At 62.5% G+C, this 114,036-nt stretch carries 105 protein-coding genes, 1 tRNA gene and 3 pseudogenes (1 of these 109 running past the window's edge); 65 read left to right on the top strand and 44 right to left on the bottom strand.

Going from position 1 to position 114,036, the window contains the following annotated elements:
- Positions 1-237, bottom strand: the 5' end (the start) of a protein-coding gene (locus LOKO_RS02185; RefSeq protein ID WP_066444489.1) for a CoA transferase subunit A. The gene continues 462 nt to the left of window position 1, outside the view; 237 of the gene's 699 nt are visible here — the first part of the coding sequence; the start codon lies at positions 235-237; its stop codon lies off the left edge, out of view.
- A gap of 124 nt (positions 238-361) precedes the next feature.
- Between LOKO_RS02185 and LOKO_RS02180 the strand changes: the two genes are divergently transcribed.
- From LOKO_RS02180 to LOKO_RS02165, 4 genes are all read left to right on the top strand, one after another.
- Entirely contained in the window at positions 362-1,255 is an 894-nt protein-coding gene (locus LOKO_RS02180) for a LysR family transcriptional regulator (protein ID WP_066452175.1), read from the top strand.
- Between the two features lie 78 nt (positions 1,256-1,333).
- Positions 1,334-2,203 carry an acyltransferase gene (locus LOKO_RS02175; protein WP_066444487.1) on the top strand — a complete coding sequence of 290 codons (870 nt, stop codon included), beginning with the start codon at positions 1,334-1,336 and terminating at the stop codon, positions 2,201-2,203.
- On the top strand, positions 2,152-3,105 hold the full coding sequence (locus tag LOKO_RS02170; protein ID WP_083517386.1) for a M23 family metallopeptidase: 954 nt from the start codon (positions 2,152-2,154) through the stop codon (positions 3,103-3,105). Before LOKO_RS02175 ends, LOKO_RS02170 begins: the two co-directional genes overlap by 52 nt.
- A 7-nt stretch (positions 3,106-3,112) precedes the next feature.
- Positions 3,113-3,739, top strand: coding sequence for an alpha-ketoglutarate-dependent dioxygenase AlkB family protein (locus LOKO_RS02165; RefSeq protein WP_066444482.1), 627 nt, complete (start codon positions 3,113-3,115; stop codon positions 3,737-3,739).
- A 68-nt stretch (positions 3,740-3,807) separates the two neighbouring features.
- Here the strand turns inward: LOKO_RS02165 and gcvT are convergent, their stop codons facing one another.
- Positions 3,808-4,920 carry a glycine cleavage system aminomethyltransferase GcvT gene (gcvT, locus tag LOKO_RS02160; RefSeq protein WP_066444481.1) on the bottom strand — a complete coding sequence of 371 codons (1,113 nt, stop codon included), beginning with the start codon at positions 4,918-4,920 and terminating at the stop codon, positions 3,808-3,810.
- Between the two features lie 107 nt (positions 4,921-5,027).
- On the bottom strand, positions 5,028-6,434 hold the full coding sequence (locus LOKO_RS02155; protein ID WP_066444479.1) for an alanine/glycine:cation symporter family protein: 1,407 nt from the start codon (positions 6,432-6,434) through the stop codon (positions 5,028-5,030).
- Positions 6,435-6,972: 538 nt separating this feature from the next.
- Between LOKO_RS02155 and gcvH the strand changes: the two genes are divergently transcribed.
- Both gcvH and gcvP read left to right on the top strand, forming a co-directional pair.
- Positions 6,973-7,362, top strand: coding sequence for a glycine cleavage system protein GcvH (gcvH, locus tag LOKO_RS02150; protein WP_066444477.1), 390 nt, complete (start codon positions 6,973-6,975; stop codon positions 7,360-7,362).
- Positions 7,363-7,426: 64 nt separating this feature from the next.
- Entirely contained in the window at positions 7,427-10,321 is a 2,895-nt protein-coding gene (gene gcvP / locus LOKO_RS02145; protein WP_066444471.1) for an aminomethyl-transferring glycine dehydrogenase, read from the top strand.
- A gap of 78 nt (positions 10,322-10,399) precedes the next feature.
- On the opposite strand, the gene LOKO_RS02140 is transcribed toward gcvP, so the two are convergent.
- Entirely contained in the window at positions 10,400-11,314 is a 915-nt protein-coding gene (locus LOKO_RS02140) for a LysR family transcriptional regulator (protein ID WP_066444468.1), read from the bottom strand.
- A gap of 178 nt (positions 11,315-11,492) precedes the next feature.
- On the opposite strand from LOKO_RS02140, the gene ppnN reads away from it, so the two are divergent.
- The gene (ppnN, locus tag LOKO_RS02135) at positions 11,493-12,857 is read left to right on the top strand and encodes a nucleotide 5'-monophosphate nucleosidase PpnN (RefSeq protein WP_066444464.1); all 1,365 of its coding nucleotides are present in this window, start codon (positions 11,493-11,495) and stop codon (positions 12,855-12,857) included.
- 555 nt (positions 12,858-13,412) lie between these two features.
- Here the strand turns inward: ppnN and LOKO_RS02130 are convergent.
- Positions 13,413-13,784 carry a hypothetical protein gene (locus tag LOKO_RS02130; protein WP_066444461.1) on the bottom strand — a complete coding sequence of 124 codons (372 nt, stop codon included), beginning with the start codon at positions 13,782-13,784 and terminating at the stop codon, positions 13,413-13,415.
- Entirely contained in the window at positions 13,784-14,248 is a 465-nt protein-coding gene (locus tag LOKO_RS02125; protein WP_066444457.1) for a flavodoxin domain-containing protein, read from the bottom strand. The genes LOKO_RS02130 and LOKO_RS02125 overlap by 1 nt, the downstream gene beginning before the upstream one ends.
- A 141-nt stretch (positions 14,249-14,389) precedes the next feature.
- Here LOKO_RS02125 and LOKO_RS02120 point away from each other — a divergent pair, with 141 nt between their 5' ends.
- Positions 14,390-14,596, top strand: a complete 207-nt coding sequence (locus LOKO_RS02120; RefSeq protein WP_066444454.1) for a DUF2788 domain-containing protein — start codon at positions 14,390-14,392, stop codon at positions 14,594-14,596.
- A 53-nt stretch (positions 14,597-14,649) separates the two neighbouring features.
- Here LOKO_RS02120 and ihfA read toward each other — a convergent pair whose 3' ends face one another.
- The 10 genes from ihfA to cysQ all read right to left on the bottom strand — a co-directional run bounded on the left by ihfA (position 14,650) and on the right by cysQ (position 24,323).
- Positions 14,650-14,955, bottom strand: coding sequence for an integration host factor subunit alpha (gene ihfA, locus LOKO_RS02115; RefSeq protein ID WP_043517633.1), 306 nt, complete (start codon positions 14,953-14,955; stop codon positions 14,650-14,652).
- A 101-nt stretch (positions 14,956-15,056) separates the two neighbouring features.
- The gene (gene pheT, locus LOKO_RS02110) at positions 15,057-17,438 is read right to left on the bottom strand and encodes a phenylalanine--tRNA ligase subunit beta (protein ID WP_066444452.1); all 2,382 of its coding nucleotides are present in this window, start codon (positions 17,436-17,438) and stop codon (positions 15,057-15,059) included.
- A gap of 43 nt (positions 17,439-17,481) precedes the next feature.
- Positions 17,482-18,501, bottom strand: a complete 1,020-nt coding sequence (gene pheS, locus LOKO_RS02105) for a phenylalanine--tRNA ligase subunit alpha (RefSeq protein WP_066444450.1) — start codon at positions 18,499-18,501, stop codon at positions 17,482-17,484.
- A 152-nt stretch (positions 18,502-18,653) separates the two neighbouring features.
- Positions 18,654-19,007, bottom strand: coding sequence for a 50S ribosomal protein L20 (gene rplT / locus LOKO_RS02100; RefSeq protein ID WP_043517631.1), 354 nt, complete (start codon positions 19,005-19,007; stop codon positions 18,654-18,656).
- Between the two features lie 37 nt (positions 19,008-19,044).
- On the bottom strand, positions 19,045-19,239 hold the full coding sequence (rpmI, locus tag LOKO_RS02095) for a 50S ribosomal protein L35 (protein ID WP_043517630.1): 195 nt from the start codon (positions 19,237-19,239) through the stop codon (positions 19,045-19,047).
- Between the two features lie 86 nt (positions 19,240-19,325).
- On the bottom strand, positions 19,326-19,937 hold the full coding sequence (infC, locus tag LOKO_RS02090) for a translation initiation factor IF-3 (protein WP_083517385.1): 612 nt from the start codon (positions 19,935-19,937) through the stop codon (positions 19,326-19,328).
- Positions 19,900-21,798, bottom strand: a complete 1,899-nt coding sequence (gene thrS, locus LOKO_RS02085; RefSeq protein WP_066444444.1) for a threonine--tRNA ligase — start codon at positions 21,796-21,798, stop codon at positions 19,900-19,902. Before thrS ends, infC begins: the two co-directional genes overlap by 38 nt.
- 255 nt (positions 21,799-22,053) lie before the next feature.
- On the bottom strand, positions 22,054-22,725 hold the full coding sequence (locus tag LOKO_RS02080) for an OmpA family protein (RefSeq protein ID WP_083517384.1): 672 nt from the start codon (positions 22,723-22,725) through the stop codon (positions 22,054-22,056).
- Between the two features lie 263 nt (positions 22,726-22,988).
- Positions 22,989-23,456, bottom strand: a complete 468-nt coding sequence (locus LOKO_RS02075) for a DUF2489 domain-containing protein (protein ID WP_066444433.1) — start codon at positions 23,454-23,456, stop codon at positions 22,989-22,991.
- Between the two features lie 66 nt (positions 23,457-23,522).
- On the bottom strand, positions 23,523-24,323 hold the full coding sequence (cysQ, locus tag LOKO_RS02070; RefSeq protein ID WP_066444431.1) for a 3'(2'),5'-bisphosphate nucleotidase CysQ: 801 nt from the start codon (positions 24,321-24,323) through the stop codon (positions 23,523-23,525).
- A 725-nt stretch (positions 24,324-25,048) separates the two neighbouring features.
- Here cysQ and LOKO_RS02055 point away from each other — a divergent pair.
- The 4 genes and pseudogenes from LOKO_RS02055 to rep form a co-directional block, all read left to right on the top strand.
- Positions 25,049-25,306, top strand: a pseudogene (locus tag LOKO_RS02055) (orotate phosphoribosyltransferase); the annotation flags it as partial.
- Between the two features lie 37 nt (positions 25,307-25,343).
- Entirely contained in the window at positions 25,344-25,913 is a 570-nt protein-coding gene (locus tag LOKO_RS02050; RefSeq protein ID WP_066444421.1) for a YfaZ family outer membrane protein, read from the top strand.
- Positions 25,914-25,982: 69 nt separating this feature from the next.
- Positions 25,983-26,465, top strand: a complete 483-nt coding sequence (gene trmL / locus LOKO_RS02045; protein WP_066452173.1) for a tRNA (uridine(34)/cytosine(34)/5-carboxymethylaminomethyluridine(34)-2'-O)-methyltransferase TrmL — start codon at positions 25,983-25,985, stop codon at positions 26,463-26,465.
- A gap of 3 nt (positions 26,466-26,468) precedes the next feature.
- Entirely contained in the window at positions 26,469-28,535 is a 2,067-nt protein-coding gene (gene rep / locus LOKO_RS02040) for a DNA helicase Rep (RefSeq protein WP_066444419.1), read from the top strand.
- 83 nt (positions 28,536-28,618) lie between these two features.
- Here the strand turns inward: rep and LOKO_RS02035 are convergent, their stop codons facing one another.
- Complete coding sequence (locus LOKO_RS02035) at positions 28,619-29,539, bottom strand: c-type cytochrome (RefSeq protein ID WP_083517383.1); 921 nt, start codon at positions 29,537-29,539, stop codon at positions 28,619-28,621.
- A 289-nt stretch (positions 29,540-29,828) separates the two neighbouring features.
- Here LOKO_RS02035 and lhgO point away from each other — a divergent pair, with 289 nt between their 5' ends.
- The 4 genes from lhgO (at position 29,829) to LOKO_RS02015 (ending at position 33,239) form a co-directional block, all read left to right on the top strand.
- The gene (gene lhgO, locus LOKO_RS02030; RefSeq protein ID WP_066444417.1) at positions 29,829-31,028 is read left to right on the top strand and encodes an L-2-hydroxyglutarate oxidase; all 1,200 of its coding nucleotides are present in this window, start codon (positions 29,829-29,831) and stop codon (positions 31,026-31,028) included.
- Between the two features lie 72 nt (positions 31,029-31,100).
- Entirely contained in the window at positions 31,101-31,931 is an 831-nt protein-coding gene (locus LOKO_RS02025; RefSeq protein WP_066444415.1) for a hypothetical protein, read from the top strand.
- Positions 31,928-33,088 (top strand): hypothetical protein, encoded by a 1,161-nt coding sequence (locus tag LOKO_RS02020; protein ID WP_066444413.1) that lies wholly within the window; start codon positions 31,928-31,930, stop codon positions 33,086-33,088. Before LOKO_RS02025 ends, LOKO_RS02020 begins: the two co-directional genes overlap by 4 nt.
- 74 nt (positions 33,089-33,162) lie before the next feature.
- A tRNA-Arg gene (locus LOKO_RS02015) sits at positions 33,163-33,239 on the top strand.
- A 450-nt stretch (positions 33,240-33,689) separates the two neighbouring features.
- Here LOKO_RS02015 and LOKO_RS19595 read toward each other — a convergent pair.
- Together LOKO_RS19595 and LOKO_RS02005 are read right to left on the bottom strand one after the other, a co-directional pair.
- Entirely contained in the window at positions 33,690-33,830 is a 141-nt protein-coding gene (locus LOKO_RS19595) for a hypothetical protein (RefSeq protein ID WP_158509919.1), read from the bottom strand.
- Between the two features lie 473 nt (positions 33,831-34,303).
- A complete protein-coding gene (locus LOKO_RS02005) occupies positions 34,304-34,987 on the bottom strand; it encodes a GntR family transcriptional regulator (protein WP_066444410.1) in 684 nt (227 codons plus the stop codon).
- A gap of 360 nt (positions 34,988-35,347) precedes the next feature.
- Here LOKO_RS02005 and LOKO_RS02000 point away from each other — a divergent pair, with 360 nt between their 5' ends.
- The 16 genes from LOKO_RS02000 (at position 35,348) to LOKO_RS01925 (ending at position 52,233) form a co-directional block, all read left to right on the top strand.
- Positions 35,348-36,349, top strand: coding sequence for a TRAP transporter substrate-binding protein (locus LOKO_RS02000; RefSeq protein ID WP_083517381.1), 1,002 nt, complete (start codon positions 35,348-35,350; stop codon positions 36,347-36,349).
- Between the two features lie 8 nt (positions 36,350-36,357).
- Positions 36,358-36,918 carry a TRAP transporter small permease gene (locus LOKO_RS01995; RefSeq protein WP_066444407.1) on the top strand — a complete coding sequence of 187 codons (561 nt, stop codon included), beginning with the start codon at positions 36,358-36,360 and terminating at the stop codon, positions 36,916-36,918.
- On the top strand, positions 36,915-38,195 hold the full coding sequence (locus LOKO_RS01990) for a TRAP transporter large permease (protein WP_066444406.1): 1,281 nt from the start codon (positions 36,915-36,917) through the stop codon (positions 38,193-38,195). The genes LOKO_RS01995 and LOKO_RS01990 overlap by 4 nt, the downstream gene beginning before the upstream one ends.
- 17 nt (positions 38,196-38,212) lie before the next feature.
- Complete coding sequence (locus LOKO_RS01985) at positions 38,213-39,586, top strand: amidohydrolase family protein (RefSeq protein ID WP_066444404.1); 1,374 nt, start codon at positions 38,213-38,215, stop codon at positions 39,584-39,586.
- Positions 39,587-39,613: 27 nt separating this feature from the next.
- A complete protein-coding gene (locus LOKO_RS01980) occupies positions 39,614-40,366 on the top strand; it encodes an aspartate/glutamate racemase family protein (RefSeq protein WP_066444402.1) in 753 nt (250 codons plus the stop codon).
- Positions 40,363-40,821, top strand: coding sequence for a DUF3830 family protein (locus tag LOKO_RS01975; RefSeq protein ID WP_066444393.1), 459 nt, complete (start codon positions 40,363-40,365; stop codon positions 40,819-40,821). The genes LOKO_RS01980 and LOKO_RS01975 overlap by 4 nt, the downstream gene beginning before the upstream one ends.
- On the top strand, positions 40,818-41,558 hold the full coding sequence (locus tag LOKO_RS01970; protein ID WP_235588925.1) for a maleate cis-trans isomerase family protein: 741 nt from the start codon (positions 40,818-40,820) through the stop codon (positions 41,556-41,558). Before LOKO_RS01975 ends, LOKO_RS01970 begins: the two co-directional genes overlap by 4 nt.
- Entirely contained in the window at positions 41,551-42,996 is a 1,446-nt protein-coding gene (gene hydA / locus LOKO_RS01965; protein ID WP_066444390.1) for a dihydropyrimidinase, read from the top strand. The genes LOKO_RS01970 and hydA overlap by 8 nt, the downstream gene beginning before the upstream one ends.
- 55 nt (positions 42,997-43,051) lie before the next feature.
- Positions 43,052-43,525, top strand: coding sequence for a tripartite tricarboxylate transporter TctB family protein (locus LOKO_RS01960; protein WP_066444381.1), 474 nt, complete (start codon positions 43,052-43,054; stop codon positions 43,523-43,525).
- A complete protein-coding gene (locus tag LOKO_RS01955; RefSeq protein WP_066444379.1) occupies positions 43,522-45,060 on the top strand; it encodes a tripartite tricarboxylate transporter permease in 1,539 nt (512 codons plus the stop codon). Before LOKO_RS01960 ends, LOKO_RS01955 begins: the two co-directional genes overlap by 4 nt.
- A gap of 11 nt (positions 45,061-45,071) precedes the next feature.
- Positions 45,072-46,040: a tripartite tricarboxylate transporter substrate binding protein gene (locus tag LOKO_RS01950; protein WP_066444378.1), complete on the top strand. Its 969-nt coding sequence runs from the start codon at positions 45,072-45,074 to the stop codon at positions 46,038-46,040.
- Between the two features lie 60 nt (positions 46,041-46,100).
- Complete coding sequence (locus LOKO_RS01945; protein WP_066444377.1) at positions 46,101-47,621, top strand: amidohydrolase family protein; 1,521 nt, start codon at positions 46,101-46,103, stop codon at positions 47,619-47,621.
- The gene (locus LOKO_RS01940; protein WP_066444375.1) at positions 47,618-48,133 is read left to right on the top strand and encodes a YgjV family protein; all 516 of its coding nucleotides are present in this window, start codon (positions 47,618-47,620) and stop codon (positions 48,131-48,133) included. The genes LOKO_RS01945 and LOKO_RS01940 overlap by 4 nt, the downstream gene beginning before the upstream one ends.
- Positions 48,134-48,604: 471 nt before the next feature.
- On the top strand, positions 48,605-49,813 hold the full coding sequence (locus LOKO_RS01935) for a M24 family metallopeptidase (protein ID WP_066444373.1): 1,209 nt from the start codon (positions 48,605-48,607) through the stop codon (positions 49,811-49,813).
- Between the two features lie 66 nt (positions 49,814-49,879).
- Complete coding sequence (locus LOKO_RS01930; RefSeq protein ID WP_066444370.1) at positions 49,880-51,475, top strand: BCCT family transporter; 1,596 nt, start codon at positions 49,880-49,882, stop codon at positions 51,473-51,475.
- Positions 51,475-52,233, top strand: coding sequence for a creatininase (locus LOKO_RS01925; RefSeq protein WP_066444366.1), 759 nt, complete (start codon positions 51,475-51,477; stop codon positions 52,231-52,233). Before LOKO_RS01930 ends, LOKO_RS01925 begins: the two co-directional genes overlap by 1 nt.
- A 40-nt stretch (positions 52,234-52,273) precedes the next feature.
- On the opposite strand, the gene LOKO_RS01920 is transcribed toward LOKO_RS01925, so the two are convergent.
- On the bottom strand, positions 52,274-53,137 hold the full coding sequence (locus LOKO_RS01920; RefSeq protein ID WP_066444363.1) for a LysR family transcriptional regulator: 864 nt from the start codon (positions 53,135-53,137) through the stop codon (positions 52,274-52,276).
- Between the two features lie 219 nt (positions 53,138-53,356).
- Here LOKO_RS01920 and LOKO_RS01915 point away from each other — a divergent pair, with 219 nt between their 5' ends.
- The 4 genes and pseudogenes from LOKO_RS01915 to LOKO_RS18515 all read left to right on the top strand — a co-directional run.
- Positions 53,357-54,451 carry a GlxA family transcriptional regulator gene (locus LOKO_RS01915; protein ID WP_235588924.1) on the top strand — a complete coding sequence of 365 codons (1,095 nt, stop codon included), beginning with the start codon at positions 53,357-53,359 and terminating at the stop codon, positions 54,449-54,451.
- A gap of 284 nt (positions 54,452-54,735) precedes the next feature.
- Positions 54,736-56,037, top strand: coding sequence for a serine hydroxymethyltransferase (glyA, locus tag LOKO_RS01910; protein ID WP_066444360.1), 1,302 nt, complete (start codon positions 54,736-54,738; stop codon positions 56,035-56,037).
- A gap of 48 nt (positions 56,038-56,085) precedes the next feature.
- Complete coding sequence (locus LOKO_RS01905) at positions 56,086-57,336, top strand: sarcosine oxidase subunit beta family protein (protein ID WP_066444358.1); 1,251 nt, start codon at positions 56,086-56,088, stop codon at positions 57,334-57,336.
- 13 nt (positions 57,337-57,349) lie between these two features.
- Positions 57,350-57,712, top strand: a pseudogene (locus LOKO_RS18515) (sarcosine oxidase subunit delta); the annotation flags it as partial.
- Between the two features lie 108 nt (positions 57,713-57,820).
- On the opposite strand, the gene LOKO_RS01895 reads toward LOKO_RS18515, so the two are convergent.
- The gene (locus LOKO_RS01895) at positions 57,821-59,299 is read right to left on the bottom strand and encodes a protein adenylyltransferase SelO (RefSeq protein WP_066444357.1); all 1,479 of its coding nucleotides are present in this window, start codon (positions 59,297-59,299) and stop codon (positions 57,821-57,823) included.
- A 129-nt stretch (positions 59,300-59,428) separates the two neighbouring features.
- Positions 59,429-60,118 (bottom strand): GntR family transcriptional regulator, encoded by a 690-nt coding sequence (locus LOKO_RS01890; protein WP_066444354.1) that lies wholly within the window; start codon positions 60,116-60,118, stop codon positions 59,429-59,431.
- A 197-nt stretch (positions 60,119-60,315) separates the two neighbouring features.
- Between LOKO_RS01890 and LOKO_RS01885 the strand changes: the two genes are divergently transcribed.
- Together LOKO_RS01885 and LOKO_RS01880 are read left to right on the top strand one after the other, a co-directional pair.
- The gene (locus tag LOKO_RS01885) at positions 60,316-61,077 is read left to right on the top strand and encodes a haloacid dehalogenase type II (protein WP_066444353.1); all 762 of its coding nucleotides are present in this window, start codon (positions 60,316-60,318) and stop codon (positions 61,075-61,077) included.
- 17 nt (positions 61,078-61,094) lie between these two features.
- Positions 61,095-62,042, top strand: a complete 948-nt coding sequence (locus LOKO_RS01880) for a D-2-hydroxyacid dehydrogenase family protein (protein ID WP_066444350.1) — start codon at positions 61,095-61,097, stop codon at positions 62,040-62,042.
- Between the two features lie 75 nt (positions 62,043-62,117).
- Here the strand turns inward: LOKO_RS01880 and LOKO_RS01875 are convergent, their stop codons facing one another.
- From LOKO_RS01875 to LOKO_RS01865, 3 genes are all read right to left on the bottom strand, one after another.
- Positions 62,118-62,606, bottom strand: coding sequence for a hypothetical protein (locus LOKO_RS01875; protein WP_066444346.1), 489 nt, complete (start codon positions 62,604-62,606; stop codon positions 62,118-62,120).
- Positions 62,603-64,117, bottom strand: coding sequence for a tripartite tricarboxylate transporter permease (locus LOKO_RS01870; protein WP_066444338.1), 1,515 nt, complete (start codon positions 64,115-64,117; stop codon positions 62,603-62,605). Before LOKO_RS01870 ends, LOKO_RS01875 begins: the two co-directional genes overlap by 4 nt.
- Before the next feature lie 83 nt (positions 64,118-64,200).
- Positions 64,201-65,178: a Bug family tripartite tricarboxylate transporter substrate binding protein gene (locus LOKO_RS01865; RefSeq protein ID WP_066452169.1), complete on the bottom strand. Its 978-nt coding sequence runs from the start codon at positions 65,176-65,178 to the stop codon at positions 64,201-64,203.
- A gap of 296 nt (positions 65,179-65,474) precedes the next feature.
- Between LOKO_RS01865 and LOKO_RS01860 the strand changes: the two genes are divergently transcribed.
- From LOKO_RS01860 to LOKO_RS01850, 3 genes are read left to right on the top strand one after another with little or no spacing between them, the layout of a single operon-like run.
- Positions 65,475-66,992 carry a malonate--CoA ligase gene (locus LOKO_RS01860; protein ID WP_066444334.1) on the top strand — a complete coding sequence of 506 codons (1,518 nt, stop codon included), beginning with the start codon at positions 65,475-65,477 and terminating at the stop codon, positions 66,990-66,992.
- A gap of 32 nt (positions 66,993-67,024) precedes the next feature.
- The gene (locus tag LOKO_RS01855; protein WP_066444332.1) at positions 67,025-67,651 is read left to right on the top strand and encodes a 2-hydroxychromene-2-carboxylate isomerase; all 627 of its coding nucleotides are present in this window, start codon (positions 67,025-67,027) and stop codon (positions 67,649-67,651) included.
- On the top strand, positions 67,639-68,244 hold the full coding sequence (locus LOKO_RS01850) for a hypothetical protein (RefSeq protein ID WP_066444330.1): 606 nt from the start codon (positions 67,639-67,641) through the stop codon (positions 68,242-68,244). Before LOKO_RS01855 ends, LOKO_RS01850 begins: the two co-directional genes overlap by 13 nt.
- On the opposite strand, the gene LOKO_RS01845 is transcribed toward LOKO_RS01850, so the two are convergent.
- The 3 genes from LOKO_RS01845 to LOKO_RS01835 form a co-directional block, all read right to left on the bottom strand.
- Positions 68,241-69,668, bottom strand: a complete 1,428-nt coding sequence (locus LOKO_RS01845) for an amidase (RefSeq protein ID WP_066444328.1) — start codon at positions 69,666-69,668, stop codon at positions 68,241-68,243. The two genes, LOKO_RS01850 and LOKO_RS01845, sit on opposite strands and share 4 nt — an antisense overlap.
- 251 nt (positions 69,669-69,919) lie before the next feature.
- Complete coding sequence (locus tag LOKO_RS01840; RefSeq protein WP_066444325.1) at positions 69,920-70,534, bottom strand: flavin reductase family protein; 615 nt, start codon at positions 70,532-70,534, stop codon at positions 69,920-69,922.
- Positions 70,531-71,523, bottom strand: a complete 993-nt coding sequence (locus LOKO_RS01835; protein WP_066444323.1) for a 5'-nucleotidase — start codon at positions 71,521-71,523, stop codon at positions 70,531-70,533. Before LOKO_RS01835 ends, LOKO_RS01840 begins: the two co-directional genes overlap by 4 nt.
- Positions 71,524-71,695: 172 nt before the next feature.
- Between LOKO_RS01835 and recC the strand changes: the two genes are divergently transcribed.
- The 8 genes and pseudogenes from recC (at position 71,696) to LOKO_RS20010 (ending at position 83,488) form a co-directional block, all read left to right on the top strand.
- Entirely contained in the window at positions 71,696-75,385 is a 3,690-nt protein-coding gene (gene recC, locus LOKO_RS01830; RefSeq protein ID WP_235588923.1) for an exodeoxyribonuclease V subunit gamma, read from the top strand.
- Positions 75,382-79,446: a UvrD-helicase domain-containing protein gene (locus LOKO_RS01825; RefSeq protein ID WP_066444318.1), complete on the top strand. Its 4,065-nt coding sequence runs from the start codon at positions 75,382-75,384 to the stop codon at positions 79,444-79,446. Before recC ends, LOKO_RS01825 begins: the two co-directional genes overlap by 4 nt.
- Positions 79,443-81,890 (top strand): exodeoxyribonuclease V subunit alpha, encoded by a 2,448-nt coding sequence (recD, locus tag LOKO_RS01820; protein WP_066444315.1) that lies wholly within the window; start codon positions 79,443-79,445, stop codon positions 81,888-81,890. Before LOKO_RS01825 ends, recD begins: the two co-directional genes overlap by 4 nt.
- Before the next feature lie 105 nt (positions 81,891-81,995).
- Positions 81,996-82,250, top strand: a complete 255-nt coding sequence (locus LOKO_RS01815; RefSeq protein WP_066444310.1) for a type II toxin-antitoxin system HicA family toxin — start codon at positions 81,996-81,998, stop codon at positions 82,248-82,250.
- The gene (locus LOKO_RS01810; protein WP_066444299.1) at positions 82,247-82,582 is read left to right on the top strand and encodes a type II toxin-antitoxin system HicB family antitoxin; all 336 of its coding nucleotides are present in this window, start codon (positions 82,247-82,249) and stop codon (positions 82,580-82,582) included. Before LOKO_RS01815 ends, LOKO_RS01810 begins: the two co-directional genes overlap by 4 nt.
- Positions 82,583-82,591: 9 nt before the next feature.
- A pseudogene (locus tag LOKO_RS20560) lies at positions 82,592-82,791 on the top strand (ATP-binding domain-containing protein); the annotation flags it as partial.
- 61 nt (positions 82,792-82,852) lie between these two features.
- Entirely contained in the window at positions 82,853-83,083 is a 231-nt protein-coding gene (locus LOKO_RS20015) for a hypothetical protein (protein WP_235588922.1), read from the top strand.
- Positions 83,084-83,128: 45 nt separating this feature from the next.
- Positions 83,129-83,488, top strand: a complete 360-nt coding sequence (locus LOKO_RS20010; RefSeq protein ID WP_235588921.1) for a phosphatase PAP2 family protein — start codon at positions 83,129-83,131, stop codon at positions 83,486-83,488.
- Between the two features lie 123 nt (positions 83,489-83,611).
- Here LOKO_RS20010 and LOKO_RS01800 read toward each other — a convergent pair whose 3' ends face one another.
- Together LOKO_RS01800 and LOKO_RS19735 are read right to left on the bottom strand one after the other, a co-directional pair.
- Positions 83,612-85,555: an AAA family ATPase gene (locus LOKO_RS01800; protein ID WP_066444295.1), complete on the bottom strand. Its 1,944-nt coding sequence runs from the start codon at positions 85,553-85,555 to the stop codon at positions 83,612-83,614.
- A gap of 498 nt (positions 85,556-86,053) precedes the next feature.
- Positions 86,054-86,248, bottom strand: a complete 195-nt coding sequence (locus tag LOKO_RS19735) for a hypothetical protein (protein ID WP_066444288.1) — start codon at positions 86,246-86,248, stop codon at positions 86,054-86,056.
- Positions 86,249-86,427: 179 nt separating this feature from the next.
- Here LOKO_RS19735 and LOKO_RS01790 point away from each other — a divergent pair, with 179 nt between their 5' ends.
- The gene (locus LOKO_RS01790) at positions 86,428-87,237 is read left to right on the top strand and encodes a potassium channel family protein (RefSeq protein WP_083517375.1); all 810 of its coding nucleotides are present in this window, start codon (positions 86,428-86,430) and stop codon (positions 87,235-87,237) included.
- A 184-nt stretch (positions 87,238-87,421) separates the two neighbouring features.
- Here LOKO_RS01790 and LOKO_RS01785 read toward each other — a convergent pair whose 3' ends face one another.
- From LOKO_RS01785 to LOKO_RS01770, 4 genes are all read right to left on the bottom strand, one after another.
- The gene (locus tag LOKO_RS01785; protein ID WP_066444285.1) at positions 87,422-88,309 is read right to left on the bottom strand and encodes a DUF6544 family protein; all 888 of its coding nucleotides are present in this window, start codon (positions 88,307-88,309) and stop codon (positions 87,422-87,424) included.
- A 72-nt stretch (positions 88,310-88,381) separates the two neighbouring features.
- Positions 88,382-89,395, bottom strand: coding sequence for a sensor domain-containing diguanylate cyclase (locus tag LOKO_RS01780; RefSeq protein ID WP_066444283.1), 1,014 nt, complete (start codon positions 89,393-89,395; stop codon positions 88,382-88,384).
- Between the two features lie 206 nt (positions 89,396-89,601).
- A complete protein-coding gene (locus LOKO_RS20005) occupies positions 89,602-89,808 on the bottom strand; it encodes a hypothetical protein (protein ID WP_235588920.1) in 207 nt (68 codons plus the stop codon).
- A gap of 246 nt (positions 89,809-90,054) precedes the next feature.
- Positions 90,055-90,453 carry a GFA family protein gene (locus LOKO_RS01770; protein ID WP_066444278.1) on the bottom strand — a complete coding sequence of 133 codons (399 nt, stop codon included), beginning with the start codon at positions 90,451-90,453 and terminating at the stop codon, positions 90,055-90,057.
- Positions 90,454-90,605: 152 nt separating this feature from the next.
- On the opposite strand from LOKO_RS01770, the gene LOKO_RS19105 reads away from it, so the two are divergent.
- Together LOKO_RS19105 and LOKO_RS18500 are read left to right on the top strand one after the other, a co-directional pair.
- Entirely contained in the window at positions 90,606-90,713 is a 108-nt protein-coding gene (locus LOKO_RS19105; protein WP_235588919.1) for an antibiotic biosynthesis monooxygenase family protein, read from the top strand.
- Complete coding sequence (locus LOKO_RS18500) at positions 90,710-91,135, top strand: PhzF family phenazine biosynthesis protein (protein WP_066444277.1); 426 nt, start codon at positions 90,710-90,712, stop codon at positions 91,133-91,135. Before LOKO_RS19105 ends, LOKO_RS18500 begins: the two co-directional genes overlap by 4 nt.
- Positions 91,136-91,255: 120 nt before the next feature.
- On the opposite strand, the gene LOKO_RS01760 is transcribed toward LOKO_RS18500, so the two are convergent.
- From LOKO_RS01760 to LOKO_RS01740, 5 genes are all read right to left on the bottom strand, one after another.
- Positions 91,256-92,035, bottom strand: a complete 780-nt coding sequence (locus tag LOKO_RS01760) for a M15 family metallopeptidase (protein WP_201025347.1) — start codon at positions 92,033-92,035, stop codon at positions 91,256-91,258.
- A gap of 4 nt (positions 92,036-92,039) precedes the next feature.
- Positions 92,040-93,317 (bottom strand): TRAP transporter large permease, encoded by a 1,278-nt coding sequence (locus tag LOKO_RS01755; RefSeq protein WP_066444276.1) that lies wholly within the window; start codon positions 93,315-93,317, stop codon positions 92,040-92,042.
- Complete coding sequence (locus tag LOKO_RS01750) at positions 93,314-93,808, bottom strand: TRAP transporter small permease (protein ID WP_066444267.1); 495 nt, start codon at positions 93,806-93,808, stop codon at positions 93,314-93,316. The genes LOKO_RS01755 and LOKO_RS01750 overlap by 4 nt, the downstream gene beginning before the upstream one ends.
- A gap of 59 nt (positions 93,809-93,867) precedes the next feature.
- Positions 93,868-94,905: a TRAP transporter substrate-binding protein DctP gene (dctP, locus tag LOKO_RS01745; protein WP_066444262.1), complete on the bottom strand. Its 1,038-nt coding sequence runs from the start codon at positions 94,903-94,905 to the stop codon at positions 93,868-93,870.
- A 92-nt stretch (positions 94,906-94,997) separates the two neighbouring features.
- A complete protein-coding gene (locus LOKO_RS01740) occupies positions 94,998-95,933 on the bottom strand; it encodes a LysR family transcriptional regulator (protein WP_066444260.1) in 936 nt (311 codons plus the stop codon).
- Positions 95,934-96,180: 247 nt separating this feature from the next.
- On the opposite strand from LOKO_RS01740, the gene LOKO_RS01735 reads away from it, so the two are divergent.
- Both LOKO_RS01735 and LOKO_RS01730 read left to right on the top strand, forming a co-directional pair.
- Positions 96,181-96,519, top strand: coding sequence for a helix-turn-helix domain-containing protein (locus LOKO_RS01735; protein ID WP_066444258.1), 339 nt, complete (start codon positions 96,181-96,183; stop codon positions 96,517-96,519).
- Positions 96,509-97,762 (top strand): type II toxin-antitoxin system HipA family toxin, encoded by a 1,254-nt coding sequence (locus LOKO_RS01730; protein WP_066444256.1) that lies wholly within the window; start codon positions 96,509-96,511, stop codon positions 97,760-97,762. The genes LOKO_RS01735 and LOKO_RS01730 overlap by 11 nt, the downstream gene beginning before the upstream one ends.
- A 25-nt stretch (positions 97,763-97,787) precedes the next feature.
- On the opposite strand, the gene LOKO_RS01725 is transcribed toward LOKO_RS01730, so the two are convergent.
- Positions 97,788-98,003 (bottom strand): hypervirulence associated TUDOR domain-containing protein, encoded by a 216-nt coding sequence (locus tag LOKO_RS01725; protein ID WP_066444246.1) that lies wholly within the window; start codon positions 98,001-98,003, stop codon positions 97,788-97,790.
- Positions 98,004-98,142: 139 nt separating this feature from the next.
- On the opposite strand from LOKO_RS01725, the gene hmuQ reads away from it, so the two are divergent.
- Positions 98,143-98,475: a heme-degrading protein HmuQ gene (gene hmuQ, locus LOKO_RS01720; protein WP_066444243.1), complete on the top strand. Its 333-nt coding sequence runs from the start codon at positions 98,143-98,145 to the stop codon at positions 98,473-98,475.
- A gap of 21 nt (positions 98,476-98,496) precedes the next feature.
- Positions 98,497-99,150 (top strand): 5'-methylthioadenosine/S-adenosylhomocysteine nucleosidase, encoded by a 654-nt coding sequence (locus tag LOKO_RS01715; protein ID WP_066444241.1) that lies wholly within the window; start codon positions 98,497-98,499, stop codon positions 99,148-99,150.
- 50 nt (positions 99,151-99,200) lie between these two features.
- On the opposite strand, the gene LOKO_RS01710 is transcribed toward LOKO_RS01715, so the two are convergent.
- Positions 99,201-99,563, bottom strand: a complete 363-nt coding sequence (locus LOKO_RS01710) for a HepT-like ribonuclease domain-containing protein (protein ID WP_066444240.1) — start codon at positions 99,561-99,563, stop codon at positions 99,201-99,203.
- Positions 99,556-99,846, bottom strand: coding sequence for a nucleotidyltransferase family protein (locus LOKO_RS01705; RefSeq protein WP_201025346.1), 291 nt, complete (start codon positions 99,844-99,846; stop codon positions 99,556-99,558). The genes LOKO_RS01710 and LOKO_RS01705 overlap by 8 nt, the downstream gene beginning before the upstream one ends.
- A 228-nt stretch (positions 99,847-100,074) precedes the next feature.
- Between LOKO_RS01705 and LOKO_RS01700 the strand changes: the two genes are divergently transcribed.
- Positions 100,075-100,716, top strand: coding sequence for a DsbA family oxidoreductase (locus LOKO_RS01700; protein ID WP_066452165.1), 642 nt, complete (start codon positions 100,075-100,077; stop codon positions 100,714-100,716).
- Positions 100,717-100,777: 61 nt separating this feature from the next.
- On the opposite strand, the gene LOKO_RS01695 is transcribed toward LOKO_RS01700, so the two are convergent.
- Positions 100,778-102,022: a hypothetical protein gene (locus LOKO_RS01695; protein ID WP_144439596.1), complete on the bottom strand. Its 1,245-nt coding sequence runs from the start codon at positions 102,020-102,022 to the stop codon at positions 100,778-100,780.
- A 258-nt stretch (positions 102,023-102,280) separates the two neighbouring features.
- Between LOKO_RS01695 and LOKO_RS01690 the strand changes: the two genes are divergently transcribed.
- From LOKO_RS01690 to LOKO_RS01655, 8 genes are all read left to right on the top strand, one after another.
- Entirely contained in the window at positions 102,281-103,690 is a 1,410-nt protein-coding gene (locus LOKO_RS01690) for a coniferyl aldehyde dehydrogenase (RefSeq protein ID WP_066444237.1), read from the top strand.
- Between the two features lie 103 nt (positions 103,691-103,793).
- Complete coding sequence (locus tag LOKO_RS01685; protein ID WP_066444235.1) at positions 103,794-104,288, top strand: Mpo1 family 2-hydroxy fatty acid dioxygenase; 495 nt, start codon at positions 103,794-103,796, stop codon at positions 104,286-104,288.
- Between the two features lie 264 nt (positions 104,289-104,552).
- Entirely contained in the window at positions 104,553-104,888 is a 336-nt protein-coding gene (locus LOKO_RS01680; protein WP_066444233.1) for a hypothetical protein, read from the top strand.
- Positions 104,889-105,270: 382 nt separating this feature from the next.
- A complete protein-coding gene (locus LOKO_RS01675) occupies positions 105,271-105,795 on the top strand; it encodes a phasin family protein (RefSeq protein ID WP_066444230.1) in 525 nt (174 codons plus the stop codon).
- A 272-nt stretch (positions 105,796-106,067) separates the two neighbouring features.
- A complete protein-coding gene (locus tag LOKO_RS01670) occupies positions 106,068-106,634 on the top strand; it encodes a TetR/AcrR family transcriptional regulator (protein ID WP_066444228.1) in 567 nt (188 codons plus the stop codon).
- Positions 106,631-107,821, top strand: coding sequence for an MFS transporter (locus LOKO_RS01665; protein ID WP_066444226.1), 1,191 nt, complete (start codon positions 106,631-106,633; stop codon positions 107,819-107,821). Before LOKO_RS01670 ends, LOKO_RS01665 begins: the two co-directional genes overlap by 4 nt.
- Positions 107,822-108,022: 201 nt before the next feature.
- Positions 108,023-109,468: a uracil-xanthine permease family protein gene (locus tag LOKO_RS01660; protein WP_066444224.1), complete on the top strand. Its 1,446-nt coding sequence runs from the start codon at positions 108,023-108,025 to the stop codon at positions 109,466-109,468.
- Between the two features lie 90 nt (positions 109,469-109,558).
- Positions 109,559-111,220, top strand: coding sequence for a methyl-accepting chemotaxis protein (locus LOKO_RS01655; protein WP_066444216.1), 1,662 nt, complete (start codon positions 109,559-109,561; stop codon positions 111,218-111,220).
- Positions 111,221-111,376: 156 nt separating this feature from the next.
- On the opposite strand, the gene LOKO_RS01650 is transcribed toward LOKO_RS01655, so the two are convergent.
- Positions 111,377-113,707 carry an OmpA family protein gene (locus LOKO_RS01650; RefSeq protein ID WP_066444214.1) on the bottom strand — a complete coding sequence of 777 codons (2,331 nt, stop codon included), beginning with the start codon at positions 113,705-113,707 and terminating at the stop codon, positions 111,377-111,379.
- Between the last annotated feature and the right edge of the window lie 329 nt (positions 113,708-114,036).

The raw sequence follows: 114,036 nt of genomic DNA, 5'->3' as shown, positions 1-114,036 counted from the left end.
TGACGCATAGATCTTGCTGATCTGACGATCTTCCAGCAGTAGCCCGAGGCCAAACCCGTCGACCCCGCAGTTATTGGAGACCACGGTGAGGTCCTTGACGCCACGGCGTTTGATCTCGGCGATCAGGTTCTCCGGAATGCCGCACAGACCGAATCCGCCAGCGATCACGGTCATACCGCTTTCGATGCCTTGCATTGCCTCTTCGTAGGAATATACGCGCTTGTCGAATCCGGCCATCGCGAAGCCTCGTCTTGTTGTGGGATGAAAGAGTGACAGTACCTGATCAGTGTTGACCCGACGAATATATTTGTTAAGTTTGTTTTTTTTATCAATTAATCGGTATGGCAAATAAATCATGCCCATGACTATCAAGCAGCTTCGCGCCTTCCAAGCCGTTGCCCAGACGCTAAGCTTCACCCAGGCCTGCGAGCGCCTTCATCTATCCCAGCCGGCTTTGAGCCTGGCCATCAAGGGACTGGAGGAGACGCTGGGCGGCGCGCTGCTGATTCGCAACACCCGAAGCGTACGCCTGACACCCGAGGGCGAGACACTCCTGCCCATGGCCAAGCGGCTGCTAACCGACTGGGACAACGCCGAGGAACTGCTCCGTCAGCGTTTCACGCTGCAGCTGGGCCGCGTGGCGGTTGCCGCCATGCCCTCTATCGCCTGCAACCGACTGCCTCATGCCCTGCGCGTCTTCCGCGAGCAGTTCCCGCGGGTCAACGTGACCGTACATGATGTCATCAACGAGCAAGTCATCGAGATGGTTCGCCGGCAGCAGGTCGAGCTCGGCGTCGCTTTCGAACCGGAAACCAGCGAGGGGGTCGACTTCCTGCCTCTCTTCGACGATACCTTTGTCGCCGTTGTGCCGCCCGATTCACCGCTGGTGGATGCCGGGGCTATCGACTGGAAGGCCCTGCTCGCCTACGACTTCATTACCCTGCAGCGCCCCTCCATGGTAAGGATCCTGATGGAGCAGGCCCTGCTACTGCGCGGGACCGAACTACCCGTTGCCTTCGAAAGCCACCAGTTGGCAACGGTGGGACGGATGGTCGCCAGCGGGCTCGGGGTCAGTGCCGTACCTACCCTCTGCCGGGAGCAGATGCACGAGCTGGGTGCCCGCTGCATTCCGCTGCACGACCCGCAGATACGGCGAACCGTCGGCGTGGTCATCGGGGCCGGCCAGGAACTCTCCACCGCTGCCCGCGCACTTTATGATGTTCTTGGATCAACGCTTCAGCGAACCGGTCCGTAACAGCAGGTAGCGCTGGGCAGCCCACCCTCGATCTATTAGCATGAGCGGCTGTCATGAATTCGATGCAAGGAGTGAGGCATGTCGACCCTGAAGGGGATCGTCAGCGTGCTACTGCTTATTCTCAGCACCCTGTTCTGGGGGGTTCCCCTGGTTCTGCTGACTGCCCTAAAGCTGATTACCCCCGGGCGCCCTCTCCGGCGGCTCATCCTCCGTGGGCTCAATGGCGTGGCACTCAACTGGATCGGCTTCAACCTGTGGTGGATGCGCCATTGGCTGAAGCCCCAGGTGAGCATGAATCTGCCAGAGGGGCTGGCCAGGGACCAGTGGTGGCTGGTGCTGTCGAACCATCGTAGCTGGACCGACATCTTCATGCTACTGATGGGGCTGCATCGGCGCATTCCCATGCCCCGCTTCTTTCTCAAGCAGCAGTTGATCTGGGTACCTATCGTGGGTCTCGCCTGGTGGGCGTTGGAATACCCGTTCATGCGCCGCTATAGCAAGCAACAACTGGAACGCAAGCCGCAGCTCGCCCGCATCGATCGAGAGGCGACGGAGCGCATGTGCGAGCGGGCTCGCGAAATGCCGATTGCCATCTTCAATTTCGTTGAAGGTACGCGATTTACGCCAGCCAAACGCGACCTGCAGAATAGTCCCTTTCGACACCTGCTCAGGCCCAAGGCCGGGGGCATCGCCCAGGTGCTCAACCTGCTCGGCGACCGACTCAGCGGCATACTTGACTTCACTCTGCGCTACCAGAACCCCAACCCGACCTTCTGGGGGTTCCTGTGCGGCCGAGAAGGGCCGATCCAGGTCGAGGCACGCCGCCTTGACGTACCCGCCTGGATGCTGGAAGGCAGCTATTACGACGACCCGCACTATAAGGAGCGCTTCCACTCATGGCTCAATGCCCTCTGGCAGGAAAAGGACGAAGCGCTCGACTCGCGCTGACACTCGCCATTCTGCTGTGGCTGGCCGGCTGTGCCAGCAGCGGTAGCAGCGGCGACGTGCAGCGCAGTGGCGATCCTGGCATCGCCGGGAGCTGGGTCACTGTGCAACGTGGCGATACCCTGGGAAGCATCGCGGCCCGGGCGGATGTGCCGTTGGCCCGATTGCAGCGTTTCAACCCGGATGCCAACCCCAATCGGCTGGCGGTAGGACAGCGGCTGCTGGTACCGACGCAACAGGAGCGCGCACCTTCCGGTGGCCCCTACCGCTACCAGGTACGTCCCGGCGACACCTATTCCGGCATCGCCCGACGCTTCTCCACCACGTCTGCCCGGATTCAATCGGCCAACCCCGGCATCGAGCCCACGCGGCTGAGGGTGGGACAGGTGATTCAGGTGCCCTTGCAGGGAGGACCTGCCCGCTCGGCACCAGCCGCTGCGAGCCGTCCGCAGAGTGGGGCCGGCTCCAGTGCCAGCAGCAATGCGACCCGCTCCACGCCACCTGCGACCGACACCAGTTCGCTACCCAGCTCCGCTCGCAACTGGCCATGGCCACTGGAGGACTACCGGGTCGTTCGTCCCTTTGGCAGCGACAGCCGCGGCACACTGCAACCGATGCTACTCGCCACCGGCAGTGGCGCCAAGGCAAAGGCAGTGGCCGATGGCGATGTCCGTTTCGCTGGCAGCATGCGCCAACTAGGCCGGGTCGTCATCGTGCACCATGCCGACAACCTGCAAAGCGTCTACGCCCTTTGCGATTCTATCCTGGTAGACGATGGCGCCCGGATCAGCCGTGGTACGCCACTGTGCGAGGTCGGTTACAGCAACAGCACCGAGCGATACGACCTGCTATTCGACCTGCGCCTGGGAGGCAAGCCGATCGATCCGCGCCGAGTGTTGCGCTGAGTTCATGATGAAACTCGACGCTGATCGTGGTGACACCCTGTTGCGCTCGCCGCTATTGCAGCGCTTCCCTTGCCTGCTCGGCGAGCCGACAGCGAGCGAGACCTTGTCCCGGCTGGACAGCGAATTGGCATGGGAACAGCCTCGCCTGCGACTCTACGGTCGCGAACACCCGATCCCCCGGAGACAAGTGTGGATGGGCGATGGCGAAGCGTATTACCGCTATTCGGGGCAGGGTTTCCAACCCGTGCCATGGCATACCGATGTTGCCGGCATCCGTGACGCCGTCGTCGAACGATTGGCCACTGCCGGTGTGGCCGCCAGGTTCAACAGCGTCCTGCTCAACCGTTACGCCGATGGCGAGGAGCGCATGGGCTGGCACAGCGACGACGAGCCCGAGCTTGGCCCTGACCCGCTGATAGCCGCCGTCAGCCTGGGCGCCGAGCGCCCGTTGCGCATGCGCTGGCGCCAGGGCTCAGGCGTAGCGTTCAACGTCTGGCTGCCCCATGACAGCCTCCTTCTAATGGGACCTGGAGTTCAGCGTCAACTACAGCATGCACTGTTACCCCGCAGGATTCCCGGACTCAGGATAAGCCTTACCTTTCGCTGGATCTGGCCAAACTCCCGCCGTGACTAACGGTCCCAGTCACCGCCTCAGGACAGGATGAATGAGCATCATCCTGGCAAGGAGTTAACGGTATAAAATCAACCGCGGAAATACCCCGGCTCCACGAACGGCATCTTGCTCACCGTCATCGGCAGGCGCTTGCCACGCACCTCGGCGTAGACGGTTGTGCCGATCTCTGCGTTCTCGATGGTGACGTAACCCATGGCCACGGGCTGGCCAACGCTGGGGCCGAATCCGCCGGAGGTAACCACGCCAATCGAAATATCATCACTGCTGAACAGCTCGGCACCCTCACGTACAGGAGCACGTCCATCGCCAAGCAAGCCCACCCGCTTGCGCTGGTGATCCTTCTTTTCGACCTGGTGCAGGATCAGGTCGGCGCCAGGAAAACCACCCTGGCGCTCGCCACCACGCCGACGCGGCTTGCCGATCGCCCAGATGAGCCCCGCTTCCACCGGCGTGGTCTCGGTATCGATGTCATGCCCATAGAGGCAGAGCCCGGCTTCCAGGCGCAGGGAGTCCCGGGCGCCAAGGCCGATTGCCTCCACCTCGTCTTCGGCTAGCAGGCGACGGGCCAGCGCCTCGGCCTGGTCTGCCGCCACCGAAATCTCGAAGCCGTCCTCTCCGGTATAGCCGCTACGACTGACCCAGACAGGAATATCATCGATCTGGAAACGTCCATGCTGCATGAAGACCATCTCGCAGGCCGGGGGGCACAGTCGCTGCATGACACTCGCGGCCTGGGGGCCTTGAAGCGCCAGCAGACCACGGTCGAGGACCTCGACCCGATGCTCGGCATCCAGCCCGATCTCGAGCAGGGCAATATCCTGATCCTTGCAGGCCGCATTGACCACGAGATAAAGATGGTCTCCGACATTGGCTACCATCAGGTCGTCGAGGATGCCGCCCTCCTGCCCGGTGAAGAGTGCGTAGCGCTGCATCCCCTCGGGCAACCCGACGATATCCGCACAGACGAGGGTCTCCAGCGCCTCCGCTGGCCGGGGGCCGTGCAGCAGCACCTGCCCCATGTGAGAAACGTCAAACAGACCACAGGCCGCCCGGGTATGCTCATGCTCCTTCTTGACACCGAGTGGGTACTGCACCGGCATGTCATAGCCGGCAAAGGGAACCATCTTCCCCCCCAGCTCAAGATGAAGGCCATGAAGCGGCGTGTGCTTGAGATCGCTCATGCGGAAGTCCTCGGGTAGTGATAGGTGGTGGACGAAATATCCGAACGCGGGTTTCAGCGGTAGCAAAGGCGCCCAGTGGACGCCTATCGAATTGCCGGTTCCCGAAATCAACGCTGGCCGTGATCGAGATCCTCGCCCGGCAGGACCTCCTTGCCATCGAAATAGTCCCGGGTCACCTTGAATACCACCGGCGAGAGCAGTGCCAGGGCAATCAGGTTGGGAATCGCCATCATGGCGTTGAAGGTATCAGCCATCAGCCAGATGAAGCCCAACTGCGCCATTGCCCCCAGGGGAATGGCAAGCACGAACAGTGTGCGATAGAGCATGATCGACCGGGTCCCGAACAGGAACTGGAAGCACTTTTCACCATAGAAGGACCATCCCAAGATGGTGGTGAAGGCAAATACTGCCAGCGCCACCGAGACGACCTGGTTGCCAAAGCCCGGCAGGGCCGCATCGAAGGAAAGCGCCGTCAGTGAAGCGCCCTGCTCACCATCGATCCACACTGTGGACGTCAGGATCACCAGCGCCGTGATGGTACAGACGATGATAGTATCGATGAAGGTACCCAACATGGCGATCAAGCCCTGGCGGACAGGGTTCTTGGTCTTGGCGGCGGCATGGGCGATAGGCGCACTACCCAGGCCAGCCTCGTTGGAGAAGATGCCTCGCGCCACACCAAAGCGGATGGCTGCCATCACGGCTGCCCCGGCAAAGCCGCCCGCCGCTGCATGGGGGTTGAAGGCATAGTAGAAGATCAGTCCGAAGGCTTCACCGATCTGACCGGCATTGACGATCAGGACGAGCAACCCCGCCAGGATATAGAGGATGCCCATGATCGGCACCAGCTTGCCCGCCACCTTGGCGATACGCTTGATGCCGCCCAGGATGACCGCCCCGGCCAGAACCATGATCACCACACCTGTCAGCCAGTGCGGGATATTGAAGGTGGAATCCAGGGCATCCGCGACGGAGTTGGACTGCACGGTGTTACCGATCCCGAAGGCAGCGACGGCGCCGAAGAAGGCAAAGGCGCCGCCCAGCCAAAGCCACTTCTTGCCGAGGCCATTCTTGATGTAGAACATCGGCCCACCGACGTGATAGCCGGTACTGTCAGTCTCACGAAAGCGCACCGCCAGCACCGCTTCCGCAAACTTGGTTGCCATGCCCACCAGTGCCGTGATCCACATCCAGAAGATCGCCCCAGGCCCACCCAGGGCGATTGCGGTTGCCACACCGGCGATATTCCCCGTGCCGATCGTAGCCGAAAGCGCCGTCATCAAAGCATTGAAGGGAGATATCTCACCCTCCTCTTCCACTCGCTTCTTGTCGCCCGGTGCCGGCTTGGCCTCACGCCCCTGCCACATCAGCTTGAAACCGATGCCCAGCTTGCGGATAGGCATGAATTTCAGGCCAAGCTGTAGGTACAAGCCGACGCCCAGCAGGAGAATCAGCATCAGCGGGCCCCACACCACGCTGTTGATGGCCGTAAATAGTGCTGTCAACGTTTCCACGCACGCTTCCCTCTGTTGTATGGATGTGTTGTTGGGGCTGCCAATGCACGACCCGAATGCACCGGCACCAACGTTAATCTTGCCACTACCAACTTACTCGAACGATCAGCGACACAAACCGGCGTACCATAGCGGAATCCACCGTCAAAATGCCACCCCATCGAAGAGTCCACTTTCCAAGTCAGAGCTTGCGCTGGCGTGAAAGCGTAACGCGTGTTTCGTATCGGAAACAAGCATCTACTCTCTCCCACCTCGGCACTCCAGTCACGCGCAGCCGTGGCATCGTCTCGCGCAGGCCTGGCTAAAGGCTAGTGAGCGCAGAAGGAACTGTCTAACAGGAGAATCGACTGGTATCAGCAGCGGTAGTAACCTGACATAGCGGAGATGCGTGCCGCCGCCGGCTCGTACTGCTCTCCCACCAACCTGCTGGAACACGCATCAACACCGTTGAACCAGCCAGGCACAGGGACTCGCCAAACGCCGTCAATGGCGTTAGCATTCAACTGTTCAGAAACCTTTTTCGTATAGGAAAACCATCATGAGCACGATTCCCGCCAATCTGCGCTACAACGACAGCCATGAATGGGTGCTGGACAATGGCGACGGCACTGTCACCATCGGCATCACCGACCATGCCCAGGAAGCCCTGGGAGACGTGGTATTCGTAGAGCTCCCCGACGTAGGACGCAATCTGGCTAAGGGCGACGAGTTTGGAGTGATCGAGTCGGTAAAGGCCGCCTCAGACCTCTATGCACCGGTGACTGGCGAGATCATCGAAGTCAACGAGGCGCTGGAAGACTCGCCGGAGACGATCAACGAGACGCCCTACGAGGGTGGCTGGATCATGAAAGTGCGTATGGAAGATACCGCCAGCCTCGACGACCTGCTCGACGCCGACGCCTACCAGGCGATTACCGCCGAAGATTGATCCCCGCTGCTATCACCCGGCCCACGGTGGCCGGGCTCATTACTTTCTATCGACAGGGTGCTCCATGGCTTTTGACAATCGCCGCCTGGCCGAACTGGCCGATCACGACGCCTTCATCCGACGCCACAACGGACCCGGTACCGATGACATCGCCGCCATGCTGGCGTCACTGGAAATGGAAAGCCTGGACGCCCTGATCGAGCGCACGGTGCCGGCGGATATTCGACTGGGGAGAGAGCTGGATCTGGATCCGCCCCGCAGCGAGGCCGAGGCGCTGGACTACCTGAAGCGCCTGGCCCGCCAGAACAAGGTCTTCAAGACATACATCGGCCAAGGCTACTACAACACCCATGTCCCTGCTGTAATACAGCGCAATGTTCTCGAGAACCCTGGCTGGTACACGGCCTACACCCCTTACCAGCCGGAGATCGCCCAGGGCCGTCTCGAAGGGTTGCTCAATTTTCAGCAGATGGTGATGGACCTCACCGGCATGGAGCTGGCCAACGCCTCACTGCTGGATGAAGCCACTGCGGCGGCCGAAGCCATGGCGCTGTGCCAGCGCGCCAACAAGAAGTCGAAGAGCAACGCCTTCTTCGTCGCCGACGACGTGCTGCCGCAGACCCTGGACGTGGTGCGCACCCGCGCCCATTACTTCGGCTTCCAGCTGATCGTCGACGCCGTAGACAGTCTTGCCGAACACGACGTCTTCGGCGCCCTGCTCCAGTACCCGGGGCAAAGTGGCGAGGTCCGCGATCTGGCGCCACTGCTCGCCACGGCGCGAGAGAAGGGCGTGATGACCTGCGTGGCCGCCGACATCATGAGCCTGGTGCTGCTCAAGGAGCCGGGCGCCCTGGGCGCCGATATCGTGGTGGGCAGCAGCCAGCGCTTCGGCGTACCCATGGGCTTCGGCGGCCCCCATGCCGCCTTCTTTGCCACCACGGACAAGCTCAAGCGCTCGATCCCGGGGCGCATCATCGGCGTCTCCAGGGACTCCCGTGGCAACACCGCCCTGCGCATGGCGATGCAGACCCGCGAGCAGCACATCCGTCGCGAGAAGGCCACCTCCAACATCTGTACCGCCCAGGCCCTGCTGGCCAACATGGCAGGCTTCTACGCCGTCTACCATGGCGCCGAGGGGCTCACCACCATCGCCACGCGCATTCATCGCCTGACCACTATTCTCGCCGAGGGCGTGGCCAGCAAGGGCGTAAAGCTTGCCCACGACAGCTGGTTCGACACCCTGCGCCTGACCGGCGTCGATGCCGGCAAGATTCACGGCCGGGCCATGACCCACGAGATCAACCTGCGCTATTTCGACAATGGCGACATCGGCGTCAGTCTCGACGAGACCACGACCGCCCACGATCTCGACACCCTCTTCGATGTCATCCTCGGCGAGGAACACGGCATGTCGGTCTCCGCACTGGATGAGACCGTGGTCAATTCAGGCAAGACAGGTATTCCTGCCGCCTGCCGCCGCGAGTCGGGCTTTCTCGATCACCCGACCTTCCAGCGCTACCGCAGCGAGACCGAGATGCTTCGCTACCTCAAGCGACTGGAGAATAAGGACCTGTCGCTCACCCATGCGATGATCCCGCTGGGCTCCTGCACCATGAAGCTGAATGCGACCAGCGAGATGATCCCCGTCACCTGGCCGGAATTCGGACAGATCCACCCGTTCGCCCCGCGCAACCAGGTGGCCGGCTACCAGCAGATGATCGATGAGCTGGCCGCCTTCCTGGTCGAAATCACCGGCTATGAGCATATTTCAATGCAGCCCAATTCCGGTGCCCAGGGCGAATATGCCGGACTGGTTGCAATCCGCCGCTACCAGCAGGCCGAGGGACAAGGGCATCGCGACATCTGCCTGATACCCAGCTCGGCCCACGGCACCAACCCCGCCTCTGCCGCCATGGCCCACATGAAAGTGGTGGTAGTCGAGTGCGACAGCAACGGCAACATCGACCTCGACGACCTGCGCGCCAAGGCCGCCCAGCATAGCGATGCTCTCTCGGCGATCATGCTGACCTATCCCTCAACGCATGGCGTATTCGAGGAAGGGGTGCGGGAAGCCTGTTCAATCGTCCATCAGCACGGTGGTCAGGTATATATCGACGGCGCCAACATGAACGCCCAAGTTGGCCTGTCCCGCCCCGGCGACTTCGGTGGCGACGTCTCGCACCTGAACCTGCACAAGACCTTCTGCATCCCCCACGGTGGCGGCGGGCCTGGCATGGGCCCCATTGGGGTCAAGGCGCACCTGGCGCCCTACGTCTCCAACCACGTGGTCACGCCGATCGCAGGCGTCAATGCCGACTGCGGCGCCGTCTCGGCGGCGGCATTCGGCAGCGCATCGATCCTGCCGATCTCATGGGCCTATATCAAAATGATGGGCGCCCGCGGCCTGCGCGAAGCCACCGAGCTGGCCATCCTCAACGCCAACTATGTCGCCAGGCGCCTCGAGGCGCACTATCCGGTGCTGTACCGTGGCGTCAACGGCACCGTGGCACACGAATGCATCATCGACATCCGCACGCTCAAGGCGACCTCCGGCATCAGCGAGGAGGATATCGCCAAGCGGCTCATGGACTACGGATTTCACGCCCCGACCATGTCCTTCCCGGTGCCCGGCACCCTGATGGTCGAACCCACCGAGTCGGAGTCTCGCTACGAGATCGATCGCTTCTGCGATGCCATGATCAGCATTCGCAAGGAGATCGCGGCGGTGGAAGCTGGCGAGTGGCCGGCGAATGACAACCCGCTCGTCAACGCGCCACATACCATGGCCGACCTGATGGACGACGCCTGGGATCGCCCCTATGCCCGAGAGCTCGGCGCCTTTCCCTCCGACGCAGTCAAGGCCGCCAAGGTATGGCCGGCGGTCAACCGCGTCGATAACGTCTTCGGCGATCGGCAGCTGATCTGCTCCTGCCCCAGCATCGACGAGTATCGTGACTGACTGGAGAATTCCTGCCCTTACGCAATCGACCCGCCAGCGGCGGGTCGATTGCGTTCCAGTCACGGTGCTTCCGATGCGTCAAATGGCCGGCGCCCCATCGCTGTATCCAAAGCGCTCCCGCAACCGCTGTTCGCGAAACCCCTCCAGCAGACGCTCATAACGACGGGGGACCCGGCTACTGGTGCGGGTGACCAGGTGCAGGGATTCATGCTCCACCACCGGAAGATCGAGCTCCTTGACCTGCCGCTGCCAGGGAGAGGTCTCGAGTACCAGGCGCGAGACCACCGTAAAGCCGAGCCCACGAGCCACTGCATCCAGCACCATGGCTACCTCATTGGTAAAGCCCTGACGGCGAAACTGGCTCATTGAACGGAACTCATCGGGAAAGTTGCTGCGCAGCAGCGCGCCGGCATGGTTGACGCCGTCGGAGTAGTTGATGAAGCCGATGCCCATCAGTTCGCTAAGCGTTGTCCCGGCAAAATCGGCGGGGACAACCAGGCAAAGCGGCTCCTGGTGCCATTGCGAACAATCCAGCTCAGGATGTCGAACCGGTTCAGTAATGATGCCCAGGTCGTGCCGGCCGGCCAGCACATCGGCAACGATCTCATGACTGAAGGCGAAGCTGTAGCTGACCGTCAGGCCCGGGTACATCTGCTGCTGCCCAAGAATATAGGGGTACAGCATCAGCCCGACACTACCCGGCGAGCCTATCCGGCATTCCCCGGTATCCAGGGCCTCATCGTCCAGCGAGTGTCGGAACTGCTCATGCTCGGTGAACAGGCGAAGGCCGTAATCATAGGCGCGCCGACCGGCCTCGGTCAGCGCGAAGCGGCGGCCGTGACGCTCCAGCAACGACTTGTCGAGATAGTGTTCAAGCTTTCGCACGTGCTGGCTGACGCCAGGCTGGGTCATCTCAAGCCGTTCGGCCGTGCGAGTGAAGCTGCCGGTCTCTACCAGTGTGATGAAGGTACGGAAATATTGAGCGTTGAACATGGGCTTCGCTTGCGATGCGGCCAGGGCCTGATAGCCGCCATTCTACCAGTACCGCTCAAGCCGCGCAGCGCTGCGCCCTGGGCAAGCTCATGGTAGGATTCGAAGATTAACCAGACCCTATCCGGCGGCCTTGCTCCCCCGAGATCGTCCGCCAACCTGACCTGACAAGGACCGTTCCATGCCCGACACCATCTCCAGCACCGTTTCCCCTCTGGGCAGCCTGGAAGTACTTTCCCAACATGAAGTCAACCGGCTACGCGACACGTCCAAGGCAGGCCTCCATGATCTGCTGCGCCGCTGCGCCCTGGCGGTGCTCAGTTCCGGCAACATGACGGACGACAGCCTGGTGCTGATGGAAACCTACCACGACTTCGATATCGAGGTGATACAGCAAGACCGCGGCATTCGCCTCAAGGTGACCAACGCTCCGGCTGAAGCCTTCGTCGATGGCAAGATGATTCGCGGCATTCGTGGGCACCTCTCCTCAGTTTTGCGCGATATCGTCTATGTCTATAACGAAATCCAGCACCATTCCCGCTTCGACCTGACCACGGCCGAAGGGACAACCAACGCCGTGTTCCACATTCTGCGCAAGGCCGGCACCCTGAAACCGGGGCGGGACCCGAGTATCGTTGTATGCTGGGGCGGCCATTCCATCGCCCGCGAAGAGTATGAATACACCAAGGACGTGGGCTACCACCTGGGGCTGCGTGAGCTGGACATCTGCACTGGCTGCGGGCCCGGCGCCATGAAGGGGCCGATGAAAGGCGCCAACCTGGCCCATGCCAAGCAGCGTATCCAGGACGGCCGTTATCTCGGTATTTCCGAGCCGGGCATCATTGCCGCCGAGGCCCCCAACCCGCTGGTCAATGAACTGGTGGTGATGCCAGACATCGAGAAGCGCCTTGAAGCCTTCATTCGCCTCGGCCACGGTATCATCGTGTTCCCCGGCGGGGTCGGCACCGCCGAGGAAATCCTATATTTGCTAGGCATTCTGCTTCATCCAGACAATGCCAACATGCGCATGCCGGTCATCTTCACCGGTCCCGCCAGCGCCTCAGACTATTTCAAGCGTATCGACGAATTTCTGGTCTATACCCTGGGCGAGCAAGTGCGTTCCAAGTACCGCATCATCGTCGACGACCCCACCGAAGTGGCCCGTATCATGCGCGAAGGTATCGACGACGTCACAAACTTTCGCCGTGAACATCAGGACGCCTATCACTATAACTGGCGCCTGACCATTGCCCGCGACTTTCAGGAAACCTTCGAGCCGACCCACGAAGCCATGGGCAGCTTAGCGTTGCACAGGAACCAACCAGTCCACGAACTTGCCGCCAACCTGCGCCGAGCGTTTTCCGGTATCGTCGCTGGAAACGTCAAGGAGAACGGAATTCGCGCCATCGAGGCGAAAGGCCCCTTCTCTCTGCACGCAGAACCGGAACTGATGCGGCGGCTCGACGAGCTGCTGGGGTCCTTTGTTGCACAGGGGCGGATGAAGCCACCGGGTCGCGATTACGAGCCCTGCTACCGGCTGGTATAGGGACTGGCGCCACCAGGCGCCCCGGCGGTCGTTGCCGAGGCAGGAAAAAACAGCTGTTGGAGCGTTGGTTCCCATCGCGACTGGCGCCGAAAGGCCCCTCGGAGGAAGCTGCCAACGCTGGCGGCAATCACCAGCATTGGCAACACCGCCGGGAGGCCTGCGGCCTCCAGTCGTGATCTGAAGATACTCCAACAACGGCGTGGCACCGCCGGTGGATAGAATCGCTGCTGGAGCGCTCGGTTCGGCGCTCCGACTCCGCGTCGCGACTGGCGCCTTGGCGGTCATCACCACGGCAGGAAAAAACAGCTGTTGGAGCGCTGGTTCCCATCGCGACTGGCGCCGCCAGGCGCCCCGGCGGAGGCTGCCAGCGTTGGCGGCAATCACCAGCATTGGCAACACCGCCGGGAGGCCTTCGGCCTCCAGTCGTGATCTGAAGATACTCCAACAACGGCGTGGCACCGTCGGTGGCAAGAATCGCTGTTGGAGCGCTCGGTTCGGCGCTCCGACTCCGCGTCGCGCCAGTCGCCTCGGCGGATTCATTATTGTCAACGACGCCTACCGAGACTCCGCCGGGCGCCACAGCAGCCACAGAACGTGCATCAGCAACCCAGCCGTGGCGGCGTGGGCGATGAACAGCTGCCAGCTGATCCAGTCGGTCATCAGGGCGTGCCAGGCGCCCATCAGCCCCAGGCCGGCAAGCAGCGAGGCACCAAAGCGCTTGAGCAGCATCGGCAGGCGACGTCGCTCGCTCGCTTCCAGCATGCGCCAGTGCACCACCGTCACGGCCGCAACAACGACCAGGGCGAGCGTGATCATGGTCAGGCGATTGTCGTGCCCACCCGCCAGGTAGCGCGGTATGGTGGAGAGCATCAGCACCAGCAGGCCCAGCATGACGCTCAGCCGCTCGGCTGTCGGCGAGGCGTTCATCAGGCCACCTTCAGCCGCTGGGCATCGATCCACTCTTCCACCCAGGGGATCGCCGCATCATCGGCCATGAACGTTTCCATGGCATCGATTTCCAGGCGCTCTCCCAAACGGTTGGCTCCCAGCCCCTGGAGCATCTCATCCAGCTGCCGGCCGGCACCGCAGAAGGTATCACCGTAGGAACTGTCACCCAGCGCAATCACGCCGTAACGTAAGTCAGTAAGCCCTGGGCTCTGCTCATCGAGACCACGGGCGAAAGGGACGAAGTTGCCGGGAAAGTCACCGCTACCGGTGGTGGAGACGCAGAAAAGCGCAAGATCGGTGGGGGAATCGGTCAAGTCCGAGACGGTCGGCTGTTCGAGGATGTCCACCTCATAGCCGGCCGACTCGAATAGCGGCTTGACCTGTTCGGCGACATCGAGCGCGCCACCATACATGGTTCCTACAAGGATCTTCAGCATTGGCATGTCGAGGGTATACCTGAGTATTTTGGTCGGATATTAGCATAGCTCGAACGGCTCAGAAACCGTCACGCTAGCGACATGGGGCCGCATGCAGCCGGGGGAATGTCCGAGTATAATAGTCGGATTTTATGCCAAGGAGGCGACATGCTGCAGACCTTCGAAGCCTGGATCACGCCGATCATGATCGGTGGCCTGGTCCTGTTCATGAGCTTCATCATCTGGGATCTGGCCAAGCAATCCCAGGCCGGGCGATTCGGCACCATCATGCTGTTCGTGGTGTTAGGCGCCGGCATTCTCGGCTATCTACTGAAAGTGGTTATCACCTGGCTCATAGAACGCGGTAGCGTCTAACGATCCAGAACGACCCGATGCAACCCACAGGGGCGGCATCGGGTCATGACACTTCAACTGGGCAGGGGCCCTTCGAAGCGCTCAACCTGGCTCTTCAGCTTCTGGCCGGGCCGAAACGTCACCACGCGGCGAGCAGAAATAGGAATTTCCTCGCCCGTCTTGGGGTTTCGCCCCGGGCGTTCGCGTTTGTCGCGCAGGTCGAAATTGCCGAAACCCGACAACTTGACCTGCTCGTTCTCCCGCAAACAGGCTCGTATTTCCTCGAAGAAGGCCTCCACCATCGACTTGGCTTCCCGCTTGGTCAACCCCAACTCGGCATGAAGGTGTTCGGCCAGTTCCGCCTTGGTCAACGCTCCCATGTCTACTCCTTCAGAGTGGCGGTCCAGCCCGTCACCGGTCATTCATCATTACTTGTGTCGCAAGCCACGTGAACACACGACTCCGGTCATTGCCGGAATAGTCAACCGCGTAGCTCGGCCCCCAGGTGTTGATGCGATTCGGCGACAATGGCATCGACCAACTGATTGATTTCCTCGTCATTCAGCGTGCGCGAAGGATGCTGCCAGGTCAAGCCCAAGGCGATGCTCTTGTACCCTTCTGTTACCCCCTTGCCCTGGTAGACATCGAAAAGGCGCAGTTCCTCGAGCCACTGACCGGCCTTTTCCCGCACGCAGTCGAGCAGCGCCTGAACCGGTTGCTCCTCCTTGATCAGGAAAGCCAGGTCACGACGCACTTCCGGATGGCGCGACAGGGGCACGAATGCCGGCAGTACACCACGTACCAGAGCATCCTGCCGCACCTCGAAGAGTAGTGCATCGGTCTTGAGGCCCAGCGCAGCCTTGACCCCCGGATGCAACGCACCAATCCAACCGACTGCCTCGCCGCGATAGAGAATGCGCGCGCTCTGGCCAGGGTGCAGCGAAGGGTGCTCGCCCGGTTCGAAGCGCCAGGCATCGGCCTCCCCGCCCATGGCAATCAGGCTTTCCAGGTCGCCCTTCAGGTCGAAGAAGTCGACCTTTTCACGACCGCCGGCCCAGCCCTCGGGCTCGCGGGAACCACAGACCAGCGCTCCAAGCATTGGCGTTTGCTGAAGGTCGTCTAGATCCCCACGAAAGACCAGTCCTGCCTCGAACAACCGCACACGGCTCTGTTGGCGGTTGAGGTTATGCTCCAGGGCTCGCACCAGCCCGGGGAACAGGCTCGCCCGCATCACCGAGAGGTCGCTGGAGATGGGGTTCGCCAACCTGGGAGATACGACGTCGGGCAGCATTGCCTGCTGCAGCTCAGGTGCCACGAAGCTGTAGGTCACCGCCTCCTGATACCCTCGGGCCACCATCTGCCGACGCAGGCGAGCCAGCGGGGTGCGCGCCTCATGGTCCGGGCGCAGCGCCAATCGTGCGGAAGGACGGCGCACCGGGAGTCGGTTGTAGCCATGAATCCGCGCGATCTCCTCGATCAGGTCCTCTTCGATGGAAATGTCGAAACGCCAGCTCGGCACTCGCGCCTGCCAGCCAGACTCGGTGATATCGACCGTCATCCCCAGCCGCACGAGGATGTCGGTCACCTCCTCCTCCGGCAACGCCTTGACCAGCGCCTGCTCGAGGCGTGAAGAGCGCAGCGTCACTTCACGCTCGCCGGGCAGTTGCGCCTGGCTTGTCGCGTCGACCAGCGGCCCCGGCTCGCCGCCGGTGATCTGCAGCAGCAGGGCCGTGGCGCGCTCGATGGCGTCCACCGTCAATTGCGGATCGACGCCCCGCTCGAAGCGGTGCGACGCATCGGTGTGCAGGCCATAGGCGCGCGCCTGTCCGGCCACGGCCAGGGGCGAGAAGTAGGCCGCCTCCAGGAAAATATCCTGCGTTGCGGTACTGACGCCCGAGTCCTCACCGCCCATCACCCCGGCTATGGCCAGGGGCCCACGCTCATCGGCAATCACCAGGGTCGACGCGCTCAGGGTAATCTCCTGCCCATCGAGCAGCACCAGCCGCTCACCCTCACGGGCCAGGCGCACGACCACACCGTCATGCAGGTTGGCACGGTCGAAGGCATGCAGAGGCTGGCCCAGCTCGAGCATCACGTAGTTGGTAATGTCGACCACCGGATCGATGGAGCGCACGCCACTGCGGCGCAGTCGCTCGACCATCCACAGCGGCGTGGCGGTCGTGACGTCGACACCCTTGATCAAGCGCCCGATGTAGCGTGGGCAGCGCTCGGCATCTTCGACACGAACCGGGAACGTATCGTCATGGGTCGCCGGAACGGGCATGACGCTTGGTGAAACCACCGGCAGCCGGTTGAGTACGCCCACTTCCCGCGCCAGTCCCTTCAGGCTCAGGCAGTCCCCGCGATTTGGCGTCAGGTCCACTTCGATGGTGTTGTCGTCAAGGCCCATCCAGGCACGGAAATCCTCCCCCGCCGGCGCCTCCAGCGGCAACTCGAGAATTCCCGGCGAAGTCTCCTCCTCCAGGCCCAGCTCCGAGGCGGAGCAGATCATGCCGCGGGACTCCACGCCCCGAAGCTTGGCCTGACGGATCGTAAAGTCACCGGGCAGCACGGCGCCGACGCGGGCAAAGGGCACCTTCTGCCCGACCGCCACGTTGGCTGCGCCACACACCACCTGGACCGGCTCACCGCTACCATCCAGCACCTGACAGACATTGAGCTTGTCGGCATCCGGATGCGGCACCTTTGCCACCACCTCGGCGATGACCACGCCGCTGAAGAGCGCCGCTACCGGCTCGATGGCATCCACTTCAAGGCCGGCCATGGTGATCTGGTCGGCCAGCGCCTGAACGCCCAGCTGCGGCGAGACCCACTCGCGCAGCCACTGTTCGGAAAATTTCATGACTTATCCTGTGTTCTGCCGAAGTTCATGTAACGTCGCACGGTCAGGCGAACTGGCGCAGAAAGCGCAGATCGTTCTCGAAGAACAGCCGCAGGTCATTGACGCCGTAGCGCAGCATGGCCAGGCGCTCGGCTCCCATGCCGAAGGCGAAGCCCTTGTAGCGCTCCGAATCGATGCCGGAATGGCGGAACACCTCCGGATGCACCATGCCGCAGCCCATGACTTCCAGCCATCCACTATGGGAGCAGACGCGACAGCCATCACCGCTGCACATGACGCACTGGATATCGACTTCGGCCGAGGGCTCGGTGAACGGGAAGTAGGAAGGCCGGAAACGGACCGAGAGATCATCACGCTCGAAAAAGGCGTGCAGGAAGTCCTCGATGGTGCCCTTGAGATCGGCAAAGCTGACATCCTCGTCGACCAGCAGCCCCTCCACCTGATGAAACATTGGCGTGTGGGTCAGATCGGAATCGCTGCGATAGACCCGCCCTGGGCAGACAATGCGAATCGGCGGCGCCTGCTCCTTCATGGTGCGCACCTGGACCGGCGAGGTGTGAGTGCGCAGTAGTCGGCTGGCATCGAAGTAGAAAGTATCGGCCATGCCCCGCGCGGGGTGGTGAGCGGGAATGTTGAGCGCTTCGAAGTTGTGGTAGTCGTCCTCGATTTCCGGCCCCACGGCGACGTCATAGCCGATGCGAGTGAACAGACCTTCAATTCGCTCCAGGGTGAGCGTCACGGGATGCAGGCCTCCGCTTGGCTGGCCACGACCGGGCAGCGTCACGTCGATGCGCTCGGCGGCCAGCTGCGCCTCCAGCGCCGCCTTCGACAAGGCCTGCCGCCGCTCGTCCAGCTCCTGGGCCAGTGCCTGCTTGGCCTGGTTGATACGTTCGCCTGCCGCGGGACGCTCATCGGCCGGCAGCTTACCCAGCCCCTTCAGTTGAGCGGTAATCTCGCCCTTTTTGCCGAGATAGCGCACGCGCAGCTCATCGAGCGCCGCAATGCTGTCGGCGGCCTGGATGGCTTGACGGGCCTCGGTGACCAGTGTGGGAAGGTGGTCCATCCGTTGAGCTCCGAAATCGTTGATCTTGTCTGAAAAAACGTCGTGTTTCGATCGACAAAAAAACAGGGGAAGAGCGGCTGCTCTTCCCCTGCGACGGTCTGGCGTTGAAGGAGACCGGCCAACGCCGGCCCGACGCCATCGGTCGGAATCGCTTACTGGGCAGCCTTGGCCTTCTCGACGATGGCAGCAAAGGCAGCCTTCTCGTGAACAGCCAGATCGGCCAACACCTTGCGGTCGATCTCTATACCAGCCTTTTTCAGGCCACCGACGAAACGGCTATAGGACATGCCGTGCTGGCGCGCACCCGCGTTGATACGCTGGATCCACAGGGCACGGAACTGACGCTTGCGGTTGCGACGGTCACGATAGGCATACTGGCCTGCCTTGATGACGGCCTGCTTGGCCACGCGGAATACGCGTGAACGAGCGCCATAGTAGCCCTTGGCCAGCTTCAGTACTTTCTTGTGACGACGACGAGCGACGACACCACGCTTGACACGAGTCATAGCTTTCTCCTGACGTTAAAATAGAACAAGCAGAGGCTTACAGGTTCGGCAACATGCGCTGAACGAGGGCCTTGTCGGCGTCGTGGATAAGCTTGGTGCCACGCAGATGACGCTTACGCTTGGTCGACTTCTTGGTCAGGATGTGGCTACGGTAAGACTGCTTGTGCTTGAAGCCATTGGCAGTCTTCTTGAAGCGCTTGGCAGCGCCACTATTGGTCTTGATCTTCGGCATGAGTCAATTCTCCGCTCGAGTTTTTTAGAAAATCCGTGGCCTATGGCCGGCAATGACGCCGACCATCCGTTTGACTGGCCGTCGGATCACTTCTTCTTGGGGGCAATGATCATGATCATCTGGCGCCCTTCCATTTTGGGGAAAGACTCCACGGTCCCGATCTCGTCGAGATCCGCAGCGATCCTCTCCATCAGCTTGCGGCCGATGTCCTGGTGCGCCATTTCACGGCCGCGAAAACGCAGCGTGACCTTGCCCTTGTCGCCACCTTCGAGGAATCGGATCAGGTTTTTCAGCTTGACCTGATAGTCGCCCTCGTCGGTGCCAGGCCGGAATTTAACTTCCTTGACCTGAATCTGCTTCGTTTTCTTCTTTTGAGCTGCCTTCTGCTTCTTCTGCTCAAAGACGAATTTACCGTAATCCATGATCTTGCAGACGATGGGGTCGGCATTGGAAATCTGGACGAGGTCCAAACCGGCCGCTTCGGCTCGCTCCAGTGCTTCACTGGTGGGCACTACGCCCAGCTGCTCGCCGTCGCTGTCGATCAGGCGTACCTGATCCTCGGTAATACGCTCGTTCATTGGGGGGCGCTTGTCCTGAGGACGTCCGCGCTGGCTGCTTCGCTTGATCGTTCCGTCTCCGTTCCGGTAATTGACAGTGTCGTTACCAACCTTCGGCCCGAACACGCTCGATGAATTCATCGACGGTCTGGACGCCGAGGTTTTCGCCGGTGCGGGTGCGCACGGCAACCGAGTCGGCTTCGACTTCCTTATCCCCTACCACAAGGAGATAGGGAACTTTCTGCAACGTATGCTCGCGGATTTTAAAGCCGATCTTCTCGTTCCTCAAGTCCGCCTTGACGCGAAGACCGATTTTCTGCAAGCGACGCTCCAATTGTACCGCATAGTCGCGCTGCGCATCGGTAATTGTCATCACCGCCACCTGCTCGGGCGCCAACCAGAGCGGCATCGCCCCGGCGTAGTGCTCGATCAGGATACCGATGAAGCGCTCAAAGGAGCCGAGAATGGCCCGATGCAGCATGACCGGCGTCTTGCGCTCACCGTCCTCATCGACGAATTGAGCGTTCAACCGGCCGGGCAGATTGAAATCCAGCTGCAGTGTACCGCATTGCCAGACGCGATTCAGGCAATCGCGCAAAGCGAATTCAATCTTGGGTCCGTAGAAGGCGCCCTCACCCGGCTGCAGCTCCCATTCAAGGCCGGTGGCATCGAGGGCCGCCTCCAGTCCCTGCTCGGCCCGGTCCCACAGCCCTGCCTCGCCCATGAAGCCATCGGGGCGAGTCGACAGCTTGAGCTCCACGTCGTCGAAGCCCAGCTCCTTGTAGACCTTGAGCGTCAGGGCGATGAAGTCTTCCGCTTCAGCCTGAATCTGCTTCTCGGTGCAGAAGATGTGCGCATCGTCCTGGGTAAAGCCGCGCACCCGCATCAGGCCGTGCAGTGAACCGGACGGTTCGTTGCGATGACAGCTGCCGAATTCCGCCAGGCGCAGGGGCAGGTCACGGTAGCTCTTGAGCCCCTGGTTGAACACCTGCACATGGCAGGGGCAGTTCATCGGCTTGACCGCGTATTCGCGCTTCTCCGACTCGGTGGTGAACATCAGGTCGCTGTAGTGCCCCCAGTGACCGGACTTCTTCCACAGCGACAGGTCTACCACCTGCGGGGTGCGAATCTCCTGGTAGCCGTGCTCGACCTGTACCTTGCGCATGTACTGCTCGAGCGCCTGATAGATGGTCCAGCCATTGGGGTGCCAGAACACCATCCCCGGCGCCTCCTCCTGAAGGTGGAAAAGGTTCATGCGCTTGGCCAGCTTGCGGTGATCGCGCTTCTCGGCCTCTTCGAGGCGCTTGAGATAGGCCTTCAGCTGCTTCTTGTCACCCCAGGCCGTGCCATATACCCGGGTCAGCATCGGGTTGCTGGCATCGCCACGCCAGTATGCGCCGGCCAGCTTGGTCAGCTTGAATGCCTTCAGGTGCCGGGTGTTGGGCACATGGGGCCCCCGACACATGTCAGTATATTCCTTGTGCTGATAGAGCCGAATCGTCTCCCCCTCGGGAATCTCACGGACGATCTCCTGCTTGTAGGGCTCATCGCGATGCAGGAAGGTCAGCATCGCCTGATCGCGGTCCACATACTCGCGAACGACGTCATACTCCTCGTCGATCAGCGCCTTCATGCGCGTCTCGATCGCGGCCAGATCGTCCGGGGTGATGGAAGCACCAAAGTCGATATCGTAGTAGAAACCATCGTCAATCACCGGACCGATGGCCATCTTCGCCTGGGGATAGAGCTGCTTGACCGCATGGCCGATCAGGTGAGCGCAGGAGTGGCGAATGACCTCGAGACCTTCCGGATCGCGGGCGGTGATAATTGCCACTTCGGCGTCATGATCGATGACATCGGCAGCGTCCACCAGTGCGCCGTCAATCTTGCCGGCGACACAGGCCTTGGCCAGGCCAGGCCCGATCGATTCGGCCAACTGCATTACGGAAAGGGATTCGTCGAAGGTTCTCTGGCTGCCATCCGGCAGGGTCACGATGGGCATTGAAGCGTCCTTGTGCGCAGTGGTGATCCATACCAGGGATCACGTGCCGCAGTTAGTGGCGTAGTTCAAAACAGTTCAAAACAGTCCATGACGGGTCACGACAGCCGACAAGACTACCAGATGCCCCCCTTCTCACGCCACGCCATGAAAGCTGGCCGTGGCAGGCCGGGGGTGCGGAACGGAACAGGGGCACCCGAAGGTGCCCCTGTCTACTACAAGCGGCCTTGATTCAGGCCCCCGGGTCCGATCGTGAGATCAGTCCCAGTTGACGATTTCCACGCGACGGTTCTGCGCGCGACCTTCGTCAGTCTCGTTGGTGGCGACCGGACGCGATTCGCCATAGCCAACGGTGGTCATGCGGTTGGCGTCAATACCGCGAGAGACGAGGAAGTCCCTGACGGAATCGGCGCGACGCTGGGAGAGACCCTCGTTGTACTCGGCAGAACCGACATGATCGGTGTGGCCTTCGATACGCACACGCATATCGGGATTCTCACGCAGGGTATTCGCAACCTGTTCGAGCTCGCGGTATGCACCTTCACGAATTTCGGAAGAATCGAAGGCGAAGGTAACTTCGCTATCCAGCACTACCGGTTCGAACTCCGGTGCAGGTGCCGGTGCAGGCTCCGGCATCGGCTCGGGCTCAGGCTCGGCAACCGGTGCTGGCGTGCGGTCGGCACACAGCAATGCACCAATAGCTGCACCGGTAGCGCCACCAACACCAACACCCTGGTCCTCATCGGAGCTGCCGCTGACGGCATAGCCGATGCTGCCGCCGATCAGGCCACCAGCGACACCACAGACCACAGGCTGCTGATACCAGGGACGATCTGTTGAGGCAGTCGCCCCACCCTGAGTATTGGCACAGCCGGAAAGACCGATGACGAGAGCAGAACCTAACAGCAAGCCAGTCGTAGATTTTTTCATTACAAGACTCCTTCTTGATTCATCTTCGGGCAGTCCATTGTCGAGGACCCGAAATATCCGGGAATTCTGGGACCCGGTTCTTCACAGTGTAGGCCTTAATCAGCCACTCTCAAAGCATAACCTAATTCAACTGTCCGAGAATTAGGCAGCCTCGACGCCAAGCGCAGAAGACTATACAAGCCTGCGCAAACAATCAAAGCGTTGCATCGAAATAGTACTGTACAATGCATGTACAGCATAGTCATGTCCAGGCCGTGCTTGCCTCAATGGAGGCTGCCGGGCCAGGTCCGACGAAATTCCAGCACCTCGGCCGCGGCCTTCAACACTGGCTGGCGCAGTTCTGCCTCCACCTCCAACCGCTCGCGATCCTCTCGCATCCTGTCGCGCGGGGTGAGCGCCTTACGTGCTGAATGGGTATGCAGGTGCTGGGTCCGGGCATAAACCTCGCCAAAGGGACGAAAGGCCGGACGTTCCAGCAACTGGGGGTCGAGTATCTCCAGCAACACCTTGCAGCGCCAAGCCCCCTCGGTGACGTCCACCTGCTCCTGCAATAGCGACGAGGCGACGATCTCCAGATTTTCCAGACAGTTGGTGTGAGCGCGCTGGATCTCATCCTGCTTGGCGGCTTGCCGGCGATTGATCTCACGCCAGAGTGTTAAGGCGTAGGCGCCCATACCGGCAGTGATGGCCACGCCCACCGCAAGCAGGATCAGGGCAGTCGTTGTCGTCATGGCTTCTTCCAGCCTGTGGTTACGAATTAGCTTGAATTGTACCTCACCCATGGGCAGGCGATACACTCAGGGCAGCAGATGAGCCACCAGGGTAGCATCGCTACAAGCCACGAAAGGCGAGTTGATTAGGCTTTCAGCATGGTTGTAGCGCAATGTCAGCCCGCTCTCCAGGCTCAACACCGCCCCGCCGGCACCCTCCAGAACGCCCTGCCCTGCAGCGGTGTCCCACTCACAGGTTGGGCCGACTCGCGGATAGAGGTCAGCACCTCCTTCGGCAATCCGACAGAACTTCACCGAACTCCCATATCGCTGCAGCCGAGCATCGGGAAACATCGAAACCAGACGCTGGGTCGCGTCGTCAATATGAGCCCGACTGGCCACGATTCGGAGTGGGTTACCGACGCGCACCCTCAAGGGCTCACGGAAATCCTCGCACCAGCGCCAGGCGCCCAGGCCCGAACCGCCGGCCCACGTCAAGCCAGTGGCAGGGGCATGGACCATACCAAGCAACACATGGCCATCCGTGACAAGCGCCACATTGACGGTGAAGTCGTCATAGCCATCGACGTAGTCGCGCGTGCCGTCGAGTGGGTCGACAAGCCAGTAGCATTGCCACTCCCGCCGGACCGTCCAGGGCACTGTCGCCTGCTCTTCTGAAAGCACAGGCAGGTCCACCAACTGGGGCAAGCCTGCCGCAAGGCGTCGGTGAGCGGCGTAATCTGCCTCGCTGACAGGACTCCCGTCACGTTTATACTGCACATCGTGACCGATCGATCGAAAGGCCAGTATATCCCGCCCCGCCGCTTCGCAAAGCCCACGCAACGCCTCAAGGCTCGGCAGTTGCATCGGCGTATCGCCGCTAGACATCGCCACCCCCTTTGCCAAACGGAGAACCAACGCCATCGGAAAAAATGGCTTTGACCCGCTTCACCCCTACCGGAGCGAGCTATCAACCAAAGTATAATAGATCAGCCGAAAGGGTCATCAACGACAGGCGCAGGAGAGTCCCAGGCCGTCATTGATACCGAGAGGGAAAAAGAGGCAAAGAAAGGAAGTGAGGGAGGAGGCGAGCGTCAGGGCGCCGAGGTTTCGGCGCCCCGCCATTACAACGCCCAGAGGGCTGCGTAGTGATCAAGGAGCAGAACCCCGAACACGCCAAGTATATAGCGAATAGAGAACCAGAATGCGGCCAGAGGCGCCTCGGGATCGTGGCCTCGCCAAACCTTCCAGTTCCAGTACATGAAGCGGCTATTCAGTGCCAGAACGCCAACCAGATAGACCGCGCCGCTCATGCCCTGATGATCGACGGCGTAAAAGCCGGATGGCAAGAGCACCGCCGCGGCGCTCTGCGAGCCGGTCTCNGGCTATCGAAGTACTCGCCGCCGCCACGGGCGGCAAAGCGCTCGAACTCGGCCTGAAGGCCGATCTCGTCGATATGGAAGCCGACGATATTGAGGCGCACGTCCACCCCCTCCTCGATCAGTGCCTCCACGGAGGCGGCCACATCCCCGTCACAGGTCTCCTCACCGTCGGTAAGCATCACCACCAGGCGAGGCTGACCCGCGAAATCGGAAAGGTCATCGAGTACGGCACTGATCGAGGCCGCCGGCGCCCAGGCGGTGGGAGTTGTCATCGCTCTGGACCGGCAGGAGTGCGGTGTGGATGAAGGTGCAGGCAAGCATCAGAGCGCCATTCAGGAAGTCGAGGCACGTTACGGCATGCCGGTCATCAGCATCGTGACGCTGGATATGGTGCTCGCCTACCTGGAAGAGCAGGGCGGCGAGGCGTTCAGCGGCCATGCCGAGGCCATCCGCGACTACCGTGCCCGCTACGGTATCGCTGTCGATTAGTCGTTGTCGATGAGATGTCACCAATAAGGAGCATTCGATGAAAACCCTCACGAGGCAGTTTGCCCTTGCCACCTTCGCGGGCGCCCTTCTGGCAGCGAGCGGGGCGCACGCGGCTTCCGGTAGCCTGGACTTGAACCTGGGCCCGGATGCGGTGCAGTTCGAGGCAAACGGCGAGCTGGCGCATGGTATCAACCTGGGGGGCGGCGTGCTTCACAGCGACTATCGTGACGATGCCACCATTTATCATGCCCAGCTGCTCGGCGTTCAGCGCAATCGTGACCGTGATATCGGCGTGGGCGCGCGCTGGACCCATTACGATACCGATCATGGCAACGGCGGCGGTCTGGGCCTGGGGGGTTATGGCTATGTCTTCCTGCCCCAGATGCCCGATGTCTCGGTGGGCGGCTACGGTTTCTATACGCCCAGCGTGGTGACCAGCAGTGACCTGGACGACGGCTACGAGCTGGGTGTTCGTGCCCGTTATTCCTTTACTCCCAACGTGGATGGCTATGTGGGCCTGCGCCAGGCGGCGGCCGATTTCGACAATGGTCGCGGCAATCGCACCCTGGACCGGGGCGCGCAGGTTGGCGTGCGCCTGAGTTTCTGATACCGGCAATATGCCCTGTATCGGCGGGCCCCTGCGGGGGCCCGCATGCGTTCTCACTGGCAGGTCGCCATGCTCGATGTCGTGCTGTACGAACCCGAAATACCGCCCAACACCGGCAACCTGATCCGGCTGTGCGCCAATACCGGCTTCCGGTTGCATCTCATCGAGCCGTTGGGCTTTGTGCTCGACGACAAGCGCCTGCGGCGCGCCGGGCTCGACTACCATGAATGGGCCGCGGTGAGGGTGCATCGCGACTGGCCGGCCTTTCTCGATGCGGTAGCGCCCAAGCGGGTGTTCGCCGTCTCGACCCGGGGCCGCACCGGCTATCATGAGCCGGCCTACCGCGAGGGCGATGCTCTGCTCTTCGGCCCGGAGACCCGCGGCCTGCCCCAGGCAATGCTCGATGCGCTGCCCCCTGAGCAGCGGCTGCGTATCCCCATGCTGCCCGACAGCCGCAGCCTCAATCTTTCCAACGCCTGTGCGGTGATCGTCTTCGAGGCCTGGCGTCAGCTGGGCTATCCGGGCGCGCTCGATCTCGCCGGCAAGGAGTGAAGCATGTCGATCAAGCAGCGCCTGGCCAAGCTCAACCCTCGCCAGCAGGAAGCGGTGCGCTATATCGACGGCCCCTGCCTGGTGCTGGCCGGCGCCGGATCCGGCAAGACCAGCGTTATCACCACCAAGATCGCCTACCTGATCCAGGAGTGCGGCATGAGCGCCCGCCGCATCGCCGCGGTGACCTTCACCAACAAGGCCGCCCGGGAGATGAAGGAGCGCGTGGGGACGATGCTCAAGGGCAAGGAGGGCCATGGCCTGACGGTCTCGACCTTCCACACCCTGGGGCTCAACGTCATTCGCGGTGAGCTCAAGGCGCTGGGCTACAAGCCGGGCTTCTCGCTGTTCGACTCCGAGGATGCCAAGGCGCTGCTGCGCGACCTGATGAACAAGGATGCCCAGGTCGACGCCGATCAGATCAACCAGGTCCAGCATCAGATTTCCGCGTGGAAGAACGACCTCATCCTGCCCGGCCAAGCGCTCTCCCATGCCGCCGACGAGAACGAGCAGTATGCCGCCAGGGTCTACGAAGCCTACGTGCGTCACCTCAAGGCGTACAATGCCGTGGACTTCGATGACCTGATCCTGCTGCCGGTGGTGCTGCTGCGCGATAACCCTGACGTGCTGGCACGCTGGCGGCGCAAGATCCACTACATGCTGGTGGACGAGTACCAGGACACCAATGTCTCGCAGTACCTGCTGGTCAAGCTGCTGATGGAAGAGCGCAAGACCTTCACCGTGGTGGGCGACGACGACCAGTCGATCTACGCCTGGCGCGGTGCCCGGCCGGAGAACCTGGTGACCCTGGGCGAGGACTTCCCGCGGCTCAACGTGATCAAGCTGGAGCAGAACTACCGTTCCACCGGCACCATCCTGCGGGCGGCCAACACCCTGATCGCCAACAACCCCCACGTCTACGAGAAGACCCTGTGGTCGGAGATGGGCCAGGGGGCGGCGATTCGCGTGGTGGTCAACAGCCACGAGGAGGCCGAGTCCGAGCGGGTGGCCAGCGAGATACTCACCCGGCGCATCAAGGAGCGGGCGGAGTGGCGCGACTTCGCGGTGCTCTATCGGGGCAACTTCCAGGCGCGGCTGCTCGAGCTCAAGCTGCAGCACTACCAGATTCCCTACAAGCTCTCCGGCGGCACCTCCTTCTTCTCGCGCAACGAGATCAAGGACGCCATGGCCTACCTGCGGCTGCTGATCAATCCGGCCGACGACAACGCCTTCCTGCGTATCGTCAACGTGCCGCGCCGGGAGATCGGCCCCGGCACCCTGGAGAAGCTGGCCAACTACGCCACCGAGCGCGGCGCCTCGCTGTTCGCCGCCTGTCACGAGCTGGGCCTGGAGCAGCAGCTTCCGGCCCGGGCGGTGGAGCGCCTGGGGCGCTTCACCCACTTCATCGACGGCGTGCGCCGCCGGATGGACGGCGGGGATGCGATTGCCGCCATCCGCAGCATGCTGCACGAGATGGACTACGAGGCATGGCTCTACCAGAACGCCAGCGCGCCGACCATCGCCGAGAAGCGCATGGGCAATGTCTGGATCCTCATCGACCAGCTCGAGAAGTCGATGCGGACCGACCCTGAAGACATCAGCCCGGAAGAGAGCACCGCCAGCGAGGAAACCGAGACGGATACGGTGGAAGCCGCCATCTCCCGGCTGGTGCTGCGTGACATCCTCGAGCAGCAGGCCGAGGAGGACGACACCGACAAGGTACAGCTGCTGACCATGCACGCCTCCAAGGGGCTGGAGTTTCCTCACGTTTACCTGATGGGGCTCGAGGAGGAGCTTCTGCCTCACCGCAACGCCATCGAGGCAGGTACCGTGGAGGAGGAGCGACGCCTCGCCTATGTGGGCATCACCCGCGCGCGACGCACCCTGACGCTGACCCTGGCCCGCCAGCGCAAGGCCTTTGGCGAGCTGATGGACTGCGCCCCCAGCCGGTTCCTCGACGAACTGCCGCAGGAGGATCTGGAGTGGGAAGGCCAGCCCGACCGGGAAGACCCGGAGAAAAAACAGGCGCGGGGCAAGGACGCCATTGCGGGGCTGCGCTCACTGTTAGGCTGAAGGCTCTTTATTGGGCTGAGGGCTCTTGCCACCAATGCAAACGGGGCGCCAATGGCGCCCCGTTTGGACTAACGTGACTCGAATCAGCGAGTCGGCTCGACCAGATAGTCGGTAGCCGCGCGCACCTCGTCGTCGGACAGGTTGGCATGGCCACCCTTGGGCGGCATGGCGCCGATGCCGGTGATGGAGTTCTCGTAGAGAGTCTCCATGCCTTTCTCCATGCGCTCGGCCCAGTGGCCTTCATTGCCGCGAATCGGCGCGCCGGCGGCCCCGGTCATGTGGCAGGCCATGCAGGCCTGATTGTAGATCGCCTCGCCGTCGATATCGGCCCATGCTGGCTCGTCATCGACGGGAGCTGCTTCTTCCGTAGCAGCTTCTTCAACGGCTTCGTCTTCGACCGCTTCTTCGGCTGCGACGGCTGCAGCTTCGGCTTCCTCTTCCACCGGACCTTCTTCGGTCACGGCTTCTTCGTCGGCTGCAGCATCCTCGGCGGGTGCTTCGTCAGCTGCCGGCTCCTCATCGGCGGCGGGCGCTTCATCAGCCACCTCTTCGTCACCCACTTCCGGCACGTCCATCACCGGCTCGAGTAGATAGGCGGTAGACGCGGCCACTTCCTCGTCGGAAAGGTTGGGGTTGCCGCCACGGGCTGGCATGGCACCGATGCCGTTGATGGAGTTGGCCAGCAGCTCGTCCCAACCCTTGTCGATGCGGTCTGCCCAGCCGCCCTCGTCGCCGCGAATCGGCGCGCCGGCAGCCCCGGACTCATGACAGGCCGCACAGACATTGCCATAGATGGATCCACCATCGATGCCGTTCGCGGGTGCATCCCCTTCCGCTTCGCGGGCGGCAGCGGTGCCGCAATCCTCACCCTGCAGGCAGAGGTTGCCGGCAGGCTTCAGGCGCTCGGCAATGGCATCCCGGTCCACTTCGGCATGGACGGACGAGGCGCCCGCGGTCAGGCCCAGGGTGGCCAGACACCCCATGATCAACTTGCTGGATTTCACTCTCACCACCTCCCGACGGTCCTGTAATCGTTATCAGCTCGTGGCGCGTCGGCACACGAAAGCCGCGGACACCATGAAGCACACAATGCAGCGTAGTATACCGATAACCCAAACCGCTGGAAAACGCCGTTGCCCATGTCTTTGGCATGAGAGGCGGGCCACGACACGGCTGCAGCTGTCGCAGGGGGCGTTCGGGCGCTTCCTGGCACAGTTCTATGGCCGCTGTGGCCTGCAACAGGGTATCGTGGGCATCCTATCCTGATATGACTCGATGACGACAGGGGCGCGCGTGTACGACTTCACTATCATTGGCGGCGGGATCCTCGGGCTTTCCACTGCCATGCAGCTGATTGAACGCTTTCCTGAGAAGAAGATCGTGCTGCTGGAGAAGGAGGCGGGGCCCGCCCACCACCAGACCGGCCACAACAGCGGCGTGATCCACGCGGGCGTCTACTACGCCCCCGGCAGTCTCAAGGCGCGCTTCTGCCTGGAGGGCAACCGCGCCACTCGCGAATTCTGCGAGCGCCATGCCATCGACTTCGAGATCTGCGGAAAGTTGCTGGTGGCGACCAATGGCCAAGAAATGCAGCGTATGGAAGCGCTGTGGGAGCGCACCGGGGCCAATGGGCTGGAGCGGGAGTGGCTTTCAGCCGGGGCGCTCAAGGAGCGCGAGCCCAATATCACCGGCATCGGCGGAATCTTCGTTCCCTCCAGCGGCATCGTCAATTACGCGCGGGTCGCCGAGGCCATGGCGACCGAATTCGAGCGCCACGGCGGCCAGATCCGCTATGGCCATGACGTGACGGCGCTTGCCGAGCGAACCGGTGAGGTGATCGTCACCACCTCCCAAGGAGAGTTCAACAGCCGCTACCTGGTGAGCTGTTCGGGATTGATGGCCGACCGGGTCGTGCGCCTGCTGGGCCGGAACCCGGGTTTCACCATCTGCCCGTTTCGCGGCGAGTACTACCGTTTGCCCGACAGGCACAGCGGAATCGTCAACCATCTCATCTACCCCATTCCCGACCCCTCCATGCCCTTTCTGGGCGTACACCTCACCCGCATGATCGATGGCTCGGTGACGGTGGGACCCAATGCGGTGCTGGCACTGAAGCGGGAAGGGTATCGCAAGAGCGATTTCTCGCTGTCCGACATGGCACGCATGTTCACCAATCCGGGAGTGTTAAAGGTTCTGGGCCGCAACCTGAAGCCGGGCCTCGCCGAGATGAAGAACTCGCTGTTCAAGAAGGGCTACCTTGCGGAGGTGCGCAAGTACTGCCCCAGCCTGACCCTGGAAGACCTCGAGCCCTGGCCCGCCGGGGTGCGTGCCCAGGCGGTTTCCCGGGACGGTCGACTGATCGACGACTTTCTGTTCGTGAACACCCGCCGTACGGTTAATGTCTGCAACGCCCCTTCGCCGGCGGCCACTTCGGCCATTCCCATCGGACACCATATCCTGGAAAAGGTCAGCGAGATGGTGCAGTCCACCTGAGTCTCACGGCACCTCATATCTCGCCGTGGGCGATAACGTACGCTTGCAGCAGCGCAACACGGGGGACGCCAAATGATCAGGCACGCAACCGCACGCTGGCATCCTTGGGTTCGTCGCGATGGTCACCTGGCCCTGGTCGTGGCCATCCTGCTGGTCTGGTCAGTGGTTGGCTCCAGCATTGCCAGCATGCTGTTGCTCCCGGCCTGGGTCATCACGACCCAACTGATATTTGCCGGCAGCCTGGAGACGGCACGGCTCAGGCGGCGAGCCTGGCTGGGCCAGTACCTCCAGGCAGCCTCACCTTGGCATCGCTGGCTGCGAGGCGGGCTGGTGATGATTGCCTGGCATCAGCTGCTGGGTATCCTGCTGGCCCTGCTGCTATTGGTGAAACTACGCCTGCTCTCGCCGGTCTACTGGCCTGTGCTGTGGATTGGCGTAGCGGGGCTGATTTGGCTGCGCTCCGTCATGCGTCGTCGCCTGGCGCGCCACGTCATCGCCGAGTATCTGCCGGCGGTGACGCGACGACTGCAGGCCTGGCCGCTGGGCCTGCTGTTGACGGTGTTGCTGGTGCTGCTGGCACTGTGGCTGCCCCAGCACTACCTGGTGGGGCTGGGCTGGGAGGAGGCGCTGATGCGCCATGTGCCCGCCGATGGCCATGATTCCCTGCTGGGGTTCTTCGAGCGGCTGGCCAGGGCGCTTGAGGTCACCCAGTACTGGGCAATGCAGAATGCCACCGAGCGAGGCGAGCTAAGCGAAAGCCTGGCTCTGGTGGGCTGGCTGCTGCTGTTGCTGGTGCAAAGCGCCTTCGCCTGGGCCTACGTGCGTTTGCTGATGGGGGCCGAAACACTGCGCGAGGCCACCCTGGAGGCCCTGCCGATGAAGAGAGGGAAGGAGCGCGAATGACTGCACCGCGGGAGAGCGTCGGCTTGGGAGCTGCCGTAAGTCTACCTGCAGCTCGGTGGTGGCGGGCGCGTGGCTGGCAACCGTGGGGCGTCTCCCTGCTGCTGGTTGTGCTGCTGATGGTGGCGCTTACCCAGGGGTACCGTGCCCTGCAGGACCGAAGCGACGCCCCGCTGTTCCGGGTCGTGGTCAGCGGTGAAACCCTGATCCTGGATGCAGATACCCATGCCGCCTTCGGCCGGGAGCTTGCCGAGCTCACTCAGGCTGCACACCCCCGGTTGCTGCAGGAGATGCAGCTCTGGATCGACGAGCGGGTCGATGCCAGCTTTGCCCCCCTGGAAGCGGCCGTGCCGGCTTATCTCGACTGGTACTTCTCGCTCCGGGGTAGCTATCACAGGTTGGGTGTCGCCATTGTTGGCGATCTGGACAAATGGCTCGAAGCGCAGCTCACCGAGCGACTCATCGAGGAGAGCGGCTTCGCATCGGCACTGGCTGAGCTTCAGGCGGATTTCCCGACCCAGCTGGCATTGACCCACCAGGTCCTGGTGGAGGATATCGGCCGGACGCTGCACGCCCGTTTCGCCGACCGCCAGGCTGCGGGAACCTCGGACAGTGCCGATGCGATTCACACTATCGATCTCGACCTGACGCTGAGCCAGGCCTTCCAGGGGCAATGGGATACGGCCCGCTGGGGCACGGCCGGGGCAGGTGCAGTGGTGGGCTTTGTCACCAGTCGCGTTCTTGTCCAGCGGCTCGCCTCCGGTGCCGCCGCAAGAGGCGCACGTGTGGTGGCCGGCAGGGTCGTGGCGCGGCTGGGGGTCCATGGCGCTCGCTCGTTGGCGGCCGGCGGCACTGCGGCGGTTGCCACCGCTCCCACCGGGCCGGGCGCGTTGCTGACCGGCGCTGCGGTGGCATTGGCCGGCTTCGCCGGTACTGAGTACGCCCTGCTAAAGGCCGAAGAGGCGCTATACCGCGCCGAGATGGCGGCGGAACTCGAAGCCGAGGTGACCCGGGCCAAGGCTGAGGTGAAGGGGATGCTCGAGAGCGGCACGACGGGCAGCGCCACCGTGCTCGAGCAGCAGCTCGAAGTGGCGACGCGTCGCGCCGAGGCGTCCGGCGGGGTGAGTGAGCGGTACCGTATCGTCGGGGGCGACGGATAACGACGGCTGCGGGACGACCAGGCTGGACAGTCCGGGCGCTGACGGTTACGATGTTGCCGCTTCATAGCAAGCAAGCGCCCATAGCTCAGCTGGATAGAGTACTGCCCTCCGAAGGCAGGGGTCGTAGGTTCGAATCCTACTGGGCGCGCCAATAACATCAGCAAAAACGGTCACTTAGCTTCTAACGGCGGTGGCCGTTCTTGTCTCTTTCCGAGCACTTAGCTCGCTCAGCTTGGATTTGCCTGATTTAAGGTGCCCGGATACTGTCGGCTTACCTCGAGCAGCCCCTGGGCTCAGCGCCACCGCGCATAATGCCAGCCCCACGGAAGCAAGGAAGATTCGCACGCTAGTCGAATCCTTGGTGGTGATAGCCAAGAGCAAGGCTATTGTTCCAAGTGCTAGTGCAAAGATGAATTTCATAACATTTCCTGATTACGCATATTAGTCAGCTATCGCGCGGCTCGGAGCGATATCGACCCTCCATGTATTTAATTTGATATTTCATGACATCAACACCTGTCTACTGGCAGAAATAACTCACCTGCCGCTTTACTGGTGTTGTTCATAAATAGGTTGGGTGTTGCTTAAAGCAGCCGGAGACTCAGTCAAGATAGGCGGAAATTGCGTCCATGTAAGATAGTTGAATCCGCGCCCGTTCGCCCCAGAAATCCAGGGCTTCAGCATCAAGCGAGGTTGATTTAATTTTCACGAAAGAACTGGCTTTAAGGTTCATGGTTTTCATGAGTGTTGCTCCCAATAGGTTTGTATTATCACGCCTCTAGCGCTGAGCGCCACATCCTGTGTAGGCACTTCCTTTGCCACGCTCAACCGAGGATGGACCTTATGGCACTCACTCACTGTGCGCTGGCGAACGCAGCGTTGTGGAATCGAATCGGCGGGTAAGCTGCGGAAGGCCGGCCTGATCTCTTACCATCGCCGGCGCATCACTATTCTGGACCGGTCCGGCCTGGAGGTGTGGATCTGTGAGGGCTATGCGATCGTCAAGAAGGAGTACGACTGCCTGCTCCCCTATCGTCGCCCGCCCCGGAATAAGGAGGTTCACGATGACATCGGCTGGCGTGCCCTGGGTGTGGGTGAAGCTGTCTGACGAGAGTGCTCGGATAACGAAATAGACCCCGTTCATGAATCCTGCCGGCATGGTGGTGCTTGCTGTTGTCGTCGCCATCCTCAGTAATGACGTCGAAGCAACATGGATCACCCATAAAGAGACTCCCAATGAATGTTGGGCGTGCTGGGCTGTGCGTCCAACTGCAATTCCTTCTCGATATGATCCAGGTGGTGGAGCATCAAGCGTACGGCAGTGTCCTCATCGTGAGCCGCAATGGCCTCGACGATCTGGCTATGCTCGTCCTCGGGACAGGCGGGGGTCTGGGGAGCGTCATAGAGCGCGATGATGAGACACGTCAGCGGGCATAGCTCCGCCATCAATTTCTCTATGAAGGCATTACCCGCTAACGTCGCCAGCAGCATATGGAATTGACCCGAAAGTCGGATGATTCGCCGTCGGTCTCCTGCTAAGCGAGCTTGTGCCTCATTTGCTAAGTGCTGGTGCAGGCGAGCGATATCGTGTTCGCAGGCCTTAGCAATAACATTACGGACAATTTCGGGCTCCACCAAACGCCGTGTGGCGAACAGGTCGCGGGCTTCGTCGGCGGTGGGACGGGTCACGAAAGCGCCACGGTTGGCATGCAGGGTGACCAGCCCCTCCTGGGCCAATAGCGTCAGTGCCTGACGGATCTTGGTACGGCTGACACCGAAGGCACTGGCCAGCTTTTCCTCCACCAACTTGATCCCGGGGGGGAGGCGGTGCTCCATCACGGCATCGGTGATGTGGTCTGCAATCTGCTCGATAGCGGGTTTGGTGGGCAAAGCTTCCATTGTCGGTCCTGTCCTTTCAGTGTCTTGCTCCAGTATGCCGCAGGTCAGCGTGGGTCAGTAGTGTTGTTCCGAGCTAGCGGTTGACGCTCTGAATTCCCCTGGTCCGACGCACTGCAAATGCGCTTTCACACTTATTTTTGCACAATTTGGGTGCGTGATCTATCTTACAGATTGTACGCAATCTGTTGGACAATCTTTCGCAGTATGATTCTACACATTTTTTTCTCGATTAAAAACAATGGATTGGATGATTTTGCCGCGCGATTCGACGTTTCAGGCATGGCAATTGCTCTTTCATTTCAGGTGATTGACTGCGCTGCATTTCGATCATCTCCTTAATGACAATCCCTGGAGGGACTCATGATGATCAAAACAAGAACGGTAAAAATGGCCGCTGTGATGGCAGCAGGCATGCTGCTCTCGTCTTCGGTGCTGGCGACGGAACGGTTACGCGTGGCCGGTAATTTTCCCACCGACCACTCGGTTTCTCGGGCCATGGAGGTCTTCAAGGAGCAGGTCGAGAGCGAGTCAAACGGAGATATTTCTGTCGAGCTGTTCCCGGCGATGCAGTTGGGCGGGGCCACAGAGAACGTCGATCAGGTGCGTTCAGGCAGCATCTTTGCCGTCTTTACCTCGATCGCCTATTTCACTCGATCGGTCCCCGAGTACGAAGCGGTGAGCCTGCCGTTCCTGTTCGATAGCCGTGATCAGGCCTTTGCGGTAATGGATGGCCCGGTCGGCAAGCACCTCGATGAAAAGATGGCCGAGCTGGGCTTCGTCAACCTTGGCTACGGCGAGCTCGGTTTCCGGCATGTCACCAACAATCTCCGCCCGATTACGTCGGTCGAGGATTTCGAGGGGATGCGCATTCGCCTGCAGCCTAATGAAGTCCACCTGCAGACCTTCCGTGCACTGGGGGCCAACCCGGTGTCGATGGACGTTTCTGAACTCTACTCCGCGCTCCAGCAGGGAGTGCTTGATGGTCAGGAGAACCCCTACAACATCATCGCCAGCCGTCGCTTCAACGAGGTCCAGGAGCATCTCTCCGATAGCGGTCACTTCTACGACTTCATCAACGCCGTCGCCAATCAGCGCAGCTATGAGCGCCTCTCCGAAGAGCATCGCGTGATCGTCGATGAGGCGATGATAGCGGCCATGGAGTGGCAGCGTGAGGCTGCGGCAGAGGAGGAGGAGTCCTGGCGCGAGCAGCTGATCGAGGCAGGTATGGAGTTCACTCCGATCTCGGCGGAGCTGCGCGCCGAACTGCGCGAAGCGACCATGGAAGTCGCGGAGAGCCTCGCGGAGCGCGTTGATCCTGAGTTCCTTGAGCTGGTGATCCAGGAAGCCGAAGCGGCGCTGTGAGGTCAGGCATGACGGACACTTCTGCACCACCGCACGACAATACCCAGGCGCGGGGGCCCCAGCCCCCGCCACGTTCCAGTGCTTTCAGGCGTGCCAAGCGCATCGTGGAGCTGCTCGATGCCACCACCTACTGGGGCATCGTGGCAGTGATGGGCCTGATGGCGACCATCGTCTCCCTGCAGGTGTTCTGGCGCTACGTATTGGGGTCATCGATCGACTCCGCCGACGAGCTGTCGCGGCTGTTCTTTGTCTGGGCCATCTTCCTGGCCATTCCCCACGGTGTGAAGCACGGGGTGCATGTGGGCATCGATTTGTTCGTCATGCTGATGCCTGAGTGGATGAAGGAGGTGCTGTTTCGCCTGATGGCTGGCGTTTCGACGACCCTGATGCTGATGGTGATGCTGGGGGCCTGGGTGGCGACCCTCGATCGCTGGCCCGAACTGATGCCGACGCTGCCGATCACCTCGGCGATCTATTACATCGCGGTGCTGATCTGCGGCGGCCATGCCTTCCTGCACCTGGCCCTGTTGGCCTGGGGCGGGTCGCGAACCTGGGAGGAGCTGACATGACCTGGCTGGCGATAGGGTTGTTTTTGGGCTTGGCCGTCCTCGGCATGCCGTTGGCCTTTGCCCTCGGCTTTGGGTCGCTGGCGGGCCTGTGGATGCTCGATTTCGAGCTGGTGGTGATGCCGCAACGAATGCTGCACGCCGTCAACAGCTTCCCGCTGATGGCCATTCCGCTGTTCATGCTCGCCGGTGAGCTGATGGTGAGAGCCGGGATCATGGATCGACGCATCTCCTTTGCCAACAGCCTGGTGGGCAGGATGCACGGCGGCCTGGCCCACGTGACGATCACTTCCGGCACCATTTTCGCGTCGGTAAGCGGTGCTGCTGTGGCCAGCGCCAGTGCCATGGGCAGTACGCTGGTACCGTCGCTGCGTAAGTACTACCCGGATGCCTACTCAGGTGCCGTGATTGCCTCGGCGGCCAATCTGGGCCCGGTGATCCCACCCAGCAATGCGATGATCGTCTACGCCTTGATGGCCGGCTCTTCGGTGTCGGTGGGTGGCCTTTTCATGGCGGGTATCCTCCCCGGCATCTTGCTGGCCGTGGGCTTCATGGTCATTGCCAGTTGGATCTCCTGGAAGCGCGGCTATCCGCTGACCGGCGAGCGCTTCAACCTCTGCAACGTGGGGCGGCAGGCGCGGCGCGCCATCGTCATCATCATGATGCCGGTGATCGTGGTAGGCGGCATCGTAGGCGGCATCTTTACCGCGACCGAAGGGGCAGCCATCGCGGTGGTCTACTCAGCTTTCATCGGATTCGCCGTCACGCGCCGTCTGCGTATCGCCGACCTGCCGGGCTGTCTCTACCGCGCCGCGGTGACCTCGGCGATGGTCGGGGCGCTGATCGCGTTTGCGTCGGTGCTGACCTTCATTTTCACCATCGAGATGGTGCCGATGATGCTGTCATCGTTCATCCAGTCGCTGACCGCGGATCCCATGATCTTTATCTTGCTGACCATGGCACTGCTGGTGGTGATCGGCATGCTGATCGAATCCAACGCCGCCTACATCATGCTGGTGCCGCTGTTCGCGCCCGTCGCCGTGCTGTACGGCATCGATCCGCTCTATTTCGGCTTTCTGTTCATGTACAACCTGGTGGTCGGCATGATGACGCCGCCAGTTGGCGTGCTCTACTTCGTCATGAGCGGCATAACCAAGGTGCCGATGATGACGCTGGTCAGAGAGTCACTGCCGTTCGTTGCCTTCCAGTTCGCGATCCTCGGTCTTTGCATCGCCTTTCCGCAAATCGTCACCGCGCTGCCTCGTGCACTCGGTTACTGAATCCTGAGGAGCATACCATGCCGACACCCTCTCCGTTCGACGCCGAGCACCCTGCCGACCTGGTGATTTACGGCGCGCGCTTACTGACCGTGGACCCACAGCTCGGTGAGATCGCCTGCGGTCGCTTGGTGATCCATCAGGGCCGCCTGGTCGAGGTGGGCCCCCACGCTGCCGGTGAGCCGCTCCCGCCCGCCCGCCGTACCCTGGATATGCATGGTCGTGTGATCATTCCAGGTTTCGTCAATGTGCATACCCACACCATCCTGAGCATGGTACGGGGCGTGGCCGAGGACATGGGCTTCGCCCCGGCCTACACCCCGGGCGTGCCGCACGGCCATGAGGTCCGCGAGGAAGAAGCGGTGGCACTGGCGCGACTGGGCGCCGCCGAGGCGTTGCTGTTCGGTTCCACCCTGATCAATGACAGCTATGTGCATGCCGACCTGACGCTGCCGGCAATGGGCGAACTGGGCATGCGGGTGATCACCTGTGGCCGCATCCATGATGTGGATTTCAGTCGCGTCCATGAAGGGGTGTGGGAGCATCGCACCGCGATTGGCGAGAAGACGCTGGGTGAGGCAGTGTCGCTGCATGAGCGCTGGCAGGGCAAGATGGACGGCCGCCTGGGCGTCGAGCTGGCGGCCCATGCGCCGGACACCTGCTCCCGCGAGCTGCTGGTGAAGGTGGCCGAGACCCGCGACGCCCTGGGCATCCAGGTCAACGGCCATCTCTCCCAGAGCCGCAAAGAGAATCGTCGCGTCGAGGAGCGCGACGGCATGAGCCCGAGTGAGCTGCTCGAGGATGTCGGGCTGCTCGGGCCGCGCTTCACGGCCGCCCACTGCATGTACGTCAGCGACAGCGATATCGCGCGTATCGGTCGCGCAGGCACCAATATCGCCCACGTCCCGCGCGGCAATGCCACCGGCGGGCGCATTGCCCCCACCACCCGACTGCGTCAAGCCGGCGCCAATCTGACACTGGCCACCGACAACATGCACGCCGACATGGTCGAGGTCATGCGCTGGGCGCTGATCATGGGCCGCGTCCAGGAAGGCGAGGTGAACGACACCTGGCAGCCTCACCATGTGCTGGAGATGGCCACCCTGAACGGCGCCAAGGCGCTTGGCCTGGGGCATGAGCTGGGCTCGCTGACGCCCGGCAAGCGCGCCGACTTGGCGGTCTTCGATTTCCGCCGCCCGCACCTGGTGCCGCTGATCAATGCGCTGGGCAATTTGGTGCATACCGCCCAGGGACGCGATGTGGAGATGGTGGTCTGCAATGGGCAGGTGGTGGTCGAGGGGGGCGAGCTGTGTCTGGCGGATACGCCGGCGCTGCTGGCCGATGCCCAGCACGCGGCCGAAGCACTCTGGTCCCGCGCCCGGGCCCAGGTCTGACCCTGCTAACGGCTCGAGGGAGCGCCCATGAAACTGCTGATCGTCAATCCCAACATCTCGCAAAGCGTCACCGAACTGATCGAGGCCGAGGCGCGCCGTACGGCCAGTCCGGGGACTGAGCTGACCCTGCGCACGGCGGCGCTGGGCGTGGCCTATATCGAGACCCGCGCCGAGGCTGCCATCGGCGCTTACGCAACGCTCAACGAGCTGGCCGACCACTTTTCCGGACACGATGCCGCCGTGGTGGCCGCCTTTGGCGACCCGGGACTTGAAGCGGCCCGCGAGATGCTGCCGATACCGGTGGTGGGCCTGACCGAGAGTGCGCTGATGAGTGCCGCCATGCTCGGCGGCAAGATCGGCATCGTGGCTATTTCAAGGCGCATCCGTGCCTGGTATGCCGAGCCCGTGGTTCGCTACGGCATGACGTCGCGTCTGGCCGTTATCCGCTGTCTGGACGAGCCGCTGGCAAATATCGGCAGCGTGCAGCAGGACAAGGGCGAGCAGCTGGTGGCGCTGTGTGAGGCGGCGATTCGCGACGATGGCGCGGATGTGTTGATCATCGCCGGCGCGCCCTTGGCGGGTCTGGCGCGCAGCGTGGCACAGCGCATACCGGTGCCGGTGGTGGATGGCGTGAGCTGCGCGGTACAGCAGGCGGAGTTGCTGTCCCACCTCGGCCCCGCCAAGGCGACGGCGGGCAGCTATGCCGCGCCGCCGGCGAAAGGTGCCAAAGGCTTGTCGCCAGCATTGGGGCAGCTGATTGGCCGGGGGGATGTGCAATGAGTCGTCCTCAGCCGGAAGAGAGCAGCGTACGCCTGCGCCTGGTCTCCAACGACCTCGAGTTCCTGGCCGAGCTCCGTCCCGATGCCCCGCACAGCGTGGCGGCCTTTCTGGCGTTACTGCCCTGGGAGACGCAGCTGGTGCATGTGCGCTGGAGCGGTGAGGGCGTCTGGATCCCCCTGGGCGAAAAGGACTTCGCGCTGCCTTGGGAGAACACCACCCGCTATCCGTCTCCCGGCGACGTGCTGTTCTACCCCGGCGGGTACAGCGAGACCGAGATTCTGCTGGCCTATGGCGCGTGTAGCTTTGCCAGCAAGCTGGGGCCGATCGCTGGCAATCATTTCATGAGCTTCGTCGAAGGACTCGAGCAGCTCCCGGAACTGGGACGACGCTGCCTATGGCAGGGCGCCCAGCCGTTGATCATCACTACTCACCCGACCACAGGAGCCTCCCGGTGACCGTCATCCGCAGCCGATTCGGCGTTCTCACGCCCTCATCCAATACCGCCCTGGAGCCGCTTACCTCAGCCATGGTGGCCAAGGTTCCCGGGGTCAGCGCGCACTTCTCCCGCTTTACCGTGACCGAGATCGCGCTCAGCGCGCGAGCCCTCGGCCAGTTCGATGATAGCCACGTGCTGGCGGCAGCCCGTCTGTTGGCCGACGCCCGGGTGGATGTAATCGGCTGGAGCGGCACCTCGGCCGGCTGGCTGGGGTTCGACCACGACGAGACCTTGTGCCAACGCATCAGTGAAGAGACCGGTATTCCGGCCACGACCTCGATGCTGGCGCTGAATGAAATCCTCGCGGCATACGGGCTGCGCGAGTTCGGTCTGGTGACGCCCTATACCGACGACGTACAGCAGCGAATTCTCGACAACTATCGTGGCGAAGGGTTTGACGTGGTGGCCGAGGATCACCTGGGCATCAGCGAAAACTTCGCCTATTCGGAGGTGACCGCGGCAACACTCACTGCCCAGGTTCGCCGTGTGGCCCAAACCGGGCCGCCGGCCATCGTGGTGGCCTGCACCAATCTCTATTCGGCCGACCTGGTTCCGGCGTGGGAGGCGGAGCTGGGAGTGCCGGTGCTGGATACCACGGCCACCGTGGTGTGGAAGATGCTGCGCATGACCAGTCATGGCGACGTGCCGGTGGCCGGTTGGGGCCAACTGATGGAAGGAGTGATGGCACATGGCTGAATTCGATCTGGTGATTCGGCGCGCCCGCTGCGCCACCGCCGCCGATGTGTTCGAAGCCGATATCGGCATCCGCGACGGCGTGATCACGGCGCTGGGCAGCGGTCTCGGCGCCGGACGTGAAGAGATGGATGCCGCCGGCCGCTGGGTGCTGCCAGGCGGCATCGACGGGCACTGCCATCTGGACCAGCCCACCTCTGACGGCTCGAAGATGGCCGACGACTTTCTCAGCGGTACCCGCTCGGCGGCCTGCGGCGGCACCACCACGGTCTTTCCTTTTGCCTGCCAGATGAAAGGCCAGAGTCTGCGCGCCGCCGTCGACGACTATCACCAGCGTGCCGAAGGCAAGGCGTGTATCGACTACGCCTTCCACCTGATTGTGACCGACGCGACCCCCGAGGTGCTGGCCAATGAGCTGCCGGCACTGATCCGCGAAGGCTATACCTCGTTCAAGATCTACATGACCTACGACGACCTGAAGCTGTCGGACCGGGAAATCATCGACGTGCTGGCGGTGGCTCGTGAGCACGGTGCCATGGTCATGGTGCATGCCGAGAATGCCGACTGCATCGCCTGGCTCACCGAACGTCTGCTTGCCCATGGCCATACCGCTCCCCGCTATCACGCCGAGGCGCGGCCCATGCTGGTCGAGCGTGAGGCCACCCACCGCGCTATTGCCTATGCCGAGCTGGTCGACGTACCGATCCTGATCGTCCACGTCTCTGGGCGTGAGGCGATAGATCAGCTGCGCTGGGCGCACAGCCACGGCCTGCGCATCTATGCCGAGACCTGCCCGCAGTACTTGTTCCTGACCGCTGACGACCTAGGCATCGAGGACGACGATCACCACGGTGCCAAGTGCATCTGCAGCCCGCCGCCGCGCGACAAGGCCAACCAGCAAGTGGTCTGGGATGGCCTGGAGAGTGGCGCCTTCCAGATCTTCTCCTCGGATCATGCGCCGTTCACCTTCGCTGGCCCCCAGGGCAAGTTCGCGGCCGGCAGTGACGCCAGCTTTGAACGTATTCCCAACGGCATCCCGGGACTCGAAACGCGTCTTGCCCTGCTGTTCAGCCATGGGGTGGAGACGGGCCGCTTGACCATTCAGCAGTTCGTGGCACTCACCGCCACCAATGTGGCGCGCATGTATGGCCTCTATCCGCGCAAGGGCTCGATAGCCGTCGGCGCCGATGCCGACCTGGTGATCTGGGAGACCGGCCTGGACCGGCGCATCCGCAACAGCGACCTGCATCACGGCGTCGACTACACCCCCTACGAGGGCATACCGGTGTCGGCCTGGCCGGCCCTGACGCTGTCACGTGGCGAGGTGGTGTGGCGCGACGGTGACTACCTGGGCGTCGCCGGGCGCGGCCAGTTCCTGCCCTGCGCCCTGCCCGCGCCGGCTCGGCCCAAGCCACGGCCGTCGGGAGGTGATGCGTGGTAAGCCGTTCACACATGCCCGGACGCCTCGAGGCGCTGATAGCGAGCGGGGTGTCCCCATGAACTCACGCACGTGGCCTGGGGGGCGCCTGATCGAGTCGCTGCTGGCACTCGTGGTGATCGCGGTGGGGGTCATGTTTCTGCGCATCGTGCATAGCACGCCGCCGCCGTTTGGAGACCCCCGCGATATCGGGTCGGCGGCGTTCTTCCCCGGCTTGATCGCACTGCTGGTGACCGGCCTCGGCGTGGTGCTGCTGCTGTCCGCCTGGCGGCCAGCGTCCTCGGTGGCCTTCGAGTCTGGACACACCGCCCGGGCGCTCGTCGCCTATGCGCTGATGGTGGCCATGGTCGTATCGATCCGCTTCCTGGGCATCTGGCTGGTCACCATGCTGGCCGTGCCGCTGCTGGCACTCTGCTTCGGCGAACGCCGCTGGTATGTGTTGCTGGCGCTGGCGGTAGTGCCGCCGGCGCTGGTGATCCATCTTTTCGAGGGCGTCATGGGGGTCTACTTCCCCAGAGGGGTGGTGCTGTGATCGACCTGGCCGTACTCCAGCAGGGGCTTGCCATGCTGGCCAGTCCCTGGACCTTCCTGGCGCTGTCGGCGGGGCTTGCCGGTGGCATCCTGATCGGCGCCTTGCCAGGGCTCACTGCCACCATGGCGGTGGCGGTGCTGGCGCCCTTCACCTTCTTCATGGAGGCGACCATTGGTATCCCTTTTCTGTTGGGAATCTACAAGGGGGCCATCTATGGCGGCTCGATACCGGCCATCCTGGTCAATACTCCCGGCACTGCGGCGGCGGCTGCAACGGCCCGTGACGGCTATGCGCTGACGCAGCAGGGTAAATCGCGCAAGGCACTGGAACTGAGTCTATACAGCTCTGTGGTGGCGGATTTCATGGCCACCCTGGTGCTGATCATGGTGGCTATCCCGCTGGCAAGCATCGCGATTCGCTTCGGTTCACCGGAGTTTGCGCTGCTCTACCTCATTGCATTGACGATGATCGCCACGGTCAGCGGAGAGAGTTTCCTGAAGGGGATGATTGCTGCCGGGCTCGGCCTTCTGGTCGCATCTATTGGGCTCGATCCGATGTCGGGTTACCAGCGCTTCACCTTCGGCAATACCGATCTGCTGGGCGGCGTTTCACTGATTCCCCTGCTAATCGGCATGTTTGCGCTGAGTGAGATCCTCATGCAGCTGACGCATCCGCCCGAGCGGCCTAGTGGTGCCCTGCCAGTGGTGGAACATGGTGGAGAAAGGCTCAAGTGGGCAGAGTTCTGGGCCCTGCGCCCGACCATCCTGCGCTCGACCTCCCTGGGAACCTTTTTGGGGTCATTGCCGGGACTGGGCGCTGAAATTTCCTGCTGGATTGCCTATGGCCTGGCCCGCGAACGCTCCCGTGAACCGGAAAAATTCGGCAAGGGATCGCTCGAGGGACTGGCAGCGGCAGAGTCCGGCAACAACGCCGTGGTGCCCGCGGCGCTGATTCCCATGACCGTGTTCGGTATTCCCGGTGACACCATCACAGCTGTATTGATTGGTGCGCTGATGGCGCAAGGCATGATGCCGGGACCGCTGCTGATTCAACAGAACCCAGGCTTCCTGTTCGGGCTGTTCCTGGTACTGCTCGTCACCAACGTTCTGCTGCTGATATTTGGCTTGGCGGCGATTCGTTGGCTGAAGCAGGTCACCCGCATTCCATCCACCGTGCTTTATCCCTGCGTCCTGTTGCTATGCGTCTGCGGCGCCTATGCGGTCAATTCCAGCACCTTCGATCTGTTGATCCTGGTGGTAGGTGGTGGCCTGGGGTACTTGATGCGTCGCACCCACTTCCCCATCGCCCCCTTGATTATCGGCCTGCTGCTGGGGCCGGGTTTCGAGAGCGCCGTGCGTCAGTCGCTGGTGTTCTCCAACGGCAGCCTGGCGATCTTCTGGTCGCGGCCAGGCAGCCTCATCCTGCTGATCCTGCTAGCGCTGGTCATCCTTACGATGGCATGGCGTGGACTGGTGAAAGCAGGTGTCATGCGCAAGCGATCCAAGTCCCACCCACCCAAGTCCAACAACACCTGAGGCAACTCACTATGTCCCGTTCCCTCCTGCCCCGTACCATACTGGCCGCATCGCTCGCCGCGGCTACCACCCTTACCACCGGCCAGGTTCTCGCCGAGGAGAGCCACCTGCCCGATGAGCCGATCCGCTTCGTCACGCCCTATCCCGCCGGAGGCTCCCACTCCCTGCACGCCGGCATCATTACCGCGGTTGGCGAGGAGTTTCTGGGCCGACCACTGATCTCGGTGATCCGTGGCGGCGGCGGCGGTGCGGTGGCCGCCGCCGAGGTGGCCGGCAGTACGCCAAACGGCACCATGCTGCTATTCGGTGACCCGACCATCAATTCACTGCGCCCGCAGGTCGAAGATCTGCCCTACGTGATGGATGACTTCGTGGCGGTTGCCCGCATCAACTATAGCCCGGCAATCTTTGTCACCACCCCCGATCAGCCTTTCCAGAGCATCGGTGAACTGGTTGAGTACGCTGAGGAAAATCCCGACGAGGTGGTCTACAGCTCCGACAACCGGAACGGCTTCACCTATACGGTATTCGAGATGCTCAAGTCCACTGCCGGTATTGATATGCGTGGCGTCGAACTGGGCGGCGGCGGTCCGGCGGTGACCCAACTGCTGGGGGGCAATACCATGGCCTATGCCGGTGACCCCAGCGTGGTGGGTGAGCATCTCGAGGCAGGTAGCCTGGTTGGGCTTTGTGTCACCGATACCGAGCGTTTCGAGGCCTATGGAGACATCCCCACCTGCCAGGAAGAGGGCTACGACGTGGTCTTCCAGTTCTGGCGCGGGGTGATGGCACCGGCTGGTACACCGCCCGAAGTCATTGCCGAGCTCAGCGATGGATTCCAGCGCTTGACCGAGGATGAAGGCTTCCTGCGGCTGATCGGCCAGATTGGCTCCGGCATCCAGTTCCTCGGGCATGAGGCCTTTGCTGATGCACTGGCGGCCGAGCAGGCGGCACTGCGTGAAGCTTACCTGGGCGAATAGTCCCTTCACCGCATAGGAGAGTGTCGACGGCCCCGCGGATGGGGCCGTCGACCGTTCGTGATGACACAGAATGCTGACAAGACCACGACGCTGTTGGGCACACGGCCTCTCAGCGAGGACGGCAGTCATGTCCTACAGTCGCCGATGGATATCGTTATCCGTGATGGCGTCATCCAGGCGATTCGTCCGGCGGGGGATGCTTCACCCGAAGGCGAGGTCGTCGACGCCTCCGGCACGCTCGCCATGCCGGGCTTCATCAATGGCCACCACCATTCCCACGAAAATTTCCACAAGGGGCGCTATGACCGCTTGCCCCTGGAGCTGTGGATGAACTACGTGCGGCCGGCCAGGCCCTTGCCGCTGACTGCCGACGATGTCTACCTGCGCACGCTGGTGGGCGCCTGCCAGGCCCTGCTATCAGGCACCACCTGCATCGTTGACGACTTCAATGCTTCGCCGGTGCTCGACCACGAACATGTCGAGGCCGCACTGGCCGCTTATGAAGATGTCGGCATCCGCGCGCTGTTGGGCCCTACGCTATTTGACGTGCCCTTTCACGAAAGCGTGCCGTTTATTCACGAGGAGTGTAGTCCCGCGACCCTGGCCAGTCTGGCGCCGGGCAAGGCGACCCCGTCGGCAGAGTATCTGCGCCTGGTCGAGTCACTCGCCGCGACGCGTCATCCTCGGGACAACCGCGTAGGTGTGCTACTTGCACCCTCAGCGCCACAGCGCTGCACTGATGCCCTGCTCGGCGAGGTGAGGGCGCTGGCCGACCGAACCGGTCTACCGGTGATCATCCACGTCCAGGAAACCCGCCTGCAGGCGGCCTCGGCCTGGCACCAGCGAGGCAAGACGCTTTTCCAGCATCTCGATGACCTGGGCTTTCTGGCGCCGGGAACCTCGCTGATTCATGCGGTGTGGCTGACCCCTGACGATATCGCGCGGATTGCCGCCAGTGGCGCCAGCGTGCAGCACAACCCCAACAGCAACCTCAAGCTGGGTTCGGGGCTGATGCCCATGCGTGCCCTGCTGGATGCCGGGGTCAATGTGAGCCTGGGCACCGATGGCTGCGGATCACTGGAGTCCACCGACATGCTCAGGGTGGTGGCCAACACGGCCCTGATCCACAAGCTGCGCGGAGACGACTATCGTCACTGGATTGGTGCCGAGGAGGCGCTTGAGGCCGCCACCCAGGGCGGGGCCCGGGCCTTGGGCCTTGACGGTTACTTAGGGCAGGTCGTGACTGGCCAGCGGGCCGACCTGGTGCTCTATCGGCTTGATGCACCAGCCTTTACGCCGCTCAATGATCCGCTGCGCCAGTTGGTCTTTGGTGAGAGCGGTGGCGGTATCCACTCGGTATGGGTGGAAGGCGAGCAGGTCGTCGCCGATGGCAAGCTGACCCGTCTCGACCAGCGCGTGATATCCCAGCGTATCGACCAGGCCATGCAGCGGCTGAGGCCGGCAATCGATGCCGCCGAGGGGATGACCGAAACCCTGCGACCAGCCTATGAACGCATCTGGTCCCGCTGCCAGGCCCTTCCCTTGGCACCGGGGACCATCCCTGCGCGCTTCGACGAATGAGCCTCGAATGGCTGGGCATACAGTTGCTCGGTGGTGTGGCTGCGCTACTCGGCGTGTTTGCCTTCCAGTGCCGGCAGGATGTGCGCATGCTGCTGCTGCTGGCAGGCTCCTGCCTGGTCTGGAGCCTGCATTTCCTGATGCTGGCACAGCCCACGGCTGCCTTGCTCAACCTGATCACCGCGGTACGCAATCTGGTAGGGATTCGCTACAGGGGCGCCTGGCTGGCCGGCTCGTTCATCACGCTCTATCTGGTCTCGGGTGGGGTGAGCTGGCGCAGTGCTTGGGACCTCCTGCCGGTCATTGCCGTGGTGACGGGCAGTATTGGTGTGTTCTTCCTCCAGGGATTGTCGCGTCGCAGCGCACTGCTGGTCGGCAGCCTACTCTGGCTAGTCTTCAACCTGCAGGCCGGTTCGGTTCCGGGTGTGATCGTGATGGCGACCGATGCGGCGTCCAATGCATTTCGGATAACTCGTTGGCGTAAAACCGTCAACTCGCTCAAACCAGAAGAGTGAAGTGAATCAGGCAGGGGCCTGAAATGGCCCAAGCCGAAGGCTACACTACCTGGTCGCGCCGCTGTGCCCTGTCGTGACACCTATCACCAGCCTGCGGCGGAAAGCAGGTCGGTTGGGCGCTTGTTCCTATCTCTCTCCTTCGCTAGCCACCTTCGTTAGCCCTGACCCAGTGACCCAGGCGAGCTGCGATCCCGTGACGAGGTTCACATCCCCGAGCCTGATCGGCGCTGCACTACCCCGGAAGCGCCACCGGCGCTCTCCCATGGGTAGAAAAAAGCGACCGGTAATGCCGTAAGGCGATGAAAATTTTAGGCATTTCTGTAGCCAATGGGCCGATTTGCACTAGTGATTGGTGTTGTCTCCTCCCGCTGGCCATATTCGTCCGTACAGCAGAAAAGCACGCCATGAAGCAATTCAGGCTGGGTCAAAACCCCGCGACGCAGGTCGCTTGAGGACGAAGGAGACAACAAGATGCAACTTCCATCGCTGATCGAGATTCCCAACGGGCAAAAGGTTTTTCCCACCTTCTCGGACGCCGAGATGCAAGGAAGGCTGGCGTGCCTCAGGAAGGCCATGGCAGCCAATGATATCGACGCCGTGGTGATGACGTCATATCACAACATCAACTACTTCAGCGATTTCGTCTATTGCAAGTTTGGGCGTGACTATGGCCTTGTCGTCACGCAAGACCGCTTCACGACCGTCACCGCCAATATCGACGGCGGCCAGCCTTGGCGGCGCAATCGCCTGGGCGACAATATCGTTTATACCGACTGGCAAAAGGACAACTTCTTCAAGGCGGTCAAGCAGCTCTGCGAGGGCCGCCGCCGGGTCGGCGTCGAGTTCGATCACCTGACGCTGCAGAACCAGCAGAAGTTCCTGGCGGCCTTGGGTGAGGTGGAGCTGGTGGATATCGGCATGCCGACCATGCAGATGCGCATGATCAAGTCTGCCGAGGAGATCGCACTGATTCGCCAGGGCGCGCGTGTCGCCGACGTGGGTGGCGTGGCCGTGCGTGATGCCATTACCGCTGGCGTGCCGGAATACGAAGTGGCGCTGGCGGGCCAGGCTGCCATGGTGCGCGAGATCGCCAAGACCTATCCCAACAGCGAGCTGATGGATACCTGGGTCTGGTTCCAGTCGGGCATCAACACCGACGGCGCCCACAATCCGGTGACCAGCCGTCGCGTCCAGCCCGGCGACATTCTGAGCCTGAACACCTTCCCGATGATCTCGGGCTACTATACCGCTCTGGAGAGGACCCTGTTCTGCGAACACGCCTCCGACGAGCACCTGCGGCTGTGGGAGGCAAACTGCGAGGTCCACCGCCGGGGCCAGGAGCTGATCAAGCCCGGGGTGCGCTGCTGCGACATCGCCCATGAGCTCAACGACATCTTCGCCAAGCATGACCTGCTCCAGTACCGCACCTTCGGCTACGGCCATTCCTTCGGTACCCTGAGCCACTACTATGGCCGTGAGGCGGGCCTGGAACTGCGCGAGGATATCGAGACGGTGCTCGAGCCCAACATGGTCGTCTCCATGGAGCCCATGATCATGGTGCCGGAAGGGCGTCCGGGGGCCGGCGGCTACCGCGAGCACGACATCCTGGTGGTCAACGAGCATGGGGCCGAGAACATCACCGGCTTCCCGTATGGGCCGGAGCACAACATCATCAAGTAATTGAGCGAGGGGGCCTCTGGCCCCCTTTCTGCGTATAAGAATAAAAGAAAATATAGGAGTCTGGATATGGTCCTGCACTCGGGCCCCTTCAAAGGGGTGAATCCGCTGGTTACTCTGGTGTCTGTCGCCCTCATAGCGGCCTTCATCGCTCTCGCCATCCTCTTCCCTCAAACGACTACCGAGCTGATCGACCGGGGAAGAACCTATGTGACTTTCTACTTCAACTGGTGGTATGTCGGGCTTGCAGCGAGCTTTCTCATTTTTCTTGTTGCCCTGGCGTTCAGCAAGTATGGACGACTCAAGCTGGGCGCTGACGATGACAAGCCGGAGTTCGGCTACTTCACCTGGTTTGCCATGCTCTACGCGGCCGGGCAGGGCATCGGCATCATCTTCTGGTCCATTGCCGAGCCGATCATGCACCTCTCCCACGGGACCCCCTTCTCGTCGGCGGTGGGCAACGGCGAGGCAGCCGATGTGGCGATGCGCCTTGCCTACTTCCACTGGGGGCTAAATGCCTGGGCCATCTACTGTATCGTTGCTCTCAGCCTGGCGCTGATGGCCTATCGCTACGGAAAACCGCTCAGCATTCGCTACACGCTCTATCCCATCCTTGGAGAGCGAGTCAATGGCTGGATTGGTAACCTCATCGATATCATTGCTGTCTTTGCCACCCTGTTCGGCATTGCTACCTCTCTGGGGCTTGGCGTACAGCAGATCAATGCTGGGCTTAACTATCTGTGGGGTGTGCCTGTCAGTAGCCTGGTACAGGTTACGCTGATTGCCGGCATCACCGTGCTGGCACTGATTTCGGTACTGACGGGCCTGAAGCGGGGTATCAAGTATCTCTCCCAGGCTAACATGTGGCTGACCTTCCTGCTGCTGGCCTTCTTCTTCATCTTTGGCCCGACCCGCTACATCATCGGCGGCTTCCTGGACTCCATGGGTGACTACCTGAGAACGGTGATACCCCTGAGCTTCTATACCGGCAGCAACGCTACGGCTGCCAATGGGGGCGACTCCTGGCAGGACTCCTGGCAAGGCTGGTGGACCGTCTTCTATTGGGGGTGGTGGATGTCCTGGGCACCGTTCGTCGGGGTCTTCGTGGCGCGTGTCTCCAAGGGAAGGACCATCCGAGAGTTCATCTTTGGCGTGGTAGGTGTCTCGTCACTACTCTCGTTTGTCTGGCTGTCTGCCTATGGGGGCACGGCCATCTATCAAGAGCTCTTCGGCAGCGGGGGAATTTCCGATGCGGTCTCCAATGATGTCTCCCTTGCGCTCTATGCCACTTTCTCGGCGATGGACTTGGGCATTCTCGGGGTCTTGGCCGGGTTCTTCGGCACGGTACTGGTGGCAACCTATTTCATAACCTCATCCGACTCGGGCACCCTGGTCATCACCACCATACTCAGTGAAGGTGCCCCGCATCCGCTGGCACGGCACCGCATCTTCTGGGGCGTCACGGAAGGAGCCATAGCCGCCGTACTGCTTCTGGTGGGGGGCACCTGGGCATTGTCGACCCTGCAGACGGCAGCCATCCTCTCGGCGCTTCCCTTCTCGATCATCATGGTGCTGATGGCCTACTCGATCCTGCGAGCCGTTCAGCAAGACAGCTACTTTCTCGAGCAACATGCGCTAACGTCCGCTGCGGAGGCAAAGATCTGATGAATAGCGTCAAGATAGCGGAAATGGACTGGGTAACCTATCGCGACACGGTGGGGCAGGGTACCTGCAAGATCCTGCTGCCCGTTGGTGCCATCGAGCAGCATGGGCCCCATATGTCGTTGAACCCTGATGTGCTGATCCCGGAGCATATTGCCTGCCGGGTGGCCGAACGAAGTGGCAACATGCTGGTTGCCCCGCCCATCGCCTATGGCTACAAGTCCCAGGTCAAGTCAGGGGGAGGAAACTTCTTTCCGGGCACCACCTGCGTGAGTGGCCGCGCCCTGGAGGAGTACGCCTATGACGTGATCCTCGCGTTCATGGCGCACGGGAACCGGGAGTTCATCGTCCTCAACGGCCACTACGAGAATTCGATGTTCCTGGTGGAGGCCGCCGACCGTGCCGTGAAACATGCCAGACTCGCCGGCATCGAGATCAAGGTCGTGCTGCTCTCGTACTGGGACTTCATCAACGAGGCCACCATCGAGAAAGTGTTTCCGGACGGCTTCTCGGGCTGGGCGGTCGAACACGGGGGCGTGCTCGAGACCTCGATCATGCTCAAGATCCATCCCGACCTGGTGGACATGTCGAAGGCCGTGGATATTGCACCGGCCGAGTTCCCACCCTATGACGTCTTCCCGCCCGACCCCAGCTGGGTGCCCAGTTCGGGAACCCTCTCATCACCGGCGAAAGCAACGGCTGAGAAAGGCGGATGGATACTCGATGAGTGCATAGAGAAGATTTCTCGAACCTTCGGTTAAGCCACAGGCACTGCCAGCCCATGGGCTGGCAGTGCGCCGCTCATATATTGGCCAGTCCCGAGCGCAGGAAATCGAGCACGTGGCGGGATGCGACATTGAGCTCGCGCTCCTTGTAGTACAGGCCGATGCAGACGCTCTCGAGTTCCGGCAGGTCCCTGGCACTGCTGGCATGCTTCAGGTTGTGGGGTATGACCGATTTGGCCATGGCCGTGATCCCTAGGCCCTCCTCGACCGCCGAGAAAATGCCCAGCAGGCTGGTGCTCGTGTACATGAACCGGAAAGGGTGTTGCTGGCCCTGCAGGGCCTCCTCCATGATGGAGCGGTAGACACACCCCTGGGGGTAGGCAATTAGCGGGATGGGCTCCTCATAGCCATTGATGAGGCGGCTGTCCTTGTAGACCCATTCCAGATTCTCCAGCCGGTAGTCCCGGGCGTCCCTGTCCTCGTTCTCCTTGGCGCGCTCCATGGCCAGGGCGATGTCATAGTGCCCCTTTTGATAGCGCTGAAGGATCACCTTGCTGATTTCACAGTCCACTTCCACGATGATGTTGGGATAGACCCGGGACAGGTTTCGCAACGCCTTGGGCAGGAAGGCCAATTCGAAGTCATTGGGAATGCCGAGCCTGACCTTGCCGGAAACATTGTCTCCCCTGACCTTGGCAATGATCTGATCATTGACCTCCAGAATCCGCCGCGCAGCCTCATAGAGATATTCCCCATCCTCGGTCAGCTCGAGACTGGAGCCTCGCAGGAATATCTTGGTATTGAGTATCTCCTCCAGCTTCTTTATCTGGAGGCTGATCGCCGGCTGGGAGCGGCCGAGTAGCTCGCCGGCGCTGGTGAAGCCTCCCAGATCCTTTATCGTGACGAAGGTCCTCAGCAGGTCGGTCGGTATATTCGTCATAGGCTTACCTTTGTCATGTCTGACGCGCCGGGCCATCGAGCTGGAAAGCAACACTAATTCCGAGTGCATCGTCTCGAGTATATCGCACGGAGCCACGCCAGCGGCGTCATGGGGCGTGCCCAAGTGTTGGAGAGGGTTGCGACAGCATGCCGGCAGGGAGGGGACCCCCCTGGCGCGCATATTGGTTGCCCGCCGTGGTGAATGCGTTAGAGTCGTGAAATGAACGACATCAAAGGCCCTACTCACGCTGCAGGCCGAACCAACAAGAGTGCCGCCTTGATCGATATGGCATCAGGTGCGTCGCTCTCCGTCGGTTTCGTCCTGCTGCACCGCTTCACCCTGTTCCCCTTTGCGGCCTTTGTCGACTGCCTGCGACTGGCGGCCGACGAGGGTGATCGCAGCCGCCAGCTGCGCTGCCACTGGACTTTCATGACCAGCACTGGTCATGAGGCCGTTTCCAGCTGCGGTGCTGCGGTCTCACCCTGCCTGACGTACCGGGATCCCGGTGAATTCGACTACATCGTGGTGATCGGCGGTGTCCAGGACCAGCAGGACCGGGTCGATACCACGGCGCTGGCCTACCTGCGCCAGGCGGCGGCTGCTCAGGTGCCGCTGGTCGGGCTGTGTACCGGGGTATTCGCCCTTATCCAGGCGGGGCTGATGAAGGATCGGCGCTGCTGTGTCAGCTGGTATCACCATCACGACATGGTCCAGCGTTTTCCCGCCATCGAGCCGGTGGCCGACCGGCTCTTCATCGATGATGGCGACCGCATCACCTGCGCGGGAGGCGCGGCAGGGGCGGACCTGGCCGCCTACCTGGTCGAGCGGCACCTGGGGAAAGCGTGGGCCATGAAGAGCCTGCATATCATGCAGCTCGACGAAGCGCGCACCGGGGTCCATGCACAACCGCAGCCGGTGGTCTTCGGCAAGGTCGAGGATCGCCTGGTGCGTCGCTCTATCGCCCTTCTCGAGCAGCACCTGGGTGAAGCGATCTCGATGGAGGTGCTTGCCGAGCGCGTAGGGACGTCGCGTCGCAATCTGGAACGTCGCTTCCGTGAGGTGCTGGGCGTCGGCCCCCAGAAGTTTGCCCGAGACCTGCGGCTGCGCTACGGGCTCTGGCTGCTGCACTACACCGGCAAGAGCATCACCGAGATCGGCGAGCGCTGCGGTTTCGCCGATACGCCGCACTTTTCCCGCCACTTTCGTAGCGCCTTCGGCATGACACCATCACAGATGCGCAAGCGTGCCAGCGAGCCCGGCGGTGACAAGGTCGACCCCTTTTTCCTGCATGTCGAGGGCCGCCCGGCGCTCTGAGCCGCCTTCCCCCTTCCCCTCGCCCTGTTCCTTCGGCTTCAAGCCAATGCAGCTTCCCGGGCGCCGGTCCGGTCATGGCCGCGTTCTGAATCGGCTCGCGCGTTCAGGGAGTCTGTCGCATTTATTCAATCTTTCTCCCTCCCCCAGGCCTTTAATCGCTGCATGAGCTGAATACCTTCGCGCTGATTATCTGCGCATAAGGATTTCAAATTTTTCATGCAGGCAGGTTGCCGATAGATTCGAAGACACACCCTGCTCAGTACCGATAACAACAGGAGTCAGTCATGAACCAGGTTGGCCTCACCACATTCGATTCCCAGATTGCCGCTGCCATCGCCGACGAGGTGGCCCGGCAGGAAGCCCACGTCGAGCTGATCGCTTCCGAGAACTACGCCAGCCGCGCGGTAATGGAGGCCCAGGGCACTCAGCTGACCAACAAATACGCCGAGGGCTATCCTGGCAAGCGTTACTACGGCGGCTGCGAGCACGTCGATGTGGTCGAGAAGCTTGCCATCGAGCGCGCCTGCGACCTCTTCGGTGCCGACTATGCCAACGTCCAGCCCCACTCCGGCGCCCAGGCCAATGCAGCGGCGTTCATGGCCCTGGTGAAGCCGGGTGATACGGTACTTGGCATGAGCCTGGCCCACGGCGGCCACCTGACCCACGGGGCGGCACCCAACTTCTCCGGCAAGCACTACCACGCCGTGCAGTACGGCCTGAACCCGGAGACCGGCGAGATCGACTACGAGGAAGTCGAACGCCTGGCTCGCAGCCACAAGCCGAAGATGATCATTGCCGGCTTCTCGGCCTACGCCCGGGTAGTCGATTGGCGCCGCTTCCGCGCCATCGCCGACGAAGTAGGCGCCTGGCTGCTGGTGGACATGGCCCACGTGGCAGGCCTCGTGGCGGCCGGCCTCTATCCGAGCCCGCTGCCCCATGCCCACGTGGTGACCACCACCACCCACAAGACCCTGCGCGGCCCGCGCGGTGGCCTGATCCTCTCCGCCCATGGCGATGCGGACCTTTACAAGAAGCTCAACGGCGCGGTCTTCCCAGGCCAGCAGGGCGGCCCGTTGATGCACGTGATCGCGGCCAAGGCGGTGGCATTCAAGGAGGCCATGAACCAGGACTTCGTACGCTACCAGCAGCGGGTGATCGACAACGCCCGGGCCATGGCTGGAGTCTTCGTCGACCGCGGCTATGACGTGGTCTCCGGCGGCACCGATGACCATCTGTTCCTGGTCTCGCTGATCAAGCAGGGCGTCACCGGCAAGGATGCCGACGCGGCGCTGGGCCGTGCCCATATCACCGTCAACAAGAACGCCGTGCCCAACGATCCCGAGAGCCCCTTCGTCACGTCGGGTTTGCGTATCGGCACCCCGGCAATCACCACGCGCGGTTTCGGTGAGAGCGATAGCGTCGAGCTGGCCGGCTGGATCTGCGACATCCTCGACGTGCTGGCCGAACGCGGCAATACCGATGCCGTGGAAGCCGAGGTGCGCGAAAAGGTCGCCGAGCTCTGTGAACGGCATCCGGTCTACGGTGCTGTTGCCCCGGCAACGGCCGACGAAGCCGCCACTGCCTGAACCCGTATGGGCTGGCCTCGCCCGCGGGGTCGGCCGAGGAGAGAGAATATGCAACGCTATTCAGGATTCGGGCTGGCGAAGCACGCCCTCAGCCATCACGAGAACTGGGAGCGCCAGTGGCGCAATCCCACGCCGAAGAAGCAGTATGATGTGATCATCGTTGGCGGCGGCGGCCACGGTCTGGCCACAGCCTACTACCTGGCCAAGGAGCACGGTATCACCAACGTTGCCGTGGTCGAGAAGGGCTGGCTGGGTGGCGGCAACACCGCACGCAACACCACCATTGTACGCTCCAACTACCTTTGGGATGAGTCGGCAGCGCTCTACGAGCATGCGATGAAGCTGTGGGAGGGGCTCTCCCAGGACATCAACTACAACGTGATGTTCTCCCAGCGCGGCGTCATGAACCTGGGCCATACCCTGCAGGACATGCGTGACATCCAGCGCCGGGTCAATGCCAACCGCCTCAATGGCATCGACGGCGAGGTGCTCAACCCCGAGCAGATCCAGAAGATCGTGCCGATCATGGACTGCTCGAAGAATGCCCGCTATCCGATCCTCGGTGCCTCCTGGCAGCCGCGGGCCGGCGTGGCGCGCCACGATGCCGTGGCCTGGGGCTATGCCCGCGCCGCCGATGCGCTCGGCGTGGACCTGCTGCAAAACACCGAGGTCACGGGCTTCAAGATCCGCGACGGTCGCGTCTTTGGCGTGCATACCAATCGTGGCGATATCGAGGCCAAGACCGTCGGTTGCGTGGCGGCGGGCAATTCCGGCGTACTGGCCAAGATGGCCGGCTTCCGCCTGCCGCTGGAGTCCCATCCGCTGCAAGCGCTGGTCTCCGAGCCGCTCAAGCCAGTGCTGGATACGGTGGTGATGTCCAATCATGTGCATGGCTATATCAGCCAGACCGACAAGGGCGACCTGGTGATCGGTGCCGGCATCGACGGTTATAACGGCTATGGACAGCGCGGCAGCTTCCCCACGGTGGAACACACTCTGCAGGCTATCGTCGAAATGTTCCCGATGTTCTCGCGGGTGCGGATGAACCGTCAGTGGGGCGGGATCGTCGACACCTGTCCGGACGCCTGCCCGATCCTGTCGAAGACGCCGGTCAAGGGCCTGTTCTTCAACTGTGGCTGGGGCACCGGCGGCTTCAAGGCCACCCCGGGCTCGGGGCATGTCTTCGCCTGGACCCTCGCCAAGGGGCAGACGCATCCACTCGCCGCTCCTTTCTCCATCGACCGTTTCCATACCGGAGCCCTCGTCGACGAGCATGGCGCCGCTGGCGTAGCCCACTAGAGGAGCAAGTAACATGTTTCATATCTATTGCCCCTACTGCGAGGAACTCCGTGAGGAAGAGGAGTTTCACCCCAAGGGCCAGGCGCACATTCCCCGTCCCGCAGATCCGGACACCTGCAGCGACGAGGTATGGGGCGACTACCTGTTCTTCCGCGACAATCCCCGCGGTATCCATCATGAGCTTTGGGTCCACGCCGTAGGCTGTCGCAAGTTCTTCAACATCACGCGCAACACCGTGTCCTACGAGATCCTCGAGACCTACAAGATGGGTGAACAGCCGACGATCACTGCCGAAAGTCTGGCTAGCCGGGAAATGCAGGGCAACGTCCAGGTCGCCGATGGCGGCCTACAGACCGTGGGCGCCAGTAACGCCGCAAGGCGAAAGAGGAGCAGCGCGAGCTGGTATGAACCGCGCCGTATGACCGCAACGGGCCCTGATATCAGGGCCCGTTTCGTATCGGTTCTACATACCTTGGGGTGAGTTTCAGGTGCCGCAGAAGGTGCGAAAAACCCGTTCGCGTGGCGATGCCGGCAGGCTGTAATCCTCGCGGCCGGGCTGCGCCTCGAATGGCCGGGTGACCACTGCGAGCAGCTCTTCGAAAGGCGCGAAGTCGTCCTCGTCGATGGCTGAGGTCAACGCCTGCTGGACCCGGTGGTTGCGGGGAATGTAGGCGGGATTGACGAGCCGCATCTGCCGGGCCCGCTCGGAGGGCGCCGCCGGCTCCTGGGCCAGGCGTTCGCGCCAGCGCTCGAGCCAGGCCTCTATGACCTCCGGGCGCTCGAACAGGTCGCCGAGGGCGCTGTCCGCTTCGCCGGATTCGGCCGCCTCGCAGAGCTGACGGAAGGTCAGGGTGAAGTCGGCATGCCCCTGGTGCATGGCATCCAGCAGCGACTCGGCCAGCGCCCGGTCGCCCGCCTCCTCACGGGCAAGACCCAGCTTGGCACGCATCACGGCCAGCCATTCGGCCTCGTACTGTGCCTCGAAGGCCTTGATCACCTCGGTGGCCCATTCCACCGCTCGCTCCTGGTCACTGTCGATCAGCGGCAGCAGGGTCTCGGCCAGCCGCGCCAGGTTCCACTGGGCGATCCAGGGCTGGTTGGCGTAGGCATAACGCCCCCCCTCGTCGATGGCGCTGAACACGGTCCTGGGATCGTAGGTTTCCATGAAGGCACAGGGGCCGTAGTCGATGGTCTCCCCCGACACGGTGGTGTTATCGGTGTTCATCACGCCATGGATGAAGCCGACACCCATCCACTTCGCGATCAGTGCCGCCTGCCGCGCCTGGATCGCCTCGATCAACGCCATGTAGCGCTCATTGCCGGACAGCCTGGCCAACTCGGGGTAGTGGCGCTCGATCACATGATCGGCCAGCTCGCGAATGGCATCGGCATCGCCACGAGCGGCAAAGTACTGGAAGGTGCCGACACGGATATGGCTGCTGGCCACGCGGGTCAGGATCGCCCCCGGCTCGGGAATGCCACGGACCACCCGCTCACCGGTGGTCACCGCCGCCAGGGCCCGGGTGGTGGGAATCCCCATGGCGTGCATGGCCTCGCTGACCAGATACTCCCTCAGTACCGGCCCCAGTGGCGCACGACCGTCGCCGCCGCGGGAGAAGGGGGTGCATCCCGCTCCCTTGAGCTGGATATCGCGCAGCCGGCCTTGCCGGTCCGTGACCTCACCCAGCAGCACCGCTCGGCCATCGCCGAGCCGGGGCACGAAGCCGCCGAACTGGTGGCCGGCATAGGCCTGCGCCAATGGTTCGGCCCCGGGCGGGACCACATTGCCGGCAAACCATACGGCGGCCTCTTCCCTGTCGAACGCGCCCAATTCGAAGCCCAGCTCTTCAGCCAGGGAACGGTTGAAGGCCACCAGCCGGGGAGACGCCACGGGCACGGGATCGAAAGACGCGAAGAAGCGCTCGGGAAAGCGAGCATAGCGAAGGGTAAACGGGGGAAACATGGCGGCTCCAAATAGCGACTGGGCACGTAAAGCGGGGTTCACTCTCGTATGACAAGGCACCCCGGGCAACATTCCCTGCGCGCACCTCGGCCTGGCGGCATAGAGTGAATAGACAACGCAGTCTAGCGCCTATGAAGTGTCGCGGCTCTCCTGCCGGCCCCATGGATGACTCTCCTTCACGCAGGCCGCAAAGCGCAGCTGTGCTGCCCGCGCCGCCAGCAGATGGGCCCGCATGACCGATGCCGCCCAATCCCCATCGCCAGCGTCCAGGGCACGCAGCAGTTCACGGTGGTGGTTCATGCTGCCGGCCAGCTCCTCCTGGGTATAGTGGTGATAGCTGCGACGCGAAACCGGCACCTGCACGATGGTTTCCAGCAGGCGCTGAAGGCGCGGACTCCCCGCCGCCGCCATGAGCCTGGCGTGGTAGTCATCATTCAGAACGGCAATCGCCTCGAGGGCATTCTCCCCCATTTCCCGACACAGCTCTTCCATCCGTTCGGCCAACGACTCGAGCTTGTCCAGCTGGGCACGATCGATGCGGGAGGCCGCCCGACGCGCCACCTGGGGCTCGAGCAGGACCCGCAGCTCGAACACCTCTTCCACGTCGCGCTGGGTCCAGGAAACCACCTGGGCACCGTGATGAGGAATGGCCTCTACCCAGCCATCCGACACCAGACGCCTCAGGGCTTCTCGAATCGGCGTGCGGCTAAGTTCCAGCTCCTGGCCGATGGCCGCTTCACGCACATAACTTCCCGGAGGGTATTGCCCGTCGAGGATACGTTTCCTGATGATCTGATAAACGCGATCGGCAGCGGTCATTGATTGGCTCCTTGCAGTGAGGACGCGTCCCGGTGCGCCTCTTCGGCCCGACTGTCTGCTGGAAGTCGACCAAGGTTGCAACGCTAATCGTACACAACAATTTGCATGAGAAGCACTGTAGGCCTACATTTGGCGGAAATCGAGCCGAATTGCATACAATTAGAATGTGAACCAGCATCTGACAAGGAAGTGATGGCATGAGCCTGACCCCACCACAGCTCGCCGATATACGCTGCCTGGCATTTGACGTCTTTGGCACGGTGGTCGACTGGCGAAGTAGCGTGATACGCGAAGGTGAGTCCCTAGGGCAGGCCCGCGGACTGGAAGTGGACTGGGCCGCCTTCGCCGACGCCTGGCGCGCGGGCTATGTCCCGTCGATGAGCCGGGTTCGCCAGGGGCGCCTGTCCTGGACCTCGCTGGACCAGCTGCATCGCATGACCCTCGACCGCATCCTTGAGGATTTCGGCATCACCGGGCTGTCGGAAGCCGACAAAGCCAATTTCAATCGCGTCTGGCACCGGCTCAAGCCCTGGCCGGATGCCGTGGGCGGCATGCACCGCCTGCGCGAGCGGTTCACTCTGACCACCCTTTCCAATGGCAACATGGCGCTGCTGGTCAACATGGCCAAGCAGGCCGGCCTGCCGTGGGACTGCGTCCTCTCGGCCGAGCTGGCCCGACACTACAAGCGTGACCCTGAGGTCTACCGCATGGCAACCCGGCTACTGGATCTGAGCCCGCAGCAGATCATGATGGTGTCCGCCCACCAGGACGACCTCAATGCCGCAAAAGACGAGGGACTGCGCACCGTCTTCGTGATGCGCCCGCTGGAATTCGGGCCGGAAGCCAGGCCCGACCTGACCATCGACCCGAGCTTCGACTACGTGGCAAACGATTTCCACGACCTGGCCGACCAGTTGCTGAGCCGTTCGGAAGCTCGCCAATCGCTGGCCCTTTCATAGTCATCAAGGACTACCGAATGAAGATCGTGATACCCGATGACTATCAGGACTGCGTGCGCACCCTCGATGCCTTCGCCAAGCTGGAAGGCCAGGACGTCACCATCCACAACGATACGGTGACTGACCTGGATGCCCTGGTCGAACGCTTCCGAGGTGCCGAGGCGCTGGTGCTGATCCGAGAACGCACGCCGATCACCGCCGAGCTGCTGGCGCGCCTGCCCAACCTCAAGGTGATCAGCCAGACCGGTGGCGGCGCGGCCCATGTGGACATGGATGCCTGCCGCCGCCACGGCATCACGGTCATGGCAGGCACCGGCTCGCCCCATGCCGCCGCCGAGCTCACCTGGGGGCTGGTCATGGCCGCCATGCGCCATATTCCCCAGGAGTTCGCGAACCTCAAGGCCGGACGCTGGCAGCGCACCCTGGGCACCGGGCTGAAGGGCCGCACCCTGGGCATCTTCGGTTACGGCAAGATCGGCAAGCTGATCGCCCGCTACGGCCAGGCCTTCGACATGAAGGTGCTGGTGTGGGGGCGCGAGGGCACCCGGGCGCGAGCCGCCGAAGATGGAATCGAGGTCGCCACAAGCCAGGAAGAGCTGTTCGAGCGCAGCGACGTGCTGAGCCTGCACCTGCGATTGAACGCCGATACCCGCGGCATCGTCACTGCCGATCATCTGGCACGCATGAAGCCCACCGCCCTGCTGGTCAACACCAGCCGCGCCCCGCTGGTCGAGGCTGGCGCCCTGGAGGCGGCGCTGCGCGCCGGACGGCCTGGCCAGGCCGCCGTTGACGTGTTCGACGTGGAGCCGGTGACCCACCACCCGCTGCTCGAGCTGCCCAGCTTCCTCGCCACGCCCCACCTCGGCTATGTGGAGAAGGACAGCTACGAGCTCTACTTCGGCGATGCCTTCGACAACCTGCTCACCTTCGCCGCGGGCCGCCCGGTCACCAACCTGGCCGAGTGAATCGACACCACCTGCCCACGGCGGCCTGCCGCCATGGGCCGCGCAGCGTCCATCCTTCGTGCAAAACCCTCCGCTCTAGAACAGCAAGGGCGACGGCAGCGTCATGCCGATCATCTTGATGAACAGCAGCCATACCGCGGCCCCCATCAGTGGCGGCACGATCAGTAGCCCCTTCAGGCTGAGATTGGGCGCCAGCACCGCAATCAGCACGGCATTGAACGCCACGGTGGAGACAATCAGCCCCAGGTTGAGCACCAGCCAGAAGTAGATGATGGCGCCACCCAGCATCAGGCCCGAGGAGAGGCCTATGGCGACCAGGTCCTGGTCCCTGGCATCCGGCCGCTCGAGCGCCGACGCTCGTTTACGCAGGGTGAAGAACCCCAGCATCGCCAGCACCCAGAGCCCCGAGCCGATCAGGAAGTAGTAGGCCGTCTGCGGCATGATATAGGACGGCACCAGGGGTGCCGGCCGCCAGGCCCCGTACTGGATGTGGATCAGGCCCGCGATACCGAGTGAAAGCATGACCGCCGCCGATAGCAACTCTTTCACGATTGTGCGATTCATTTCTTGGCCCTCAAGGCGAAGGTGAACAGCAGGATCAGTGCGAAGGCAGCCACGTAGAAGCCGATTGCAATGGGGCTCTTGATCAGCACTGCCCAGTCACCACCGCCCATGATCATCGACTGACGCAGCGCCCGCTCGGCCCCCGGTCCGATGATGAAACCAAGCACCAGCGGCGCCAGCGGAAAGCTCATCAGCCGCAGGGTCACGCCCAGCGCTCCGGCGAAAAGCAGCACCCATACATCCACCACCGAGTTGTTGGCCGCGTAGGTGCCGACAATGGCCAGGATGAATACCCCCGGTATCATGAAGCCAGGCTGGATCATGGCGATTCGCGAATAGTAGGGCAGTAGAACCTTGCCCAGTACCAGGTTCACCAGGTTGGCAAAGATCAGCGTCAGGAACAGCGCATAGATGATCTCCGTGTTGTCGGTGAGCAGGCTTGGCCCCGGCGTCATGCCCATCAGGATAAAGGCCGCGCCGAACAGGGCCGCCGTGGCGCTTCCTGGAATGCCGAAGGCGAACAGCGGAATGAAGGTTGAGCCAGCCGTGGCACTGTTGCCGGACTCGGCGCTGGCGATCCCCTCCAGCGACCCCTTGCCGAAGTCCTCGGGCTTGCGCGAGAAACGCTGAGCCAAGCCATAGCTCATGAAGGCCGCCAGCGACTGCCCCGCCCCCGGTAGCGCACCGATGAAGGTACCCACCGCCGCACCGATGTAGGTGGCCTTGAGGGTGAACTTGAATTCGGCCCAGGTGAGCTTGTCCTTTCTGATGTCATAGCCCTGCAGCAGGCTTGCCTGCTCGGCAACGTCGTCCATCAGCTTGTCGACCTTGCGCCGCCATAGCTTCGAGCCCTGGATGACCACCTCGGAAATGGCAAAGATACCGATCAGCACCGGGATCAGGCTCAGCCCACCGGAGAGTCCCGGCATGCCGAAAGTGAGTCGCGTCGCCCCGGTGATGGGATCCCGGCCGATCATGGCCAGCAGGATACCGATGGCGGCCACCGCCAGGCCCTTGGCCACCATGCCCTGGCTCAGGGCGGCGATCAGGATCAACGAGAAGGCATACAGGGCAAAGAACTCGATCGGCCCGAAAGTCAGCGCCACCGCCGCCAGCGGTACGGCGATGAAGATCAGCACCAGGTCGCTGGTAGTATCGCCGATGACCGAGGAGTAGAGCGCGGTGTGCAGCGCCTTGCTCGGCTTGCCCTTGAGCTTGGCCTGATAGCCGTCGATGCTGGTAGCCGCCGCACCCGGTGTCCCGGGGACACCGAAGGAGATCGCCGCGATCGAACCGCCGAACAGCCCCCCCTTGTAGATGCCCACCAGCAGGCCCATCGCCATGGCCGGTTCGAGAAAGAAGACGAAGGGCAGCAACAGGGCGATGGCCATATCGCCCGACAGGCCCGGGATGGCACCCAGCGTAATGCCAAGCAGCACCCCGAGCATCACGTACATCAAGACATAGGGATGAAAGGCCAGCGCACTGGCCTCAATGAGAAGATCAAGCATCAGCGCTCTCCGGCGAGGCTGGAAGGGTCACGACCAGACGGCCGGAGCCGAGTGGTTCGGCTCCGGGCTTCCAGGGGAGGGTGTCAGTCCTGGTTTATCGCGGCGAGGACATCCTTGACCCGCTGGGTGGTGTCGCGATAGATCGCCTGGGCGCTTTCCAGACCCTGCACATTGTCCAGTCCAGCGGAGGCCTGGGTGGACATGGTTTGTGCGGTATCGGTCTCGAGGCCCTGCATGATGCACTCGGAAAGCTCCTGCTGGATCGACTCCGGCACGGAGGAGAAGGCGTAGACCAGCAGCGGTGCCTCGAAGGAGACGTCATACCCGGCTTCACGGAAGGTGGGTACGTCCGGCAGCACGTCGGAGCGCTCGTCGGCGAAGACACCGATGGCGGTTACCTCACCGGAATTGACGTTGGAGACGATGGAGGGCGGCAGGGTCATGCCGAGGTCGATATGACCACCCAGAATCATGGTGCGGGTCTCGCCGCCGCCAGTCGTCGGCAGGTGGACGTTCTGGATGCCGGTTTCCTGCTCGAGCATCACCAGCGGCAGGTGCACCAGGCTCAACGGATCGGCATGGCCGAAGACGAGGCTGTTCGGCTCGGCCTCTGCCAGCTCGATCCAGTCCTCGATGCTCTGGATATCGTGGTCGGCCTTGACGTAGACGGTGGGCTTCCAGTCGGTCAGGTGGACGATGGGCACCCAGTCCTCCACTTCCCACGGAGTGTCCTCGGTGAGTGTCTGAGTGATGGTGGCGGAATAATCGGCCATCAGGATGGTATGGCCGTTGGGCTCGGCATCGGCGACGAATTGCAGCCCTTCCATGCCCCCTGCGCCCGGCATGCTGACCACATCGATACGGCTGCCGCAGTGTTCCGCCGCATTGGCTGCGATGATGCGAGCGGTGATATCCGTGCTGCCCCCTGCACCATAGGGCATGACGATACGAATCGGGTCGCTGCCCAGGCTTTCCCCATTGGAGGCAAGCGCAGTACCTGCAGACAGGGTCAGCATCGCGGCACTGACCGCAACGGCGGTTGTTGACAGTTTGAAGATCATGTCGAACTCCCTATTCTTGTACATTATTTGTTTCTTGCAAGGCGAACACCACCGCTCCTGATGAGCGACAGCCCTCTGCCTTTAAACCCTAGGCCTCCTGCCCCATGGCTGCTTGTTCATTCCGAGGATTGTCTTGTTAATTTCCCGGTAATTCCACGCAAAACGGAATAAGCTGTACACATACTTCTTCCTGTACAAGAACAATCCGGTGATCAGCGACCGATACTTTGCAGCCCAGCCAGCCTGGTGCAACATGACTCACTCGCCAGGAAAAGGGCCAAGGGAGACAGCCGGAAATGAGCCAGAACCTCTTCGAGACCTTCGCCGCCCGCATGCAGGAACGCGGCGATGCCGATTTCATCACCACCCGTGACGGCCGCCGCTACAGCCATGCCGATGCCTTGGCCGCCAGCGGCCGGCTGGCAGGCGCCCTGGCCGCGCAGGGTGTCACCCCCGGCGACCGGGTTGCCGTGCAGGTGGACAAGAGCCCCGAGGCGATCCTGCTCTATCTCGCCTGCCTGCGGATCGGGGGCGTCTTCCTGCCGCTAAATACCGGCTATACCGCCGACGAGGTCCGCTACTTCCTTGCCGACGCCGAACCGGCGCTGTTCGTCTGCCGCCCGGCCGCCCTCGAGCAGGCCAGGGCGGTGGCCGGCGAGACAGGCTGCCCGGCGGTGGAAACCCTGGGCAGCGACGGCGACGGCAGCCTGATGGAGGCCGCCCAGCGGGCCACGCCCTTTGATGCCTTCGAGCCGCGTGAGCAGAACGACCTGGCGGCGATCCTCTATACCTCGGGCACCACCGGGCGCTCCAAGGGCGCCATGCTGACCCACCACAACCTGGGCTCCAATGCCGCCACCCTGGCCGAGGCCTGGCGCTTTACCGCCGAGGATCGCCTGATCCATGCCCTGCCGATCTTCCACACCCATGGGCTGTTCGTTGGCTGCAACGTCACCCTGATGGCCGGCTCCAGCATGCTGTTCCTGCCGAGCTTCGACGCCGACGTCATCTTCCAGGAAATGCCCCGCGGCACGGTGCTGATGGGCGTGCCGACCTTCTATCCCCGCCTGGTAGCCGATGCACGGCTGACTCCCGAGGCCACCGCCAGCATGCGGCTGTTCGTCCCCGGCTCGGCCCCGCTCACCGCCGAGACCCACCGGGAATTCGAACGGAAGAGCGGCCATGCCATCCTCGAGCGCTACGGCATGACCGAGACCAACATGAACCTCTCCAACCCCTACGACGGCGAGCGGCGCGCCGGCACCGTGGGCATGCCGCTGCCTGGCGTGGAGTACCGCATCACCGACCGCGAAACCCATGAGCCGCTCCCCAATGGTCAGATCGGCATGCTCGAGATTCGCGGCCCCAACGTCTTCATCGGCTACTGGCGGATGCCCGAGAAGACCCGCGAGGAGCTGCTGGAGGATGGCTTCTTCGTCACCGGCGACCTGGCCATGGTCGACGAGCACGGCTACGTCCATATCGTCGGCCGCGACAAGGACATGGTGATTTCCGGGGGCTACAACGTCTATCCCAAGGAGGTCGAGCAAGTGATCGACGAGATCGAGGGGGTGAAAGAGTCCGCCGTGATCGGCGTGCCCCACCCGGACTTCGGCGAAGGCGTCACCGCCGTGGTGGTGCCGGAAGCCCACGCCCGACTCGACGAACGGGATGTCATCGACTTCCTCAAGGACCGGCTGGCGAAGTACAAGCAGCCCAAGCGGGTGCTCTTCGTCGACGCGCTGCCCTACAACACCATGGGCAAGGTGCAGAAGAATGAGCTGCGCAAAAATTACCAGGACATCTATCGTTAGGGGACATCGAGACAGCACCGGGAAGCATCGATATGTCCAAGCGCATCACCTACTACTTCAGCCAGGTATCGCCCTGGGCCTATCTGGGCCATGCCCGGCTGGGTGAGATCGCCGCCCGCCACGGCGCCACCATCGACTACGTGCCGATCACGATCAGCGCAATATTCCCCAGGACCGGCGGCCTGCCGCTGCCCAAACGGTCGCCCGAGCGCCAGGCCTACCGCATGGCGGAGCTGAAACGCTGGCCGCAGCAGATTGGCATCCCGCTCAACGTGGAACCGAAGTACTTCCCCACCGACGACCGTCCAGCGGCGCGCCTGGCACTGACCGCCAAGGCCCAGAGACACGACATTGCCAAACTGTCACTGGCGATATTCAGGGCCTGCTGGACCGAGGATCGCGATATTGCGGACCTCACCACCCTAGGTGATATCGCCGACACCTGCGGCCTCAGCAGCCAGGCGCTGCTGGAGGCGTCGGAATCGGAAATGGGGCAGCGTCGGCTCGATGACGCCTGCGAACAGGCCATCGCGGCCGGCTGCTTCGGCGTCCCTTGGTACGACGTCGAGGGGGAACCCTTCTGGGGTCAGGACCGGCTTGAGCTGGTGGATAAAAAACTGGCGGGCGAACTTGGAGCAGAACCATCATGCACTCACTAAATTCCCAGGTCGTCGATGCACTTGCCGAGCGGCATGATTTCAGTCGCGACGCCATTGCGCACATGGTTTCGGCCGTGGCCGACGGTGATGGCCAGATGGCGATGTTTTCGCACCCCGAGTTCGGCGGCCCCGGCCAATGGATGCAGGGCGGCATGCTGATGCTCAGCGGCCCCATCGACCATCCCTTGAACGCCCGTGTGGATGCGCTATGTCGAGAGATTGGCGAGATGATTGGCGAGATGAAGGATGCATCAGGTGATGAATTGGGTGGTGAGTCAGGTGATGAGACAGCTGCCCAGCAGTCGGCTTGGGCCGTCGCGGAAGAGAACACGACCTGGTGGCCATCGGAACTCGGCGCACCCAACGCGACCGGCGAACAGAACGGTTTACGCTACGCCTACTTTGCCCAGGCTCGGCGCCTCGTCGTGCAGACCGGGGAGTCCGTCCGGGTCTATGACACCCTGGACCATCACATTGAGGGCATTGCCCAGCAGCAAGGCAGCCAAAGCCGATTGACGCTGACCAGCCAACACGGGAACGTCGACCTCGCGGGCCTGCCGGTCATTTCCACCGACAGGCACCCGACTAACTAGGAGACGAAAGGATCTACCGGCGTGCTCGGCCTAAATGCCGCCTCGATGACCTCTGCAGCCTCCAGCACCAGGTCGTCCCGAAAGCGGTCGGCGTAAAGCTGGACGCTCATCGGTGCGTTGTCGATAGGCCGGGTCGGCACCACGACGGCGGGGAAGCCGAGCAGGTTGCCGGGGGTCACGAACCACTGCATGCCCAGCATCAGGTCACTGCCGGCTGGCGAGACGACATCGGCATCGTGCATGAACGGTGCCGACGGCCAGACGGGCCCCAGGATTACCGGATACTCCGCAAAGAACGCCGCCCAGGCCCGGCCGAGACGCGAACGCTCCTGATGCAGCGCGGCATGCGTCACCGACGGATCGATCCTGGCGATCAGGGCATCCATGAGCATGGCGGCCTCCGCGCTGAGCGTGGGCCGTATCGACTCGGCCGTGAGGCTCAGGTCGGACATCTGGAACTGCGTCCAGAGATGGTTGATCAGCTCGATTTCCGGCGGTATCCCCTCCTCCACCTGGTAACCGCCAGCGGCAAGCGCCTCGCCTGCCGCCCGCACGCCAGCGACAATGGCCGGGTCGATCACACTGCCAGGCAGCGATGTCACCATGGCTACACGACGCGAAACTCGCGGGCCTTCCAGCGCCACCGTGACCGAGCGAGGGTCACGCACGTGCTGCCCGTGAACCTGCTCAAGAACGAGCCTGAGATCGGCAACGCTACGGGCGATGGGGCCATCGGTCAGCATTACCTGGGCGCTCAGGAAGCCGTCGCCGGAACTACCATAAGGTATGCGCCCCTGGGTGGGCTTCAGCGCCGCGACACCGCAGCAGAACGCTGGATTTCTCAGCGAACCGCCGATGTCATTGCCGATGCCGAGCGGCGACATGCCGGACGCCACGGCCGAGCCCTCACCACCGCTGCTGCCTCCCGCTGTCAGTTGTGCGTTCCACGGATTTAGCGTCAGCCCCCTGAACGGGTTGCTGGTGGAAATCCGCAGGCCCATTTCCGGCATGTTGGTGCGCCCGATGGGAATGGCGCCGGCGGCACGCATCCGTTCGACCACCGGCGCATCCTGTTCCGGCAATGCCTTGGCGTTCGCGGCCAGGCCCAAGGTGGTCGGGGTACCGACGCAATCGATATTCTCCTTCACCGTGATCGGCACCCCGTGCAGAGGCGGCAGATCGCGCTTGCCCGCCTTCTTGCGCTGGGCATCCGCCGCGTCCGCCGCCTCACGGGCCGACGTGCGCAGCATCACAGTGACGGCATTGAGCTCAGGGTTCACCGCCTCGATCCGCGCCAGGTGGGCATCGATCACCTCGCGGCTCGACACTTCCCCGGATCTGATAAGGGCCGCCAGTGTCGTGGCGGACTGCCGCCACAGGTCCTGTGAACCGCTCGGGGCCTGGGAAGAAGAACGCTTTTTCATGTTTTCACTTCCTTTGTGGCCGTGACACCCGGAACTGTGGCGGCACGGGATGCGATCCTGCATCGTCAAGACGTGTTGTCATCGGCGCGGGCGAATCGTCCCGCGGATAGAGAGGAAAGATGGCGCTCTGCTAAGCGGTGCCTATCTAGCAGGATAGTCGCTCATGGCAAATTCTTTTCAGACATTGAAAGCGTCTCTCCGACAAGCGGTATTTCCGGCGGTGGACCTGGCAAAAGGCTCCAGAGGTCGGCTCACACCGGCCTTTCCAAGCCGAACAGGTCACTCGTCCGAGCATAGTCGCTGCCCGCCATGCGCCCGATGGGTCTGAGCGCCTCTACCGAGACATGGCGGCCATTCCATATCGCATCGTCGATATGGATCGACACCACCTCGGCCAGCACCAGGCAGCCTGACATGGGCTGGTCGCCGAAGCGTACGATCTCGCGCAGCCGGCAGCCGAAGGCCACCGGGGCAGCCGCCACACGCGGCACCGACAGCCCCGGCATGGTTACCTTCTCCAGCCCTGCCAGGGCGAACTCGTCTTCTCCCGCCGGCAGGCTGGCACTGGTGACGTTCATCGCCTCCACCAGCGCTTCGCCGCTGATATGCACCACGCACTCCGGCACCTGCTCCAGGTTGTGGATGGTGTCCTTGGGTTGGCCCTCGCCGTTGAGCAGCGGCGAGAAGCCCAGCACCGGCGGTGCCACGCTCACCACGTTGAAGAAGGAGAACGGCGCCAGGTTGGTGTTGCCGTCGCGATCCCGGGTCGACACCCAGGCGATGGGGCGCGGGCAGATCGTCCCGCAGAACAAGCGATAGATGGCCCCGCTGCTCAGCGGCGCCTCTTCCAGCAGATAGTCGCTCATGGAAAAATATCTTCAGACAGTGGAGGGAGTGGCCGGGCAGGCTCTTCATCGCCGACAACGAGGCCCTGATTGAGCTGCCCGAACGGCACATGCACCGACGGCAGGGTATCGCTGGTGGCCGAGAGGTGGGAGGCCTGGTCGTCGAAAAAGATATGCGGTTTGATGATGCCGAGAACATGCTCCTTGGCGATGCCGCCGAGGAAATAGGCCTCGTTGACGGTCACGCCCCAGCTACGCATGGTATGAATGACCCGCTCATGGGCCGGCGCGTTGCGGGCCGTCACGATGGACACCCTGACCCTGGGGCGATAGGCACCCCGGGTTTCCTCTTCGCGCTGCTTCTCCAGCATCTGGATGTGGGCCAGCTTGCGCAGGAAGACCGCCAGCAGGCCCGCCTCGGACGGTACCTGGGCATTGGCCCGCTCGTATTCGCGGAATGCCTCGATTCCCTGCTGCTGGTAGATGGTTTCGGACTCATCCGTGACCAGCACGCCATCGAAGTCGAAGGCGATGCGCAACTCCTCCTCATCGGTCAGATCTAGATCACCCGATGACAGCACCTGCCCCGCCGGGTGCCCCGCCAGGATCGCCTGGTCGACATCCTGGCGATTGGCGGAAAGGAAGAGGCTGATATTCAATGCCGGAATGAAGCGGTGGGGATAGCGCCCCTGCAGGAAGATCGCTCGCGTGATGCCCAGCTCATGATGCTCGATCGACTTCATGACGCGCAGACCGGTTTCCGGATCGTTGCGCGAAAGCAGCACCACCTCGATGGGCGGATTGTCCGGGCTCAACTCGTTCAATGAAAGCAGGCGCTTGATGAAGGGGAAGGCAACCCCGGTACCGAGTGGCGTGTTCTCGTTATCGCGCTGGTAGACGCGATAGGACGCCTCCCCCTGCTCGCGGAAGACCCGGTCGGACTCGGCCAGATCGAACAGGGCGCTGGATGCCAGCCCGATTACCAGGCGTTCACTGAGGTCATAGGCCATGGTCGTCCTTGATGAAGAAGTGCAACGCACGATCTCCAGACCATGCCTCAGAGTTTTCGGCCAGACAAGCGCCTATCCGTATAGACATCACGGCTTGGAACCGCATGACTGTAAATGCTTGAACCTGTAAAACTGCAAAACTGTATTTATGGCAACATGGCTGAGTTCATGTATGCAGCAAGGACCCGCCATGCCGTTCGCCGCCCCCCAGGAGAATGCCCTTACCCCCGGCTTCATGGTCGTTCACGGCAACCGCCTGGAGGACCTGCGCGGCGTGGCGGTGGAGTGGATGAAGCGCCATCCGCTCGCGCCGCTGGAGAACGAGACGATCCTGGTGCAGAGCAACGGCATCGGCCAGTGGATGAAGCTGGCGCTGGCCGCCGACGAGGCCGATGGCGGCAGCGGCATCGCCGCCGCGCTGGACGTCACCCTGCCGGCGCGCTTCCTGTGGCAGGCCTACCGCGCGGTACTCAACCACGTGGAAGGCGACCCCAACGCGGTGCCCATCACTTCGCCCTTCGACAAGTCGCACCTGATATGGCGGCTGCTGCGCCTGCTGCCCGAGCTGATGCCGCGAGACGAATTCGCCCCGCTGCGCCGCTTCCTCGAAGGCGACAGCGACCTGCGCAAGCATCACCAGCTCGCCGAGCGCCTGGCCGACCTGTTTGACCAGTACCAGGTCTACCGCGCCGACTGGCTCGACGCCTGGGGCCGCGGCGAGGACGTGCTGATCTCCGCCCGCGGCCAGGCCAGCCCGCTTCCCGACACCCAGCGCTGGCAGCCCGCCCCGTGGCGGGCGCTCATCGAGGACGTGGGCGACGACGGCGTGGCCTCCAGCCGCGCCATGGGGCACCGCCGCTTCCTCGAGGCGGCGCGCCAGCTCGACGGCGACAACCGCCCCGCCGGCCTGCCGCGGCGAGTCATGGTGTTCGGCATCTCCTCGCTGCCGCAGCAGTCGCTGGAAGCGCTGGCCGCCATCGCCCGCTGCAGCCAGGTGGTGCTGTGCGTGCACAACCCCTGCCAGCACTACTGGGCCGACATCATCGAGCACAAGGACCTGCTCCGCGCCCAGCGCTACCGGCAGCAGCGCAAGGTCGGCATGCCCGCCCGGCTCGACGTGCTTGGCCTTGGCGACGCTGACGCTAATGGCGACGGAGCGGAAAGCCTCCACCTGCACGCCCAGCCGCTGCTGGCCGCCTGGGGCAAGCAGGGCCGCGACTACCTGCGCCTGCTCGACGAGCACGACGACGCCCAGCAGTACGAGCGCCTGTTCGCCGCCGACTCGCTGCGCATCGACCTGTTCGAGCCCTTCGTGCGCGAAGGGGACGGCCGGCTGCTGCAGCAGCTGCAGGACGACATCCGCGAGCTGCGCCCGCTGCACGAAACCCGCGAGACCTGGCCGGCGGTGGACCCCAGCCGCGACGACTCCATCGTCTTCCACGCCGCCCACAGCCCCCAGCGCGAGGTGGAGATCCTCCACGACCAGCTGCTCGCCGCCTTCAGCGCCGACCCCAGCCTCAAGCCCCGCGACGTGATCGTGATGGTGCCGGACATCGACCACTACGCGCCCCATGTGCAGGCGGTCTTTGGTCAGTATGCGAGGGGCCAACTGGAACGCGACGACCCGCGCTACATCCCCTTCACGCTCTCCGACCAGGGCAGCCGCCACCGCCTGCCGCTGCTGATCGCGCTGGAGAAACTTCTGCGCCTGCCGGAGCTGCGCCTCTCGGTGAGCGACCTGCTCGACCTGATCGACGTGCCCGCCCTGCGCACACGTTTCGGGCTCAATGAGGACGACGTACCCACCCTGCGCCGCTGGATCGAAGGCGCCGGCATCCGCTGGGGGCTCAATGCCGGCCAGCGTGGCAGCCTCGACCTGCCACAGGGCATGGAGCAGAACACCTGGGCCTTCGGCCTGCGCCGGCTATTGCTGGGCTACGCCGTGGGCGAGGCTGCCAGCGGCCCGTGGCAGGGCATCGAGCCCTTCGACGACATCGGCGGGCTGGAAGCGGCGCTGGCCGGGCCCCTCGCCGCGCTGCTGGAAACTCTGGAACAGCAGTGGCGCACCCTGCGTGAGCCCACCGACGTGGCCGGCTGGGTGCAGCGCCTGCGCGCCCTGCTGGAGGCGAGCTTCCTCGCCGACACGCCCGACGACAGCCTGATGCTGGCCCAACTCGAACAGAAACTGCAGGAGTGGCAAGAGAGCGCCCAGGAGGCCGAGCTGATCCGCGACCTTCCGCTCTCCGTGGTGCGCGAGCACTGGCTGGGGCAGATCGACGAATCGAGCCTGTCCCAGCGCTTCATGGCCGGCGCGGTGAACTTCGCCACCCTGATGCCGATGCGCGCCATCCCCTTCAAGCGCGTCTGCCTGCTGGGCATGAACGACGGCGACTACCCGCGCAGTCAGCCGCCGATGGACTTCGACCTGATGAACGGCGACTACCGCCCCGGCGACCGCTCGCGCCGCGAGGATGACCGCTACCTGTTCCTGGAAGCGCTGCTCTCCGCCCGGGAGCAGCTCTACGTCAGTTGGGTGGGCCGCAGCATCGTCGACAACGGAGAGAAGCCGCCCTCGGTGCTGGTCGGCCAGCTGCGCGATCACCTCCGGGCCGGTTGGTGCCTTTCCGACAAGGGCGAAAGCGACGGCAGCGATTTGCTCGACGCCCTCACCACCGCACACCCGCTGCAGCCGTTCAGCCGCACCTACTTCCCCAGCGAGGCACAGCAGGCCGAGCGCAACGTCTCGACCCGGCGGCTGTTTACCTACGCCCACGAGTGGCGCGACATGCACGGAGAAGCGACAGCGGAAGCAGCGCCCCTCGACCTGGAGGCATATAAACAGGACACGCCGCTGACGCTGGCCCAACTCGGCAACTTCCTGCGCGATCCTGCCAAGGCCTTCTTTACCACCCGCCTCAAAGTGTTCCTCGAGCGCGAGGACATCGTCAGCCTCGACCACGAGCCCTTCGCCCTGGACGGCCTCGGCAACTGGCAGTTGCAGGACCTGCTGATCCGCGAGCAGCGCCGCGCCGTGGACGAGAACCAACCCCGCGAGCCGGCCATGCTGGCCACCCTCGACCGACTGCAGGGCCAAGGCGTGCTGGCCATGGGCGCCTTCGGCGAGCGCATGCGCGAGCAGCTCACCGAACCGATGCCGGAGCTGTTCGAAGCCTATGAGGCCGCGCTGGACGAGTGGCCCCACGCCATCGAAGAGCCCGAGCCGGTGCAGCTCAACGTGCCCGGCGCGCCCCCCGTGGAAGACTGGCTCGACGAACTGCGCAGCGACCCAGAGGGCAACCGCTGCCACCTGGTGCTGGTCAGCAGCAGCCTGATCAAGAAGGGCAAGTACCACTGGCAACACATCCTGCGCCACTGGGTGACGCACCTGGCCGGTCATCTGGAAGGCCACCCTTTGACCACCCGGCTGCTCTCCAAGGCCGGCCACGTAACGCTGCCGCCCCTCGACCCGGAACTCGCCCGCGGGCACCTGCGCGAGATCGTCAAAACCTGGCAGGCCGGCATGCGCGAGCCGCTGCCGCTGGCCTGCGACACCGCCTTCGTCTGGCTGAGCAAACTTGGCTCTTCACAACACCCACCAGAGAGTGAGCGCGACAGCGACGCCTGGCACGCTGCCCGCAAGACCTACGAGGGTGACGACTACAACGCCGGCGAAGTGGGCCGTAACGCCTACCTCGCCCACCGCTGGCCAACCTTCACCCGGCTCTACGAAGCCCGCCAGGACAGACTCGGTTTTGCCGAACTCACCGAACGGCTGCTCGCCCCGGTACACCTGGCCGTCAAAGGCGACAAGAAAGAGAGCGGGAAGGAGACAGAAGAGAAGAAAGCGGGGAGCAAGGGATGAGCGAGGTCACTCAGTTAGACCCATTGGCGTGCCCATTGCACGGCAGCCGCTTAATCGAAGCCAGCGCGGGCACCGGCAAGACCTTCACCATCGCCCTGCTCTACGTGCGCCTGGTGCTCGGCGCCCGCTCGGAGGCCGACGAGGCTGCCTTCGAGCGCCCGCTGACGCCGCCGGAAATTCTCGTCGTCACCTTCACCAACGCCGCCACCCAGGAGCTACGCGAGCGGATTCGTGCGAGGCTAGTGGAAGCCGCCGGAGTCTTTCTCTCTCCACAGGCGCCCGAAACCGCGCCCGGCCTTGCCGAAGCTTCGGGAGCAGAACAGAGCGGAGGTCATTCTGCAGGGATGCAGAATGTAGCGCCCAGGGACGGGTTCACAGCGCCTCCGCGGAGTTCTGCTGGCGAAGCGGCTGACGATGCTGAACACGGGGCGCCGGGGTCAGCCCCGGTTGCCACCCAGCAGCAAGCAGATCCACTCCTCATCGCCCTCCGCGACCAATACGATCCCGACACCTGGCCCGCTTGCGCCCGGCGCCTGCAGCTCGCCGCCGAATGGATGGACGAGGCCGCCGTCTCCACCATCCACAGCTGGTGCTACCGCATGCTGCGCGAGCACGCCTTCGACAGCGGCAGCCTGTTTTCCCTCGACCTGGAAAACGACCAGACCGAGCTGGAGCTCGAAGTGGTGCGCGACTACTGGCGCAGCTTCTACTACCCGCTCAACACCGACGAACTGGCTAGCGTAGTACGCCACTGGAGCACGCCCGAACAGCTGCACCAGGCGGTGCGCGGGCTGATGCCCGAAGCCGAGGCTCTGAATAAAGGCGCCCCGCCCCCGGCCGACACCGTGGCCAATGCCCAGCACGAGACCGCCAAGCGCCTGGCAGAGCTCAAGGCGCCGTGGGCCACGTGGATCGAGCAATTGGGTGATTTGTTCGAAGAGGCCGCCCAGCAGAAGGCCTTCAAGGGCCAGAGCTTCAATGCCCGCAGCCGCACCAACTGGCTCGGCGCTCTGCGCGACTGGTCTCAGGGGGATGCCACCTGGCCCAGCCTCACTGACGCCGCCTGGAAACGCCTCACGCCCCAGGGCATGGCCGATATCTGGCTCAAGGGCGAGCCGCCGAACCACCCGGCCCTGGCCGCGCTGGACGCGTTGCAGGACGAGCTCAACGCCCTGCCCGATCCCTACGCCGACCTGCTCACCCACGCCGTGCACTGGTGCCGGGCGCGGCTCGACCGCGAGCAGGAGCGCCGCGCCGAGATGGGCCCCAACGAGCTGCTCACGCATCTCGACCGGGCGCTTGCCGGCCCCAACCGTGAGGCGCTGGGCGCGCAGATCCGCCGACAGTTTCCCGTCGCCCTGGTCGATGAATTCCAGGACACCGACCCGGTGCAGTACCGCATCTTCGACTGCGTGTACCGCATCCGCGAGAACTCGCCTGAGACCGGCGTGTTCCTGATCGGCGACCCAAAGCAGGCGATCTACGCCTTCCGCGGCGCCGACATCCATACCTACCTGCGCGCACGCCGCGACACCCAAGGCCGCCACGTCACCCTGGGCACCAACTTCCGCTCCAGCAGCGCGATGGTCGAGTCGGTGAACCGCTGCTTCGAATTCGCCGAGGCGCACCCTCCCGGCGCCTTCCTGTTCAATTCTCCCGAGGGGAACCCCGTTCCTTTCAATGCGGTTGGCGCCAAAGGGCGCAAGGACTCACTTACCCGCCAGGGCCAGCCACTACCAGCCATGACCCTGTGGCAGCTCGACAGCGACGAGCCGCTTTCCAAGACCGCCTACCACGGCGTGATGGCCGAGCGCTGCGCCTCCTATATGGTCGAGCTGCTCAACGAAGGCCAGGCGGACCGTACCGGCTTCAAGGATGAGGACACCCTCAAGCCGCTCAAGCCCTCCAATATGGCGGTGCTGGTCAACGGCCTGGGCGAGGCGCGGGCGATCCGCCAGGCGCTGGCCCGGCGCGGGGTGAAGAGCGTCTACCTCTCCGACAAGGACAAGGTGTTCGCCTCGCCGGTCGCCGCCCAGCTCGACGCCTGGCTGCGCGCCTGTGCGGCGCCTGAAGACGACAGACTGCTGCGCACCGCCCTGGCCACCCCGGTGCTGGGGCTCGATATCGCCACGCTGGATAGTTTGAACGAAGATGAACTGGCCTGGGAAAGCCGCGTGCTGCAGTTCCGCGACTACCACCGCCTGTGGCAGCGCCAGGGCGTGCTGCCGCTGGTGCGCAAGATCATCCACGACTTCGACGTGGCGACGCGACTGCTGTCGAGCGGGCCCGCCCACGAATCGTCGAACGGGATGAAGCGCAAGGCGCTCGGCGCACAGGAAGCGAGACATAACGTGGGGTTAGGCGAGCTTACGAGCACCGAGCAACGCAGCGATTCGCCCGTGCAGACATTCGTGGATGGTGAGAGAGTGCTTACCGACCTTCTCCATCTAGGCGAATTACTGCAGCACGCCAGCCAGGAACTCGATGGCGAACACGCGCTGATCCGCTTTCTCGCCGAATCCATCGCCCACCCCGAAGGCCAGGGCGACACCCACAAGCTGCGCCTGGAGAGCGACGCCGACCTGGTGCAGGTCATCACCATTCACAAGTCCAAGGGGTTGGAGTACCCGCTGGTGTTCCTGCCCTTTATCTGCAGCCACCGCCCGACCAGGAAGGACGACTCGCCGCTGCGCTGGCACGACGCCGAAGGCCGGCTGCGCATCAGCCTGGAGGCCGACGAGGAAACCCTGGCCACCGTCGACCGCGAGCGCCTGGGCGAGGACCTGCGCAAGCTCTACGTGGCGTTGACCCGGGCGCGCCACGCCACCTGGCTCGGCATGGCCCCGCTCAAGGGCGGCGAAGGCAGCGCCATCGGCCAGCTGCTGGCCAATGGCGCGCCCATCGGACCCAGTGTTTTTGAAGAAGCACTGAAGCAGCTCAAGGGGGACTGCGCCGCCATCGAGATCGCCCCGGCACCGCCGGCCCACGCCCAGATCGTCACCCAGACAGAGCGCGACGATGCCCTGGGCGAAGCGCGCACGCCCGCACGCCCCGCCCGCGAGCACTGGTGGATCGCCAGCTACTCGGCGCTGCGCCTCTCGGGCGAAATGGTAAGCGCCCCAGTAAGGGCTGACTTACGTTCTACCCCCCATGACAGCGAAGCGCAGCGAAACGGCAGCCTGCCCGAGCCGGCCACCGCTATGGAGGCCACCGCGCTGGAAGTGATTGAAGAGCCCCATGACAGCGGCCAGAGCGAACCGCTGCCCTCCTTGCACAGGTTTCCGAGGGGCCCCGGCCCCGGCACCTTCCTGCACGGCATTCTCGAATGGGCCGGCGAGTTAGGCTTCGCCCGCGTGGCCCGCGACCCGGCCCTGCGCGAGGAGACCCTGGCCCGGCGCTGCCAGGTGCGCGGCTGGCAGCCGTGGCTGAATACCCTGCACGTCTGGTTCGGCACCCTGCTCGCCGCCCCGCTGCCGCTTCCCAATGGCGCGGGCAGCCTTACGCTCGAAACGCTCACGAGCTACCAGGTGGAGATGGAATTCTGGTTCGCCGCCAGCAAGGTCGACACCCGCCAGCTGGACGCCCTCGTAAGTGCTTACACACTCCCTAGCCCTTATGGCAGCGCAGATACCAGCCTGCCGCGCCCCGCGCTGGATACCGACACCCTCAACGGCATGCTCAAGGGCTTCATCGACCTGGTGTTCGAGCATGAAGGGCGCTACTACGTGGCCGACTGGAAATCGAACCACCTGGGGCCGGACGACAGCGCCTACAGCCCCGAGGCGATGCGCCAGGCGGTGGCCGAGAAACGCTACGACCTGCAGTACGCGCTCTACCTGCTGGCCCTGCACCGGCTGCTCAAGGCGCGGCTGCCGGGCTACGATTACGACCGCCACATCGGCGGCTCGCTCACCGTATTCCTGCGTGGCGCCAATGCCGAGAGCCGCGGCGTGCACGCCGAGCGCCCCCCGCGCCAGCTGATCGAAGCGATGGATGCGCTCTTCCGGGGCGACACCCAAGCGGCGAACACCGCCACTCAGGCAACGGAGGCGCCGGCATGAGCAAGCGCAGCAAGCACCACGACGACGCCACCCCGGACCTGTTCGCCGATCTCGGTGAGGAATCAGGCGCCAGTAACGAAGTAGGTATTAGCAACGAATCAAATGCTAGCACCGAAGCAGGCATTGGCGACGCACCAGGCAAGAGCGAACCCACCAGGCCGGAACCGCCCCTGGCCGCGCTTCACGACACCCAAGCGCTGTTCGCCCTGCTCGACCGCTGGGTGGAGCGCGGCTGGCTGCGTGCGCTGGACCGGGCACTGGCCAGCTTCTTCCAGCGTGAAGTGAGCGACGCCCCTCCCCTGCTGCTGCTCGCAGCTGCCCTTGCCAGCCATCAGCTCGGCCGCGGCCACGTCTGCCTCGATCTCGCCCAGACCCTGGCCGCGCCCGACCTGGCGCTCTCGCTGCCGCCGGAAGGCGACGACCTCAGCGACCCGCCGCCGCTGCCCAGCGACCTGCTGGCAGGGCTGGAACTCGCCACCTGGCGCGACGCCCTGCACCATCCCGCCCTGGTGGCGGACGGTAGTGGCCCAGGAAACACCCCGCTGGTGCGCAGCGAGCACGACGGCAACGTGCGGCTCTACCTGCGCCGCTACTGGCAGTACGAGCGGGATATTCGCCACCACATCTCGGCAAGACTGGGCACAAGCGACGACGCCTTACCCTCCAGCACAAGCGACGAAATCTGTAGGAGGAAGCTTCAGCTCACGACTGGCGCCGATAGGCGCCCGGGTGACGCCACCGACACTAACCGCTTCGCCACTGCTCTTGATTCCCTCTTCCCCAGCAGCGCGGACATCGACTGGCAAAAAATCGCCTGCGCCCTCGCCGCCCAGGCACACTTCGCGGTGATCACCGGCGGCCCCGGCACCGGCAAGACCACCACCGTGGTCAAATTGCTCGCCCTGTTGCAGGCGCTGGCCCTGGGCGAGCCGGTGCAAGCAGGCTCAGGCGCCCCACGCCCGCTGCGTATCCGCCTGGCCGCCCCCACCGGCAAGGCCGCGGCTCGCCTCAACGAATCCATCGCCAAGCAGGTGCAGGGGCTTTCGCTGGTGGAACTGGCCGCCGCCGTGGGCCAACAGGGTGTGGATATCTCAACCCTGCGCGACAGCATCCCCACCGAAGTGACCACGCTGCACCGCCTTCTGGGCTCGCGACCGGACACCCGTCACTTCCGCCACTACGCCGGCAACCCGCTGGCGCTGGACGCCCTGGTGATCGACGAAGCCTCGATGGTGGATATCGAGATGATGGCCGCCGTGCTCACCGCCCTGCCGCCCAGGGCGCGGCTGATCCTGCTCGGCGACAAGGACCAGCTCGCCTCGGTGGAAGCCGGCGCCGTACTCGGCGACCTCTGCCAGCGCGCCGAAGGCGGCCACTACACCCCGGCCTCCTGCGACTGGCTGGAACGGGTGACTGGCACGCCGATTCCTGAACGATACCGAGACGAGAGCGGCCTGCCGCTGGACCAGGCCATCGCCATGCTGCGGGTAAGCCATCGCTTCGATGCGAAAAGCGGCATCGGCCAGCTCGCCGAAGCGGTCAACCGCCCGCTTGGTCCCGATCATGGGCAGAAGGAAAAGAAGCGCGCCGTACGGGAGATCTTCCAGCAGGGCTACGCCGATATTGCCCGTCTCGCCCTGGCGGATGCCGACGACCCAGCGCTGGACCGCCTGGTGGTAAACGGCAACCCGACAGGCTTCGCCAATAGCAGTGAAGGCCGCCACGACCGCCGTAGCGAACCCATCGCGCCACCGGTCGGCTACGGCCACTACCTTGAAGTGATGAAAGCAGCGCGCCCCGCACAACCCTTCTTCGGCGAAGGCGAAGCGCGCCAGCCCTATGACGACTGGGCCCGCCAGGTGCTCGCCGCCCATGGCCACTTCCAGTTGCTGTGCGCACTGAGGAAAGGCCCATGGGGCATACAAGGATTGAACCCACGCATCGGCCGGGCACTCCGGCGCGCCGGCTGGCTCAAGGCCAGCGACCCGGAGCTGGAACAGGGCTGGTTCGAAGGCCGCCCGGTGCTCGTCACCCGCAACGACTACAGCCTGGGGCTGATGAACGGCGATATCGGCATCACCCTCGCCGTGCCCGAGGCCCGCAGCGCCAGCGAATCGCCCGGCCGCACCCTGCTGCGCGTCGCCTTCCCGGCAAGCGACGGCAGTGGCGACATCAAGTGGGTGCTGCCCAGCCGCCTGCAGGCGGTGGAAACCGTATTCGCCATGACGGTACACAAATCCCAGGGCTCGGAATTCACCCACACCACCCTGCTGCTCCCCGACGCGCCCAACCCAATCCTCACCCGCGAGCTGGTCTACACCGGCATCACCCGCGCACGCGATTGGCTAACGCTGGTGGAGACGGGCCGCGGGATGCTGGATGAGGCGGTGACGAGGGAGGTAGTGAGGGTGAGCGGGTTGGGGATAACATCAGGCCAAGATTAAGCGCCATAATCTTGATTGTGCTGCAAAGCTCCCCCTCATCCTATCGCAGGCCAGCTGTTGTGGCGCGCCCTGGCCTTTGGTACTAAAATTCAGTACCATTGGAGCATGAAACGAAAACACGCCAAGACGCTGGCCGCCATCTTCAGCCGACCTACGCCGGGATCGATCCCCTGGAGCGACATCGAGTCGCTGTTTAGGGCGCTGGGCGCAGACATCCAGGAACGGGAGGGCTCGCGTATCGCCGTTGTGCTGTTTGGCGAGGTGCGCGTGTTCCATCGGCCCCACCCCTCACCGGATACCGACAAGGGCGCAGTGGCCAGCATCCGCAAGTGGTTGGAAGAGAACGGAGAGACCCCGTGAACAACATCATGATCATCGACGGCTATCGCGCCGTCATCCAGTACGACCCGGATATCGAGATGTTCCGCGGTGAGTTTACTGGCCTTAACGGCGGTGCCGACTTCTACGCCGACAGCGTGGCCAAGCTGCGTGAGGAAGGCGGTGTTTCGCTGCGCGTTTTCCTTGATGAGTGTCGGGAGCGAGGCATCGAGCCCACTAAGTCCTACTCCGGTAAGTTCCAGGTGCGCCTGCCTGAAGAGCTGCACAAGAACGCCGTCGATGCCGCCACCGCCAAGGGGCAGAGCCTCAATCAGTTCGTGGCCACCGCCATCGAGCACGAGCTTTCGACGTAACTTTAACTCCAGAGCCAAGGCTCGGATTTCACCCACACCGCCCTGCTGCTCTCCGACGCCCCCAACCCCATCCTCACCCGGGAGCTGGTCTACACCGGCATCACCCGCGCGAGGGACTAGCTCACACTGGTGGAGACGGGGCGCGGGATGCTGGATGAGGCGGTAACGAGGTAGTGGTGAGGGTGAGTGGGTTGGGGAGGTTGCAATAACGCAGCCACACTAGGTTGTCTGGAAGACGTCGCGTGTCGTTATAAAGCAAGGGAGTTGCAAATGAAGCACTATAGAAAAATCGAACATGTGAGTCGCCACGGCCTTTTCCTGCTGGCTCGGCCGCTACGAGTTGGCAGTGCTGCTGTGTGTCTCGGTACTTCCCGGCGGGATCTGGGGGTTCACCGAGCTGGCGATGCTGTCACCGAGGGAGAAACCCAGAGCATCGATGAGACTCTGCTGCTTTCCCTGCGCAATCCTGCCGATCACACCGATCCGCTCGGCCCGGGCTGAGTCGAGGAAATGGGGCGAGACTTTACCGCGCTCGGGAGTGTCGGCGTGCTGGTAGTGATCACACTGGGTGCCCTGGGCTACCTGCTACTCGCACGGCACCATCGTGCGGCGCTCTTTGCCTCGGTCGCGGTGCCCGGCGGCCATTCGATGATGTCTGCCGTCACGGCCGCCCTGCTCATCCGTGTACAGCCAGCGCTGAAGCTGAAGGCCTACCTGCTGATACTGATACTGCTCACCCTGCTGGTGGGCATGAGCCGTGTCTACCTCGGCGTGCATTGGCCGACGGATGTGCTTGCCGGCTGGACCGCCGGAGCGGCCTGGGCCGCGCTGTGCTGGCTGGTGATGCGTTGGTTGCAGCGGCGCGGGCAGGTAGAGACAGAGGAGAGCAACTCGGGTACCGAGTAGGTGCTCAAGCGATGGTAGCGGCAACATCAAGTGGGTGCTGTGGCTGCCTGAGGTGTGACTGTATTTACCAGATAGCCGTGGTTGTAGCGAAATGTCAGCATAACACCCTTCCCGGACACAAATTTAAGCCTCTTGGCTTTCAAAAATAGTATCAATTTTTTTTGAAAGCTTACATATTTCATAACTCTCGTCGCCTGACCCAGCCATCTCGATAATTTTCCTTCTGATTGCTGACTTGTTAACTCCTTCCGCCCTTTTAGAAAGCTCGGCAAAAACCTTGTTTGAAAAAACCTTACCATCGATAAGCTTTTCCCATTCAGATTCCCATTCAGATTGAAAATCTTCATCAACTTTATTCAATAAATTTACAACCTCATCTTTTAAATTCCCACTAAAAAGATCTTCAACCAAGTCCATTGACTCTTGATGCGCCCCTTTGCCACAAAGCGGATTGACGAGAATTTCATTCAACCCTTTCTTCATTCTAAATGTATAGTATTTTTTATAGGAAATGTCTTTAGTACTTTCTGCACAGTCCTGATAGATCTCATCGACTTGAAAATCTCCAAGCACATCGCCCCCCAAGTGGGAAAGGATTGGATTCACTGCATCTTTAACCAATTTTTTGTCTATAAAGTAATTCTCAACTTCGTGCCTCTCAAGAACCAAAAAGGTCTTATCGTAAAAACCAGGATGCAAACTTCGCAAGTCATCAAAGTACTCGGGGGATTTATTATCTCGGTCAATCATAAAACAAAAAGCAGCCCCATAAATGTCATGATAAATCCCTGATATTTTTTTATACATCTCCTCGACTTGCGAGCAACTACCAAGGGGGACAACCTTTATATTTTTCGACGCCATGAGCTCTCCAAATAGCTCAACATCTCCGACCCCTTCTACAAATAGTGTTCTAGAAAAAACGGAGCTGACACCAATACTTCTTAGCTCTGACTCAGTTTCGGACCGACTGATCCGGTGAACACCATCACCCAGTATATAATTACACCCATACAGCATGTTCCTATAAATTAGCGCCTTAGAATGAGTCAAAAGAAATAGCGAGGACAACTGACTATCGGACAGCGACTCTAACTGGACACCTGCTATATCCGAAAACTGCTCCTCTACCCAGCACTTCATGGACTCTGAAGCAACCAGGCCCCTCAGCAAATCATAAAATTTTATTAACAAGTCTTCATGCAGGTGATTTTCAGGCTCATCAAGCACCAGAACACCGAGGCCAGGGTATCTAAACAAATATAGCAAAGTCAAATATAGAGACATTTCCCCCGCACTAAAATCTTTGACATCATAATATTTTGACCTAGAGTCTGCTTTTCCTTGTATTATTATTTCGCCTGGCTTTTTTGTGGCACTAAAACTGTGAATTTTAATATCACCTGATATACTTGAAACCACTTCGTTAGCAATTTTGAAAAAATCATATCTCTTGTTCGAATCCAACCTATAATGGACGTAATCAAGCACGGATTTCTTATAAATAGTTTGAAAAACTTTCTCGGGAAAGAACACAGACTCGAGAAGGACATTCCTCTCATCCAGCCCACTTGATATATCAAGGCTATCAAAACCCACGCCGAAATCGGAAAAAGCTTTACCAGCATTAATAAGCAAAAAAAGATTTTTTGGATCGTTTATGTCCCATAGCTTCGAGAGCGCAGCAACCCCATCTTCAACACTATCAGAAAACGAGAACTCAATCTCAGGACGCACCGTACCATCCAGCTTTACGCCCACATAACTTCCTTCGACAAGAAACACCACCTCAATTTCGAAACTAGCCTCTGAAACCAAACTCTCCAGCTCCGAATAAGCCGCCTGCAAATATTCAGCATGGTTATTTACCCTACCATCCAACTGGGAGGCGAAAAACAACTTTTGAAAAATCTGAACCGCCTTAAATATTGCTGTTTTTCCCGAACCATTCTTTCCGCTAACAGTACTAATAGACTCATTTTCATCGAAAAAAAAGACATGCTCTTTCTTCGTAAATCTTTTGACGCCTCTTAAAGACACCTTCGTCAATTTCATATATCCTGCCATCACAAGGTTTTCATGTTTTTTCTAAACAAGTATGGCTATAAAGTTAACGGAAAATAGCCACTTCCCAATTCGCACACCTTCTAGCAGCCCCCTCTAGAATCTGCAACATCTCAAAAACGTGCCTAATCGCCGTACCTTAGGCTCGCTATGTTTATTGTCTCAACTGCCCTTTTTAAGATAGTTTGCCACTCAGAACTAGCTCTCGAAGGTCAAGCCGCCGAATCGGGTGAAGCGTAATACAATACTCGGTGGAATCCCTTTCCATTCGAACTGTTCCTATGCGCATGACCGTAACGTTATGTGTCTTTGCGCTTCAGCCTAGCACCGTAACATGGCTTTTCCCATACCCTTCATCAATGAAAGCCGACCAAAGATGAAGCACTACGCTCCTGGAAAGCTTACCTCCCACACCCTCACCCTAAAGAACGGAAAGTACGCCTCCGTGCCGAAGTGATTGCCCGCCTCGACCTTTGTGGACAAGGTGAAGCCTTCGAAATTTTAGAAATCATCGAGATAGCCGCCGGAAGGCTGGAGCCGCCACTGCTTCTCGGGATTGGCGTCGCTCCAGCGCTGGAACTGCACCCAGCGCGGCCTGCCATTCTCGGCCACAGCGATCTCTATCGCTTGCTCCAGGGTGCCGTGGGTAATGACCACTCGTGCCAGGTTGGGCTCGCCGGTCTCTTCCCAGCGCACGCCGTGCTGGGGCAGCAGGGCTGCCGAGGCCCAGAAGGTAGAGGGCTCGGTGGGAGCGTTGGCGTAGCGCCATCCTTGCGCATAAGCATTATGCTAAAAATGCTGCACTCCCCATTCGTTCTTGCCGGTGGGTCTGAGAATGTTGTGCTGGTCAGCTGGCTATAGGGGTAGGGGGATGCATGCTGCAATCGGATAGCCAGAAGGCCAGCCCCTATGCGGGTTGGCGCCGTCGCCTTTACCTGATGCTCGAGCCCACCGCTCGTGAGTCCCCTGGGCTATCGATCACCAACTGCATCATCTCCGGTCTGATACTCCTCGCAACTGCACTGACTGTTCTGGAGACGGAGCCGGTAGTCCGAGCGCTCGCTCCAAGCCTCTTCGTTACCGCCGAGGCAGCGCTGGCCTTGGCTTTTCTGGTCGAGTACGTCGCGCGCGTGATCGCGGCTGGCGAGGATCCCCGCTATCGAGGGCTGGCTGGACGTTTACGCTTCATGGTCAGCCCATGGGCGATCATCGACCTGCTCGCTATCTTGCCGTTCTTCCTCACCATGGGGGCAGTCAACGCCTTCGCGTTACGTCTGCTCAAGTTGATCCGACTGCTCAGGCTTGCGCGACTGGGACGCTTCTCCAACGCGATCGGCGATCTCTACCTGGCGGTGCGCGGACGCCGCTACGAACTCACGGTAAGCCTGATGGTGGCTGTGGCATTGCTGATCGTCACCAGTAGCGTGATCTATGTCCTTGAAGCCAGCCATCAGCCCGAGGCCTTCGGGAGCATTCCCAGGGCGCTCTGGTGGAGCGTGGCCACACTCACCACGGTGGGCTATGGGGACGTGACGCCGGTGACCGCGGCCGGGCAGCTGTTTGCGGGCCTGACCGCCATCGTCGGCATCGGCATGATCGCCATGCCAACCGGCATACTGGCGGCTGCCTTCAGCGATGCCATGCAGAAACGCCGGGAGCAGGCTGAAAACGACAACAGCGAGTGACAAGAAAGGGCGCGGCCCCTCGATACTGCTAGAAGTGAGTGGCACGCATGACTTTCAACTCACCGCGCGGGCATGACCATGGGCCGGCCGCGCCAAGCCCCAAGCAATGACACTCATCCGAATGGTACAGAAGAATCCTGAAACCCTTGAGCATCCCGCTGATCTTGCCGAGTACCATTGAGCACTACCGCACCGGAAACCGTACCTCCCCCACCCTCGCCCGGAAGAACGGAAAGTACGCCTCGGTGCCGAAGTGATTGCCACCGTCGACCTTGGTGGGCAGGGTGAAGCCTTCGAAGTCCTGGAAGCCGTCCAGGTAACCTCCGAAGGGCTGGAACCGCCACTCCTTCTCGGCGTTGGCGTTGCTCCATCGTGGGAACTTCACCCAGCGCGGTTGGCCGTTTTCGGCTACGGCGATCTCTATCGATTGCTCCAGGGTACCGTTCCTAATCACCGCTCGTGCCAGGTTGGGCTCGCCGGTCTCTTCCCAGCGCACGCCGGCCTCTTCCCAGCGCACTCCGTGCTGGGGCAGCAGAGCTGCCGGGGCCCAGAAGGCGGCTTCCGCCACGGCTCGGCCGAACGAGGCGCGCAGGTGGTTGTCGTCGCCCCCGGCCCTGGCGACGGGCAGCGTGCCGTCGAGCCAGAAGCGCGTCCAGGAGCGGCCTTCCGCCATGCCGTCCGAGCCGCTCATCTGCATCAGCCCGGCTCCGGCCCGTTCGAGACGCCAGATGAAGCCGTGCGGCGGGGCGAGTAGCTGCCGTGCCCGCATAGGGCGGTAGCCAGGTGCCTCCTTGGTGCCGAGACCGATCTCGCCCGTCATGTGGATTTCGCTGACGACGTGAAGCGGCGTGCCCGGGGCGATGGTATAGCGGAAGTAGCGCCGGGCGGCGTCGGGAAGGCCTTCCACCATGGCGGGGTCGAACACGTCAACGCTGGCTGGCGCCTGGGCTTGCAGCCAACTCCAGGCCTGCTCCATCGCACGGTTATCGGCCACTCGCCAGGCCTGCATGGCCAGTACGCCGGTGAGTATCAGCGCCAGCAGCAGGGCTGCGACCGTTGCCAGGAATGCCATTCGCCTGCTCCTTCGCTCCACTGCCGTTCTCGTTTCAGCTTTCAGAAACGTCCACCTGCTCATGGAAAGCGTTTAACCGGATGCTTTTCGATGATACTCCCGCTTGGCTGCGAGTAGCCTTTGGTCGGCGCGGGCGGCGAGGCTTTCCAAGGTGTCGTCGCGGCGCAGCGTGGCAATCCCCACGCTGATCGTGATGTCGGTCTGCTCGTGCGTCAGCTGCTGCAGGCGCTTGGCGGCGACGCGAGCGTCTTCATTGTTGCTCTCGGGCAGCAGGATCAGAAATTCATCGCCACCGAAGCGGCCCAGCAGGTCGTTTGCACGCAAGGCGTTCTGCAGGCTCGCGGCAACGCACTTGAGCGCAGCGTCCCCGGCGTCGTGGCCTTGGGTGTCGTTGACCTGCTTGAAGGCGTCGAGGTCGACCATCAATACGCTGAGCGAAGTGTCATAGCGCCTTGCCCGTTCAATTTCGCGCTGGCCCAGGGTCTCGATATGTCGGCGGTTGTAGCAGCCGGTAAGGAAATCGCGGGTCGCCATCTCCTCGAGCTGGGCATTGAGCAGCCTGAGCTCGCGGTTGGCGTGCTGCAACTCCGCGGTGCGCTGCTCCACGCGAGCTTCCAGCGCCTGGTTGTGGCGTTCAAGCGCTTCCCGGGCCTGGTGCAGCTCGGTCACGTCTTGAGAGATGCCAAAAATATGGGTGACGCGCTGCGGATCTTCGGCAGCATTGTGCAGCGGCACGATCAGCGTCAGCCAGTAGCCGTACTGCTCGTTGCCATGCTCGTCGAAGAAGACGGCATGCTCTTGATAGCGCATCGGCTTGTCCCGCGCCACGCATTCGCGATAGCGCGTATAGATCGCCTCGGCCGAAGCAGCGGGCATGAACGCCGGCAGCGGCTGGCCCAGGCACTCACGGCCAACGGTGTCGAGCTGTGCGGGGTTGGCTGCCTCGACCGTGAAGTGGCCGTCGTCCTCGACACGTACCAGGAACATGTTCTCGGGGAAGTGATTCCACAGCTCGCGAATCAGCGGATGCCTCATGAGGGCATCGTGGAAGGATTGCAGTGTCTGCTGAGGGGGTTCAACAGCCATGGGATCATCCGCGGCGATATTTTCACTACCTTTACAGTAACCACCTGGCCTGGCAAGTGTCGCCAACTGGCGTTGCGCCAGCGTTGGAGTGCATCCAGAGCCGGCGACCGTCCCTGGCCGCGGCGGGACAATGGGTACGTTACATCTTCAACTGGTCCAGCCGCTTCATCAGGTCGGTGATCGTTTTCGCTGAGCTGCTGGTGTCGTCATATCTGCCACGACGGAAAACCCTTGCCCGCCTCACCGGCACGCGCCGCCTCGATACCTGCATTGATGCTCAGCAGCTGCAGCATTTTCAATGCGCTGACGATCTGTTCAGTCTCCTTGGCCATGTTCCTGCTAAGCGCCGTCAACTGTTCTTCGTTCTGCTTGCGCGACTGAATGTCCGTCACAACGCCTTCCAGGTAGATCACGTTGCCGTCGGTATCCTTTATGGCACCGCCATACTCGCTCACCCACCATTGAGTAATCGCTCACCGCTCCATGATCGCGATAAAACTGCCTCCTGGGATATTGTCCGGAGGTACCGGACACCGGTCTGGAGCTGTCGCCCGTGTCGCAAATATTTCACTGCCAGACCCGCCAAACAGCACTATGCCGAGGCAACTGCTGGCAGTCCAGCTCGATATATTGAACGCCTGTGCTGGCACCCTGCGGGTTCAACGGGAGGATTCAGGGTACTTCGGCAGCGCGTCTTCGAGATCGAACCACTCCGCCTTGGACGAGACCCAGGCGTGGTAGCGCTTGCTGGGTGATATCGGCGTATCCAGGGTACCCAGCCGTAGCCGCTTGGCTTCGGGTCGGTCGTCTCGGGCGCTGTAGAGCGGACTGCCGCATTCGGCGCAGAACACCCGCGCCTTGTTGGACGTGGCGCGGTACTGCTTGAGGTATTCCGCACCCTGGGTGATGCGAAAGTCGGCCGAGCGGATCGGCGCCACGGCGGCGAAGGCGGAGCCCTGGGCCTTCTGGCACTGCTTGCAGTGGCACATCGAAACTTCATCAATTTCTCCGCTGACTTCGTAGCGGACCTTGCCGCACAGGCAGCTTCCCTTGAGCATCGGCCTCTTCTCCCCGGTGGCTTTCGCTTACGATACCCGTTTCAGTATCGAGCGCCACTTTCGCGGTGAATGCCGATGCCCTTGCCCCTTGTCGACGTCGGTGTCATCGTCAAACGGTCACCATCAGCCGCCTGACCGCAAGGAGCATTATCGTGTTCATCGCCATGAACCGTTTTCGGGTCAACCCCGAGAGAGTGGAGGAGTTCGAGCAGATCTGGCTGGAGCGGGAGAGCCACCTGCAGGGCTGCCTTACCATTTGATCGAACTCGATTCGCTCGAAGCGTTGAGGCGGGCGCAGCCCTCGGCCCATGTCTGGTCAGAGTGGATAACACCTAGCGGCTTCGCTCAGATCTACCTGTACGTGACGGAAAATACCAGCAGTGATGAGGGTTCCATCCGGACCCGGATGTTCTCAGGCCAGGGCGGCAGGCGTGAAGACCCCGCTACCGGCAGTGCCGCCTCAGCCCTGGCTGGCCATCTGGCCGTCAGCAGCGGAACAACCGGCTCGTACCGCTGGGACATTCACCAGGGCGTCGAGATGGGGCGGCCTAGCCAGATCTTTGCCAGCGCCGGCTTCGATGGGAGTGACTGGGTGATTCGGATTGCTGGAAAAGCGGTGGTCGTTGGCACCGGCATGCTGAAAAGCGCGCCAGGCAAGACGCTGCCAGGCCAGTTGGATTAATGGATGATGCCTTGCGTTCACCTCATAGTGCGATGGGCAAAACCTCGCAGCTCGCTTCACCGCGGTCAAGTCTTAGCTATCACGCGAGGGGTCACGAATGATCGTCGCTGATGGTAAACGCTACCCATCTGCAAACTGCCGGCGCCAGCGGTTTTCGATCGTGTCGAGCTCGGCCGGGCCGTAACGGGCGACACCGCCCCCACTGTAGTGGGCCCAGAGCTGATCGCCGAAATCGTAGTGCCACCACTCGCTGGGCAGGTTGGTAAAACCCGCTTCATGCATCACGTGGTAGAGCAGACGGCGGTTGTCACGCGCCTGGCGCTGTGCCGCGCTCGGAGCCTTCAGCGTCTCGAGGTGATCGGTATGCGAGGCCGGAATGGCCTCGTCGAACTGCGTGCCCATGTCGAGGGGCATGCCGTCGGCATCGCAGAGGGTGACATCCACGGCGCCGCCGGTCAGATGCGGGCTCGGCGCCAGCGGGTCGCGACTCGGCAGCGACACGAACTCACGCGTACGCACCATGAGCTCACCCTCGTCGAGAGACGGATGATGATGGTGGATCGCTTCATGCAGCGTATCGAACAGATACTGCTGCACGCGCCACGGCCGCCAGCCATCGAGCACCACCATGCCGATTCCCTCGGGTAGCCGCCGGGCGGCCTGAAGCAGCGCCCGATAGACCCCTTCGCGCACGAAGCACTCGGGCACGGCGCCGGGGATGCCCAAGCGAGCATAGGCGGGGAATACCTTGATGGGTTCGGGTGCGAGACTCATCGGAATGAGACGCTCACCGCATTCGGTGATCGGGAGCGCCGACACACGCTCCCACTCGGGAGCGTCCAGGCTGGGGACCCTGTGCAATGGGATGCCGTCGGCAGTTGGGGAGTTGGAGGTCGGCATGGTCTTATCCAAGGACATTAGGCAGCCACAAGGTGAGCGGCGGGAACAGGATCAGCAGCAGTTGGACCGCGATGGCCGTCAACACGAACGGCCAGATGGTCCGAAACAGCGAGACGATCTCCAGCCGGCTGACTGCCGCTGCCACGAACACGCAGGCCCCCATGGGTGGCGTGATCAGGGCGATGGTAATGTTGAGCGTTATGACGATGCCCAGATGCACGGGGTCGATCCCGGCCATCATGGCGACCGGCGTAAAGATCGGCGTGAGCAGCATCAGCGACGAGACCTCCTCCATGAACATCCCGGTGATGAAGGTGATGCCGCTGAGCATCAGCAGGATCAAGAAGGCGTTATCGATATAGGGCGAGAGCAGTGAGACGAACTGCGCCGGTACCTGGGCGTAGGAGAGTAGCCAGCTGATGGTGGCCGATGCCGCCATGATCAGGAAGATCGCCGAGGTGAGACGCGAGGTATCGACAATCGCCTGCCAGAATTGAGGCAGCCTGAGCCCTCCCAGCACGATGCCACACAGCGCGACATACAGGGCGGTCAAGGCACCCGACTCGGTCGGTGTGACAAAGCCCATGACGATGCCCGCCACGATGATGAATGGCGCCACCAGTGCCGGCAGGGCGGCGACCGCTGCCAGACCCAGCTCCTTGGCCTTCGGCAACTGGCCGCGCTTCGGCAGGCCGTTGCGCCACGCATACCAGGCGTTCATTGTCATGAACGCCACTCCCAGCAGCAGGCCCGGGATCACCCCGGCCAGGAACAGGTCCCCCACCGAGGTGTTGGTCAGCGACGCGTAGAGAATCATGAAGATACTGGGAGGAATGATGGGCCCGATCAGCGAGCTGCCCGCCGTGAGACCAGCCGCGAAGGCGCGCGAGTAGCCTTCACGTTCCATGGCCGGTACCAGCAGCGAGCCCAGCGCCGAGGTGTCGGCCACCGCCGACCCATTGACGCCGGCAAAGAACACGCTGGAGACGACGTTGACGTGCCCCATGCCCCCGCGGAAGTGCCCCACCAGCAGGCGGGCCAACCCCATCAGGCGCTCGGTCAGCCCACTGACGTTCATCAGGTTACCCGCCAGGATGAACAGTGGAATCGCCATCAGCGAGAAGACATTGATGCCCCCAAAAAACTGCTGAGGCATCATGCGCGGGATCATGCTCGGGTCGACGAAGAAGAAGCCGACCAGCGCCGTCGTCAGCAGCGCGATGAACAAGGGCAGGCCGAGCAGCACATGGCCCAGAAATACTACCAGCATGGTCAGGATCATGATGCGGCGTCCTCCGTCGCGACCCGCAGGGGAGCGGGGCCATACCAGAGCACATGCCAGGCCAGCAGGGCAAAGCCGATGGGCAGCGACATGAGCGGTACCGTGCGGCTGACGCCCAGCCCCGAGGTGGTGAACATGCTGACAGAGTGGGCGTAGCGGTAGCTGACCCAGGCGCCTCCCAGCGCAATGCCAAGGGTCAGCAGCCACTGGTAGATATTCAGCAGGCGAGTCAGAGCAGGCGGCAGCAGTCGCTCGATCAGCGCGACACGCATATGGCCCCCCTCTACCCAGACAGCACCAGCGGCGAGCATGACGGTGCCGATGATGAGAAACCGGGCGAGTTCATCGGTCCAGATCGGTGCGCCACCGGCGAAGTAGCGCATGAAGACGCCAAAGAGGATGACGCCCAGGTTGATCAGCAGCAGGCTGGCGGCGATTGTCAGCGACAAAGGTCGGCTGATCGCCAGCACGCGATGGCGCAGTGACGACATGGAAAGGTCCTGTGGTGAAAAGGGGCCGAGTGCCCGGCCCCGAAGGAAACCCGCTGGAATCAGTCGATCAGGTGGCTCATGCCGGCGTCCTCGAGCGCCATGTCGATCCAGCGCTGCTCGATGCCACGTTCGGCCAGCCACTCAAGGTAGGCCGGCTGGCCAATGTCACGGAAGGCTGCCAGATCGTCCTCTGAGGGGCGGATCACCTCCATGCCCTGCTCTTCGAGGAAGGCGATACGCTCCTCCACCTGCGACTCGTTGTGAACGCGGGCGTTATGGTTGGCCTCGGCAACGGCTTCCATGAAGGCGTCACGCACGTCGTCCTCCCAGCCTTCGATCATCTGGCTGTTGCCGACCAGGAACTGGTTGGAGTACTGGATGTTGGCCAGCGTCAGGTAGTCCTGCACCTCGTAGAGGCTGCCCAGGATGATGTACATCGGCGGGTTCATCTGGCCGTCGGCCACGCCGGTGCGCAGCGACATGTACACTTCGGTCCAGGGAATCGGTGTGCCAGATGCCCCGAAGGATTCGTACAGGGCGACCTGGCTGGGATCCATGGCACGGAAACGTAGCCCCTCGAAATCATCGGGATGGGTGATCGGCTTCTCGTTATTGGTGAAGGCCAGGAAGCCCCCCTCCTCTACCACCGCCAGCATATCGACACCGGCACGCTCTTTGAGCGTCGCCTCGACCTCACGCCAGTAGTCGCCCTCATCGAAGAAGGCACGAGCGTCGTCGAAGTCATCGAACAGGAACGGAATCGCACTGACGAAGATTTCATCGACCAGCGGGGAGACGCCTGCGAACGACGCCACGTTCAGCTTGGGCGTATTCATGGTCTGCTCCATGCGGTCCTCTTCTTCCCCCAGCATGCTGTTGGGATAGAGTTCCAACTGGATTTCGCCACCGGTCTTGTCTTCTACCAGCTCCTTGAGGTTGGTGGCAAAGACGTGCACGGCGTTCTTGTCGGGATCGGGTGCGCCGTTGTAGCTCAGGTTGATGGTGGTCGCGGCCATGGCCTGGCCGGTGAGCAGCACGCTGCCCAGCAGGCAGGCAGACGCCAGGGCAGTCAGCGGAAAAGGCTTCGAGACGGTCATCGACAAGCTCCTTGTTATTGGAAAGACATTAGCAGGGTATGAATTGATCCGTTGACTATGCAATACCCAAAGCGTTGTTAAAAAAGCAACGATCAGGCCTGCTCGGCCAACAGCCTTGGCGCATCGCCGCGGAAGAACCGCATCCCCTGGCTGAGGTGGGTCAGGCAGGTTTGAGCGGCCACGCTCAGCTCGCGTCCGTCCAGGCTCACTATCTGGGCCCGCGCCTCGCTCATGATGGGATACGACAAGGGCAGGTGCCGAATTTCATCGCGCTGAATTTCATCCAGCACCGACAGTTCCGGCATGAAGGTCACCCCGATGCCGGATCGAACGAAGTTTTTCAGCACCGCCACCGAATTGGTATGCAACCTGGCCTTGAGGTGCACACGCTCCTGATGGGCCACCATGTTGACCATCTGGCGCATCCCGAAGGGGTTGTCCATCAGGGCCAGTGGCCAGTTCGCCAAATCCCGTAACGTTAGAGGACGCACCAGTTCCAGGAGGGGGTGGTCGGGGGGAACGATCAGATCCAGTGGCTGACGCGTCTCGACATGACAGTGAAGCGATGGATCGACGGGCGGGGCATAAAGCAAGGCAAGGTCCACCTCGCTGTCCTTCAGCAGCGACATGGCCTCATTGACACCGGCCATGCGGATTTCCACCTCGATGCCGGGAAAGGCGTTCATGAAGGCATTCATCGGGGCGTCGATGAGATCGGCAATAAAGCCTTCACCAACGGCAATGCGCACCTCACCACGGGCCACGCCTTGCAAGGCAACCAACTGCGATAACACCGCCTCCTCCGCGGAGCGCTGCGCGTGAAAATGCTTAACCAGCAGCTTGCCGGCTGCCGTGGTGCGCATGCCGCCGCCATAGCGCTCGCATACCCGCACGCCCAGGTCTTCCTCGAGCTGCTTGAGCTGGCGACTGATGGCCGAGGGATCGATATTCAGGTGAGCAGCAGCGCGTCGCAACGAGCCGCGACGAATCACTTCGTTCAGGTAGGCAAGCGCACGGGGATTCAGCATCAAGGATCTTCCTGGTGACGATGTGGGGTTGAGCACGCTGTTGCGCTCGACTGCCGCTTACCCTATACCAAGATCCTCGCCCCCGCCGTCGACCGCCTGGGTGAGGCGATAACCGGTGGCCTGTTGGCGCGCTGAGCGCTAGCGGAATCAGGACAGCTTGATAGCGAAAGCGGCACAGCTGGTGCAAGGTGAGCGGCAGTGACATTAAATTATCGATAATGCCATAAACCGACACTATACTGTCGGAATGAAAACCAGACATGTCACCCTCTGCCCCCAAGCTTCCCTCTCGTTGCGCCTGTTCGCCGGCTTGATCGAGGAGGGGCGGCTACGCAAGGGTTGGACCCGAGACGAACTCGCCGAGCGGGTGGGCGTCGGCGTGGTCACGATCCGGCAAGTGGCCAAAGGATCTCCCCGGGTGGCTATCGGTACCTACTTCGAAGCAGCCGCGCTGGTCGGTGTCTCGCTTTTCACCGACAACGTCGACACCCTACGGCGCGAGCAAGCCACCCAGTTGGAGCGGCTGACGTTGCTGCCCAAGCGCGTCAACCGACAGCAGCAAGAGCCCATCGACGATGACTTCTAGCCAACGCGCCTATGTCTGGGTCTGGCTGCCCGGCCAGACGATGCCAGTCGCTGCCGGTCTCGTGGAGCGCGACGACCAGGACCGTTATCGCTTTGCCTATGGCCGACGCTATCTCGCACGCGACGACGCCATCGGTCTTTTTCCCCGCGAGCTTCCCCTGCGGCCAGGTAGCCAGGAACAGGCCGACGGCACGCTGCCTTCCTGCCTGCGCGACGCCTCACCAGACGCCTGGGGGCGCCGTGTCATCATCAACCGCCTGACCGGCAAGTCAGGCGATAGCGCCGCTGAGGTCGACTTCAACGAGATGGTGTACTTGCTTGAGTCCGGGTCGGATCGGATCGGCGCGCTCGACTTCCAGCTCTCACCCACCGAATACCAGCCACGGGAGCATCAGGACGCCACCTTGGCGGAATTGCAGGAAGCCTCCGCCTATGTCGATGCAGGAGAACCTCTACCCCCCGCTCTAGAACAGGCAATCCAGCACGGCAGCAGCATCGGCGGTGCCCGCCCCCAGGCCCTGCTGAATGACCGAAATCGCAAGCTGGTGGCCAAGTTCTCATCCAGCACCGACCTCTATAGCGTGGTTAAGGCGGAATTCGTTGCCATGCGACTTGCCAAGCTGGTAGGGCTCGACGTGGCCCCCGTGGAAATGACCCGTTCGCTGGGCAAGGACGTACTGCTGGTGGAGCGCTTCGACAGGATGAGAATCGCTGGCGGATGGTCCAGAAAGATCGTGCTGTCGGCCCTCACACTGCTGGGCCTGGATGAGATGGCGGCTCGCTATGCCAGCTATGAAGACCTCGCCCATCGCATTCGCGCGGAGTTCGACGCGCCCGACCAATCACTACGCGAGCTATTCGGACGCATCGTCTTCAACGTGCTGTGCGGCAATACCGATGATCACGCGCGCAACCATGCCGCCTTCTGGGATGGCGAGACCTATCGACTGACACCGGCTTATGACATTTGCCCGCAATCACGAACCGGCGGCGAAGCCTCGCAAGCGATGTTGCTGCACGGGCAGGAGAGGCGCAGCCAGCTTGTCCACTGCCTGGCAGCGGCAGAGCAACTTGGCCTGACCCAAATGCAAGCCAAAGCGATCATCGATCATCAACTCGCCACGATCCGCGACCAGTGGGACAGCGTGTGCGATGAAGCCGAGTTTAGCCCGGTCGATCGTGCCTTCCTCTGGGGCAGGCAGTTTCTTAACCCCTTCGCGCTGGAGGGATATACGCAGTCATGACCCAGGCGCCTCAGCAATAACTTCGCTATTCATCGATCTTGGTCAGCGCCGAGTCCTTGTGCATGGCGATGTGATCGGTCTTGTCGCTATTGATCTCGTACTGCGGTTCCTCTTCGCTGGCATGGCGCTTGTGTCCCTTGTACTCCGTGTCCTTGGTATGCACGCGGATGATCTTCCCGCTGACGTGCCCCGCCTCGGAGTTCCATTTGACGTGGTCGCCTACCTTGAAGCGCTTGGCCATGGTTCGCCTCCCATTACTAATGAACGGTTCACCGTGCTGGTAGCGTAGCCCAGCGAATGGAGGTGATCTTGCCCCTCATCGGCGAAGGTGTCATCGTCAAACGGTCACCATCAGCCGCCTGACCGCAAGGAGCATTATCGTGTTCATCGCCATGAACCGTTTTCGGGTCAACCCCGAGAGAGTGGAGGAGTTCGAGCAGATCTGGCTGGAGCGGGAGAGCCACCTGCAGGGCCTGCCCGGTTTCGTCGAGTTTCATATGCTGCGCGGCCCCGAGAAGGAGGACCACGTGCTCTACGCCTCTCACACCATCTGGCGCTCGCGCGAGGACTTCGAGGCCTGGACGCACTCCGAGGCGTTCCGCGCAGCGCATGCCAACGCCGGTCAGAGCAAGCGCGAGGGGCTCTACCTGGGCCCGCCGAACTTCGAAGGGTTCGAGGTCATCCAGACGGTCGGCAACGCGAGCGATGCCTGAGGCAAAGATGAGGATCGAAGCATGAGCGCGGCTCAGCACACGCCACCACTGACGCAACTGGGCGGCCACAACATCCTCTTCGCGATGGCTGCCAACGCCGAATACGGCCCGCATCTCAAGCAGCGTTTCACACCGCTCATAAGTGGCGTGGGCCCCGTGGAGGCGGCCGTCGAGCTTACCGCTGCTCTTGCAGCCCTGGCCCAACGCGGGCATCTGCCGGATCTGGTGGTGTCGCTGGGCTCGGCGGGCAGCCGGGTGCTGGAGCAGACCGAGATCTATCAGGCGACTTCTGTCTCCTACCGCGACATGGATGCCACGCCGCTGGGCTTCGAGAAGGGCGTCACGCCCTTTCTCGACCTGCCGGCGACGCTCCCGCTGCCACTGCGCATTCCCGGCATTCGCGAGACCACGCTCTCGACCGGCGCCAATATCGTCTCAGGCTCGGCCTATGACGCCATCGCCGCCGAGATGGTGGACATGGAGAGCTACGCCTGCCTGCGAGCCTGCATGCGCTTCGACGTGCCGCTGGTCGTGCTGCGCGGCATTTCGGACGGCAAGGCGGAGCTGCACCACGTCGACGACTGGACGGAGTATCTGCATGTCATCGACGAGAAGCTGGCCGACGCCGTCGACCGCCTGGGTAAGGCGATAGCCGGTGGCCTGTTGGCGCGTTGAGCGCTAGCGGAATCAGGACGGCTGGGTTGAGAAGAACGGCGACACTTGCATTACTCGCCTGCTTGCTGAGCTTTGATTACACGTAATTGCTCCAGCAACTCGGGGATATTGTCCTGGATGATGCTCCATACGGTATCGTCATCAATACCCAGATAGGCATGAATAAGGCGATTCCTGGTAGCAACGATCATCCGCCAGGGGATATCCGGATACTGCTGACGAACCTCTTCGGGAATGCGGGTTGCCGCTTCGCCGATCAGCTCAAGATTACGCAATGTAGCGTCGTAGGTAAGGTCGTGGGCGGTGAAGCTATCCTGATCCAGGCCTTCCGTATAGGACAGGATTTTCTCGGCAAAGCCGATCATGTCAACGATGTAGAAGCGCCATTCGCGCATGGTGCGGGCTTCAGACACGTACAGCCTCACGCTCGATATAGGGCCTGAGTTCAGGACGTAGCGCCTTGTCAGTCACCAGGTCCACTGGATGGCCCAGCAGGTCCTCCAGGTAGAACTGCACCCCGAAATAACGAGCCGAGGTCGCTGGGCCATCAAAGCTCACCAGGATATCGATATCGCTGTCTTCACGGGCCTCATCGCGAGACATGGAACCAAAAAGTGCCAACGAGGTTACGCCGTATTCGCTGGACAGCGTCGTCAGGTGATCTCGTAATAGTTGCAAGGTCTTGGTTCTGTTCATGTCCCGATCCCTCAGAAACGTCGAGGTTTCTCTCTGGTTCAATTCACCGCTCTAGGCATAGCCTAACATGGGGTAGCGCAAGTCCCCAGCAGATAGCCTTGCGACCCCCGATGTCTCGCAGTGCTTCCAACTCAGCCTGCGTCAGGTGCCCCGCTGCGTTAAGGAGGCGTCAATCACGACCTTGAGATGGTAGGGTTCGAGGGAACCCTACCCAATGGCTCAGCGACCATGCCCCACGTCGACATCACCGTGATCTCCGATGCCATCTGCCCATGGTGCTTCATCGGCAAACGCCACCTCGACCTCGCCCTGGCCGAACTGCCCGAGGAATTCAGCGTATCGGTGGCCTGGCACCCCTTCGAGCTCAACCCCGACATGCCCGCCGAGGGCCTGCCGCGGCGTGACTACCGTACCGCCAAGTTCGGCTCCTGGGAGCGCTCCCGGGCGCTCGACGCCCAGGTGGAGGCCGCTGCCGAACAGGCCGGCATCACGATCCACCACGAGCGCATGACGCGAACGCCCAATACCTTCGACGCCCACCGGCTGATCTGGCTCGCCGGGGAACATGGCGTCCAGTCGGCGGTGGTCGGCGCGCTCTTCCGGTGCTACTTCATCGAGGGTGAGGACATCGGTGACAGCGCGGTACTGGCCAACGCCGCACGAGCCGGCGGGCTAGCGGATATCGACATCCCCGCCTTTCTCGCCAGCGACCAGGGCCGGGCCGAGGTAAAAGCCGGCCTCGACGAGGCTCGGCGCCTGGGAGTGAGCGGTGTGCCCACCTTCATCTTCAACGGCACCACCGGCCTGTCGGGCGCCCAACCGCCCGAGGCACTGCGCCAGGGGATTCTCGAGGCGGCCGGCAGAAGTTAAAGGGCGGTGCCAGCGTCCCGATGGCCCACACCACCCGGCTAGGTGAACTGGAGCAAGGACATCAGGATGTCGGCTGCTGCTTAAGTCGATACAGCACCTTATCCGGGTGCCCGTCATCGTCGGTGTAGACCACAAAGGCCTTGTAGTGATCGAAGAAGGTGCCGGTGAAGAAAATCCACTCGTCGGGGCGGAAGTTGATGATGTTGTCCAGTTTTACGTCCTCCTCCTCGAAGAAGTCCTCGCCAGTCAGGGTCATCAACAACTCGCGGAAGTCGTCGGCGGTGGCCTCGTCGAGCACGAAGCCGGGGTCGAGCAAGCCGCCGAAGAAGGCACTCAGGTCCGTATCGCTTGAGGGACGCTGGAAGGGCCGCAGTCGATCACCATCCTGGTAGAAGAAATGCTCACGAGTGCTCCGCCAACCACTGTCGTCGGAGAGCGAGGCAAAGGTGTCGTAGTCGTAGCGATAGACGGTGCGCTGCACAATATCATTGTTGTCCGGCGTCACGACCGGCTCCACCTCCAGGCGCATATCCTCCATGAACAGCGCCTTCACCTCAGCCAGCTCTTCCTCGCTGACGCTTGGCGCGGAGGCATCCACTAGATCGTCACGCCCCCAGTCGACAACCCGCATCGAGGAGTCCCGGCTCAGCTCGCCCTCTAGCCTCAGGGATATCTCGGTTCCTTCCTGCGGCTGCTCATCTATCCCTGTCAGGCGGCCATCGAAGGTCAGGCGCCATTCCAGGGTATCCTCTGCCGCCTGCTCGAAGTGAACGCTTCCGGCATCGGCCAGCACCTCACCCAGTCCTTCGCGACGTTCTCCCAGTATTCCCATCGCCATGAAGGTATCGCCATCGATGGTCTCGACGTCCGGACCTACCAAGGCTGCCTCACCTTCCACCATCGCGGTCTCAGCATGGGGTGACAGCACCATGCACAGGTACTGCAGTTCGTCGCCTTCGCTTCTCAGCATGAGCATGGTGCCAACAACCAGTCCGCTGCTGCTGTCGTTGAACCAGCCCTGGCCGTAAACGCGCCAGCGCTCGTCCTGTCGCTCCCAGGCGCCGACGATGGGGGGCGCCATCTGCGGATCGTCGCTATCGAGCATGGCGATGATCTCGGCATCGGACATCTCCTCTGGCGGCGGCGAACAGAGCGTCGGGTCCACCATCTCGATCAGCATACCCGGGGGCATTCGCTCCTCGAGCGGGTCGGCACTGGCTGGCGCCATCACTGCCACCAGCAGACCACCACCCATAAGACTGGTGGTCCAACGGGCGCCTGTAGATGAAAGAGCTGAAAACGCCATCTTACACTCCTCATTGTTATTGGCCGGTAAGTGCGCTCTTCAGCGGCAGCGCACTTGTGATAAAGCTACCAATGCACTGCGGATCACTCCCCGTTCAAATGAACAGTATCTCTGCGGCCAGCTTCGGCAAGAACCATACGGATCTGACGTTGCTCGGGAGGCAGATCAGCCTCGATGGGGATACTGTGGTAGTACTGACGCATCGAGCGGACTGCAAGGGTGCTGCCGCGCCTTGGTGGCGATATAAGGAGTTATCACATGACCTCTGAGCCTGCCGTCAACCTGGCTCCGTTGCTCACCGCTCAGCGTGCGGCCTATCGCCGGGACGGAGCGCCATCACTCGCCGAACGCCGCGCCGATCTTTCACGCCTGCGCGCCGCGCTGATCGAGAGCCGCACCCGGCTGGAAGAGGCCATCAACGCCGATTTCGGTCATCGTTCACGCCACGAGACCAGCATCATGGAGCTCGGGAGCACGATCAGCGGGATCGACTATCTGCACAAGCGCCTGCGCCGCATGATGCGCCCGGAAAAGCGCCATGTGGCCATTCACCTGCAGTTCGGCTCGGCACGGGTGGAGTACCAGCCGCTGGGGGTCGTCGGGGTCATGGCGCCGTGGAATTACCCTCTCGTGCTCGCCTTGATGCCGCTGGCAACGGCGCTCGCGGCCGGCAACCGGGTGATGTTGAAACTGTCGGAATTCACCCCGACGATCAACGCGCTGCTCGAGGAGTTACTCGGCGCGCTGTTTTCGGCGGAACAGGTGGCGGTGGTCAACGGCGATGCAGCGGTTGGCGCTGCCTTCTCCGCCCTGCCATTCGATCATCTGGTCTTCACCGGCAGCACGGCGGTCGGACGCAAGGTCATGCAGGCGGCCAGCAAGCACCTGGTGCCGGTGACGCTGGAGCTGGGCGGCAAGTCGCCCGTGATCGTCGAGAAAGGTCATCCACTCGACCATGCCTGCACCGGGATCGTGTTCGGCAAGCTGGTGAGCGGTGGCCAGACCTGCATCGCGCCCGACTATGCCCTCGTCCATGAGGATGACCTTGCCGGGTTCCTCACCCGTTACGAGGCGGCCGTGGCCGCCGCCTACCCCGACGGACCGGCGAGCGAGGACTACACCTGGGTGATCAACGACCGGCACCTGGCCCGCCTGAACGGCCTGCTGGAGGATGCCCGCACCAAGGGCGCGACGGTACGCGAGATCGGCCGCGAGGCGCCGGGTGCGAATCCCCGCGCCATGCGCCCTACGGTGGTACTCGGCGTCACCGACGACATGACCATCGCCCATGAGGAGATCTTCGGGCCGATCCTGCTGGTGTTCCCCTACCGCACGCTCGATGAGGCTATCGACTTTGTCGAGGCGCTCCCCCGCCCGCTGGCGCTCTACTACTTCGGACACGACAAGGCGGCGCAGCGCCAGGTACTCGACGGCACGACGTCGGGCAATGTGACCATCAACGGCACGCTCATGCACATCGCCCAGGACGACCTGCCGTTTGGCGGCGTCGGCGCGAGTGGCATCGGCGCCTATCACGGCATAGAAGGTTTCCGCCGGCTGAGCCATGCCAAGGGTATCTACGTGCAAGGCCGCTGCAATGTAGCGACGCTGCTGCGTCCGCCATTCGGCAGGATGGCAGAGTGGCTGCTGCGCTTCGTGCTGCGTTGAACCTGGGTGGTGCCGTACCGACCCGGCTGCACATACCCCACGGCAAGGCCATGCAAAAGTCTAGAATGACTCAGAGGCTTCCGAGTATAACGAGGGCAAGACCATGCGTAGCCTGCAGCAATTTCTCGACGACTACGGCGAGAGCCATCGCCATCCGGTGAACCAGTGGGTGCATATCGCCTGTGTGCCGGCAATCCTGTTCTCCACCCTGGGCTTGCTATGGCTGGTGCCGATTGGCCGCTGGCTGGGCCTGGAAACCGGAGCGGCCGAGTGGGTCAACGGGGCCACCCTGCTGGGCGTGCTGGCCGGTCTGGTCTACCTGCGCCTCTCCTTCGGCGTATTGCTGATGATGGTCGCCTGGTTCGCCCTTTCCGTAGGGGGCATCCTCGCCATCCAGGGTGCGGGGTGGTCGCTGATCTGGATATCGCTGATCACCTGGGTTGCGTCTTGGGCGGCGCAGGTGTGGGGCCACAAGGTGGAAGGCAAGAAGCCATCCTTCATCGAAGACCTGGTCTTTCTGCTGATCGGCCCGATCTTCGTCACCTTCGAAGTGGCGCACAAGCTGGGGCTGCGCGTTCCTCGCCCGGCCGGCCACTGAGCCGCCAAACTGACCGAGTGAAATCGAGACTGCGCCTTCGCCTTGCCGGCGCTGATGGTGGACCTGATCGCCGACCTGGACCAGGCCCTTGTCGAGGAGAAGCACTATCCAGCACTCGTCAAGCCGCAATGCCGTTGCACACCCGGGAGGGGTGAGCGGGCGTGCGAATGGCGCGCATTTTTCAATTGAGCTCTCCGCCTTGTCTCAGGCAGGATGGAGAACAGGTTGGCAAGATAAGCAACGGCATACCGCTGGAGGAGCCACATGCAACCGCTGAGCTATTATTACTACAACGTGCTGGAAGGTCTCGAAAAGCCGTGCGACGTGCCTTCGACCCAGGTTCAAGAGGGCTACGATATCCTCTACCGACATGGCGGGCGCATCGAGATTGACCTGATGCGCAAGGCCGAGGATGGTCATGCCCAGGGCAAGCCCTACCATTGGTACGAGGCCCTCGATGACGAGCAGCGGGCGAAACTGCACAAGGCCCTGGATGACGAAAATCCCGCGAAGATCCTCAAGATCATTCAGCGCAACGGCTATGCCGGCGTGCTCTACCACCATGCCTGGCATCACTTCCGGGAGCCGGGAGTCGCCTAAGCCCCCTCTCCGCAAGTACCTACAGGGCTCGCGATCTAACGCGGGCCCTTATTCCAAGCCCTAGGCACTGTCTAAAAAATCGGCGAGCGATGGCCAAGGCTAGTACTTTGACCTGATTTTTACGAAATATGACCGTGTGTAGACAGTTTTCGGACAATGCCTAGTGCTGAATAACGCTGATTTGGATGTCGTTGGGTGTGCTACCGCACAGAAATACTCTCTTTGACTGTTTATAGTTGGAGTGTTGTAGCCGTAGCTTTCAGCCCGAGAAGGATTCTACACAAACAGGCGACATCAGCATCAGCTTGTTGAGGACCGACTTGCTGAATTGCAAATTTTATTTATTACTTCACTTGTTTGTTACAAGACAAGGAGAGATTACATGAGTGCTGAAAAAACCAAGTCAGATGCCAACCAGTCTAGCGATCGGAGCAGCGAAAATACCAAGAGGCAATTCGACAATGCCGTTTTGGAGCCGGTGCGTGCTTACGGAGTACTGACTACTGATTACTTTGAGAAACTCTTCTCAGTTCAGTTCGATTCCGTTCGCGCCTTTGCAGACAAGAATCTGGCGCAATCCCGCTCCTGGCTTGAAGTGAAGGATTCCGACAGTTTTCGGCAGGTAATCGAACAGCAACAGCAAGCTGTCCGGGAATTGAGTGAGCAGATGAAAGAAGACGCTGACAGGATCCAGGCCTTGAGTCAGGATTACCTGAAGGAGACCCAGCAACTGACGTCTGAGAGCATGCAGTCAGGCAGCAAGCAGCTCGAAGAAAACATGCAGAAAGGGAAGGCTCAAGTAGAGAGCCACTTCCAGAAGGGCAAGGAAGAAATGAGCGATGCTCAACAGAAAAGCCAGCGGCAGGCCGACAACAGCAAGAAGTCGGCCAGCACGTCGGATAAGTAATGCTGATTGCTTGATAAGTAAGTGGTAACGTGCAGGGCCGCTTTCCCGGGAAAGCGGCCCATTTTATTGTCTGGCTGTAACCTCCTTCTCTTCATTTCACGCTGCTTCATGACCAGCGCCACATCCCCGTGCTCGCAAAATGAGCAGTATCTGTCATCTCCCTGGAAGAGGCTCAGCAATGGGCCAGGCCGGGCTCGCTTGACACCACCGGGTGTCCTGTACTTAGATAGGCCTGCATTTAGATATATCGGTCTATATAGGAGTTGCATCCGATGCCAGCTTCCAAGCGCGACCAGTTGCTCGCCACGGCCGAGCGACTCTTCTATGAACAGGGCTTCCACGCTACTGGCATCGACCTCATCGTGGCCGCCGCCGGAGTGGTACGCATGACGCTCTACAACCACTTCGCTTCCAAGGAGGCTCTGGTGGCGGCGGTTCTGTCGGCCCGCCATGAACGCTTCATGGCCAGCCTCGATGCGGCAGCGGCCTCCGCCTCGCCGGGCGAGGTGACACCTGCCCTGGTCAACGCACATGGCCACTGGCTGGAGCGGTACAGCCAGCATGGCTGCATCATGGTCAAGGCGATGGGCGAGTTCGCCGAGCACAGCACCGAGATCCATGCCCTGGCGGCAGCCGCCAAGTCCGATCTGCTGGCACGCCTGGAAGCCGCCGTGGTGCGCGATGGCCTGGACCACCACGCCGGCCTGGCGCGACATCTGTTCATGGTGCTGGAAGGCAGCAATACGACGGTGGCCCTGCTGGGCCCGCAGACGGCCCTGGCCGACACTCGAGCGGTGGTCGATGCCCTGCTCGCAGCGGCCCGGAGCGAGACCCCATGAGGCCCCTCTCCCCCCTCGGCATGGCAGCCCTCGGAAGCGGGGTCATCGCCATCACCTACGGCCTGGCCCGCTTCGTGTTTGGGCTCTTCCTGCCTTCGATGCGCGACGAACTGACAATCTCCGCGACCATGGCAGGGGTAATCGGCGCCCTGCCTTTCCTGAGCTTCGTCTTCGCCATTCTCGCCGCGCCTTGGGTGACTCGCCGACTCGGGGTACACCGCACGGGGGTGGCGGCCGCCGGCCTGGCCGGGGTAGGCCTGATGACCATCGCCCAGGCACCTTCATCGCTGCTGTTGGCCGCCGGCGTGCTGCTCTGCGGGATCAGCACCGGGCTGTCATCGCCGGTCATGGCCCAGGCGGTCTATCGGGTCGTACCGCCCGACCTGCGCGGACGCGTCAACGCCACCATCAATGCGGGCACCAGCCTGGGGATCGCGCTTGCCATGCCCGCGGTGCTGCTCTGGGCGGAGGCCTGGCGCAGTGCCTATACCGGATTCGCCGTCCTGGCGGCCCTGGCCGCACTGGCCGCCTTCTGCTATCTGCCTCGGGATGACCGGCGCACCTCACTCTCGCGCCCCCGCCTGCTCGCCGCGCCGGTAAGCCGGGCGCAATGGCTCGGTATCGCCCGGCTGAGCGGCCTTGCTATTGGCATGGGGTGTGTGAGTGCAGCCTACTGGGTGTTTGCCCCCGATGCGGTGATCAACGCCGGGGGGCTCGCGTCGAGCCAGACCGCCTGGATGTGGCTGGCGGTGGGAATCGGAGGGCTGACGGGTGCCGGCGCCGGGGATCTCATCTCGCGATTCGGGCCGGCTGCGAGCCATGCTGCCGGCCTCACGGTGATGTCTGTCAGCCTCGCGATATTGGCCATCGATCCCGGAAGCTTCGCTCTCGCCCTGTCATCCGCGGCCCTGTTCGGTGCCGGGTACATGATCCTTACCGGTTTCTACCTGGTCAGGAGTACCCAGATCATGACCGAGGCGCCCGCTTTCGCCCCGGTGCTGCCGCTGCTCGCCACTTCGGTCGGCCAGGTTGCCGGCTCTCCGCTGGCCGGCTGGCTTGTCGGAGCCGAAGGCCATGTCACCACCTTCCTGCTCTTCGCCACCCTGGGGCTCGCTGTCGCCGGCCTGGGGTCGTGGTTACTGAAGGAGAAATCCGACTCAGCCCCTGCCAGTCATCCCTTCCAATAGGCCCTGCCACCAATAGACCCTGCCATTAGCCCCTGCAACAAGCCCGCCCTGCCTATCGCCAGCGACGCAAGTGCGCTGGTGTTCCTTATGCGATGCCGGCTCTGAATGTGAAAAATATTTCTAGTATACAATTTTATAAGATACTGTAGACACCACAGCTAGCAGATGTACTACAAATCCAAGAACAGATTGGAAGTCCTCATGCCCAAGCAGCAGGTCAATACGTCCATCTTTGACTTTCACGGCAGGCCGCCCCTGGGCAAGGCCTTGCCCCTCTCGCTTCAGCATGTGCTGGCCATGATCGCCGGCGTCATCACGCCGCCGATCATCGTTGCAGGGGTCGTGGGCGCCAGCGTGGAAGAGCGGCTACTGCTGATCCAGATTGCGGTGCTGGCCTCCGGCGTCAGCACGCTTTTCCAGCTCTACGGCGCCTGGAAGTTCGGCGCTCGCCTACCCGCCATCTTCGGGGTGGGCTTCGCCTATGTGCCCACCCTGGTCGCCGTAGGCGGCCAGTACGGCCTGGCCGGTATCCTCGGTGCCCAGCTGATCGGTGGCATCTGCATGATGGTGGTGGGCTACTTCATCCAGTACATCCGCCACCTGTTCCCACCGGTGGTGGCCGGCACCGTGGTGCTGGTGATCGGCTTGTCGCTGTATGACATCGCGGTGCGCTACATGGCGGGCAGCGGTAACGTCGAAGCTCCGGGTTTCGGCGAACCGATCAACTGGCTGGTGGCCCTGGTCACGCTGGCGACGGTACTGGTCGCCTCGCAGTTCGGCAGGGGGGTGGTGAAGCTCTCGGCCATCATCGTCGGCATGGTGGTGGGCTACACGCTGTCGCTGCTGCTCGGCATGGTCAGCTTCGACGCGGTCGCCGATGCCGGCTGGGTGGCGGTGCCGCGGTTCATGCCCTTCGAGCTGGAATTTCACACCTCGGCGATCATCGCCATGGTGATCATCTGCGTGATCAATTCCGTGCAGACCATCGGCGATCTATCGGCCACCACGGTGGGGGGCATGAACCGCGAGCTGAAGACGCGCGAGCTCACCGGGGGGCTGCTGGGCAACGGCTTGACCACCACGCTGAGCGCCTTCTTCGGCGCCCTGCCCACCGCCACCTTCAGCCAGAACGTCGGCATCGTGGCGATGACCCGCGTGATCAGCCGCTTCGTCCTGGCGCTTGCCGGCGGCTTCATGCTGCTGGCCGGGTTGAGCCCCAAGTTCGGTGCCCTGGTGACGACCATCCCCTACCCGGTACTCGGCGGTGCGACCGTCATCGTTTTCGGCATGATCACCATGACCGGCATCAAGCTGCTGATAAAGGACGAGCTGTCGGCGCGCAACATGACCATCGTCGGCCTGGCGCTGGCCCTGAGCCTGGGTATCTCACAGGTGCCCGAAGCGATAGCCCAGCTCCCCGAGTGGATACAGAGCGTGATCGGTGGCTCCCCCATCGTGGTCGCGGCCATTACCGCCTTTACCCTCAATCTCGTTCTGCCCCGAGTCAGCCTGGCCGACGAGGAGCGCGAGCGAGAACAGATGGCCCGCGCCGACGAGGAGAGCAACTGCAGCACAACCCAGGACCGGGAAGCAGCCGCTGACTCCCATCGCCAGGAAGGCTCGGCTGGCAAGGCCAGCAACAGCTGAGGTCGGCTCAGTCGGCCCACCGGCAGGCTGAGCGCCTCACATCATCGCGATGCAACTCGAGCCCTGCCCCGGGGCCACCAGGAGCCACAAATGAAAAGCCTGAGCCATCTTTCCGTGAAAATGAGCTGGACGCTGGTCCTGCTCGCCTTTCTCACCCTGTTGATTGCGCTGAGCGCCATGGGGCTCTACGCGGTGAACCACAGCCAGCGCAGCTTCGATACCTTCAGTGCGGTAAACGTCAGCCAGCAGGCCGCCCTCAACCGAGCCAATTCGATGCTGCAAGGCGTACGGATCGACATGGCCGGCGTTTATGAAGAGCTGTTGGAGAGTTCCGTCGCAGGCACCACCGCCCAGGCCACCGATGCCCAGCGTCTCGATGAGCGGCTAGAAGAAGTCGCCGGTGTGTTCGAACTCTTCCTCGCGTTACCCGTCCGCCACGAACATGCGGAGTTGATAGGCCCCATCGAAGCCAGCTTCAACGCCATGATGGAGAACAGCCTGCAGCCGCAGGCCGTGGCCCTTGCCACTGGCGATCTTGCCACCTACCAGGCGCTGCGCGAACGGGCCGCTGCCGATAACGCCAGCTTCTACCAGGCCGCCGTCGGCTTCTTCCACCAGGTCGAAGCCGAAGGGGCTGAGCGCGCAGAGAACTTCGGCACGGTAGTCACCACCGCGCAGCGAGTGATCGTGCTTGTCTTTATCGTCGCCCTTATCGTGATCGGCGTCGTCTACCGTGGGGTCAGCGCCAACCTGATCGGGCCGCTGGACCGTATCGTGCAACACTTCCAGCGCATGGCCAGCGGTGATCTTTCAGCAACCATCGAATCACGCGGCCAGAATGAAATCGGCAAGCTCTTCTCGTCGCTGGCGGCCATGCAGCAGGGCCTCTCGACCACCGTCGCCACGGTGCGCGACAGCAGCGCGGAAATACTTGCCAACTCCAGCGAGATCGCCAGCGGCAACCGCGACCTGGCGGCACGCACCGAGCGCCAGTCCGCCTCGCTGACGGAAACCGCCTCGAGCATGGAGGAGATGACCTCCACCATGGAGCGCAACAGCGAGAACGCCGCGCTTGCCAGCGAGATGGCCCGAGAAGCGGCCGAGCGAGCCGACCAAGGCGGTGATGTCGTCGCCAACGTGGTCACGCGGATGCAGGAAATTCGCGACAGCTCGCAGCAGGTCACGGAGATCATCGGGCTGATGGATTCCATCGCCTTTCAGACCAATATTCTGGCCTTGAATGCCTCGGTGGAAGCGGCCCGCGCCGGCGAGCATGGCCGAGGTTTTGCGGTGGTGGCCAACGAGGTGCGCAAGCTGGCCACGCGAAGCGCAGACGCCGCAACGGAGATCCGCCAGCTCATCGAGACCTCTGTGCGTCAGGTCGAAGCCGGCACCCAGCAGGCGGACAGTGCCAGCAGCACCATGGGCTCGATAATGACCTCGGTGCAGCGCGTCAACGAGCTGATGAACGAGATCGCCGTGGCCTCCAACGAACAACGTTCCGGCATCGGCGAAGTCAACACTGCGGTTGGCGACATGGACAACACCACCCAGCAGAACGCCGCGCTCGTCGAACAGGCAAGCCTGGCCGCAAGCCAGCTTCAGGCCGAGGCACAGCGCCTGGATGAAGCGGTGGCGCGATTCAAGCTGGCAGACCGGTCTCAGGAACCCGCCACCCTGGCGGCCCTGTCGTCCCATTCTAAGGCGTGCGCGCCAAGGCTGGCGGATCAGAGGGGCCTGGTGCCGGCCTGAGTCTCGCTCGATAAAAGCATGCCCCGGGAGTGCATTCGTGCGCGGTTCCTATGAGCCGCGCCGAGTCACTGAGATATGAACAGGCGCTCGTGGCAAAGCGCTTACGAGAAAGCCGACAGAGCGCATTGTCTGTCGGCTTTTGCGGTGCTGGCTTTCCTAGAGGCTGACTAACCCTGCATCGATCAGCGGGGTGATGCGCCGGACGCTCGCGCGTCGGTTTACCTGGCTGGGTCCCTGCGTATCCAGTTTCAGATAGCGCTCACCATAGCCCTGCACGATCAGGTTTTCCGGGGGTATGGCGAAGTATTCGGTCAGTGCCAGGGCAACAGCTTCTGCTCGCCGGTCAGACAGCCCGAGGTTCATCAGGTCAGACCCCACGGCATCGGTATGGCCTTCGACCAGGAAGATCTCGTTCGGGTGCTGCTCGATGATATCGGCCATGGTGTTCCCGATCAGCCTCAACGCTTCGGCCTCGGAGGGCTGGATGGCCGACGAGCCGGTCGCGAACTGGATAACATCGAGATCAATACGCGGCATCATGTCTCGGAGTCGTGAGTTTTCGCGTACCTGACGGAGCGTGAATACGCGATCGAACTCCTGTACCGGCGGTGCCAGCAATGCTTCGCGCAGGATGTCCTCATCAGCACGCCGGTAATCGACCACGTAGCGTTCTTCCGGCAGGTCGTAGCGCAGAGGTGGCAGGGATTCCTCGAGGTCGACGGAAGATACCCAGCTATCGGCCTTGCGCGTTTCGTCGATCAGCACGATGGCGGTGTCATCGGGTAGATAGCGGGTGCGCTTGAGAACGAAGCCACCGGAATCACGAATGGTCACGATCCGGCTGCCATCCTCGCGAGTGACGGTGGAGCGGGTGATGCCATCGGCAAAGGATTCGGTGGTCTCGGTTACCCCAGGACGGCGCAGCAGGAGATTCTCGTCCTTGCGCACATGCAGTTCGCCATCGCGCTCAACGATCATGCGATCGCCTTGATTCTCGACGACCCGACCACCGAGCTGGGGGATCAAGGCGCCTGCGACAGCACCTACCGCGGCGGCTCCCAGGTATTTCCATATCTGGTTGTCGTCACCATCGGCTTCTGACGCCGTGGCCTGGGCGTCTTCGTCGCTGGTACGCGTGGTATCCGCAGTCACGACCGATTCGGATGTCTCACTGGCTTCCTGGGTCTCAAGGGCGGCGGCAGAGGCCAGGGCGGCGGCTTCGGCCTCGGCCAGAGCTTCCGCATCCGCCTTGTCACTGGCCTCCTGCTCAGCCAGGGCATCGGCTTCGGCCTGTTCGATGGCCTCTTGCTCGGCGACGGAGCGTGCCGCGGCCTGCTCTGCGGCCTCCTGCTCCGCCAGGGCGTCGGCTTCAGCTTGCTCGGTGGCCTCCTGCTCGGCCAGGGCGTCGGCTTCGGCTTGCTCGGTGGCTTCCTGCTCGGCTAGGGCGTCGGCTTCGGCCTGCTCGGTAGCCTCCTGCTCCGCCAGGGCATCTGCCTCGGCTTGCTCGGTGGCCTCCTGCTCCGCCAGGGCATCTGCCTCGGCTTGCTCGGTGGCCTCCTGCTCCGCCAGGGCGTCGGCTTCGGCTTGCTCGGTGGCTTCCTGCTCCGCCAGGGCGTCGGCTTCGGCCTGCTCGGTGGCCTCCTGCTCCGCCAGGGCGTCGGCTTCGGCTTGCTCGGTGGCCTCCTGCTCCGCCAGGGCGTCGGCTTCGGCCTGATCGGCGGCTTCCTGCTCGGCCAGGGCGTCGGCTTCGGACTGCTCAGTGGCTTCCTGCTCGGCCAGGGCGTCGGCTTCGGCCTGCTCGGTGGCTTCCTGCTCCGCCAGGGCGTCGGCTTCGGCCTGCTCGGTGGCTTCCTGCTCGGCCAGGGCGTCGGCGTCGGCCTGATCGGCGGCTTCCTGCTCGGCCAGGGCGTCGGCGTCGGCCTGATCGGCGGCTTCCTGCTCCGCCAGGGCGTCGGCTTCGGCCTGCTCGGTAGCCTCCTGCTCCGCCAGTGCATCTGCCTCGGCTTGCTCGGTGGCTTCCTGCTCCGCCAGGGCATCGGCGTCGGCCTGATCGGCGGCTTCCTGCTCGGCCAGGGCGTCGGCTTCGGCCTGATCTGTGGCCTCCTGCTCGGCTAGGGCATCTGCCTGGGCTTGCTCGGTGGCCTCCTGCTCCGCCAGGGCATCGGCGTCGGCCTGATCGGCGGCTTCCTGCTCCGCCAGGGCATCTGCCTGGGCCTGATCAGCTTCCTGCTCAGCGAGTGCGTCCTCTTCGCCCTGTTCGGTCACTTCCGGCTCGGCGAGATCGTCTGCTTCGGCCTGTTCGTCGTTTTCCTGCTCGATCAGGAGCTCTTCCTCCGTTTGATCAGTAGGTTCTGTCACTTGACTGAGTGTGATGGTCTCTTCATCGGTAGCCGACGACAGCGTCGCCTGGACAAAGGCCGGGCTCATCAATGACAGCGAGGCCAGAATGACCACGGGCTTCCTGAAAAGGCGCATACGACGTTTCATATCGATTCTCCTGACTCAGGCACTGCCCGGGCATGATGGCGGTTATCTGTAATCAACGGTGCCCACGCGGCTATCTTCACGCCGTAGGTGGTCGAGTAATTCCCGGCAGGCTAGCCAGTCGCTAGCTGTATTGGGAGGTGGTTCTGACCAGGAAGAGGGAGTGGTACTTGCTGAACAACGATGACTCATTGAAAGGATCAATAAGGCGAGCCGGCATGGGATCCTTCCGCCTCCTTGTCAGGTCTGTTCATTCTAGTTCTGCGTGTTCCGCCCATCTGTACGACGGCACACATAGGCATCCGGATGTTACCTGCTGCATTTCCAGGGAA

It is taken from the genome of Halomonas chromatireducens (assembly GCF_001545155.1).
Classification (GTDB): Bacteria; Pseudomonadota; Gammaproteobacteria; order Pseudomonadales; family Halomonadaceae; genus Halomonas; species Halomonas chromatireducens.
The sequence above is the reverse complement of the archived record's forward strand: the minus strand, read 5'-3'. Positions and strand labels throughout refer to the sequence as shown.

Bases quoted from the DNA above. Each gene is read 5' to 3' on its own strand.
- pheS (WP_066444450.1), bottom strand. From the start codon at position 18,501: ATGGACCACCTTCCCACACTGGTCACCGAGGCCCGTCAAGCCATCCAG.
- LOKO_RS02005 (WP_066444410.1), bottom strand. From the start codon at position 34,987: ATGGAAGCTTTGCCCACCAAACCCGCTATCGAGCAGATTGCAGACCAC.
- LOKO_RS01800 (WP_066444295.1), bottom strand. From the start codon at position 85,555: ATGGCAGGATATATGAAATTGACGAAGGTGTCTTTAAGAGGCGTCAAA.
- LOKO_RS01690 (WP_066444237.1), top strand. From the start codon at position 102,281: ATGACCTCTGAGCCTGCCGTCAACCTGGCTCCGTTGCTCACCGCTCAG.
- LOKO_RS01650 (WP_066444214.1), bottom strand. From the start codon at position 113,707: ATGAAACGTCGTATGCGCCTTTTCAGGAAGCCCGTGGTCATTCTGGCC.
- LOKO_RS01780 (WP_066444283.1), bottom strand. From the start codon at position 89,395: ATGGCTGTTGAACCCCCTCAGCAGACACTGCAATCCTTCCACGATGCC.
- LOKO_RS01880 (WP_066444350.1), top strand. From the start codon at position 61,095: ATGAAGATCGTGATACCCGATGACTATCAGGACTGCGTGCGCACCCTC.
- LOKO_RS01655 (WP_066444216.1), top strand. From the start codon at position 109,559: ATGAAAAGCCTGAGCCATCTTTCCGTGAAAATGAGCTGGACGCTGGTC.
- ihfA (WP_043517633.1), bottom strand. From the start codon at position 14,955: ATGGGAGCGTTGACCAAGGCGGAACTGGCCGAACACCTTCATGCCGAG.
- LOKO_RS01750 (WP_066444267.1), bottom strand. From the start codon at position 93,808: ATGTCGTCACTGCGCCATCGCGTGCTGGCGATCAGCCGACCTTTGTCG.
- LOKO_RS01870 (WP_066444338.1), bottom strand. From the start codon at position 64,117: ATGCTTGATCTTCTCATTGAGGCCAGTGCGCTGGCCTTTCATCCCTAT.
- LOKO_RS01865 (WP_066452169.1), bottom strand. From the start codon at position 65,178: ATGATCTTCAAACTGTCAACAACCGCCGTTGCGGTCAGTGCCGCGATG.
- hydA (WP_066444390.1), top strand. From the start codon at position 41,551: ATGGCTGAATTCGATCTGGTGATTCGGCGCGCCCGCTGCGCCACCGCC.
- LOKO_RS01905 (WP_066444358.1), top strand. From the start codon at position 56,086: ATGCAACGCTATTCAGGATTCGGGCTGGCGAAGCACGCCCTCAGCCAT.
- LOKO_RS01660 (WP_066444224.1), top strand. From the start codon at position 108,023: ATGCCCAAGCAGCAGGTCAATACGTCCATCTTTGACTTTCACGGCAGG.
- LOKO_RS01740 (WP_066444260.1), bottom strand. From the start codon at position 95,933: ATGCTGAATCCCCGTGCGCTTGCCTACCTGAACGAAGTGATTCGTCGC.
- LOKO_RS02140 (WP_066444468.1), bottom strand. From the start codon at position 11,314: ATGTTCAACGCTCAATATTTCCGTACCTTCATCACACTGGTAGAGACC.
- LOKO_RS02170 (WP_083517386.1), top strand. From the start codon at position 2,152: ATGGCTCAATGCCCTCTGGCAGGAAAAGGACGAAGCGCTCGACTCGCG.
- LOKO_RS01670 (WP_066444228.1), top strand. From the start codon at position 106,068: ATGCCAGCTTCCAAGCGCGACCAGTTGCTCGCCACGGCCGAGCGACTC.
- cysQ (WP_066444431.1), bottom strand. From the start codon at position 24,323: ATGTCTAGCGGCGATACGCCGATGCAACTGCCGAGCCTTGAGGCGTTG.
- LOKO_RS01975 (WP_066444393.1), top strand. From the start codon at position 40,363: ATGAGTCGTCCTCAGCCGGAAGAGAGCAGCGTACGCCTGCGCCTGGTC.
- gcvT (WP_066444481.1), bottom strand. From the start codon at position 4,920: ATGAGCGATCTCAAGCACACGCCGCTTCATGGCCTTCATCTTGAGCTG.
- LOKO_RS01990 (WP_066444406.1), top strand. From the start codon at position 36,915: ATGACCTGGCTGGCGATAGGGTTGTTTTTGGGCTTGGCCGTCCTCGGC.
- LOKO_RS01885 (WP_066444353.1), top strand. From the start codon at position 60,316: ATGAGCCTGACCCCACCACAGCTCGCCGATATACGCTGCCTGGCATTT.
- LOKO_RS01960 (WP_066444381.1), top strand. From the start codon at position 43,052: ATGAACTCACGCACGTGGCCTGGGGGGCGCCTGATCGAGTCGCTGCTG.
- rpmI (WP_043517630.1), bottom strand. From the start codon at position 19,239: ATGCCGAAGATCAAGACCAATAGTGGCGCTGCCAAGCGCTTCAAGAAG.
- LOKO_RS01920 (WP_066444363.1), bottom strand. From the start codon at position 53,137: ATGACGAATATACCGACCGACCTGCTGAGGACCTTCGTCACGATAAAG.
- pheT (WP_066444452.1), bottom strand. From the start codon at position 17,438: ATGAAATTTTCCGAACAGTGGCTGCGCGAGTGGGTCTCGCCGCAGCTG.
- LOKO_RS02120 (WP_066444454.1), top strand. From the start codon at position 14,390: ATGCTGCAGACCTTCGAAGCCTGGATCACGCCGATCATGATCGGTGGC.
- LOKO_RS01855 (WP_066444332.1), top strand. From the start codon at position 67,025: ATGTCCAAGCGCATCACCTACTACTTCAGCCAGGTATCGCCCTGGGCC.
- LOKO_RS01890 (WP_066444354.1), bottom strand. From the start codon at position 60,118: ATGACCGCTGCCGATCGCGTTTATCAGATCATCAGGAAACGTATCCTC.
- LOKO_RS01930 (WP_066444370.1), top strand. From the start codon at position 49,880: ATGGTCCTGCACTCGGGCCCCTTCAAAGGGGTGAATCCGCTGGTTACT.
- LOKO_RS01935 (WP_066444373.1), top strand. From the start codon at position 48,605: ATGCAACTTCCATCGCTGATCGAGATTCCCAACGGGCAAAAGGTTTTT.
- LOKO_RS01835 (WP_066444323.1), bottom strand. From the start codon at position 71,523: ATGGCCTATGACCTCAGTGAACGCCTGGTAATCGGGCTGGCATCCAGC.
- LOKO_RS02125 (WP_066444457.1), bottom strand. From the start codon at position 14,248: ATGCCAATGCTGAAGATCCTTGTAGGAACCATGTATGGTGGCGCGCTC.
- LOKO_RS01735 (WP_066444258.1), top strand. From the start codon at position 96,181: ATGAAAACCAGACATGTCACCCTCTGCCCCCAAGCTTCCCTCTCGTTG.
- LOKO_RS02130 (WP_066444461.1), bottom strand. From the start codon at position 13,784: ATGAACGCCTCGCCGACAGCCGAGCGGCTGAGCGTCATGCTGGGCCTG.
- dctP (WP_066444262.1), bottom strand. From the start codon at position 94,905: ATGACCGTCTCGAAGCCTTTTCCGCTGACTGCCCTGGCGTCTGCCTGC.
- LOKO_RS02165 (WP_066444482.1), top strand. From the start codon at position 3,113: ATGAAACTCGACGCTGATCGTGGTGACACCCTGTTGCGCTCGCCGCTA.
- LOKO_RS01945 (WP_066444377.1), top strand. From the start codon at position 46,101: ATGACACAGAATGCTGACAAGACCACGACGCTGTTGGGCACACGGCCT.
- LOKO_RS01950 (WP_066444378.1), top strand. From the start codon at position 45,072: ATGTCCCGTTCCCTCCTGCCCCGTACCATACTGGCCGCATCGCTCGCC.
- LOKO_RS02180 (WP_066452175.1), top strand. From the start codon at position 362: ATGACTATCAAGCAGCTTCGCGCCTTCCAAGCCGTTGCCCAGACGCTA.
- LOKO_RS01845 (WP_066444328.1), bottom strand. From the start codon at position 69,668: ATGAAAAAGCGTTCTTCTTCCCAGGCCCCGAGCGGTTCACAGGACCTG.
- LOKO_RS02025 (WP_066444415.1), top strand. From the start codon at position 31,101: ATGATCAGGCACGCAACCGCACGCTGGCATCCTTGGGTTCGTCGCGAT.
- LOKO_RS01755 (WP_066444276.1), bottom strand. From the start codon at position 93,317: ATGATCCTGACCATGCTGGTAGTATTTCTGGGCCATGTGCTGCTCGGC.
- LOKO_RS02000 (WP_083517381.1), top strand. From the start codon at position 35,348: ATGATGATCAAAACAAGAACGGTAAAAATGGCCGCTGTGATGGCAGCA.
- LOKO_RS01695 (WP_144439596.1), bottom strand. From the start codon at position 102,022: ATGGCGTTTTCAGCTCTTTCATCTACAGGCGCCCGTTGGACCACCAGT.
- gcvH (WP_066444477.1), top strand. From the start codon at position 6,973: ATGAGCACGATTCCCGCCAATCTGCGCTACAACGACAGCCATGAATGG.
- glyA (WP_066444360.1), top strand. From the start codon at position 54,736: ATGAACCAGGTTGGCCTCACCACATTCGATTCCCAGATTGCCGCTGCC.
- LOKO_RS01995 (WP_066444407.1), top strand. From the start codon at position 36,358: ATGACGGACACTTCTGCACCACCGCACGACAATACCCAGGCGCGGGGG.
- LOKO_RS19595 (WP_158509919.1), bottom strand. From the start codon at position 33,830: ATGAAAACCATGAACCTTAAAGCCAGTTCTTTCGTGAAAATTAAATCA.
- LOKO_RS02175 (WP_066444487.1), top strand. From the start codon at position 1,334: ATGTCGACCCTGAAGGGGATCGTCAGCGTGCTACTGCTTATTCTCAGC.
- LOKO_RS01850 (WP_066444330.1), top strand. From the start codon at position 67,639: ATGCACTCACTAAATTCCCAGGTCGTCGATGCACTTGCCGAGCGGCAT.
- LOKO_RS01825 (WP_066444318.1), top strand. From the start codon at position 75,382: ATGAGCGAGGTCACTCAGTTAGACCCATTGGCGTGCCCATTGCACGGC.
- ppnN (WP_066444464.1), top strand. From the start codon at position 11,493: ATGCCCGACACCATCTCCAGCACCGTTTCCCCTCTGGGCAGCCTGGAA.
- LOKO_RS01985 (WP_066444404.1), top strand. From the start codon at position 38,213: ATGCCGACACCCTCTCCGTTCGACGCCGAGCACCCTGCCGACCTGGTG.
- LOKO_RS02075 (WP_066444433.1), bottom strand. From the start codon at position 23,456: ATGACGACAACGACTGCCCTGATCCTGCTTGCGGTGGGCGTGGCCATC.
- LOKO_RS01895 (WP_066444357.1), bottom strand. From the start codon at position 59,299: ATGTTTCCCCCGTTTACCCTTCGCTATGCTCGCTTTCCCGAGCGCTTC.
- infC (WP_083517385.1), bottom strand. From the start codon at position 19,937: ATGAATTCATCGAGCGTGTTCGGGCCGAAGGTTGGTAACGACACTGTC.
- recD (WP_066444315.1), top strand. From the start codon at position 79,443: ATGAGCAAGCGCAGCAAGCACCACGACGACGCCACCCCGGACCTGTTC.
- LOKO_RS01875 (WP_066444346.1), bottom strand. From the start codon at position 62,606: ATGAATCGCACAATCGTGAAAGAGTTGCTATCGGCGGCGGTCATGCTT.
- LOKO_RS01815 (WP_066444310.1), top strand. From the start codon at position 81,996: ATGAAACGAAAACACGCCAAGACGCTGGCCGCCATCTTCAGCCGACCT.
- LOKO_RS20015 (WP_235588922.1), top strand. From the start codon at position 82,853: ATGAAGCACTATAGAAAAATCGAACATGTGAGTCGCCACGGCCTTTTC.
- LOKO_RS01725 (WP_066444246.1), bottom strand. From the start codon at position 98,003: ATGGCCAAGCGCTTCAAGGTAGGCGACCACGTCAAATGGAACTCCGAG.
- LOKO_RS01705 (WP_201025346.1), bottom strand. From the start codon at position 99,846: ATGAACAGAACCAAGACCTTGCAACTATTACGAGATCACCTGACGACG.
- LOKO_RS01915 (WP_235588924.1), top strand. From the start codon at position 53,357: ATGAACGACATCAAAGGCCCTACTCACGCTGCAGGCCGAACCAACAAG.
- LOKO_RS01665 (WP_066444226.1), top strand. From the start codon at position 106,631: ATGAGGCCCCTCTCCCCCCTCGGCATGGCAGCCCTCGGAAGCGGGGTC.
- thrS (WP_066444444.1), bottom strand. From the start codon at position 21,798: ATGCCCATCGTGACCCTGCCGGATGGCAGCCAGAGAACCTTCGACGAA.
- LOKO_RS01715 (WP_066444241.1), top strand. From the start codon at position 98,497: ATGAGCGCGGCTCAGCACACGCCACCACTGACGCAACTGGGCGGCCAC.
- LOKO_RS02080 (WP_083517384.1), bottom strand. From the start codon at position 22,725: ATGAAAAAATCTACGACTGGCTTGCTGTTAGGTTCTGCTCTCGTCATC.
- rep (WP_066444419.1), top strand. From the start codon at position 26,469: ATGTCGATCAAGCAGCGCCTGGCCAAGCTCAACCCTCGCCAGCAGGAA.
- LOKO_RS01980 (WP_066444402.1), top strand. From the start codon at position 39,614: ATGAAACTGCTGATCGTCAATCCCAACATCTCGCAAAGCGTCACCGAA.
- LOKO_RS01925 (WP_066444366.1), top strand. From the start codon at position 51,475: ATGAATAGCGTCAAGATAGCGGAAATGGACTGGGTAACCTATCGCGAC.
- rplT (WP_043517631.1), bottom strand. From the start codon at position 19,007: ATGACTCGTGTCAAGCGTGGTGTCGTCGCTCGTCGTCGTCACAAGAAA.
- LOKO_RS01760 (WP_201025347.1), bottom strand. From the start codon at position 92,035: ATGCCGACCTCCAACTCCCCAACTGCCGACGGCATCCCATTGCACAGG.
- LOKO_RS01860 (WP_066444334.1), top strand. From the start codon at position 65,475: ATGAGCCAGAACCTCTTCGAGACCTTCGCCGCCCGCATGCAGGAACGC.
- trmL (WP_066452173.1), top strand. From the start codon at position 25,983: ATGCTCGATGTCGTGCTGTACGAACCCGAAATACCGCCCAACACCGGC.
- LOKO_RS02050 (WP_066444421.1), top strand. From the start codon at position 25,344: ATGAAAACCCTCACGAGGCAGTTTGCCCTTGCCACCTTCGCGGGCGCC.
- LOKO_RS01790 (WP_083517375.1), top strand. From the start codon at position 86,428: ATGCTGCAATCGGATAGCCAGAAGGCCAGCCCCTATGCGGGTTGGCGC.
- recC (WP_235588923.1), top strand. From the start codon at position 71,696: ATGCAGCAAGGACCCGCCATGCCGTTCGCCGCCCCCCAGGAGAATGCC.
- LOKO_RS01680 (WP_066444233.1), top strand. From the start codon at position 104,553: ATGCAACCGCTGAGCTATTATTACTACAACGTGCTGGAAGGTCTCGAA.
- LOKO_RS01940 (WP_066444375.1), top strand. From the start codon at position 47,618: ATGAGCCTCGAATGGCTGGGCATACAGTTGCTCGGTGGTGTGGCTGCG.
- LOKO_RS02020 (WP_066444413.1), top strand. From the start codon at position 31,928: ATGACTGCACCGCGGGAGAGCGTCGGCTTGGGAGCTGCCGTAAGTCTA.
- LOKO_RS01685 (WP_066444235.1), top strand. From the start codon at position 103,794: ATGCGTAGCCTGCAGCAATTTCTCGACGACTACGGCGAGAGCCATCGC.
- LOKO_RS01840 (WP_066444325.1), bottom strand. From the start codon at position 70,534: ATGAGCGACTATCTGCTGGAAGAGGCGCCGCTGAGCAGCGGGGCCATC.
- LOKO_RS01770 (WP_066444278.1), bottom strand. From the start codon at position 90,453: ATGCTCAAGGGAAGCTGCCTGTGCGGCAAGGTCCGCTACGAAGTCAGC.
- LOKO_RS01785 (WP_066444285.1), bottom strand. From the start codon at position 88,309: ATGGCATTCCTGGCAACGGTCGCAGCCCTGCTGCTGGCGCTGATACTC.
- LOKO_RS01675 (WP_066444230.1), top strand. From the start codon at position 105,271: ATGAGTGCTGAAAAAACCAAGTCAGATGCCAACCAGTCTAGCGATCGG.
- gcvP (WP_066444471.1), top strand. From the start codon at position 7,427: ATGGCTTTTGACAATCGCCGCCTGGCCGAACTGGCCGATCACGACGCC.
- LOKO_RS01700 (WP_066452165.1), top strand. From the start codon at position 100,075: ATGCCCCACGTCGACATCACCGTGATCTCCGATGCCATCTGCCCATGG.
- LOKO_RS01730 (WP_066444256.1), top strand. From the start codon at position 96,509: ATGACTTCTAGCCAACGCGCCTATGTCTGGGTCTGGCTGCCCGGCCAG.